Source organism: uncultured Paracoccus sp. (genome assembly GCF_947487305.1).
Classification (GTDB): Bacteria; Pseudomonadota; Alphaproteobacteria; order Rhodobacterales; family Rhodobacteraceae; genus Paracoccus.
The window spans coordinates 170,664-279,042 of sequence record NZ_CANKWH010000003.1; the positions used below are offsets into that span (position 1 = coordinate 170,664).

Genomic DNA, 108,379 nt, shown 5'->3' on the forward strand with positions numbered 1-108,379 from the left:
CTGATCTTTGCGGCGGGGCTGATGCTGTTGGCCCTCGCCCCTTCGGCGGCGGTTTTGTTCATCGGGTGGGCGCTGATCGGGCTGGGCATGGGGATCGGGCTTTACGATTCCGGCTTTGCCTTGCTGGCCGGCATCTATGGGCGCGACGCGCGCGGCGCGATGACCGGCATCACCCTGATCGCCGGTTTCGCGAGCACCGTGGGCTGGCCGCTCTCGGGGCTGATCCTTGCCCATTGGGGCTGGCGCGAGGCCTGCGCCACATGGGCGCTGATCCACTTGCTGATTGCCCTGCCGCTGAACGCGCTGCTGCCGACGCCCTCGGCACGTCCTGATGCGCCCGTGGCCCAGGACGTTGAGGCGGAAGGTCCGACTCCGCCACGCGGAGAGCTGGCGTTGCTGGCCTTCGTCTTTGCCGCGACATGGTTCATCTCGACGGCGATGGCGGCGCATTTGCCGGGGCTGCTGCAGGCGGCGGGGGCGAGTGCCGCCACGGCCATTGCCGCCGGGGCGCTGATCGGACCGGCGCAGGTGGGCGCGCGGCTGTTCGAGTTCAGCCTGCTCGGCCGCTTTCACCCGCTGATCTCGGCGCGGCTGGCAGCAGCGGCGCATCCGCTGGCGGCGCTGCTGCTGATGGTGATCGGCGGGCCAGCGGCCTCGGCCTTTGCACTGCTGCACGGCGCGGGCAACGGTATCCTGACCATTGCCAAGGGCACGCTGCCCCTGGCGCTTTATGGACCTGCCGGATACGGGCGGCGGCTCGGCTGGCTCAGCGCCCCGGCACGGATCACCCAGGCAGCGGCGCCGCTGGTCTTTGGCGCGGCGCTGACGGCCTGGGGGCTGAACGCGATCTGGCTGACGGCGGGGATCGGGGCGGCGGCGCTGGCGGCGCTGTGCCTTATCAGGCGGAGATAGGTCAGCGCACGGTGATCGCGATGGGCACGGTCAGGTTCGCCGGCTGGCCGTTGGGTGGAGCGGGCAGGCGTGGCATCCGGCCCGCATGGCGAGCCAGCGCGTTGTCGACGCGGGCATTGCCGGTGCCGGCGGCCAGCCGGGCGCTGGCCCGACCGTTGGCCGCGACGCTGACCACCACCGTTGCCTGCAGCGTGCCGCGCGCGCCGCTGAGGTTGGCGCGATGCATGTGCCGTGCGACCCGGGCCTGAACCTCACCTTGCCAGTTCGCAACCGCCTGCGGACTCGCGGCTGCGCGGGCCCGAGAGGAATCGTTGCCCTGTGCGGCGCTGCTGGCCTGTTGCTGTCGACGCTGCTGCGGCTGTGCCTCGGGGGCAGGCCGCTCTAACGCCTGCTGGCGCCGGGGTTTTTCGCGTTGGGGTTCCGCCCGGCGCTGGCGCTCGGGCTCTGGTTCGGGCGCGCGCTGCCGGACGACGGGGCGATCCGGGCGGCGCAAGGGGCGGTCCGAGGCCAGCAGAGCGGTATCCGAAGGTGGCTCGACCACCGGCGGCGGCATCTCGGCGAAGTCGGGCGCGGGCATGGGCAGTAGGTCCGGCAGCACCGGATCAACGGGTTCGACGACCTGTTCGGGTTCAGGTTCGGGCTGCGGGATCTCGGGCGGCGAGAAGCTCTGCAACTCGGGCAGGACCGGCTCGACAGGCTGCGGCGCAGGTGGGGCGGCAGGAGGAGGGGCGGGGGCCAGCTCGATATAGACCGCCTCGGGGGCATCGGGCAGCGCGGCGACGGGGCGATCAAGCGCCCAGTTGGCCGCAAGCAGATGCGCGCCGATCACGGCGCTGCCTGCCGCCAGCCAGAGGCCGGTCCGCCCGGCGACCTCGCCCCTTGCCGCCGCGATGCTCATGGTGCCGCAGCCGGCGCGGCGCTGGCCTGATCCAGCCCGACCAGCGCGATCTTCAGGTATCCGGCATCGCGCAGCTGGTTCATCACCCCCATCAGCTGGCCGTAAGGCACCGCCTGATCGGCGCGCAGGAAGAGCCGCGTTTCGGGATCGCCGCCAGTGGCCGCCGTCAGCGCCGCCGCCAGCGCGCCCGGCGCGATGACGTCATTGCCAAGGGACAGCGACAGGTCGGGGCCGACGGTCAGCCAGACCGGCGCCTCGGGCCGGCCCGAGGAGGGCGCGTTCGAGACCGGCAGATCGACATTCACATCCACCGTCGCCAGGGGTGCCGCGACCATGAAGATGATCAAGAGCACCAGCATCACGTCGATGAACGGCGTGACGTTGATCTCGTGCGCTTCGGTCAGGTCGTCGCCCTCGTCCAGCATCCCGCCTGCCATGATCAGACCCCCGCCGCGCGGCGGTCGATGTCGCGCCCGACCAGCCGCTCGATGCCGGCGCCGACCTCGGCCAGCCGCAGGCGGTAATTGGCGGTGACGCGCGCCAGCAGGTTATAGATCACCACCGCAGGGATGGCGGCGACAAGGCCAAGCGCGGTGGCCAGCAGCGCCTCGGCAATGCCGGGCGCGACCACGGCAAGGTTCGTGGTCTGCGCCTGCGAGATGCCGATGAAGCTGTTCATGATGCCCCAGACGGTTCCGAAAAGCCCGACAAAGGGCGCGGTCGAGCCGATCGTGGCCAGAAGCCCGGTGCCACGCGCCGCCTCGCGCGTGGCCCGCGCCTGGATCTGCACCAGATGCGAGGCGATGCGGCCGCGCACATCCGCCTGCGCCGGGCCCGAGCGGTTCAGCTCGCGCGCCGTGGCGGCCAGCATCCTGAGGCCGGGGCCGCGCCCCTCGCCGCCGGCAAGGGCGTCGTCCAGATGCGGGGCGTCCTCGACCCGGCGCGCGGTGCGGGCGATGTTGCGAAAGGCCGCCAGCAGTTCCAGCGCCTTGGCGACGAGGATGGTCCAGGTGACGACCGAGGCGAAGACGAGGCCGATCATCACCGCCTTCACCACGATATCGGCCTGCCGGAACATGCCCATCGGCGAAAGGTCATGGGGCAGGGCGGCCATCACCGCATTCTGCGGTGCAGGTGCGGGCGCGGCTGTGTCCACGGGCGCCGGTGCCGTTTGCACCTCGGCTTGGGTCGCAACGGGCGCAGGCTCGGCGGGCGTTGTCTGGGCCGCAACCGGCGCGGCGAGGCCGATCAGCAGCGCGGTCAACAGGCAGATCGGACGAAGCCGGAGGGATCGGGTCATGAAGGGCCTACTTTCGTGCGGATATCAGGCAGCAAAGCGCGAATTGCCCCCGCTGATAATCCAAGTAAAATAGTAAGACAATGCCCGGAGGCGGTTTCGCCGCCCCCGAATGGACAAGGCGCCCGACCGAAGAACCGGGCGGGCGCCGCTATTCTAGCGCGAGTCGCGCGGCTTGACGCTATTCCGGAATGACCCGGACCGCGCCTTTCGCGGCACTGGTGGTCAGCGCGGCATAGGCCTTGAGCGCAGTCGAGACCTTGCGGTTGCGCGGCTCGGCCGGTTTCCAGCCTTCGGCCTCGCGCGCCGCGCGGCGGGCAGCCAGCGTAGCCTCGTCCACCTCCAGCGAGATCACGCGGTTCGGGATGTCGATGCGGATCATGTCGCCCTGTTCCACCAGCCCGATGGTGCCACCCTCGGCCGCCTCGGGCGAGACATGGCCGATCGACAGACCCGAGGAGCCGCCCGAGAAGCGCCCGTCCGTGACCAGTGCGCAAGCCTTGCCCAGCCCTTTCGACTTCAGATAGCTGGTCGGATAGAGCATTTCCTGCATCCCCGGCCCGCCGCGCGGCCCCTCGTAGCGGATCAGCACCACCTCGCCCGGCTTCACCTTGCCGGTCAGGATCGCCGAAACCGAATCGTCCTGGCTTTCGAAGATATGGGCCGGGCCGGTGAAGGTCAGGATCGACTCGTCCACGCCTGCCGTCTTCACGATGCAGCCATCCTCGGCGAGGTTGCCATAGAGCACCGCGAGCCCGCCATCCTGCGAGAAGGCGTGTTCGGCGCTGCGGATCACGCCCGCCTTGCGGTCCAGATCGACGTCGTCGTAGCGGCGGTCCTGCGAGAAGGCGACCTGCGTCGGCACGCCGCCCGGCGCGGCGCGGTAGAAATCATGGACCGAGGCGGATTCGGTCTGCGCCACGTCCCATCGCTTCAGCGCCTCGGCTAGCGTGCCGGAATGGACGCTGCCGACGCTGGTATCCAACAGGCCCGCCCGGTCCAGCTCACCCAGAATCGCCATGATGCCGCCGGCGCGGTGGACATCCTCCATATGCACGTCGGATTTCGCCGGGGCGACCTTGCAGAGCACCGGCACCTTGCGCGACAGCCGGTCGATATCCGACATCGTAAAATCCATCTCGGCCTCATGCGCGGCGGCAAGAAGGTGCAGCACGGTATTGGTCGAGCCGCCCATGGCGATGTCCAAGGTCATCGCATTCTCGAAGGCGGCAAAGCTCGCGACATTGCGCGGCAGGACCGAGGCATCGTCATTGTCATAGTAGCGCCGGGCCAGATCGACGATCAGATGACCGGCCTCGACGAACAGCCGCTTGCGGTCGGCATGGGTGGCCAGGGTCGAGCCATTGCCGGGCAGCGACAGGCCAAGCGCCTCGGTCAGGCAGTTCATCGAATTGGCGGTGAACATGCCCGAGCAGGACCCGCAGGTCGGGCAGGCCGAGCGTTCGATCGCCTTCACATCCTCGTCCGACACAGAATCATCCGCCGCCGCGACCATCGCATCCACAAGGTCCAGCGCCTTGACCTTGCCGTCCTGCAACACGACCTTGCCGGCCTCCATCGGACCGCCCGAGACGAAGACGACCGGGATGTTCAGCCGCAGCGCGGCCATCAGCATCCCCGGGGTGATCTTGTCGCAGTTCGAGATGCAGACCATCGCATCGGCGCAATGGGCGTTGACCATGTATTCGACGCTGTCGGCGATGATCTCGCGCGAGGGCAGCGAATACAGCATCCCGTCATGGCCCATGGCGATCCCGTCATCGACGGCGATGGTGTTGAATTCCTTGGCGATCCCGCCCGCCGCCTCGACCTCTCTGGCGACCAGCTGGCCCAGGTCCTTCAGGTGGACATGGCCGGGAACGAACTGGGTGAAGCTGTTGACGATGGCGATGATCGGCTTGCCGAAATCGCTGTCCTTCACCCCGGTCGCCCGCCACAGGCCCCGCGCGCCCGCCATGTTGCGTCCGTGAGTGGTGGTGCGGGAACGATAGGCTGGCATGGGTATCTCCTTCAGATGCGCGGCTGTCCGGCGAAAGGGTGGTGCAGCAGGCGTTGCGAATAGGTGGCAGGACCGGAACGGTCCTACTGCCCCGGGACAGTCACAGGCAAGCCCTCAAGATCCTCGGGCAGGCTGATCGGACGGAGAAACCGGCGATGGCGAAGGCCAAACGAGAAACCGGCCGCGCCCGGATGGGGACGCGGCCGGCTCTGGTCGTGTATCGGGATCAGGCCTGGACGGGCTTGGCCGTGACAACCGGCGCTGCCGGGCGGGTCAGCCGCGACTTGGCGAACATGGCGAGCGCCGCGAGGATCGCCGGAACGGCAGCAGCAGCAAAGACCGTCGGCAGGTCCCAGCCAAGCGACAGCAGCACGCCGCCGACCATCGATCCAAGGACCGAGCCGGTGCGGCCCACCGCGTTGGCCCAGGACACCCCGGTTGCCCGGCTGGTGGTCGGGTAGAAGCCGGCGGCCAGCGCGTTAACGCCGACCTGTGCCCCGGCGACGCCGAAGCCCGCGCCGAAGATTGCCAGAACCAGCAGCCAGGGCTGGCTGACGGCATTGCCCAGCAGGATCACGAAGCCACCGGCGACCAGGTAGGCCAACGCCAGAACTTTATGCGGCTCGAACCGGTCCATCAGGCGACCAATCAGGATCGCGCCCACCGTGCCGCCGGCGGCCAGCGTGGCACCCATCAGCGAAGCCTTTTCCAGCGTGAAGCCAGCCGAGGTGATCAAGAGCGGCAGCCAACTGGAGAGCAGATAGAAGACCAGGAGGCTCATGAAGAAGGTGGCCCAGATCAAGAGCGTGCCGAGAGCGAGACCGTCCTTGAACAGCTGAGAGACGGGCGAGCCGGGCGCCTTGACCGGGCGGGTATAGGTGGCGTCGCTCAGGTCAGCCGAAGGGACCATCTTCTGCAGCACTTCGGTGATGCGGGCAGGCTCGGCGCCACGGGTTGCGAGGAAGCGCGGCGATTCGGGCAGAAGGGCGATCAGGAACGGGCTGAGCGCCAGCGGCAGCACGCCGCCCATGATCAACAGCCCCTGCCAGCCGAAGGTCGAGACGATCGACGAGGCCGCCAGACCGGCCGAGGCCGAGCCGATGGTGAAGCCACAGAACATCAGCGTCACCAGCGAGGACCGGCGCTTGTCCGGGCAGACCTCGGCGGTCAGCGTGATCGAGGCCGGCATGGCGCCGCCAAGACCAAGGCCGGTGACGAAGCGCAGGATGGTCAGGTTCTGGATGTCGGGCGCAAAGGCCGAGGCCAGCGTGGCGAGGCCGAAGAAGATCGTGGTCAGCGTCAGCACCGGCTTGCGACCGAAGCGGTCGGCCAGCGGGCCGAAGACGAAGGCGCCGGCCATCAGGCCGAACAGCCCGGCAGCAAACAGCGGGGCCAGCTCGGCGGGCGTGGCGCCCCAGCTGGCCTTCAGCGAGGGGGCGATGAAGCCGATGGCGGCGGTATCGAAACCGTCAATGGCGACGACGAGGAAGCACAGGAAGATGACGCGCTTCTGGAAGGCGGACAGGCGTGTGGTGTTTGTGTTCACCACTTCCTGCACGTCGAGCGTGCGGTGTGACATGGGGTCTCCTCCGGGGTTTGGGTATGCGCATCCGGGGGCCGATGATCTCGGTCCCGCGATGGGCGCTGTGAGGGTGTGGGGTGAAGGGCAGGCGGGCCGCGGCGATGGGTCCCGGGCCTTGTGAAAACCCCCGCTTCGGGGCGGGGGCTTTCGGGTTTCAGACGATCAGGGGATCAGGCGTCAACCAGGACCTTCTCGCGCTTCAGGGCAAAATCGAACTGGACATGCAGATCCTGCGCCGCATCGGGCGTGGGCACGAACTCGGCGATCAGGTCATCTTTCACCGCGAAGACCGAGTCATTGTCGAGATACTCGCTGGAGCTGTCGAAGATCTGGCTGATCAGCGAGCGGTAGCCGGGCTTCTGGATCATGAAGTGGATATGGCCGGGGCGATAGGGGTGGTGCCCCATGAAGCGCAGCAACTCGCCGGCGGTCTCGTCTTCCGGGATCGGATAGGGAACCGGGCGCAGGGCGACGAAGGAATAGCGGCCCTTGGCATCGGTCTTGAAGCGACCGCGCAGGTTGAAATCGGGCTGGTCGGGGTCGTGGTTCTCGTAGAGGCCGTTCGGCGCGTCCTCCCAGACATCGATCAGCACGCCTTCCAGCGGCTCGCCCAGATCGTCGGTGATGACGCCCTCGACCAGCACCGATTCCTCGCCGTCGAAATGCTTCTGCACGGTCGAGGCGCCGGCGGGCAGGACCGTTGGGTTGTCGCGGTAGAAGGGGCCAAGCACGGTCGAGGTGCTTTCGCCGCCGGTGACCGGGTTGCTCAGCATGTCAACCAGAACCTCGACGCCGAGGATATCGCCCAGCAGGATGAATTCCTGCCGCTTTTCATCGGTGGTCTGGCCGGCACGGGCCAGGTAGTCGCAGGCGGCCAGGAATTCGTCGATCTGCAGGTTCACGTCTTTGCAGAAGCCGTGCAGATGGGTGATCAGCGAGGTCATGATCTTGCGCTGGCGGGTGGTGATTTCGCCGTTCTGGCCCAGTGAGCCGATGACGACGTCGGTGATGTTTTCAAGCGTTACGGTTCCCAAGGTCTCTCTCCCAGATAAGGTGGATACGGGGTCTATTCGGATCGTCCCGGGCTATCCCGGTGGATGACCAGATGAATGTGACAAAGCCAGGGCCTCGACCCAATGCCCCGCTTGGTATCGGGCGATACCGCGACCTCGGAACGCCGGGCCGGGGCGAGCTTTCCATGGGTATCACCGGATACCGACCCGGACATTGCCCGGCGGGGGCACGAAACGTCACTCTGGGGACAGCACCTGCCATCACAATCCGGGGGATCCCATGTTGCCATTTCTCACGCGGATGCAGTCGCAGCTTGACGACAGCCCGCATCTTCTGCGCCTCGGGCGCCTGATCAATGATACCGTCCTTATGAAGGTCGACGGTGACGAATATTACCTGACCTTCGACAAGGGCCATCTGTCCGAGATCCAGCCCGGACCCAGCCGCAAGACGCCGTGGCGCTTTGCCATCACCACCGACCGCGCCGCGCTGGAGGAATTCTGGCAAGCCCGGCCCAAGCCCGCCTTCCACGACATTTTCGGCCTCGTCACCATCGGCCGCGCCCGTATCGACGGCGACATCCTCGCGCTGGTGAAGAACCTGCGCTTCTTCAAGGAAGTCCTGGCCATCCCGCGCAAGGAGGTTTCCGCATGAGCACCCGCACATCCCCCGCCCGCCCCGAGCCGATCACCGGCCGCTATTACACCGTCGATGTCGAGGGCGCGCCCCGCCGCATCTATGTCGAGGAGGCAGGGCAGGGCCGCCCGGTCCTGTGCCTGCACACCGCCGGCGCCGATACCCGCCAGTGGCGGCACCTGATGAACGATGCCGAGGTGACGCGCGACCATCGCCTGATCGCCTTCGACATGCCCTGGCATGGCAAGTCGCTGCCGCCCGAGGGTTTCGAGACCGAGGAATATCTGCTGACGACCGAAGCCTACATTGCCACCGTTCTGGCGGTGGTCGACGGGCTGGGGCTTGAGCGCCCGCTGCTGGCCGGCTGTTCCATGGGCGGGCGCATCGCGCTGCAACTGGCGGCACTGCATGGCGACAAGTTCTCGGGTTTCATCGCCATCGAGGCCTCGGACTTTCAGGGCGCCTGGTATGACATCGACTGGTTCCACCGTCCCGATGCCCATGGTGGCGAGATGGGGGCGGCGCTGGTTTCGGCCAATATCTCGCCCTATGCGCCCGCCGAGGAGCGCTGGAATACGCTGTGGATGTTCATGCAGTCGGGGCCGGGCGTGTTCCGGGGCGATCTGAGTTTCTACACCCGCGACGAAAGCCTGGTCGGGCGGCTGCATCAGATCGATACGATCCGCACGCCGGTTCATATCCTCGTCGGCGCCTATGACCTGACCTGCACGCCCGAGGACGCCAAGCGCACCGCCCGCGCCATTCCCGGCGCGACGGTCACGGTGATGGACGAACTGGGCCATTTCCCGATGAGCGAACATCCGGAGGGCTTCCGCCCCTTCTTCAGCGACGCGCTGCAAAAGATGCGCGTCCCCGCAATCGAGCGCGCCGAGGAGCAAGCCTGATGTCCCAGAAACCCTGCATCATCTGCGTCGCCATCACCGGCTCGCTGCCGACCAAGGCCAACAATCCGGCCGTGCCGATCTCGGTCGCCGAACAGGTCGAATCGACGCAAGAGGCCTTCGAGGCCGGGGCTTCGATTGTTCATGCCCATGTGCGCAACGACGATGCCACGCCCTCTTCGGACCCCGAGCGGTTCGCCCGACTGCAAGAGGGGCTGGAGCGTCATTGCCCCGGCATGATCATCCAGTTCTCGACCGGTGGCCGGTCGGGGGCGGGGCAGACCCGTGGCGCGATGCTGAGCCTGCGCCCCGACATGGCCAGCCTCTCGGTCGGGTCGAACAACTTCCCCAGCCGCGTCTACGAGAACCCGCCCGATCTGGTCGACTGGCTGGCCGGCGAAATGCAGAAATACCAGGTGAAGCCCGAGATTGAGGCCTTCGATCTGGGCCATATCCATCAGGCCGTGGCCATGCGCCGCGATGGCCGCCTGACCGGGCAGCTTTACGTGCAATTCGTCATGGGCGTGAAGAACGCCATGCCGGTCGATCGCGATGTGTTCGACTATTACATCCGCACGATGGAGCGGCTGGCGCCGGATTCCGAATGGTGCGCCGCCGGGATCGGCTCGCATCAGCTGACGCTGAACGAATGGTGCGTGTCCTCGGGCGGCCATACCCGCACCGGGCTGGAGGACAACGTCCGGCTGGACAAGGACCGGCTGGCCCCATCCAACGCGGCGCTGGTCAAACGGGTGGTGGACCTGTGCGACCGCTACGAACGCCCGGTCGCCACGGTGGAACAGTCCCGCCGCATTCTCGGACTGGTGCCCGCGCTGGTGTGATCCGGCCGCCATTACCGGCGCGTCCCACCCTGGGGCGCGCCGCCCTTTTCATCACGGAGGAGTAACCATGAAGACGTTCAGAGACCTGTTCCTGCATTTCCTGCAAGACATGTATTACGCCGAGCAGCAGATCCTGAAGATCCTGCCCGAAGTGGTCGAGGCGGTGCAGAACGACAAGCTGCGTGCCTCGCTGACCGAGCATATTGCCGAGACCCGCGACCAGATCGAGCGGCTGGAACGCACCTTCGCCGCTATTGGCGAGCCGGTGAAGGGCGTCACCTGCGAGGCGATCCTTGGGCTTCTGCAAGAGACCGAGGATGTGATCCGCGAGACCGGCGGCAAGGGTCCGGTGCAGGATGCCGGCATCATCGCCTGCGCGCAGGCGGTCGAGCATTACGAGATCGCCCGTTTCGTCACCCTGACCGCATGGGCCAATGCCTGGGCCAATGACGAGGCGGCGGCGAACCTGCAGAAGGCGCTGAATGTCGAACGGGCGCGGAATGCCAAGCTGAACGAGCTGGCAACCGCCGAGGTGTTCGATCTGGCAGCCGCGATCTAGGGACCCGCTGGACAGGGGAGGAGGCCATGCGGCAGCATCTGATCGACCCGGAGATTTGTATCCGCTGCAATACCTGCGAGACCCGTTGCCCGACCGGCGCGATCTCGCATGCGGCGAATTACGTGGTCGATCCCGAGATCTGCAACTTCTGCATGCGCTGCGTCCGCCCCTGTCCGACCGGGGCCATCGACAACTGGTTCAACGTCACCCGGCCCTTCACGCTGACCGAACAGCATGAATGGACCATCCTGCCCCAGCCGGAACCCGAGCTGGAACGTCCTGTGCCCGATGCCTTCGACGACGAGGCCACGCGCATCCTGACTATCGCCCATCAGGGCCTTGGCGGGGCGGCGCGCGCCCCGGCCTCGGCCTCGAACCCCCGGATCAACGCCTTTACCCGCGCCGCGCCCGCGCGCGCGACGGTGGTCGGTAACAGCCGCATCACCGCCGAGGACTGCAATTCGGACGTGCATCACATCATCCTCGATTTCGGGGCCGAGCCCTTTGCCTATCTGGAAGGGCAGAGCATCGGCATCGTGCCGCCGGGACTGGACGCCAATGGTCGCCCGCACGAGATGCGGCTTTATTCCGCCGCCAGCGCGCGCGATGGAGAGCGGCCGAATACCAACAACATGGCGCTGACGGTAAAGCGCATTGCCGGCGACGGGGTGACGGGCGTGGCCTCGAACTGGCTTTGCGACCGGGTGCTTGGCGACAGCTTCGACGTGGTCGGGCCCTTTGGCGCGACCTTCCTGATGCCCGACGATCCGCAGGCCGATCTGCTGATGATCTGCACCGGCACCGGGGTGTCGCCCTTCCGCGGCTTCACCCATCGCCGCCGCCGCACCGCGCCGCATGGGCCGGGCGGGCTCTACCTGTTCTTCGGCGCGCGCACGCCCGGGGAACTGCCCTATTTCGGGCCGCTGCAGCGCTATCTGCAAACCGAATTGCATCGCGAGCTGGTCTATAGCCGGGTGAACCTTGAGGAACATGAATATGTGCAGGACCGGCTGGAACGGCGGGCCGATCTGGTCGCCGGGTTGCTGACGAAACCCACGACCCATCTCTATGTCTGCGGTCTCAAAGGGCTAGAGGCGGGGGTCGAGCAGGCGATCGGGCGCATCAGCGCCGCGCACGGGCTGGACTGGCCCGCGATCCGCAGCGCCTTGCGGCAAGAGGGGCGGATGCATGTCGAGACCTATTGATCGGCGTTTTGACGAGGCTGCCGGCGATGACTAGTCTGCGCACGATACCTGCCCCTCAGCCCGACGAGACCGCCATGCGCCTGATCCGACCGGAAGACTTCCTGACCCAGCAATGGAAAAATGGCGGCGGCGTCACCCATGAGATCGCGCGGCAGGATCGCGAGGGCCGGATGCTGTGGCGGTTGTCGATTGCCGAGGTTGGATCGGATGGACCCTTCTCGGCCTTTCCCGGCCTCTCACGCATCCTGACGGTGATCGAGGGAGCGGGGATGGCGCTGCGCGCGCCCGATGTCACGCTGATGGCGCTGCCGATGCAGCCGCTGGCATTTTCCGGCGATCTGCCGATCGACAGCCGGCTGATCGATGGTCCGCTGCGCGACTTCAACCTGATTCATGACGGCGCGCGGTTCGACGGATCGGTCCTGCCGCTGTCGGGCGACCGGACCCTCACCACTGGCGCGACCCATGCGGTGCTTGCCCTTGGTGACGGGATTTCGGTCGATGGCACGCCGCTGCCTCAAGGCGCCGTGGCGCTGTTCGCAGGCGCAGCCCAGGTCCAAGCTCCGGCTGCGACCCCGGGTCTGGTCGCCACGCTGGTCCCGCGTCAGGTGCCGAAGGCGATGCCGTGATCGCGATACATTCGCTTGATCAGCCGCAGAAGCAGCGCCAGTTCCGGCGAAGGATCGTCCTTGCGGATGCTCATGATGACCGGCGAGATCGCCTCGACCTCGTCCAGCGCGGCATAGACCACGTTGTCCCGGCGCAGGCGCTCGACCGAGGCCGGCACCACCGCAAAGCCGGTCTCGGCCGCCACCAGCCCCAGTGCCGCCTGCAATTCCTTGACCTCGTGGACCACAGGCGGGCGCAGATCGCGGTCGCGCAGCAGCGCCAGCACCTGATCGGCATAGCTGGGGCGCGGCGCGCTGGGGTAGATGATGATCGGCAGATGCGCCAGATCGGCCAGCTTGAACGGCCCCGGCCGGTCGGCGATCGGATCGCTGGCCGGGATCGCCGCGCGCAGGGCCTCGTTGCGCATCAGCACCCGGTCGACCAGCGGGTCGCCATGCGGGATGCGGCCAAAGCCCACATCGATGCGGCCTTCCTTCAGCGCCGCGATCTGTTCCAGCGAGGTCATCTCGTGCAGCGCGATCTCGCCCTCGGGACGGGCGGCGCGATAGCGGCGGATCGCCTCGGGCAGATGGCCGTAAAGCGTCGAGGAGACAAAGCCGATCCCCAGCCTTGTGCGGGCGGTGGCGGCAAGGCGGCGGGTCATCTCGGTCATTTGCTCGATATGATCCAGCGCCATCACCGCCTGATCGAAGAACAGCTTTCCGGCTTCGGTCAGCTGCAACGGGCGCGAGCCGCGCTGGATCAGCTGCACCCCGATCTCTTCCTCCAGCTGGTGGATCTGCCGGCTCAGCGGCGGTTGGGCCATGTTCAGCCGCTCGGCCGCACGGGTGAAGTTCCGCTCGCGCGCGACGGTCACGAAGTAATGCAACTGGTGCAGCTTCATCGCCATACCTTTTAGGTATTGAACCGATTCAGACGATATTGGGAATTCTCTCCCCTCACAAGCTATTTGGGTTGTGGGAGCTAGAGCCGCCTGACCAACCGATCCGAAAGGTATCAACAGGGCCGGACGCAAGAGGAGGATCGACCATGACCCAGCCAGCCACCACGACGGACCGCCACAGCGCGTGCACCAAGGATTGCGACAGCTGCAGCAAGGGCAAGACCTGCGAGACGCTGACGCCCGTGCTGACGCAGATCCAGCCGGTTCAGGAAGCCCGTCAGCCGGAGGGCGCGTCATGGAAATGAACCTGCGCCGTTTGGGCTATTTCATCGCCGTCGCCGAGGAACTGCATTTCGGTCGCGCCGCCGAGCGTCTGGGGATGGCGCAGCCGCCCTTGAGCCGCCAGATCCATCAATTCGAGGAAGAGATGGGCGCGCTGCTGTTCAACCGCTCGCGCAGCGCCATCACCCTGACCCAGGCCGGGCATCGCCTCTATGAGCGTGGCCGCGAGACCATGACCGGGATCGAGGACATGCAGCTGGAGATCCGCCGCATCGGACAGGGGGCTGCCGGCCGGTTGCGCATCGGTTTCGTCGGTTCGTCGTCCTACGGCCTGCTGCCGAACATCATCAAGGCCTTCCGCGCCGCCCATCCCGCCGTCGCGCTGAGCCTGATGCCGATGAACAATGCCGATCTGCACAAGGCGCTGATCCGGCGCGAGGTCGATGTGGCCTTTGCCCGTCCGACGCTGGAGGACCCGGAATTCGTCACCCGCAAGCTGATCGACGAGGAGCTGGTCGTGGCCATGCCCGAAAGCTTTGACGTCAAGGGCGACGGGCCGGTGAACCTGCAGGACTATGCCAAGGAGAATTTCATTCTCTACCCGGAATTCCCGCGCCCCTCTTACGCCGATTTCGTGCTGAAGCTGATCGAGGAGCAGGGGCTGGAGGCGAAAAGCCGGGTCTTCACCATGGACCTGCAGACCGCGCTGAGCCTCGTGGCCATCGGCGAGGGCATGTGCATCGTGCCGGAATCGGTGGCCTCGGCGCCGCGGAACGGCATCCATTTCCACCGCCTCGACCCCGAGCTTGGCACCACCGCCCTGTCGATCAACCACCGTGTCGACGAACAGGGCGTGCATGTTCACAAGTTCACCAAGATCGCGCAGGACGTGGCGCGGAAGACGGCGTGATCGTTTCCCTTTCCGCCGCAAGGGTGGCACAAGGCCTCTGACAGTTTTGCTCAGGGGCCTTTTCACATGTTCACCTTCCGCATCACCCCGCGTCTGCCGGCAGCCCTGATCGCGGCGGCGCTGGCGCAGCCGGTCGCAGCAGCCGACCTGATCGGCTTCTGGGACAGCCCGCAATATGGGGCGAACGGCTTCAATGCCGAGCCGCAGGATGCTGAGTATTTCCGTGAGCTTGCCGAAACCGGTGCGACATGGGTGCGGCTGACCTTCAGCAAATGGAAAGGGCAGGGCCGTGATTTCCTGATCGGCGATGCGGATCGCTATGACGGACTGGTGCCCGAGGATCTGGCACAGCTGCGGCAGGTGCTGGATGCCGCCGATGCAGCCGGGATCAAGGTGGTGCTGGCGCCGCTCAGCCTGCCGGGCCGGCGCTGGTCGCAGCAGAACGGCGGTGTCTATGACGACCGGCTGTGGAGCGATGCCGCCTATCAGGATCAGGCCGCGCGATTCTGGGCCGATCTTGCCGGCGCGCTGAAGGACCATCCGGCGATCGCGGGCTATAACATCCTGAACGAACCGGCGCCCGAGAAGGCCGGCGGCGTGGCAGAGAACGCGCCTGCAGACACGCTACGCGACTGGCAGGCAGCCCAGGACGGCGGGCTGCGTGATCTGCCGGCCTTCTATGACCGCGTTATCACCGCGATCCGGGCTGTCGATCCAGTTACCCCGGTCATGGTCGATGGCGGCTGGTTCGCCAATCCGCGCTCACTGGCGGCCTGGCCGGCGGCGCTGGCCGATGATCGGGTGCTTTACGCCTTCCACATGTACGAACCCTATGCCGCCACCAGCGCGCCGAACATGAAACGGGATGAGCCTTTGCGCTATCCCGGCGTCAGCACCGAATATGCGGGGGGCGAGATGGTGTGGGATCGCATCGCCGTCGCCGACCATATCGGCGCGGCCTTTGACTGGGCCGAGGCGCAGTCGGTGCCACCCTCGCGCGTTGTGGCGGCGGAATTCGGCTGCATGCGGCTTTGGGCCGATTGCGGCACCTATCTGACCGATGTGATCGATGCGGTCGAGGCGCGGGGCGGCCATTGGGCCTTCTATGCCTTCCGCGAGGATGAATGGGACGGCATGGATTACGAGTTGCCCGCCGATCTGAAGCCGGGCCGGTTCTACTGGCTGAGCGAGGAGGGCAGGGCCGACGAACTGCCACGGAACGGCGCGTTCATGGAGCTCTTGCGCGCGCGCCTGAAACCCTGACGGTGCCTCGGGCGGTCGCGCAGCTTCAGTCTAGCCCAGATCCCCGCCGCCGACCGGCAGGGTCACGCCGGTGATATAGCTGGCATCGTCCGAGGCGAGGAACAGGATGGCGCCGGCCTGTTCGTCCAGCGTGCCATAGCGTTTCATCAGGCTCGACTGCTTGGTCTGGTCGACGATGGTCTGATACCATTCCGCCGGCTGTTCGGTTGCGGCATTGGCATTGCGCGGCACCACGCGCGGCGGGGCCTCGGTGCCGCCGGGCGCGGTGGCGACGACGCGGATGCCGCGTTCGGCCACTTCCCAGGCAAGGCTGGCGGTGATGGCGTTCACCCCGCCCTTGGCCGCCGCATAGGGGACGCGGTTGAGGCTGCGGGTGGCGATGGAGGAGACGTTGACGATCACACCCTTGCCCGCCGGCAGCATGTAATCCAGCGCGGCGCGGCAGCAATAGATGGTCGGAAACAGCGAGCGGCGGATCTCGGCCTCGATCTCTTTCGGCTGGTAATGCTCGAAGGGTTTCGCCCAGATGGTGCCGCCGACATTGTTCACGAGGATGTCGATGCGCCCGAAAAGCTCCGCTGCCCGGGCCATGGCGGCGGCGCAGCCCTCCCATGTTTCCAGATCGGCGCTCACCGCATGGGCGATGCCGCCCACCGCTTTGATTCCCGCCGCCACCACGTCGCGCTGGTTCGAGCGGTCGACGATCAGCACCTCGGCCCCCTCGGCGGCCGCGCGTTCGGCGACGTGCTGACCTATGCCCTGGGCGGCGCCGGTGATCACCATGGCCTTGCCTGCGAACCGCCCGCTCATGCCGCCACCGCCGGGGTTTCGGTCGGGTTGAACTTCTCGAAGTGGAAGCTGGCGGGGGCGACGCCAAGGGCGGCCATGTGCTGGCGCACCGCCTCGACCATCGGCGGGGGACCGCACAGATAGACATCGCTGTCGCCGCCGTTGAAATCCTCGAGGCCGAGATGATCGGTGACGAAGCCCTTGCGGTCATGCTCCTCGTCCTTGGCGGCGAGGATGGTGACGATCTGGACATTGCCGATCTGATCGGCCAGCGCCTGCATCCGCTCCAGCTCGACCAGATCCGCGCCATGGGTGACGGCATAGTAGAGCCGGATCGGATGGTCGCTGCCGCTGACGGCGACCGATTCCAGCATGGCGAGGAAGGGCGCAAGGCCGGTGCCGCCGGCCAGCCACAGCTGCGGGCGCTCGACCGGGCGCAGGTAGAAGGCACCCATCGGGCCGGTCAGGTCCAGCTTGTCGCCGGGCTTGGCGATCTCGCCCAGCCAGGTCGACATGACGCCGCCCTTGAGGTTGCGGATCAGGAAACTGCCCTCGTCGGCGCCCGGCGCCGAGGAGAAGGAATAGGAGCGGTACCGGTCGGTGCCGGGCACGCCGATATTGACGTATTGGCCGGGCAGGAAGGCGATCGGTTTGGACAGTTTCACCCTGAGCCCGAACGAGGTTTCCGACAGCGCATCGACCGCGATCACCTCGGCGGCGACGGTTTCGGCCCCGGTTTTGCAGACCAGCGACGAGGCCGGAACCTTGACCACGCAATCGGATTTCGGGGTCATCTGGCAGGAGAGAACATAGCCCTCGCCGGCCTCGTCCTCGGTCATGGCTTCGTCGAGATAGAAGCCCAGTTCGTATTCGCCCTTTTCGGCAAAGCATTTGCAGGTGCCGCAGACGCCGTCGCGGCAATCCATCGGGATGTTGATCTTGGCGCGGAAGGCGGCGTCCATGACGAGTTCGTCCTCGTCGCAGTCGATGACGCGGGTCACGCCGTCTTCGAAGTTGAGTGCAATCTGGTAGGTCATGGTGTCTCCTCCCCCGGTCCCGCCCGGATGCCCGGGCGGGTGGCTGGGTCAATGGTCAAGGGTTCAGGTCAGATGTGATAAACGTCGATCACATGGTGGATGTGGTCGTTCTTCAGAACGATCTTCTTCGAGGTGATCAGCGGACGCTCACCCCTGGCGTCGATGGTGTAGAAGGACGTGCCCCAGTGCTGGTCCGTCGCCGCATAGCGATAGCTGAGCGACTGCCAGTTGAAGCGCAGCTTGATGATGCCGTCCTTCTGTTCGATGATCTCGATATTCGAGAGGTTATGGTTGGTGCGCGGCTCGGGCAGGCTGGTGGCCGAGGAGCGGTCGGTCTGGATGCGGAAGACGCGATCACGGATACCGGATTTGTCGGCATAATAGATCAGCGAGATTTCCGATTGCGGATCCTCGGTCAGCCGGTCGTAATCGTCCCAGGCCGGCATCCAGAAGTCGCAGTCGTCGTGATAGAAGGTCAGCCAGTGATCCCACTGACGATCATCCAGCGCACGCGCCTCGGCATAGAGAAAGGCCTGGATCTGGTCGAAGGTCAGGGCGCGGGCGGGGCGGTCGAGGTCGATGGTGTCGCTCATGTCAGTTACTCCGCAGCTTGGGCGACGGGGGCAATCGCGTCGCGTTCATCGGTGATGGCGTCGCGCATCCGCTCGACCCATTGGCTGTGCTGGATGACGAAGAGGCCCTCGTCCTCGGTGCGGGCGCCCGAGAGGATTGGGTTCAGATCGATGGCCTTGGCATCCTCGTCAGGCCCGGTGATCCACTGCTTGGCGCCGCGGGTCAGGTCGTTCCACTTGGCGAAACGACCGCCGGCATAGCCGCGCTGCGTGGCGCGGAATTCCTCGGTATCGTCCGGGGTCGCCATGCCCGAGGCGTTGAAGAAGTCCTCGTACTGGCGGATGCGGCGGGTGCGGGCCTCGGCGCTTTCGCCCTTGGGGGCGATGCAATAGATCGTCACCTCGGTCTGATCGACCGAGATCGGCCGGAAGACCCGCAGCTGGCTGCTGAACTGGTCCATCAGGAACAGGTTCGGATAGAGGCAGAGGTTGCGCAGATAGGAGATCATCCAGTCGGCCTTGGCCTCGCCGTATTTCTGCACCAGCTCCTCGCGATGCGGGTAAAGCGGGCGGTTCGAGGGATCGGCCCAGACCGTCCACAAGAGCAGGTGGCCATTGTCGAAGCTGTAGAAGCCGCCCTTCTGCTTGGCCCATTTCGAGGCGTCATTGGCCTTGATCTTGTCCTCGGTCTCCTTGCCGCGCCGCGCGGTGGTAGCGACATAGTTCCAGTGCACGGCCGAGACGTGATAGCCGTCGGCGCCATTCTCGGCCTGCAGCTTCCAGTTGCCGTCGAAGGTATAGGTCGAGCTGCCGCGCAGCACCTCCAGTCCCTCGTCCGACTGGGCGGCGACCATGTCGATCATCTTGCGGGCCTCGCCCAGATACTCCTCCAGCGACGAGACATCGGGGTTCAGGCTGCCGAACAGGAAGCCGCGATAGCTTTCGAAGCGGGCAACCTTGGTCAGGTCATGGCTGCCGTCGCAGTCGAACTGCTCGGGGTAGCCTGCGCCCTGCGGGTCCTTCACCTTCAGGAGCTTGCCGGTATTGGCGAAGGTCCAGCCGTGGAACGGGCAGGTGAAGGTGGCCTTGTTGGCGCGCTTGAAGCGGCACAGCATGGCGCCGCGATGCGAGCAGGCATTGACCAGCGCGTGCAGCTGGCCGGTCTTGTCGCGGGTGATGACCACAGGCACGCGGCCCATATTGACGGTGAAATAATCGTTCGGGTTGGGGATCTGGCTTTCATGGGCCAGGTAGATCCAGTTGCCCTCGAAGATGTGCTTCATCTCGAGTTCGAACAGTTCCTCATCGGTGAACATGTCCCGGCGGGCCCGGAAGATGCCGTTTTCGGGATCGTCCTGGACGATGCCGTCAAGCCGCGCTTCCAGCTCGTCAAGGGATTCGGGTGTGAACATGGCAAGTCTCCTCCGTTGGCGTCCGGGGGGTCCGGCGCCGGGTTGCTGCGGTTATCCGGCAATGATGGGCCGGTCGTCGTGGCGCCTTGCTGGCCTAGGAAACGGCGTGAAGGCTGCGGGCGCGGTCGCGCCGGTAGAAATCAACTTTGCTGTCATCCAGCGCGACACCGATGCCCGACCCTTCGGGCAGCAGCACCGAGAAGTCGCGATAGGTCAGCGGCTCGGCCAGGATCTCGTCGGTCAGCAGAAGCGGGCCGAAAAGTTCGGTGCCCCAGTCAAGATGCGGCACGGTCGAGAACAATTGCACGGCGGCGGCGGTGCTGATGCCCGCCTCCAGCATGGTGCCGCCGTAAAGGCCGATGCCGGCGGCATCCCCGATCGCGCAGACCTCGGCGGCGCGCTTCAGCCCGCCCGACTGGCCGATCTTGACGGCAAAGACATCTGCCGCGCGGGCGGCGGCCACGGCCAGCGCATCGGCGGGGCCGTTCAGCTGTTCATCGGCCATGACCGCGACCTCGGTGCCTTCGGTCAGGGCGCGCAAAGCAGCCAGATCGCCGGTGCGGATCGGCTGTTCGGCCAGTTCGCAGCCGATGGCCTGCAACCCGGCCAACCCACGGCGGGCATCGGTCAGGCTCCAGGCTTGGTTGACATCGACGCGGATGCTGGCGCGGTCGCCGACGGCGCGGGCGATGGCCTCGACATGGGCCAGGTCCTCGCGCACCGGGCGCTTGCCGATTTTCAGCTTGAAGATGTTGTGACGGCGGGTCTCGATCAGTTCCTCGGCCTCGGCGATATCGGTCTCCGAGCGGCCACTGGCCAGCGTCCAGGCCACCGGCATGGCCCGGCGGACCGGGCCGCCAAAGACCTGCGCGACCGAGGTGTTCAGCCGCTTCGCCAGCCCGTCCCACAGGGCGATCTCGACCGCGCAGCGGGCGATGGGATTGCCGCGGACCGATTTCTCGACCAGCGTGATCGCGGCGATCACGTCATCGGCCGGCTGACCGACGAGCAGCGGGGCGATATAGCTGTCGATCGCCAGCTTGATGCTTTCGGGGCTTTCCGGCCCATAGCTCATGCCGCCGATCGAGGTGCCTTCGCCCAGTCCGACCGAGCCATCCGAGAACCGGACGCGCACCAGAACAATGGCCTGCGAGCGCATGGTGGTCATCGACAGCACATGGCCGCGGATCGTCGGGATGTCGACGAGGGTGGTTTCGATCCGGTCGATCTGGGTCATGGCGGTGGTCCTTGGCTGTCTTTCCTTGCCTGAAAGATCGCCGTTTCCACCCCCCGAAGTCCAATACCGGCTTGGTGTCGGGCAATACCCGCATGGGGCGAGGCGCTCAGCCCGCCGCGTCGAACCGTTCCTGTGCCGCGCGGATGCGGGATTCGTTCGCGACCGCCCATTGCCCCAAAGCCTCGATCGGCTCGCGCAGGGTGCGGCCCAGATCGGTCAGTGCATATTCGACGCGGGGCGGGGTGGTCGGGTGGACGGTGCGGCTGATCAGCCCGTCACGCTCCATCCCGCGCAGCGTCAGGGTCAGCATCCGCTGCGAGATGCCGTCGATGGCGCGTTTCAATTCATTGAAGCGGCGCGGCCCGCCGCACAGCGCCATGACGATCAGCACCGACCACTTGTCACCGATCCGGCTGAGCGTCAGGCGGACAGGGCGGCAGGCGTCCAGCATTTCGTCGGGGCCTTCACTTGGATCAGGTAACATCGGTGTGCCTTCTTGCGTCCCGGATTTCAGTATCAATATAGGTGCAAGTTACAAATTTATACCAGCGAAGCCGAAAGAATTTTTAGCCGCTGATGATGGAGGACAGAGAATGGAACTTGGCGTTTACAGCTTTGGCGACGTGCAAAGGAACCCCGAGACGGGCGAGTTGGGCAGCACGGCAGAGGCACAGCGCAACCTGCTGGAAGCAATTCAACTGGCCGATCAGGTCGGGCTGGATTACTTTGGCATCGGTGAACACCATACCCGCGAAATGCCGGCCTCGGCCGCCACGGTGATCCTTGGCGCGGCGGCGGCGACAACGAAGAACATCCTGCTGGGCAGCGCGGTCACGGTGCTGTCGACCGATGACCCGGTGCGGGTGTTCCAGCAATTCGCCACGCTCGACGCGCTGTCGAATGGCCGGGCCGAGATCACTGCCGGTCGTGGCTCATCGACCGAGAGCTTTCCGCTCTTTGGCCACAGCCTGAACGATTACGACGATCTCTATGCCGAGAAGCTGGACCTGCTGCTGCGGCTGAACGAGAGCGAGTCCATCACTTGGGAAGGCAAGTTCCGCCCTGCGCTGAATGAGGCGCTGGTCGTGCCCCGGCCCGAGAACGGCAAGCTGCCGATCTGGCTGGCCACCGGGGGCAACCCGAACTCGACGGTCCGCGCGGCGATTGCCGGCCTGCCGGTCAGCTATGCCATCATCGGCGGTGATGCCGAACGCTTTGCGCCGCTGGCGAACCTCTATCGTCAGGCGGTCGAGCAGGTGAAGGTGCCGGGCGCGGATGTGCGCATCTCGGTCGCCAGCCCCGGCTTTATCGGCACCGATGCGCAGGCGGCCAAGGATCTGTGGTGGAACCATTACCACGAGGCCTTCCGTGCCTTGGGCGAGATCCGGGGCTTCCCGGCGCCGCAGCGCGCGGGCTTTGACCGCGATGCCAATGGCAAGGGGGCGCTGTTCGTCGGCTCGCCCGAGGAGATCGCCGAACGGATCGTGGCGCTGCATGGCGCGATGGGTCACGACCGGCACTTCTTCCAGATGGATCTGGGGCAGCTGGCGCAGAAGGACTTCCTCAGCTCGATCGAACTGCTGGGGACGAAGGTGAAACCGCTGGTCGATGCCGCGCTGGCCGAAAAGGCCGAGGCACCGGCCGAGACCGTCTGAAGGAGGCAACCATGACCGAGCCAAAGGTTATCGGCATTCTCGGCGCGGGGCGGGTGGGCACGGCCATCGCCCGCCGCGCCCTGGCGGCGGGCTACGAGGTGCGCATCGCCTCGTCCCGCCCGGCCAGCGAGATCGCGCTGGTGCTGCAATTCGTGGCACCGGGTGCGGTCGCGGCCAGCGCTGCCGAGGTGATGGAGGCCAGCGATATCGTCATTCTGGCGCTGCCTCTGTCGAAATATCGCAGTCTTGACCCTGCCGCACTCAAGGACAAGATCGTCGTCGATGCGATGAATTACTGGGCGCAGACCGATGGCACCCTGCCGGAATTCGAGGGCGTGCCGACGAGCAGCGCGGTGATCGCCGACCATCTGGCCGGCGCGCGCCTGCTACGCGCCTTCAACCATCTCGGCTATCACGAGATGGATGGCGAGGCCCGACCGGTGGGCGATCCCGAACGCCGGGCAATGGCGATTGCCGGTGATGACAAGGGCGCGCGGGCGGTGCTGGCCCGCGTGATCGACCGTCTGGGCTTCGACCCGGTGGATGCCGGGCCGCTGGACGCGGCGCGGGGCTTTGCCATCGGCACGCCGGTCTTCGGCGCGCCTCTGGGACGCAAGGAATTGCAGGCGGCGCTTGGCGTGCCGCTTGCCGCCTGACTGAACGAAAAGGAAAGATCATGGCCAACCCGATCAGGATCGACATCTGGTCCGACATTGCCTGCCCCTGGTGCTATATCGGCAAGCGGCGGCTGGAATCCGCGCTCGACCGTTTCGACGGCGCGCCCGTCGAGGTGAACTGGCACAGCTATCAGCTGAACCCGGCCTCGCCCGTGGACTACACCGGCAACCATGCCGAGTATCTGGCGCAGCATCTGGGTGCCTCGCCCGAGCAGGTGCGGCAGATGGACCAGCAGATCACCGGTCTCGCCGCGCGCGAGGGGCTGGACTATCACCTCGACGACATTAAGGTCACCAATACCGCCAAGGCGCATGAGCTGATCCACTTCGCCAAAACGCAGGGCAAGGGGGCCGAGATGAAGGAACGGCTGCTCAAGGCCTATTTCACCGAAGGCAAACATGTCGGCCATGTCGCGGATCTGGCCGATCTGGCCGCCGAGATCGGGCTCGATCGCGCCGAGGCCGAGGCCGCGCTGAACTCGGGCGCCTTCGCCAAGGCGGTGGCCGAGGACAAGGCGCAGGCCGCAGCCTATGGCATCAGCGGCGTGCCCTTCTTCGTCATCGACGGCAAATACGGGCTGTCGGGCGCGCAGGAGGCCGACCTGTTCCTGCAGGCGCTCGGCAAGGTGCAAGCCGAACGCGGGGGCGCAGCATGAACGGGCCGCTGGTTTCCCTTGGCGCCGATGCGGGCGCTTGCGTGGATGGCGTCTGCGCCATCCCCGAAGCCGCGCCGAAGCTGACGCTGATCAGCTTTCCGACCTGCCCCTATGTCCAGCGCGCGGTGATCGCGCTGCGCGAGCGCGGGGTCGAGTACGAGGTGATCCATATCGACCTCGCCAACAAGCCCGACTGGTTTCTGGAGATATCGCCCCTGGGCAAGGTGCCGGTGCTGAAGATCGAGCGGGCGGGTGAAAAGCCGGTGATCCTGTTCGAAAGCACGGTCATCCTGCAATATCTGGACGAGACCCTGCTGGGGCAGCGGCTCTTCCCCGAGGATGCGCTGGACCGCGCCCGTCAGCGGGCATGGGTCGAATATGCCGGCTCGGTGCTAGGCGAGTTGTGGAAGCTGGGGCAAGCCAAGGACGAGGCGGGCTTTGCCGAGGCGCGCACGGGGCTGATCACGCGGCTTCAACCGCTCGAGGCCGAGGTGGTCGGTCCCTTCTTCGCCGGGGCCGGCTTCTCGGCGGTCGATGCGGTCTTTGCCCCGGCCTTCCGCCAGCTCGACGCGCTCGAGACGGTGCGGAAGCTCGGCGTGACCGATGACCTGCCGAAGCTGCAGGCCTGGCGACAGGCGCTGGCCGCGCGACCCAGTGTCGCCGGCGCGGTGCCGGCGGATTTCCTTGACCTCTACCTGGGCCGGTTGCGCGCGGCAGCCTCCTACGCGCTGACCGCGAACTGACACCCGCCCCGGCCCCTGCAATTTGCGCGGGGGCCGGGCGGCGATGGACGAAGGACAGACCATGACCACGATTCACGGCAACCCGGCGGCACGCCCGATGGCGGCCGATCCGAAGGTCTGGGCGCTGCTGCTGGCGGCGACCCTCACGATCATGTCGAACGCCACCATCACCCCCGCCCTGCCGGGGCTGGAGGCGAGCTTTGCCGACACCCCGAATGCCGGGCTGCTGACCCGGCTGCTGGTCACCGCGCCCTCGCTGCTGGTGGCGATTGCCGCGCCCTTCGTCGGCATGGCCTCGGACCGCTTTGGCCGCCGACCGCTGCTGCTCGCTGGCATCGTGCTTTATGCGATCTCGGGCACATTGGGGGCGGTGCTGTCCAGTCTCGAGGGGATTCTGGCCAGCCGGCTGGTGCTGGGTCTGGCTGTCGCGCTGATCATGACCACGCAATCGGCGCTGGTCGGCGACTATTTCGCTGGTCCGATGCGCGGGCGGTTCATGGGCTGGCAGATGGGCGCGACCAACTTGGGCGGCTTCGTCTTCATCGCGCTGGCCGGCTGGCTGGCCGGCATCTCGCCGCGCCTGCCATTCCTGATCTACGCGCTTGGCTTTGCCTACCTGCCCTTCCTCTGGCGCGCCCTGCCGGAACCCGACCGCTCAAGGGTCGAGGCCACCGACGGCGGGTGCGAGGGCAACGCCGACTGGCCGCGTCTCGTTGCCATCATCTCGATCATGTCGGCGCTGACGCTGACGATCTTCTACATCATCCCCACCCAGATTCCCTTCTATCTGGTCAGCATCGGCCATCCCGAGCCCGCCGCCTCGGCGCAGGCCATGGCGCTGTTGACCATCACCGGCGGCCTTTCCGCGATCAGCTTTGCCACGGTGCGGGGCAGTTTGGGCATCGGGCTGACCCCGGCACTGGGCTACCTGATCATCGCCGGGGGTTTTTTCGTCCTGCATTCGGGCGAGACGCTGAACATGGTTCGCATTGGCGCGCTGCTGATCGGGCTGGGCCTCGGCTATGTCATGCCGACCTTCGTGGTCTCGGCCCTGAACGCCGCGCCCGAGCGGCGGCGCGGCGCGGTCACAGGTACCGTCACCACGGCGCTGTTTCTGGGTCAGTTCCTGTCGCCGCTGGTGGTGCAGCCGCTGGTCGAACTTTACGGCTATTCCACCACCTTCCTGATCGCTGCAATCCTGCTGCTGCCGATGGCGGCGCTGATCGCCTGGCTCTTGCGTCCGGGCCGGGTCTGATCGCGTTCGGGTGGGGTCAGCAATGCCGATCCGGTCGCGTCAGGGTGGCGTCGCATAGCAAATCGATCATATAACTTGCAGATAATGTAATTTTCAATCGCTGCCCCTCCCTTGCTACTGTCCCGCCATCGGTCACGGGACCGCTGATCTGCCCGGCGATCCTTTGGCCCATCGAACGAAACAGCAAGGGAGGATAAGATGACCAAGACATTTCTGATGACCGGTGCCGCCCTCATGGCACTGACCGCCGGGGCCGCGCTGGCCGAGGGCGAGACGGTCGGCTTTTCGCAGATCGGCTCGGAATCGGGTTGGCGCGCGGCCGAGACGACGCTGACCAAATCGCAGGCCGAGGAACGCGGCATCCAGCTGCAATTCTCGGATGCGCAGCAGAAGCAGGAGAACCAGATCGCCGCGATCCGGTCGTTCATCGCGCAGGGGGTCGATGCGATCCTGCTGGCGCCGGTCGTGGCGACGGGCTGGGACGCGGTGCTGGAAGAGGCGCAGGAGGCCGAGATCCCCGTCGTGCTTCTGGACCGGCAGGTCGACAGTTCCGACGAGTTGATCCTGACCGCCGTCGGTTCGAACCTTGTCCACGAGGGCGAGGTGGCGGGCGGCTGGCTGGTGAACGAGGTCGGCGACCGCGAGTGCCGCATCGTCGAGCTGCAGGGCACCACCGGCTCGAGCCCCGCCATCGACCGCAAGACCGGCTTCGAGAATGCCATCAAGGACCATGCCAACCTTTCCATCGTGCGCAGCCAGACCGGCGACTTCACCCGCGCGCAGGGCAAGGAGGTGATGGAAAGCTTCCTGCAGGCCGAGAATGGCGGCAAGGATATCTGCGCGCTCTACGCCCATAACGACGACATGGCCGTGGGTGCGATCCAGGCGATCAAGGAAGCCGGGCTGGCGCCGGGCAAGGATATCCTGGTCGTCTCCATCGACGGCGTGCCCGACATCTTTCAGGCGATGGCGGCGGGCGAGGCCAATGCCACGGTCGAGCTGACCCCGAACATGGCCGGCCCCGCCTTCGACGCGCTGGCGGCCTATTGGGCCGATGGCACCCTGCCCGAGAAGTTCATCCAGACCGAATCGAAGCTCTATACGCAGGCGGACGATCCGGCGGCGGAATACGAGGCCCGCAAGGGCCTGGGCTACTGACACCAAAAGCCGAGGCCGCGCGCCTGCGTGGCCCCGGCATTTCCCTCTGAAGGCGGTGCCATGCTTCTGTCGATCCGGTCCCTGACCAAGACCTTCCCCGGCACCCGCGCGCTGGACGGCGTCGATTTCGATCTGGCTGCGGGCGAGGTTCATGCGCTGCTGGGCGAGAACGGGGCGGGCAAGTCGACGCTGATCAAATGTCTGACCGGCGCCTATCACCGAGATGGCGGCACGGTGGCGCTGGACGGGGCCGAGATCGCCCCGCGCTCGACCGTCGAGGCGCAGGATCTGGGCATCGGAACGGTCTATCAGGAGGTGAACCTGCTGCCCAACCTGACCGTGGCACAGAACCTGATGTTCGGGCGCGAGCCGCGCCGCTGGGGGCTGATCGACAGCCGCGCGATGCGGGCCGAGGCGCGCGACATGCTGGGCCATTACGGGCTTCAGATCGACGTGGACCGCGATCTGGGCAGCTATTCCGTGGCCATCCGGCAGATCATCGCCATTGCCCGCGCGGTGGCGCTGTCGGGCAAGGTGCTGATCCTCGACGAGCCGACCGCCAGTCTGGACGCGCGCGAGGTCGAGATGGTCTTTGACGTCGTGCGGGGTCTCAGGCAGCGCGGTCTCGGCATCGTCTTCGTCTCGCATTTTCTCGATCAGGTGTTCGAGTTGACCGACCGGGTGACGGTGCTGCGCAATGGCCGCAAGATCGTGACCGAGCGCACCGCCGATCTGGACCGGGTGCGGCTGATCGAACACATGCTGGGCCGCGCGATGGAGCATGAGGTGGAGGAGCTTGCGAGCGAGGAAGGGCCGGTCGGGCGCCCCGATCTGCTGGCCTTCGAGAATTTCGGGCGGCGCGGCATGATCAAGCCGTTCGATCTGACCGTGGGACAGGGCGAGGTCGTCGGTCTCGCGGGACTTCTGGGCTCGGGCCGGACGGAAAGCGCGGAACTGATGTTCGGGTTGCACGCGGCCTCGGGCACCGCCCGCGACCCGCAGGGGGCGCTGGACCTGAACTCCCCCCGCGCCGCCATTGCCGCCGGCTTCGGTTTTGCCCCCGAGGATCGCAAGACCGATGGCATCGTCGCCGATCTGTCGATCCGCGAGAACATCATCCTTGGCCTGCAGGCCCGGCGTGGCTGGGCGCGGCCGGTCAGCCGGGCCGAGCAGAACCGGCTGGCCGATGACTATATCCGGCGGCTGGATATCCGCACCTCGGGGCGCGAGAAGGCCATCGGCGATCTGTCCGGCGGCAATCAGCAGAAGGTGGTTCTGGCCCGCTGGCTGGCGATGAACCCGCGCTTCCTGATCCTCGACGAGCCGACGCGCGGCATCGACGTCGGCGCCCATGCCGAGATCCTGCGGCTGATCCACGAGCTGACAGATGCCGGCATGTCGGTGCTGGTCATCAGCAGCGAGATCGACGAGCTGGTCGCCGTGGCCGACCGGGTGATCGTGCTGCGCGACCGCCGCCATGTGGCCGAACTGTCGGGCAGTCGCGTGACCGGCGCCGAGATCATGCGCGCCATCGCCCAAAGCGATGCCAAGGGCGAGGGCGCGGCGGCATGAGCATCCTTGCCCGCCTGGCCCCACAACTGATCGCGCTGGCCCTGCTGGTCGGGCTGGTTCTGGTTTTCTTTCCCGGCTTTCTGAATGTCTCGGTTACTGATGGCCGGCTCGTCGGGCCGCTGATCGACGTGCTGAAGCGGGTGGCGCCGGTGGCGCTGTTGGCGGTTGGCATGACGCTGGTCATCGCCACCCGTGGCATCGACCTCTCGGTTGGCACAACCATGGCGATCTGTGGCGCGGTGGCGGCCTGGGCCATTGCCGGGGGTTGGGGGCTTTTGCCCGCGCTGATGCTGGCGCTGGGGGCCGGGGCGCTGGCCGGTCTGTGGAACGGGGTGCTGGTCGCCATTGTGGGCATCCAGCCCTTTGTCGCCACGCTGATCCTGATGACCATGGGCCGTGGCATTGCGCAGCTGATCACCGAGGGCCGCATCCTGACCTTCACCGATCCGGGACTGGCCTTCCTCGGCTCGGGCACGGCTCTGGGCCTGCCGGTGCCGGCCTGGATCTGGCTTGTCACCGGCCTTGCCGTCGCGGCTCTGATGCGCCGCACCGCGCTTGGCCTCCTGATCGAGGCCATCGGCATCAACCGCCGTGCCAGCGCGCTGGCCGGGGTGAATGCAACCGTGCTGCTGATCGCCGTCTATATCGCCGCCGGCCTTTGCGCCGCGCTGGCCGGGATCATCGTAACCGCCGACATTCGCGGGGCCGATGCCAACAATGCCGGGCTGTGGCTGGAACTTGACGCGATCCTTGCCGTGGTCATCGGGGGCAATTCGCTGCTGGGCGGGCGGTTTTCCATCATCGCCTCGCTGATCGGCGCGCTGATCATCCAGACCATCGACACCGGCATCCTGCTGGCCGGGTTTCCCTCGGAATACAATCTGGTCATCAAGGCCGGGCTGGTGCTGGTGATCCTTGTTCTGCAATCGCCGCGCATCGCGGCGGAATGGCGGCTCTGGCGCGAGAGTCAGCGCGCCGGGCGCGAGGCGCGGGCCGCCGAGAGGAGCAAGACATGAACACGCGCGCCCTGCCGCTTTATGCGACCATCGTGATCTTCCTGCTGGCCTATCTGCTCTGCTGGCTGCAATTCCCCAATATCCTGTCCACCCGGGTGATCGGCAACCTGCTGACCGATAATGCCTATCTGGGCATCGTCGCGGTGGGCATGACGCTGGTGATCCTCTCGGGCGGGATCGACCTGTCGGTCGGCTCGGTCATCGCCTTCTCCGGCGTGTTCATCGCGGTGGTCCTGCGCGACACCGCGCTGCATCCGCTGGTGGTCTTTGCGCTGCTGCTCATGCTGACCACCGCCTTCGGCGCGGCGATGGGGTTCCTGATCGACCGGCTGGCCATGCCCGCCTTCATCGTTACGCTGGCCGGCATGTTCCTGGCCCGTGGCGCGGCCTATATGCTGTCGATCGAGTCGGTGCCGATCCAACACCCCTTTTACGAGACCCTGCAAAAGGCCTATTGGCTGATGCCGGGCAAGGGGCGGCTGACGCTGATCGGGGTGCTGATGCTGCTGACCGTGCTGGCCGGCATGGTCATCGCCCACAAGACCCGCTTCGGCGCCAGCGTCTATGCGCTTGGCGGGGGCGAGGCGACGGCGCGGCTGATGGGCGTCAGGCGGGGGCGCACGACCATGCTGGTCTATGGATTTTCCGGGCTGATGGCCGGGCTCTCGGGTATTGTCTTCTCGATCTATACCGGCTCGGGCTATTCGCTGGCGACCGTGGGGACCGAGCTGACGGCCATCGCCGCCGTGGTCATCGGCGGCACGCTGTTGACCGGGGGGGCAGGTTACATGTTCGGAACGCTGGTCGGCGTGCTGACCATGGGGCTGATCCAGACCTACATCGTCTTTGACGGCACGCTGTCGAGCTGGTGGACCAAGATCGTCATCGGGGTGCTGCTTCTGGTCTTCATCCTGCTGCAGAAGGGCTTGCTGAAACTGTCGCAGACCCGGCTGGCGGCCGGCGGCTGAGCGCCTTCAGAGCCCGTTCACCGGCACCTTCAGCATCGGCGTTCCATCCTTGTCGGTGGGCAACTCGCCCGCACGCATGTTCACCTGCAGCGAGGGCAGGATCAGCCGGGGCATGTTCAACGTCGCGTCGCGCTCGGTCCGGAAGCGGACGAACTCGGCCTTGGACTTGCCGCCGCCGACATGGATGTTATGCGCCTTTTCCTCGCCCACCGTGGTTTCCCACCGGATCTCGCGGCCATTCGGGCCGTAATCATGGCACATGAACAGCCGCATCGCATCGGGCAGGGCCAGCACCCGCTGTATGCTGTCGTAGAGCGTGCCGGCATCGCCGCCGGGAAAATCGGCCCGCGCCGAGCCGCCATCGGGCATGAAGAGCGTATCGCCGACGAAGGTGGCATTGCCCATCACATGGGACATGCAGGCGGGGGTGTGGCCGGGCGTGGCCATGGCGAAACAGTCCATCTCGCCGACCTTGTAGCTGTCGCCATCCTTCAGCAGCCGGTCGAACTGGCTGCCGTCGCGCTGGAATTCGGTGCCCTCGTTGAAAATCTTTCCAAAGGTCTCCTGCACCATCAGGATCTGCGCGCCGATGGCGATCTTGCCGCCCAGATGGGCCTGGATATAGGGCGCGGCGGACAGGTGATCGGCATGGACATGGGTCTCGATGATCCAGTCGAGCCTGAGGCTGTTGTCGCGGATGAAGGCGATGATCGCATCGGCATGGTCATAGGTGATCCGGCCCGAGGCATAGTCGAAATCCATCACCGAATCGATGACCACAGAGGCCGGGCTTGCCGGGTCCTTGACCACGTAGCTTATGGTGTTCGTGGCCTCGTCAAAGAAGCCCTTCACCTCGGGTTTCACATCCATGTCGACAGGGTAATTGCTCATCGGGGTCTCCGTTCGGGAATGTCCCAACCGTCTCGTGGCGAGGTCTGCGCACATGGTAAATCGCCGGGCGCGCTGGTGCAATCGCCGGGTCCGGGCATGACGCGGCGGCCTTGCACAAACGGCGGATGCCACTGGATTTGCGGCGCTGTTCGGGCCATAGGGGGCGAACAGCGGAAAACGGGGCAGCGATGAGCATCCATCTGTATCAGAACGATTTGCCGGACGGTCTTGATCTTGGCCCGGTCGTGGCCATCGACACCGAGACCATGGGTCTGGACCACCGCCGTGACCGGTTGTGCCTGGTGCAGCTCTCGTCGGGCGATGGCGATGCGCATCTGGTGCAGATCGCCCGCGGCCAGACCGAGGCGCCGAACCTGACCGCGATGCTGACCGATCCCAAGGTGCAAAAGCTGTTCCATTTCGGCCGCTTCGACATCGCCGCGCTGGAGAGCGCCTTTGGCGTGGTGACGGCGCCGGTCTGGTGCACGAAGATCGCGTCCAAGCTGATCCGCACCTATACCGACCGCCACGGGCTGAAATACCTGCTCAGCGAGCTGGTCGGCGTCGATGTCAGCAAGCAGCAGCAGACCAGCGACTGGGGCGCGGCCAACCTGACCGATGCGCAGCTGGAATATGCCGCCTCGGATGTGCTTTACCTGCACAAGCTCAAGTCCGCGCTGGAGGATAAGTTGAAGCGCGAGGGCCGGATGCGGCTGGCGCAGGCCTGTTTCGACTTCCTGCCCGCCCGGGCCCATCTGGACCTGCTGGGCTGGGGGGATGAAAACGACATCTTCCATCACTAGATGGGGACGGTCGGACCGGGGGCGCTTCGCCCCCCGGACCCCCAGAGGATATTTGGACGAAAGAGAAGGACCGCGATTTGGCGGAATACATCGAAACAGCGCGCCGGGTGATCGAGACCGAGGCGGCGGGACTGGCGCAACTGGCCGAAGGGCTGGGGCCGGATTTCACCCGCGCGGTCGAGGTGATCCTGGCCGCACAGGGCCGGGTAATCGTCTCCGGCATGGGCAAGTCGGGCCATATCGGGCGCAAGCTGGCGGCGACGCTGGCCAGTACCGGGACACCGGCGCAGTTCGTCCATCCGGCCGAGGCCAGCCATGGCGATCTGGGCATGGTGACGGAAAGCGATGTGGCGATCGTGCTGTCCAACAGCGGCGAAACCCCGGAGCTCGCCGATCTTATTGCCCATACCCGGCGATTCTCGATTCCGCTGATCGGCGTGGCGTCGCGGCCCGAATCGACGTTGCTGCGTCAGGCTGATGTGGCGCTGGTCCTGCCGGCGGCAACCGAGGCCTGCGGCACCGGGATCGTGCCCACGACCTCGACCACGATGACGCTCGCGCTTGGCGATGCACTGGCGGTGGCGCTGATGGAGCATCGTCAGTTCACCCCCGAACATTTCCGCACCTTCCACCCGGGCGGCAAGCTGGGTGCCCGACTGGCCAAGGTCGGTGACCTGATGCACGAGGATATGCCGCTAGTGGCCGAGGATGCGCCGATGGCTGATGTGCTCCTGGTGATGAGCCAGATGGGATTTGGCGTGGCAGGTGTCACCGATGCTGCCGGGCTTCTGGTCGGGATCGTCACCGACGGCGACCTGCGTCGTCACATGGACGGGCTGCTGACCCACAGCGCCGGCGAGGTGATGACCGCCAACCCGCGCACCATCGACCCGGCCGCGCTGGCCGAGGCGGCGCTGGCCGAGATGCAGTCACGTAAGATCACCACACTCTTTGCCGTGCGCGAGGGCCGTCCCGACGGCATCCTGCACATCCATGACTGCCTGCGCGCCGGGATCGTCTAGGCCATGTCGCGCACCCGCATCGTCCGCTGGCTGCGCGTGCTTCTGCCGCTGGTGGCGCTGGCGATCCTGTCGACGCTGTTCCTGTTCTCGACCGAGAAGGGAGAGGAGTCCTCGATCCCCTATGCCGATGTCGAAGCCGAGGAACTGGCGCGCGAGCCGCAGATGGTGCTGCCGGAATATGCCGGGGTGACGCCGGACGGTGCCGCCATCTCGCTGCGTGCCGACAAGGTCAGCAGCACGGGCGAGGCGGACGGCGATGCCAGCCGGCTCAGAATGACCTGGCGGGCCGAGGACGGACTGGCCGCCGACATGACCGCACCCGGCGGGGCGCTGGAGGATGGCAAGATCCGGTTGAGCGGCGGAGTGCGCATCACCACCTCGTCGGGCTGGGCCATGACCACGCCCGTGGTCGACAGTCCCACCGGCGACAGCGAGAGCCGGTCGGCCATCGTCGCGCCCGAGGAGGTGAATGCCTTTGCGCCCTTCGGCCAGCTGACCGCCGGGGCGATGGACCTGTCGCGCGCGGATGAGGCAGGTGATCATCTCTTGAATTTCACTGATGGCGTGCGTCTGATATACCAGCCCTGACCTTCCGAAAGGACCCAGCCGATGTTCCGCCCTGTCGTGATTGCCGCCCTGTTCATGGCTGCCGCCCTGCCTGCCGGTGCGCAGAATGTCGCCTTCGGCGGCATGAAGGCCGATACCAGCCTGCCGGTCGAGATGTCGGCGGACAGCCTGTCGGTGAACCAGGCCAATGGCGAGGCAGTGTTTACCGGCAATGTCATCATCGCCCAGGGCGAGATGAAGCTGCAGGCCGGCGAGGTGACGGTGGTCTATGCCGAGGGCGGGCAGCAGAAGATCCAGACGCTGAAGGCCAAGGGCGGCGTGGTGCTGGTCAGCGGTCCAGATGCCGCCGAGGCAAGCGAGGCCGTCTATGACGTGACCAGCGGGGTCATCGACCTGGCCGGCGACGTGGTGCTGACCCAGGGCCAGAACGTGCTGACCGGCGACAAGATGCAGGTCCAGCTGGCCGATGGCACGGCGCAGGTGCAGGGCCGCGTCCGCAGCGTGCTGCAGCCGGCGGGCAACTGATGGATGGCGGGACCGCGACGGCGGCAAAGACCGGGCTGGCCGTGCGCGAGCTGCGCAAGTCCTACCGCAACCGCCCGGTGATCCGCGATGTCTCGATCGATCTGGCGCGGGGCGAGGTGGTGGCGCTGCTGGGGCCGAACGGCTCGGGCAAGACCACCTGTTTCTATTGCATCGCCGGGTTGGTGACGCCCGATGCGGGGCAGGTCAGCATCGATGGCAAGGACGCCACCGGCCTGCCGATGTTCCGCCGTGCGCGCATGGGCATCGGCTACCTGCCGCAGGAGATGTCGATCTTTCGCGGATTGACGGTCGAGCAGAACATCATGGCGGTGCTGGAGGTGGTTGAATCCGATGTCCACAAGCGCCGGATGCGGCTGGAAGAACTGCTGGGCGATTTTTCCATCGGCCATCTGCGCAATGCCCCGGCGCTGGCGCTGTCGGGGGGCGAGCGGCGGCGGGTCGAGATCGCCCGCTGCCTCGCCTCGAACCCGAGTTTCCTGTTGCTCGACGAACCCTTTGCCGGCGTCGATCCGATCGCCGTGGGCGAGATCCGCACGCTGGTCCATGATCTGAAATCGCGCGGTATCGGCGTGCTGATCACCGACCACAATGTCCGCGAGACGCTTGGCATCGTCGACCGCGCCTATATCCTGCATGACGGGCATGTGCTGATGTCGGGCAAGACCCAGGAAATCGTCGATGACCCGCGCGTGCGCGAGGTCTACCTGGGCGAGGGCTTCAGCCTCGGCTGAGGCCTCCGCGCTCTGGGCAGCGGTTTACTGGCCGAGAATGTCGTCCACGATCGAGGATTGCTGCGACGTGCTCAGCACGCCCGCCTCGACCTTCTCCTTCACCAGTTCCAGTAGCGCCGTGCTTTGCTGGTCGTCCAGTTCGACCGAGTCGGTGGGCAGGCTGTTGACCATGGACACGAGCTGCAACTCGGTCAGGTGGCCGTCTTCGCGCGCGGCGACGGCATCAGTCAGGCAGGCGGTCACCGCATCGCCATCAGCCGCATCCTCGCAGGCATCGCCCCAGCCGCGCACGATCTTGTCCGAGACGATGGTGGGGGACACGCCATCCATGTCGGGTGTCGCCTGCTGCTGCGTGGCTTCCAGCGCGGCGATGTAACAGGCTGTGGCATTGTTGTCGTCGTCGTCCAGCGCGTCCGCGACCTTCTCGCCCAGCTTGTTGAAGGCGCTGATCACGTTCTGCTCGGTTGCCAGGTCCTTCTCGGCCAGGTTGACGGCCTTCTGTGCCGTGGGCAGGCCGGCTTCCAGCGCCTTCACGCCGGCGCAATCCTGCGCTGCGCCTGCGGTGCCCGCAGTCGTCTCGGTCGGGATGGCGGCTGCCGCGGGATCGGCGGTGGGCGTGCTACTGTCTTGCGCGTTGGCGCTGGCTGCCGCCATCGACAGAATCAGAGCGGCGGCGGTGGATTGCGGGGAAAAACGATACATGTGACGAACCTCGTTGGGCATTGGCGAGCGGTGATCGCAACGATCGATCAACCAACCGACGACGGCAATGCCCGGTTCCTCGGCGGCGATCACGGGGCCGCTTTGGGCGAATTGTCGCCGCCCCGTTGACAGGTGACGCGGACTGTCACCAAATGTGCTGATGGGCGGTTGCGTTGCCGCCCTCACCCGCGCCGGACCGCGCACCCAGGTTCGCGGAAGCGCCCGGCCGGGCAACCGGAAAGGAAACATGATGCGCTATACCATCAGCGGAAAACACATCGACGTTGGCGAGGCTCTGACCACGCATGTCAAGAACGAGTTGGGCGAGGTGCTGGACAAGTATTCGCAGCGTCCCACTGATGCGACGATTACCTTTTCCCGCGATGCGCACCAGTATCTGTGTGATTCCGTTGTTCACCTGTCCACTGGCCTGACGGTTCAGGCCAAGGGCGCCGCAACCGAGGTCTATGCCGCCTTCGATTCCTGCCGCGAACGCATGGACAAGCAGCTGCGCCGCTACAAGCGCCGGCTGAAGGATCACCACAAGGACCGCACCGAGCCGGTTGAATTCGGTCAGGCCGGGATGTATGTGCTGGCGGCTGATGAGGATGAATGGGAATCGCAGGACTCGGGCCTGCAGCCGATCATCATCGCCGAGATGGAAACGCGGGTGCCGACCCTGTCGGTGGGCGACGCGGTGATGCAGATGGAACTGGCGGGAATCCCGCTTCTGGTGTTCCGCAACGAGAAACATGGGGGCGTCAATGTCGTCCACCGCCGTGATGACGGGAATGTCGGCTGGATCGACCCGCGCAACGGTAGCTAGGACTGCGACGACCTTCGCAACCCATTTCTGTCCGCCCGCGCAGGTTTGCGCGGCGCGGGCAGATCGCCCCGAAAGGCAGGCTAGATGCAGATCAGTGACATTCTGAAACAGGGGGCCGTGCGGTCCCTGTCACAGGTCACGTCAAAGAAGCGGTTGTTCCACGAACTGTCCGAGCTTGCCCAGACCGTCTATGGCCTGCCGGCCTCGGAGGTGCTGGACGCGCTGCAGGAGCGCGAGAGCCTTGGCCCGACCGGCGTGGGTCATGGCGTCGCGCTGCCCCATGCCCGGCTGCACGGGCCGGACAAGGTGGCAGGCCTGTTCATCCGGCTGGACAAGCCGCTGGATTTCGACGCGGTGGATCGCCAGCCGGTCGACCTGATCTTTGCCCTCTTGGCCCCCAAGAGCACCGGGGTCGATCACCTGAAGGCACTGGCGCTGGTGTCGCGCACGCTGCGCGATGGCGACCTGCGGGCCAAGCTGCGCGCCAATGACGATCCGATCGCGCTGCATGCCGTTCTGGCGGCGGCGCAGGGGATCAAGGCGGCTTAACCAGGCTGGACTAAAGATTTTGCTTCGGTCCGATGCGGCCCTATATAGGAAGGGCAACCATCGGAGGAGGACCGAAGATGAGCAAGCATATCAGCGACCAGCCCCGCGATCATGGCACCGCGCGCCTGCGCGAATACACAAGGCAGGAACGCGAGGCAGGGGTTCACCCCGCCGTCACCGCGCTGCACAGCCGTCCCAAGGACCGCAGCGAGGATGGCCGAAAGACCGCCGAATTCGTGCGGATCGAGCGTGGCCACACCGCCTGAAACCGCGCCCCCCGCGCTGATAGTTCCGATCGGTGAATGACTTGAGCGGTGGCCGTCAGGCCGCCGCCGCAAGGACTTTTTCCAGCGTCGTGGGCTGGTGGGACCATTCGGCACCCTCGGTCTCGAAGGGAATGCCCGCACCGTTCAGCGCGGCATACATCCCGGTAATACCCGCCGAGAACGAGGCGCCGAGGCCAGCAGCCTCATGCGCCGCCGCAATGTCGCTGCCGTGAACGGGCAGGGCTGTGACGCGCGCGCCGGATTGCCGTGACAGGATTGCCGCCGCATCGGCCTCGGAATAGCGGCGGGGGCCAGTCAGGTTGACGATGCCGGGGCGCGGCTTCATCAGATAACCAGCCGCGGCCCGCCCGACATCCTGCGCCGAGACGCAGTCGATGGCGCGATCGAGTGGTGCGAGGAAGGCCGGCATCACGCCGGTCTCGGCGGCCATCGCCGCCGCTGGCAACCAGCTTTCCATGAAATAGGCCGGCCGCAGGAAGGTCATCGGCAGGCCCGCCCCGCGCAGTGCGGTCTCGAACCCGTTCAGCGTGGCGACGATGCCGGTGCCGTTCGGTAGATGCGCCCCCTGCGAGGACAGGGCGACGGCATTGGGCAGGTGCGCGGCCCGCAAGGCACCCGCAACCGAGGCCGACAGCCGTGCGGCCTGTTCGTCAACATCGCGCGCATCCGGTGCCACCGGGTTCATCACGAAGGCGGCGCTGGCGCCCTCGAAGGCGCGGGCCAGCGTCTGCTGGTCCAGCGCATCCACCGAGACCCAATCGACACCCGTCGCTGGCTCGGCCTTCGGGGTCCGGCACAGGGCGCGCACCGGCTGCCCCGCTTCGCTCAGGGCCTTCAGCACCGCGCCGCCGACCCGTCCGCTTGCTCCCATCACGACAAACATGGTTTCTCTCCTTCTGTGTGTCGGGATAGATTACGATGGTGCTGCGAGTCGCGTAAGTACGCACTATTTTTATACTGCCCTGACCCTACTGTCCCGAGGTGCCGATGAGCGATGATCTGAAAGCCTGCCCGGTGGCCGCGACGCTGAAGGTGATCGGTGGCAAATGGACCCCGCTGATCCTGTTCAACCTCAAGGATCAGCCGATCCGCTTCAACGCGCTGCGCCGCGCCATCCCCGAGATCACCCAACGGATGCTGACCTTGGAACTGCGCGCGCTGGAGGCCGATGGCGTGGTCGCCCGCAGGGTCTTCGAAACCGTGCCGCCCCATGTCGAATACAGCCTGACCCCGCGCGGGCAGACGCTGGCCCCGATCATCGAGGCGATGGAAGTGTGGGGCACGGATCAGTTGATGCGGGCAGCGGCTGGCTAGGACCTGCGTCCGCTTCCTGAAACGCAAAAGGCCGCCGGGCGCGATGCCGGCGGCCTTTCGGTCTGCTGAAGCCGGCTTACGCCCGGACCAGCTTCTCGTAATCCTCGGCGATCTCGCGGGTCACGTTGCCGACCTGGAACATGTAATCGCCGATCTGGCCCACCGGGGTCACTTCGGCGGCGGTGCCGGTCAGCCAGCATTCGCTGAAATCGGCCATTTCCTCGGGCTTGATCCGGCGCTCGTGCACGGTCAGGCCCTTGTCCTTCAGCATCCCGATGATGGTCTGACGGGTGATGCCGTTCAGGAAACGGTCGGCCAGCGGGGTGTGGATCTCGCCATCCTTGACGAAGAAGATATTGGCGCCGGTGGCCTCGGCCACGAAGCCTTCCCAGTCCATGAACAGCGCGTCCGAGCAGCCCTTGGCCTCGGCCGCGTGCTTGGACATGGTGCAGATCATGTAAAGACCGGCGGCCTTGGCGGCGGTGGGAATGGTCTCGGGGCTGGGACGCTTCCACTTGGCGATGTCCAGCTTCGCGCCCTGCCATTTGGCGTCGCCGTAATAGCTGCCCCATTCCCAGGCCGCGACGGCCATGCGCACCGGGTTGCGGCGGGCCGAGACGCCCATATCCTCGCCCGAACCGCGCCACATCACCGCACGGACATAGGCATCGGTGAAGCCGTTGGCGTTCAGCACCGCCTCCTTGGCGGCGTCGATCTCGTCGGCGCTATAGGGCGATTCCATGTCCAGTAGCCGGGCGGATTCGATCAGCCGCAGCGAATGCTCGTGGCTTTTGAAGATCTTGCCGGAATAGCAGCGCTCTCCCTCGAAGACCGAGCTGGCATAGTGCAGCGCGTGCGACAGGATGTGGACATTCGCGTCGCGCCACTCAACCAGTTTGCCGTCCATCCAGATCTTGCCGTCGCGATCGTCGTAAGCACCCGCCATGTCACCCTCCTGGCCCCTAGCTTTCCAAATCTTGCGCAATCTGCATCCACATTGGCTGAAAAATTGCGCAAACCGGCTTGACGGCTAGCAACCGAATCTAGGAAAGTCAACAAGACTGCCATATCCCCGGGGAAAGAAAGACAACCATGCAGGAGAAGGTGCGGATCGGGGGACTTGGCGGCGAAAGCCTGCTGTTTCTGACCGATGACCAGTTGCGCGGCGGCATCGAGGCGATGTTCTTCGCCTATCGCGCCTTCACCTCCGATCCCGACCTGATCCTCGAGGATATGGATTACGGCCGCGCCCATCACCGGGCGCTGCATTTCATCAATCGCGGTCCGGGGCTGACGGTGACGTCGCTTCTGGATGTATTGGGCGTGACCAAACAATCGCTGAACCGGGTCCTCAGGACGCTGATCGAGGACGGGCTGGTCGAAAGCCGCGTCGGCCGCCGCGACCGGCGAGAGCGGCAGCTTTACCTGACCGAGAAGGGCACGGCGCTGGAACGCCGCCTGTCAGAGGCGCAGAGGGCGCGGATGCGCGCCGCCTATCGCGCCGTCGGGCCGCAGGCGGTGGCGGGCTTCCGGCAGGTGCTCGAAGCGATGATGGACCCCGAGACCCGGGCGCAGTATCAGTCGATGAAGGAACAGACCGACGACCGGACATGAGCAGCACCGCCGATACCCATATCCTGATCGTCGATGATGACGAGCGTATCCGGTCGCTCTTGAAGCGGTTCCTGGAGAAGAACGGCTATTTCGTCACGCAGGCCCGCGACGCCCAACAGGCGCGGCGGCTGCTGAAGGGGCTGGAATTCGACCTGATCGTGCTCGACGTGATGATGCCGGGCGAGGATGGCATGTCGCTGACCCGCGACCTGCGGAATTCGATCAACACGCCGATCCTGCTGTTGACTGCCAAGGGCGAGACCGAGGACCGGATTTCCGGGCTGGAAAGCGGCGCCGATGACTATCTGTCGAAACCCTTCGAGCCTCGGGAATTGCTGCTTCGGATCGCGGCGATCCTGCGGCGGATGCCGACGGTCGAGGCGACGACGCCGAAATTCCTGTCGCTGGGGATGCTGCGCTATGACACCGACAAGGGCGAGCTGTGGCAGGGCGAGACGCCGCTGCGCCTGACCGGCACCGAACAGGCGCTGCTGCGCCGGCTTGCCGCCAGCCGTGGCCAGCCGGTCAGCCGCACCGATCTGATCGAGGATCTGGGGCGCGGCGGTGCGGCGGCCAATGGCGATGAGGGCGAGAACAGCGAGCGCGCGATCGACGTGCAGATCACGCGCCTCCGCCGCAAGATCGAGCCCGACCCGCGCGAGCCGCGCTTTCTGCAGACCGTGCGCGGCACCGGCTATATGCTGGTCGCCGACTGAGTGCTGCGCTAGGCTGCGCCGATGGACGGGACTCCCACATATCTTGGCCTCGAACTGACGCCCGAGGCGGCGCTGGCGCTCTTGGAGTGGCAGGCCGAGATGGGCGCGGACGAGCCGATGCTGGATGCGCCGGTCGATCGCTTCGACTTGGCCGAGCCGATTGCGGCCGCGCGTCCGGTGGCTGCGCCGACCGCCGCTCCCGCGCCGATGACTGCCCCCCGCCTGCCCGACGAAAACCCGCTTGAGGCCTTGGTCGCCGAGGCGACGCGGCTGGCCGATACGGCCGGGACGCTGGACCAGCTCGCCACCGCACAAGAGGGGTTCGACGGGATCGAGCTCAAGAAGGGCGCGCGGAACTTTGCCTTTGCCGATGGCAACCCCAAGGCTCGCGTGCTGATCCTTGGCGAGGCACCGGGGGACGAGGAGGACCGGCAGGGGCGCCCCTTCGTCGGTCGCGCCGGGCAGCTGCTCGATCGCATGTTCGCGGCCATCGGGCTGGCGCGGGACGCGGTGGATGCGGAACGCGCGCTCTACATCACCAATGTTTTACCGTGGCGACCGCCGGGCAATCGTGACCCTTCGCCCGATGAAATGGCGATGATGATGCCCTTCGTGCGTCGCCACGTGGCGCTGGTCGATCCCGATGTCGTGGTGCTGATGGGGAACACGCCCTGCCAGGCTGCACTGGGCCGGCGCGGCATTTTGCGGCTGCGCGGCGGCTGGACCGAGGCTTTTGGCAAGCCGGCCTTGCCAATGACCCATCCGGCCTATCTGTTGCGCAATCCGCCCGCCAAGCGCGAGGCCTGGGCCGACCTTCTGTCACTGGCGGAAAAGCTGGACGCAGGCCCCGTTTAGGGTTCATTTCCTAATCATGGGCTAACCCTTGCCCAACGGGCAGGTTTGACATGCGTTTTCTACTTCGCAGCCTTGGCGGGCTGTTCATCGTTTCTTTGACTTTCGGGCTGCTGTTTCTGGCGGCCTTCCAGATATGGCAGGCGCTGGAACAGGCGCGCAGCGGCGGCCCCGGCGGGCGGCAGGCCGAGGAGCAGGCCTTCACCGTGCGGCTGATCGCGCTGGAGCCCGCAACGGTCGCGCCGGTGATGTCGGTCTATGGTCGGGTCGACTCGCGCCGGCGGCTGGAACTCAGGGCCGGGGCCTCGGGGCGGATCACCTATCTCGATCCCGACCTGCATGAAGGCGGACAGGTCGAGGCCGGGCAGTTGCTGGTCCAGACCGATCCGGCGCAGGCGCAATCGGTGCTGGACAACCTGCTTGCCGCGCAGGCCGAGGCCGAGGCCGCGCTGGAGGATGCGCGCCGCGCCGTGACCATCGGCACCGATGATCTTGCGGCGGCACGGGCGCAGGTCGAGCTGCGCCAGGCGGCGATGGAGCGGCAGCGCGAACTCGCCGAGCGGCGGCTGGGGACCAGCGGCGAGCGCGAGGCGGCGGAACTGGCAGCCTCTACGGCGGCGCAGGCGGTGCTGTCGCGGCAATCGGCGCTGGCCGATGCCGAAAGCGCCGTCTCGCTGGCCGAGATCGCCCTGCAGCGCAGCCGGATCGATCTGGCCGAGGCGCAGCGCGAGCTGGAGTTGACCGAGGTGCGCGCCAGCTTTGCCGGCCGGGTAACGGCGGTCACGGCGGTCGAGGGCGGGCTGGTCAGCCAAAACGAGCAACTGGCGCAGATCATCGACCCCGATGCGCTGGAGGTGCAGATCCCGCTGTCGCTGCAGCAATATTCCCGGCTGGTCGCGGAAGAGGCGCGGCTGGTCGGCACGCCGGTGCGCGTGGTGCTGGACGGCTCGGCCGGGCGGATCACCGCGCCGGCGCATCTGGACCGCTCGGCGGCCTCGGTGGCCGAGGGCGCGGCGGGCCGCACGGTCTATGCGCGGCTCGATCAGCCCGATGCGCGGCTGCGTCCGGGCGATTTCGTCACCGTCGAGATCGACGAACCGCCCTTGTCCGATGCCGCGCTGATCCCGGCTTCGGCCGTGGGCGGCGATGGCGCGGTGCTGGTCGTCGGTCCCGACAGCCGGCTGATCGCCCGCCCGGTCGAGGTGCTGCGGCGTCAGGGTGATGACGTGGTAATTAACGTGGCCGCCGATCTCGCCGGCGCGCGCATCGTCGCCGAACGCGCGCCGCAGCTGGGTGCCGGTATCCTCGTGCGCGATTCCGCCGCCCCTGTGGGTGAGCCGGGCGTGCCCGAGGCGCAGAACCGGCGCGGGGATGCGCCGCAACAGCAGGCGCAGCGCGCCGGGGCGCAGGCCGATGGCTGATCCGGTCCCGGAACCCGGTCGCGGCCTGCTGTCGCTGTTCACCCGCCATGCCACGCTGGCCAACCTGGTGCTGGCGGTCATGGTGGTGGGCGGGCTGGTCGCCGCACCGCGGATGCGGGCGCAATATTTCCCCGATACGGTGATCGAACAGGTCAATGTCTCTGTCCGTTGGGATGGCGCCGGGGCCGAGGATGTCGACCGTTCTGTGATTGCCGTGCTGGAACCCGTGTTGCTGGCCGTGGAAGGCGTGGCACTCGAGGAAAGCCGGGCCAATCAGGGCTCGGGCCGGATCGAGCTGGAATTTGAACCCGGTTGGGACATGTCGCGCGCCATGGCCGAGGTCGAGACCGCCGTGGCCACCGTCGACACCTTGCCCGAGGATGCCGAGGAACCGGAGATCACCCGTGGCGCATGGCGCGACCGGGTGGCGGATGTGGTCATCTCGGGCCCATTGGGCGTCGATCAGCTGGGCCGGCTGGCCGATGACATGCTGAACCGGCTCTATGCGCGCGGCATCACCCGCGCCAGTGTCGCCGGTCTGGCCGCGCCCGAGACGCTGATCGAGGTGCGCGTCGCCGATCTGGTCCGCAACGACCTGACCATGAGCGAGATTGCCGAAGTGGTTGCCGCCGCCGCCACTGCCCAGCCTGCGGGCGATGTCGCCTCGGGCGCCTCGCGCGTGCGCACGGGAACCGAGGCGCGCGATCCGGCCTCGGTCGCCTCCCTGCCGCTGCGGCTGGAACCCGACGGTACGATCCTGACCGTGGGCGAGGTCGCCACCGTCACCTCGACCGGCATGGACCGCGAAGAGGCCTTCTATGTCGGCACCGATCCCGCCGTGGTGATCCAGGTCCAGCGTGCCGCCGCAGGTGATGCCATCACCATGCAGGAAGAGGTCGAGGCGGTCGCCGCCGAGATGCGCCCCTCGCTGCCCGAAGGCGTCGAGATCGAGCTGGTGCGCGCCCGGGCCGAACAGATCTCGGGCCGGCTGCAGATCCTCGTGGACAACGCCATCATGGGTCTGGGGCTGGTGGTGGCGCTGCTGTTCCTGTTCCTGAATGCCCGCACGGCGCTGTGGGTGGCAGCGGGGATTCCCGCCTCCCTGCTCGCTGCCATCGGGCTGATGTATGCCTTCGGCATGACGCTGAACATGATCTCGCTTTTCGCGCTGATCCTGACGCTCGGGATCATCGTCGATGATGCGATCGTCGTCGGCGAACACGCCGATTACCGCGCCCGCAAACTGGGCGAGCGGGCGATGGTTGCCGCCGAACGCGCCGCGCAGCGCATGGCCGCACCCGTTGTCTCCTCGACGCTCACCACGGTCATCGCCTTTGGCGGGCTGATGGCCATTGGCGGGCGCTTCGGCAACCTGATCGTCGATATCCCGCTGACCGTCATCATGGTGCTGGCGGCCTCGCTGATCGAATGCTTCCTCGTCCTGCCCAATCACATGGCCCATGCCCTGACCCGGGCGGCGCGCGACAACTGGTATGACAGGCCCTCGCGGCTGGTGAACCGGGGCCTCGACTGGCTGACCGAGCGCGCCGTGCGCCCGATGCTCGGCTGGATCATCCGCCTGCGCTATCCGGTGCTGGCCGCGACCATCGCGCTGTTTGGCTGGTCGGCGGCGGCGATGATCACCGGCAAGGTGCCGTGGCGCTTTTTCGATTCGCCCGAACAGGGCAGCGTCGCGGGCAATTTCGCCATGCTGCCCGGCGCCACGCGTGAGGATACGATGCGCGTACTCGGGCTGGTGCAGGCGGCGGTGGACCGCGTGGCCGGCGATTACGAGGCCGAATATGGCACCAACCCTGTCACCCATGCGATGGCGCAGATCGGCGGCAATTCCGGCCGCTCGCTGCCCGGGGCCGAGACCAAGGACCCCGACCAGCTGGGCTCGATCCAGGTAGAGCTGATTGATGCCGACCTGCGGCCCTATTCCAGCTTCGAATTCGTCGGCGACCTGCAGGCCGCCATGCCGGCGGACCCGCGGCTGGAAACGATCAGCTTCCGCGGCTTTCGGGGCGGACCGGGGGGCGATGCCATTTCGGTCCGGATGAGCGGGGCGGATGCGCAGCGGCTGAAGGATGCGGCCGAGGCGCTGAAGACCCGGCTCTCGGCCTTCCCCGAGGTGTCGGCGCTGGAAGACAGCATGTCCTATGACAAGGAAGAATTGGCGCTGGAACTGACGCCGCAGGGCCGGGCGCTTGGCTTCACCACCGAGGGGCTGGCGCGGGAATTGCGCCAGCGTTTGGGCGGCATCGAGGCGGCGACCTTTCCGGTCGGCATCCGCAGCGGCGCGATCCGGGTGGAACTGCCGGAAAGCGAGCGTCGGGGCGATTTCCTTGACCGGATGATGATGCGCTCGGCTTCGGGGCAATGGGTGCCCTTGGCCGACATCGTCACCGTGGGCAGCCGGGCGGGCTTTTCCACCGTGCGGCGCGAGAACGGAGTGCGGATGATTTCCGTCACCGGCGACATCTCCGATGACGACCCCGCCCGCGCCGCCGAGATCACCACGGCGCTGGAAACCACCATCATGCCGCAGATCGCCGCCGATTTCGGCATCAGCTTCGAGACCACGGGACTGGCCGAGCAGGAACGCGATTTCCTGGGCGAGGCGGGTCTGGGCTTCGCGCTGGCGATGCTGGGCATCTACATGGTGCTGGCATGGATCTTCGCCTCGTGGACGCGGCCGGTGGTGGTGATGGCGGTGATCCCCTTCGGCCTGATCGGCGCCGTCTGGGGGCATACGATCTGGGGCCTGCCCATGTCGATGTTCTCGATCGTCGGGCTGATCGGCATGTCGGGGATCATCATCAACGATTCCATCGTGCTGATCTCGACTATCGACGAATATGCCAAGGACCGGGCGATGCGCCCAGCCATCATCGATGCGGTCTGCAACCGCCTGCGGCCGGTCTTCCTGACCACGGCGACGACCGTGCTGGGCCTCGCACCGCTGCTTTACGAACGCTCGTCGCAGGCGCTGTTCCTGAAGCCGACGGTGGTGACGCTGGCCTATGGGCTGGGCTTCGGGATGCTGGTGGTGCTTCTGGTTGTGCCCGCGGCACTGGGGATCGGCGAGGATATCGTCCATGCCCGGCGCGGGCTCAGGCGGGGCTTGCGCGCGGGACCCCTGCGCCTGCCGCTGCGGCTTGGGGCGGGGCTGGCCCTGGCCGGTTTCGCGCTGGTGCTGTTGCCGGTGACGCTGGTTCCTGCGCTGGGTCTGAGCCTTCCCGGCTGGTGGCCGGTGGCGGGGTCAGTTGTGCAGGCGCTGGTCTGGTATCTGGCCGCGCTGCTTGTCGCGGTGGCGGTGGCGGGCGGGCTTGGCCTTATCCGGCAGCGTCGCAGCCACGCATCTCGCGCGCCGGGCCCTCCCCGATCAGCGTGATGCGGAGCGTTTCCGGGTCCAGATCGAAGGGCTTGCCCTCGGGCGGAACCAGATCAGCGGTTGCGGTCATCGCCCCATTCGCATCGGTCTCAGTCTCGGCCATCGAGACCCAGACCTCGGGCCGGTCGGGCAATTCGACGGCGACCGCCCTGACTCCTTCCGGGTCGGCCAGTGTCAGCGCGACCTGCATCCCGTCCTCGATCTCGGTCAGGCTGCAGGCGGGTTTCTCGTCGCTCATCTGCGGCTGTTCGGCCAGCGCCGCCTGAATGGCCAGATCGGGCTGGTCGCCGGAGGGTGGCGCAGTTAGCGACAGCTTGGCCGGCACGCAGATATTCTCGCAGAGACCGAAATCGACCGTCGCCGCCAGCGTGACGGGCTTGTCCTGATCCGCCGGCACCACCTCGAAGGGTAGGAGCAGCCGGTCATGGAAGCCGAAGCTGCGGCTGCCGCCGGAATCGATCAGCTCGGGGGCTGGCCAGTGAAAGGCGACGCTGCCGATATTCTCGGACCCCTCCCAGTCAAAGCTGGGGGCAATGCCGGTATCGCCTGGGCTGCGCCAATAGGTCTTCCAGCCCGGCTCCAGCAGCAACTCCAGCGCGGCGATGCGGCGGCCCTGATCGTCGGTCCAGCCGGGCAGCAACCGCGCGCCAACCAGACCGGGCGGCAGCGCCTCCGGCTCGGCATGGGATGGCGCGGCCAAGGGCAGCATCAGCAGGGCAAGGGCGAGATGTCTCATTCCCTCGGGTCTAAGGCGGCATCCGGCTGACGGGAAGTCACAATGCTGCGCGGGCCTTGCAAGATCGCGACAGCGGGCCGATCTTTGAGACAATAGGAGAGCGCATGACCCAAGAGACCGACCTGACCGGCAAGATCCTGATCGCCATGCCCGGGATGCGCGATCCTCGCTTCGCGCGCTCGGTGGTGCTGATCTGCGCCCATTCCGAGGATGGGGCGATGGGGCTGGTGCTGAACCACCCGTTGCCCGAGATCGAGTTCTCGGACCTTCTCGGCCAGCTTGGCATCGATACCGACACCCGAACCCGCCCGGTCGAGGTCCGCTATGGCGGCCCGGTCGAGCCGGGGCGCGGCTTTGTGCTGCATCAGGTGGGCGAGTCGGGCGACGCCCCCGAGGGCACCTTGCGCATCGGGCCGCATCTGGCGATGACCACCACCCGCGACATTCTCGAGGACCTGGCGCATGGGCGCGGGCCGGGGCAGGCGGTGCTGGCGCTTGGCTATGCCGGCTGGGGGCCGGGGCAGCTCGAGGACGAGATGCTGGCGAATGGCTGGCTCAGCGGCGAGGGCGGGGACGAGTTGATCTTCGGTGCCGACAATCCCGGCAAGTGGAGCGCGGCGCTGAAGGCGCAGGGGGTCGATCCCTCGCTGCTGTCGGGCGCGGCGGGACGGGCATAAGGGGGCGCTGCCCCCATCGCCTGCGGCGAGTCCCCCGAGTATTTCGGATGAAGAAGAGGTTCAGCGAGGCGCGGCGGCGCGGCGCAGGCGGTCGTTGATCGCCACGCCCAGACCATGTTCGGGGATCGGGGCGACGGCGATGGGCTGACCAAGCCGGTCGGCGCGGCGCAGCAGGTCGAAGAGCTTCGCCGCCGCCTCGGCCAGATCGCCATGGGCCGACAGGGTCAGGGGGCCGGGATGGCCGAAATCGAGATAGGTTTCGCCCGGCTCGGGTTGGACAACATTCAGGCGCAGCGCGGCGTTGGGGGCGTAATGGCTGGTCAACTGACCGGGGGCGCGCGGGGCCGAGGGGTCGGCGTGATGCAGGGCCAGCGGGCGGCCCAATGCGGATTCGATGGTTTCCGACGGCAATCCGCCGGGGCGCAGCAGCTGGGGCTGATCGCCCTGCCAGCCGATGATGGTCGATTCCACGCCCACTGGGCAGGGGCCGGCATCCAGCACGGCGGCGATGCGGCCATCCAGCCCGCCATCGGGATCCAGGACATGATCGGCGCTGGTCGGGCTGATCCGGCCCGAGGCATTGGCCGAGGGCGCGGCCAGCGGCCCGCCGAAGCTGCGCAGCAAAGCTTGCGCCGCACTGGCCGCCGGTACGCGGATGGCCACGGTGTCGAGACCGGCGGCCACCAGCGAGGCAATGCCGGCCTTGGCGCGCAGCGGCAGCACCAGCGTCAGCGCGCCCGGCCAGAAGGCCTGTGCCAGCGTCCGTGCCTCGGTCGAAAACTCGGCGATGGCCTCGGCCTCGGCGAGACCCGCGACATGGACGATCAGCGGGTTGAAACTCGGCCGACCCTTGGCGGCATAGATGGCGGCGACCGCCTCGCCATTTCGCGCGTCCCCGGCAAGGCCATAGACCGTCTCGGTCGGCATGGCGACGGTCTGTCCCCGGCGCAGAAGTTCGGCCGCCGTGGCAAGGCCACTTTCGTCAGGGGCGAGTCGCAGGGTTTTCATTCGTGACGCCGGGTTTGGGTTGCCGCAGGACGGTCCGTCGCTAAGGTGACGACAGCGTTAACTGCATATGCCGGCCCGGCGCCCTTGCCAAGCCGCACCGAGGGGGGAACATCCATGAGCTATCGCGCGCCCGTCGACCAGATCACCTTCATCCTGAACCATGTGTTGAACTTCCCGCGATTGGCGAAGACCGAGCTGTTCGCCGAGGCCACCGACGAGACGGTCAACGCCATCCTCTCCGAGGCCGGCAAGCTGGCCGAGAACGAGATCGCCCCCCTGAACCGCAATGGCGACCTGACCCCGGCCCGGCTGGAAAACGGCAAGCTGCGCTCCTCCCCCGGCTTCGAGGCCGGTTTCCGCGCCATTGCCGAGGGTGGCTGGATCGGCCTTGCCTCGGATCCCGAATATGGCGGCATGGGCCTGCCGCAGGCGCTGAACATGGCGGTGGCCGAGATGCTCTCGGGGGCCTGCCTGTCGCTGCAGCTGAACCCGCTGTTGACGCAGGGCCAGATCGATGCGCTGCAGCATCACGCCGATGACGAGATGAAGGCGCTGTACCTGCCCAAGCTGAACAGCGGCGAATGGTCGGGCACGATGAACTTGACCGAACCGGGTGCCGGCAGCGATGTGGGCGCGCTGACCACCAAGGCCGAGCGCAACGAGGACGGCACCTATTCGATCACCGGGCAGAAGATCTTCATCACCTGGGGCGACAGCGATGTGACCGAAAACGTCTGCCATGCGGTGCTGGCCCGGCTGCCCGATGGCGGCAAGGGCACCAAGGGGATCAGCCTCTTCATGGTGCCGAAGTTCATCCCCGACGAGAACGGCAATCCGGGCGTGGCCAACAGCCTCAAGGTGGTGTCGCTCGAGCACAAGATGGGCATCCACGGCTCGCCCACCTGCGTCATGAGCTATGAGGGCGCGACCGGCTGGCTGATCGGCAAGGAACATGGTGGCATGGCCGCGATGTTCACCATGATGAACGCCGCGCGCCTGGGGGTTGGCGTGCAGGGTGTCGGCGTGGCCGAGGCGGCGCTGCAGCAAGCGGTCGAATACGCGACCGAGCGCAACCAGTTCGGTCCGATCATCCGCCATGCCGATGTGCGCCGGATGCTGGCCACGGCGCGGGCCGAGGTCTTTGCCGCCCGCGCCATCTGCCTTGCCACCGCCATCACTGCGGATGTCGCGCGCTCGACCGGGGACGAAGATTGTGCCTCCCGCGCCGCCTTCCTGACGCCGATCGCCAAGGCCTATGGCACCGATGTCGGCTGCCGGGTGGCCGACATGAACGTGCAGGTTCATGGCGGCATGGGCTTCATCGAGGAAACCGGCGCGGCGCAATATCTGCGCGATGTCCGCATCACGCCCATCTATGAAGGCACCAACGGTATTCAGGCGATGGATCTGGTCGGACGCAAGCTGGCCGATGGTGGCGAGGCGGCGAATCGGCTGCTGGACGAGATGCTGGACGTGGCCAAGGCCGCGCAGGCCGATCTGCCGGACCTCGCCAATGCGGCCTTCCAGGCGGCCGAGAACCTGCGCGACGCCACACAGGCCATGCTGGAGCGCGATCTGCAGGACCGTTTTGCCGGCGCGGTGCCCTATCTGAACGCCTTCGCCAAGGTGCTGGGCGCGCTGTTCCACCTGAAGGCGGCGATGTCGGGCGATGAGGGGCGGATCGTGCTGGCGCGGATCTTCATCACCCGGGTCATGCCGCGCTATGCCGCCGATCTGGCCGAGGCCGAAGCCGGGCTGGCCGATCTCGAGGCGATCACCGACGACCAGCTGGCCGGGGCCTTCGGGGCGTGATCCGCTATCCGGTCGAGCAGCCGCCCGGCGAGGGCGAGGCGATCGAGATCGCCGAAGGCGTGCTCTGGATGCGCCTGCCTTTGCCGATGGCGCTGGACCATGTGAACGTCTACGCGTTGGATGAGGGCGACGGCTGGACCATCGTCGACACTGGCTTTGATTCGCGCCGCAGCCGGGCGATCTGGCAGACGCTATTGGACAGCCCGCTGCGCGGGCGCCCGGTGCGCCGGGTCATCGGCACGCATCACCATCCCGACCATATCGGCCTTGCCGGCTGGTTCATGGACCGGGAGGGGGCCGAGCTGTGGATGAGCCGCACCGCCTGGCTGACCGCGCGAATGCTGGTCCTTGACGAACAGGCGCGGCCCTCGCCGCAATCGCTGGCCTTCTGGCGATGGGCGGGGATGCCGCAGGAGCTGCTGGACCGGCGCGCGGCCGAACGGCCCTTCAACTTCGTCGATTTCGTCCATCCGCTGCCCCTAGGCTTCACCCGCCTGACCGAAGGCGAGCGGGTGCGGTTCGGTGGTCGGAACTGGCGGGTCCATATGGGCGACGGCCACGCGCCCGAACACGCGACCTTCTGGTCCGAAGATGACGACCTGGTTCTGGGGGGCGATCAACTGCTGCCCTCGATCTCGCCCAATCTCGGCGTCTACCCGACCGAGCCAGAGGCCGATCCGGTGGGCGAATGGCTGGCATCGTGCCTGCGCTTTGCCGAGCTGGCCGAGGAGCGGCACCTGGTCCTGCCCGGTCACAAGCTGCCCTTCACCGGCCTTCCCTTTCGCTTGCGGCAATTGATCGACAACCATCACGGCGCGCTCGAGCGGCTGAGCGGGGCGCTGGCCAAGGGTCCGCGCAGCGCGGTCGGCTGTTTCGACATCATCTTCAAGCGCAAGATCGGCGAGGCCGAGTTCGGGCTGGCGCTGGTCGAGGCCGTGGCTCATGTCAATCACCTGCGCCGACAGGGGATCGTGCAGGCGGCGGGTGAAAGCGACGGCGCGGTGCTGTGGGGGGCGTGACAGGCCTTTCCTAATCGGCTATCCGAAAAGAGAACCGAAACGGAGGGGCGCATGGCCACGCATCACGAAGTCACCGAGCACAAGCACGGCGAGATGGATATCACGCAGCATCAGAAGACCTTCGCCGGCTTCGTCAAGCTGTCGACCTGGGTCGTCATCATCTCGCTTGGCGTGCTGGTCTTCATGGCACTGACCAACGCCTGATACGGGCTGACGCAGGAACTTCACATAAAAAGACGGGCAGGGGCAGCAGGATGAAAAGACGCACCTTTCTGGTTGCGGCAGCGGCGCTGCCTCTGGCGGCTTGCGGGGCCGACAATATCTGGGCCAGTGACGAGGCAGTGCGCGCCGCGCGCTTCGTCTCGGACGAGCCGCCTTCGATCACCCTCTTCACGGTGATCGGTATTCCCAAGGGCGAAGGCGGACATACAGCGCTGATGATCAATGGCAGCCAGCGGATCATCTATGATCCGGCCGGAAGCTGGCGGCACCCACGCATCCCCGAACGGCATGACGTGCTTTACGGGATCACGCCGAACTTCAAGAATTTCTACATCGATTACCACGCCCGCAGCACCTATTGGGTCGCCGAGGACCGGGTTCCGGTCAGCCTGGCCGTGGCCGATGCTGCCATCCGCTCCGCAGAGCAGCAGGGCGCGGCCAACAAAAGCTTCTGTGCGGTCAATACCGGGCAGGTGCTGAACAGGGTGCCGGGCTTCCAGGGCGCGCCGACCGGGTTCTCGCCGCTGAAGCTACGCCAATGGTTCCTGACTCGTCCGGGCGTGGTCTCGAAAAGCCACCGGGACGGCGATCCGGCGAACAATCACAACGTCCTTCTGCAGCAGAAGGACGGGACGATCACGGGTTATCCCAGGAACTGAAGCGTCAGGACCAGCGTGGCCGCACCGGCAAGGATCGCGGCCAGCATGTTCTTCCAGATCATCCCGACAGCGACCGTGACCACGGCCGCGATCAGCCGTGCCGGGTCGGTCTGGCCCTCGGTCGCTGCCGGCCACATGACCAGCGGTGCGACCAGCGCCGGCAGCACCGCAACCGGCGTATAGCGCAACAGCCGCAGCACCCAGCCCGGCATGGCATAGCGCCCCAGCGCGCCGAGGAAAGACCAGCGGATCAGGAATGTGCCGGCACCCAGCACAAGGATGACCAGCCAGATCTGGGCGTTGGACAGCTCGATCATGCCTTGGCCTCCTTCTGCCGCCGCTCCTGCCAGCCCTCGACCCAGGCGCCTGCGGCCATTCCGATCGGCGCGGCGATCAAGAGCCCGGTGCCGGCGGGCATCCAGGCCAGCGCCAGCGCCATCAGCACCGAAACCAGCGCCGCCGCCTTGTGCGCCAGCGTGCGCAGCATCGGCGCGATCATCGCGAGGAATGTGATCGGCACGGCGAAATCCAGCGCGATGCCCTCGGGAATGGCCTCGCCGACCAGAGCGCCGACGACGCTGGCAATGGCCCAGGGAATGCACATCGCCGCAGCGGCACCGTAGAAATAGCCAAGCCGCTGCTTGAGGCTCAGGCGCGGGTTCATCTCGTAATGCTGGATACTCAGGGCGAATGTCTGGTCGACCAGCAGATAGGACACCGCTGCCCGGTCCTTGCCCGGCGCGCTGCCGAGCCAGGGCACCAGCGAGGCCGAATACATCGCCATGCGCAGGTTCACCGCCAGCGCCGAGACGATGGCCAGCACGACCGGCACATTGTCAGAGAGCAGTTGCACGGCGGTAAATTGCGAGGCCCCGGCCAGCACCAGCACCGAGAAGCCGATCACCTGTGACAGGTCAAGCCCGGCCTCAGAAGCCAGCACCCCGAACAGGATGCCAAAGGGCAGCAGCGGCACGAGGAAGGGAATCGACTGCACCATGCCATGGCGGAAACACTGTGCCGGGCTGCGCGCGAGGATACGGGCCTGCACCTCGTCGGGCAGGGGATGTTCATGCGCAGGCGCTGAGGAGGGCGTGGGGGACATGATAATTTGCAGATTCTGAAAAGCTGATCCTGACTGTCATGCCGCAGGGTGACGCACAAGGGCACTCTTGGCTGCGGGCGGTCGCTCCAGCCGGGAATCAGCCGAGTTCAGCGAGAAACTCGTCATGGAAGCGGCGAAGGCTGGCATCGCGCTGTGCGGCCAGCGCCTTGCCGGTTGCGGTCTGGAAGCCCTCGGCAAGACCCAGAAGCTTGGTCTGAAAATGGTCCAGCGCGAAGGCCGCATCATCCAGCGGTCGCCCCTCGGCCGCCGGGTCCTGCGGGTCATAGAGCGCCCGCTGCCCCAGCCCGGCGACATAGAAGCATCGCGCCACGCCGATCAGCCCGATCGCATCCAGCCGGTCGGCATCCTGCAGGATCTGCGCCTCCAGCGTCTCGGGCGTGATCCCGGCGGAAAAGCTGTGGGCGTGGATGGCATGGGCCACGCGGGCAATATCCGCCAGCGGCCAACCCAGATCCGTCAGCAACTCCGCCGCCCGGTCCGCCGCCATCCGCGACGCCTGCGCCCTCCGGGGCGAGGCCTTGTCGACCCAGACACAGTCATGAAGGATCACCGCCGCCTGCAGCAGGCGAAGATCGCCACCCTCGAGTGCCGCGATCCGGGCCGCATTGCGCCAGACCCGCAACAGATGCGCCTCGTCATGGGCACCGTCGCGCCGGTCGAAGGCATGGGGCAGAAGCTGCCGCGCGAGATCCGGGTCCGCGAACTGGCGGTGCAGCGCGTGGGCAGGATCAGCCAAGGGCCGCGTCATAGGCCGAGACCAGATCCGCCGCCTTCCGCGCCACCACCTCGGCGCTGTCACCGGGCTTGTAGAGCGATGAGCCGATGCCGAAGCCCGTGGCCCCCGCCGCGCGCCATTCGGCCATATTCGCCGCCGAGACCCCGCCAACAGCGTAAAGCGGCACCTCTTTCGGCAGCACGGCGGCCATGGCCTTCAGGCCCACCGGCCCGACCAGCTCGCCCGGGAACAGCTTCAGCGCATCCGCCCCGGCCTTCAGCGCCGCGAAGGCCTCGGTCGGCGTCATCACCCCGGGATAGGACAGCATCCCCGCCGATTTCGTCGCCGCGATCACCGCCGGGTCGCAATTCGGCGACACGATAAGCCGCGCCCCGGTCGCGCCGATGGCCACCACCTGCGAGGGGGTCAGCACCGTGCCCGCGCCAATAAGTGCATGATGCCCATGCGCATTCTGGATCGCCGCGATGCTCTCCAGCGGGTCGGGCGAGTTCATCGGGACCTCGATCAGGGTGACGCCGGCGCGGATCAGCGCGTCAGCCACGGGCAGCGCCTCGGCGGGCGTGAGGCCGCGCAGGATGGCAACGATGGCGCGAGTGCCGGTCGGGTGTGTCATGATCTGTCCTCTGTCCTTGCCTTGGTCAGCCCGGCCAGCGACATCGCCCCGCCGTCATGCTGACGCGCCTCGTTCCCCTGCAAAGCCAGCGCCGCAGCATAGCGCGCGGTCAACGCCGGCGCGCCGATCAACGCCACATCCTGACCCAGCCACCAGCCGCGCATCGCCGCCAGTTCCGCCCCGATCAACAGGCCCGACAGCCGCGACCGGGCGGCATCGGGCGACAGCTCGCCCGCCAGCCCCTCGGCCCTGAGCGTGAAGAGCCGCGCCATCAGCCGCTCGGCATCGCGCCGCCCCTCGGTCACGCCGGCCTCGAAGGCGGCCTCGTCCCAGCCCTCGCCCATGCCATGCCGCAGCACCGACTGGGTCGAGAGCAGCTGGAACAGCTCGCCCGTCATCGCGGTCTGAAAGCCCACCACCTCGCCGGCGCTGATCCGCGCCCATTTGTTATGGGTGCCGGGCAGGGCTGCGACGCCGTCGAAATCGGGTTGCAGCGCCAGAAGCCCGGCGATCTGGGTTTCCTCGCCGCGCATCACATCGGCGGGGCTGGCCTGACGCATGCCGGGCAGGATGCGCAGGTCGATGCGCGGATCGCGGGCCGGAGCGCGGACCATCGCAGAGGGGTCCAGCGGTGCCGAAGGGGTCGGCAGATAGGGCGCCTCGATCCAGCCCTGACGGCTGCCGACCATGCCGCAGGCCAGCATCGGCATCGGCGCGTCGGTGAGCCAATCGCCCACGACCCCCAGCAGCGCGAATTCGAAGGCCGCGGCGTCGGGCAGGCTTGCCGCGCCCGGACCGCTGGCCTCGGCCAGGATGGTCGTGCCCTGCATCGCATGTGCCCGCAGGTTGGTGCTGCCCCAGTCGAGGGCGATCCAGTCAGGCGAAGACATTGGCGGCGCGTCCCAGCAGCATGAAGGCGCGGGCCGACCGGGTATCGGCCAAACGGCGCAATTGGGTGTCGTCCAGATGGCCGCCGATGCGGGTCAGCATCAGGTCGAAATGGCGCAGGAAGTGATGCGCGGTGTCGCGAAAGATCTCGTCGCCCTTCAGCATGGCGACGGTCAGGGCCAGCGCGTCCTCGTCATGGATGCCCGCCATGTCCTGCACCGCATCGCCGCGCATCCCCTCGGCAAAGCGGCGCCACAGGTCGGGGCGCGGGGCGTCGGGGCTGAGGCTGTCCATGTAGAGGCCGTTCTCCGACAGAAGCGTTACCACGTCCTGGGCCGAGCGGATGATCCGCGAGGTCTCGTGATCCTTCAGCGCGGCGCGCAGGGCGGCGATGGTTTCCACATCATCCGGCCCCTCGGGAAAGTTCAGCGCCCGGATCAGGTCATCCGAATCGACCGCGACAGAGGCGGGTGCGTCAAAGCGCATCGCCGTCTGCCGGCCATCGCTGACAGGGGCGGATGCGCGTGCAGGTGTCGGGGCAGATGCCGCGCGTGGTTGCGCAGGTTGCGGATTGCCACGCGGGGTCTGCACCGGTGCCGCTGCCGGCAGGGCCACCCCGCCCCGCGCCGCCGCTTCACGCATCTGGCCAAGCCGCAGCCGCAGTTCCGCAGCTTCGGCGCGCAGCCCGGCAATGGCGCTGGCCAGCCCCACCGCCATCCAGATCAGCGCCACCGGCAACAGCACTGCCAGCACCGTGGCCAACCGCATCAGCCCGCTGACCTGACCCTCGGCCTCAGGTCCGAACAGCCAGAAGGCGCCGGTCAACACCAGCCAGATGGCCGTCAGGATCGCGCCGATTGTGACCGCCTCGTCGCTGCCAAGGGCTGCGCCTATCCTCTGTCGCAGGGTCATGGGTTACTCGTAGCGGATCGAGAGGATCTCGTAGCTTTTCTGGCCGCCGGGTGTGACCACGTCGACGCTGTCGCCCTCGTCCTTGCCGATCAGGGCGCGGGCCAGCGGCGAGCGGATGTTCAGCAACCCCCGCTCGATATCGGCCTCGGGTTCGCCGACGATCTGATAGGTCTTTTCCTCATCCGTATCCTCATCGACGATGGCGATGATGGCGCCGAACTTGATCGAGCCCGAGAGTTTCGAGGTGTCGATCACCTCGGCCCGCGACAAGAGCCCTTCAAGCTCCTTGATCCGGCCCTCGATGAAGCCCTGCTTCTCGCGTGCGGCGTGGTATTCGGCATTTTCCGACAGGTCGCCATGCTCGCGCGCCTCGGCGATGGCCCGGATCACCGCCGGCCGTTCTTCGCTTTTCAGCTGGGCCAGTTCCTTGTCCAGCGCCTGATGGCCATTCCGGGTCATCGGTACTTTTTCCATCGCAACATTCCAATCGACAGAAGGGGTCAAATAGTAATTGAACGCCCCCGCCAATGAGACTGGCAGGGGCGATGTATCTGGGGATACCCTGCAACCAAGACCGGGCCGAATGCAAGCGCGCAGACCTTCAATCGGCATCTTTTGGCCCTATGGGTCTTTGCGTCATGATTGCCCCCGGCTTTCGGGCACGCTAGGGCTGTTGCCAGCAAATCTGAGGGGAGAGAGCCAAGCATGACTGACGAGACCCAGATCACCCGCGAGTCGATGGAATATGATGTCGTCATCGTTGGCGGCGGGCCATCGGGCCTGTCGGCGGCCATCCGGCTGAAACAGATCGATCCCGACCTGAATGTCGTCGTGCTGGAAAAAGGCTCCGAGATCGGCGCGCATATCCTGTCGGGCGCGGTGCTGGACACCTCGGGTCTCGATCAACTGATCCCCGACTGGAAGGCGCAGGGCGCGCCGATCAGCACCGAAGTCACCGACGACAATTTCTATGTGCTGGGCGAAGCCGGGCAGATGCGCGTGCCGAACTGGCCGATGCCGCCCCTGATGTCAAACCACGGCAAGTACATCGTCAGCATGGGCAATGTCTGCCGCTGGCTGGCCGAGCAGGCCGAGGCGCTTGGCGTCGAGATCTTCCCGGGCATGGCCGCAAGCCAGATCGTCTGGGACGGCAACCGGGTGAAGGGCGTCGTGGCGGGCGAGTTCGGGCGCAACGCTGATGGCAGCATCGGCGACGGCTACGAGCCGGGGATGGAGCTGCTGGGCAAATACGTCTTCATCGCCGAGGGCGTGCGCGGCAGCCTTGCGAAAGAAATCATCAACAAGCTGAACCTGTCCGACGGCCATGACCCGCAGAAATTCGGTCTCGGCATGAAGGAAATCTGGGAGATCAAAGCCGAGAAGTTCCAGCAGGGCCGGGTCGTTCACACCATGGGCTGGCCGCTTGGCAAGAACGCGGGCGGCGGCAGCTTCATCTATCATCTCGAGAACAACCAGGTGCTGGTCGGCTTCGTGGTGCACCTGAACTACCAGAACCCGCATCTCTATCCCTACATGGAATTCCAGCGCTTCAAGCATCACCCGATGGTTGCGGAGCTGCTGGAGGGCGGCAAGCGCGTGGCCTATGGCGCCCGCGCCATCAGCGAGGGCGGTTGGCAGTCGATCCCGGAACTCAGCTTCGACGGCGGCGTGCTTCTGGGCTGCTCGGCGGGTCTGGTGAACGTGCCTCGGATCAAGGGCAACCATAACGCCATGCTCTCGGGCATCGCCGCCGCCGAGGCCGCTGCGCAAGCCATTGCCGAGGGCCGCGAGGGCGACCGGCTGGCGGATTACGATCGGGCGGTGCGGACCGGTCCGATCGCCAAGGACCTGAAGCCGGTGCGCAACGTCAAGCCGATCTGGTCGAAACTGGGCCTCTGGCCCAGCCTCGCGCTGGGGGGCTTTGACATGTGGGTATCGAACCTGACCGGCTGGAACCCGCTGGGGACGTGGAAACACGGCAAGACCGACGCCGCCGCCACCGGCAAGGCCAAGGATTTCGCCCCGATCGACTATCCGCGCCCCGACGGCAAGCTGAGCTTCGACCGGCTGACCAATGTGTCCTTCAGCTTTACCAACCACGAGGAAAGCCAGCCCTGCCACCTGAAGCTCAAGGATCCCTCGATCCCGATCTCGGTGAACCTGCCCGAATATGACGAGCCGGCGCAGCGCTATTGCCCGGCCGGGGTCTACGAGGTGCTGCAGGGCGAAAACGGGCCGAAGTTCCAGATCAACTTCCAGAACTGCGTCCATTGCAAGACCTGCGACATCAAGGACCCGTCGCAGAACATCAACTGGACCACTCCGCAGGGCGGAGACGGGCCGAATTACCCGAACATGTGATCGAATCGGCGGGCAGGGCGGCGTTGCCCCTTGCCCGCAGCGCCGCTAGGCTGCGCCAAGACAATTTTGCGCGAACGGGACGGTGACCTTGACCTTTTCTCTCCACAAGCTGGGGCTGGCGACGGCGCTGCTCGCGCTGATGTCGGGTGCGGTTCAGGCGCAGGACGCCCCGCCGCCGCCGCGTCCCGACGATCTGATGGCCCCAGAGAACTCGCAGGCCGAGGGTGGTGATGCTCCGGCGCCCGAGGCCGGGCCGGAAGCTCCGGTCGATGAGGCTGCCGGGCCGGTAGAGGAGACACCGCCCGACCCCGACCTGCCGCCTGCGCCGCTGACCATGGGGCTCGCCGGTCCCTATCTGGCCGCTCGCATCGCGGTCGTGGATAATGATTTCATCGTCGCTGCCCGCTATTTCAAGCAGGCGATCGCTCATGATCCCGGCGATCCCTTCCTGCAGGACAGCGCGCTGGTCTCGATGATCTCGGCCGGGCAGCTGGACGGGGCGCTGGAACTGGCCCAGCAGATGACGAGCGACGGTAAGGACGGCACGGAACTGGCCGGGCTGGTGCTGCGCGCCCAATACGCGCAGGCCGAGGATTGGGATGGGCTTCTGGCCGAGATTGCCCGCGCGGCGCCTCCGGGCTCGGATGACGGTCCGCAGGGGAACGATCTGCTGGACGGGATGCTGGCGGCCTGGGCCAAGCTGGGTGCGGGCAATGCCACCGAGGCGCTGGCCGATTTCGCCGCCATGGCCAAGGTGCCCGGTGCTGCCGGAATGCTGGATTATCAACTGGCCATGGCCCGCGCGCTGGCCGGCGATTACGAGGGCGCCGAGGAGCTTCTGTCGCGCGACGGCGCCGACAGCCACTTGATGGGCGTTCTGGCCCGCGCGCAGGTTCTGGCCCAGCTCGACCGGCGCGACGAAGCGCTGGCGCTGCTCGACGCTGTGCCTGCCGGCGCGTCCGAGCCGCAGATCGTCGATCTGCGCCGGCGGCTTGAGGCCGGCGAGGACGTGATCTTCGACGTGGTCAAATCGCCCCGCGACGGCATTGCGCAGGTCTTCCTGACCTTCGCCACCGCCCTTGCCAGCAGCCCCGAGCCCGAACCGCTGGCGCTGATCCACGCAAGGCTGGCCAGCTGGGTCGCCCCGGAACTGGGCGAGGCGCGGCTGGTCACGGCGCAGATCCTGCAGATGCACGAGCAATATGATCTGGCCGAGGCCGAGTTCGAGGCGCTCAGGCGTCTGGGGCAGGTGCGCCCCGTGGCCGAGTTGTCGCGCATCGACTCGCTGTCGCGCGCCGAGCGGTTCGACGAGGCCGAAAAGGCGGCGCTGGCTCTGACAGCCGCCCAGCCCGATCTGCCGCAGGCCTGGATCGCGCAGGGCGATCTGCTGCGTCAGCAGGACAAGTTCTCCGCCGCCGTGCCCGCCTATGACAAGGCGCTGTCGCTGATCCCCGAGGATCAGGGCGATCAGCGCTGGTTCCCGCTTTACGCCCGCGGCATCGCGCTGGAACGCTCGGGCCAGTTCGACCGCGCCGAGGCCGATCTGAAGGCCGCGCTCGAGATCCGTCCCGACCAGCCGAGCCTCTTGAACTATCTGGGTTACAGCTGGATCGACCGGGGCGAGAACCTCGACGAGGCGCTGAAGCTGATCCAGAAGGCGGTCGAGCTGTCGCCCGACGACGGCTATATTCAGGATTCGCTTGCCTGGGCCTATTTCCGCCTTGGCCGCTATCAGGATGCGGTCGAGCCGATGGAACTGGCCGCCCGCAGCATGTCGGCCGATCCGCTGGTCAACGACCATCTGGGCGATGTCTACTGGATGGTGGGCCGCAAGCGCGAGGCCGAGGTGCAATGGCGTCGCGCCCTGTCGCTGAAACCGACCGAGACCGAGGATGATGTCGATCCCGAGCGGATCAAGGCCAAATTGGAACGCGGCCTTGACGCGGTGATGGCCGAAGAGGGCGCCGGACCCTCGCATACGCCGGCGACGCCATCCACGGCCGAAAACGGCACGGCGACGCCAAGCGAATGATCCAGCCGGCCCCGGCCAAGCTGAACTTGGCGCTGCATGTCACCGGTCGGCGTGACGATGGCTATCACCTGCTCGATTCGCTGGTGGTCTTTGCGCGCTATGGCGATGCCGTGCAGGTGTCGCCGGGCGGCGGCGCGCTGACCGTCGATGGTCCCTTCGCCGGCGATGTGCCGACGGGTGACGACAACCTTTGCCTGCGCGCCGCGCGGGCAATGGGGGCCGAGGCGCGGGTTCACCTGACGAAGAACCTGCCCGTGGCCTCGGGCATCGGCGGCGGGTCCGCCGATGCGGCGGCGGTGATGCGGGCCTTGGCGGCACAGGGCCATGCACTGCCCGCCGATCCTGCCGCCCTTGGTGCCGATATCCCGGTCTGCCTTGCCGGTCAGCCCGCCCGGATGCGGGGTGTGGGCGAACGGCTGGACCCGGTGCCGGCGGTCCCGTCCTTGGCCGTCGTGCTGGTCAATCCCGGCATCCCGCTGTCGACGCCCGCCGTGTTCAAGGCGCTGCAGCAGCGCGACAACCCACCCCTGCCGGACCCCGACTGGCAGGATGCCGAAAGCCTGATCGGCTGGTTGCAAAACACCCGCAACGACCTGCAACCCGCCGCCATCACGCTGGCCCCGGCCATTTCCGCAGTGCTCACGGCGCTGGACGGGCAGGGCGCGCGGCTGTCGCGCATGTCCGGTTCCGGTGCTACCTGTTTCGGGCTGTTCGACGATGCCGAGAGTGCCGCCCGAGCCGCCCGCGCGCTGGCCCGCTCCGGCTGGTGGGCTGTCGCCACCGAACTGGCATCTGACCCGGTGCGCGGCTACACTTCCACCGCAACCGTCTGAAAGGCCCGCGAGAAAGGACCACCATGCTGCGTCTCGGTGTGAATATCGACCATGTCGCCACCATCCGCAACGCCCGCGGCACGCCCTGGCCCGACCCGCTGCGCGCCGCCCGGATTGCCGAGGAGGCCGGGGCGGATGGCATCACCGCGCATCTGCGCGAGGATCGCCGCCACATTTCGGATGCCGATATCGACGCGCTGATGGACGGGCTGCGCCTGCCCCTGAACCTCGAGATGGCCGCCACCGCCGAGATGCAGACCATCGCGCTGCGCCACCGCCCCCATGCGGTCTGCCTGGTCCCGGAAAAGCGCGAGGAGCGCACCACCGAGGGCGGTCTGGACGTGGCCGGCAACGAAAATGCGCTGGCCCATTACATCGCACCCCTTCGCGAGGCGGGTAGCCGGGTCTCGCTGTTCATCGGCCACAGCCCCCGCCAGATCGAGGCCGCCGCCCGCATCGGTGCTGCCGTGGTGGAACTGCATACCGGCGCCTATTGCGACTATGACACCGAGGGCCGGATGGCCGAGCGTGATGCCGAGCTGGCAGGTCTGCGCGAGGGCGCGGCGCTGGCCGCAAGCCTCGGGCTCGAGGTCCATGCCGGCCACGGCCTGACCTTCGACACCGTCGGCCCGATCGCCGCCATCCCCGAGATCATGGAGCTGAACATCGGCCATTTCCTCATCGCCGAGTCGGTCTTCATCGGCCTCGGCCCCGCCATCGAGGAAATGCGCCGCCGCATGGACGAGGCGCGCCGGTGATCACTGCGGACATAGCCGGCTCATGATCCTCGGCATCGGCACAGACCTTGCGAATATCGAGCGCATTCAGGGCACTCTGGACCGCTTTGGCGACCGCTTCCGCAACCGCGTCTTCACCGAGACCGAGCTGAAGAAGGCCGCCCGGCGCAAGGACGAGGCGGGGACGCTGGCGAAACGTTGGGCGGCGAAGGAAGCCTGTTCCAAGGCGCTTGGCACCGGGCTTGCCATGGGCATCTCGTGGCGCGACATGGCGGTCAGCAACCTGCGCAGCGGCCAGCCGGTCATGCATCTGACCGGATGGGCGGCCGAGCGTCTGGCCGAAATGACGCCCCCCGGTCATCAGGCCGTCGTCCATGTCACCCTGACCGACGATCACCCCTGGGCGCAGGCCTTCGTGATCATCGAAGCCCGCCCCAACGCCCCGGCATGACCCGTCCAGCTTGACTCGTCCCCGCCGCGGGACCATGAACGCGCCACGCGCAGAACCTAAGGATCAAGGCATCATGGCAGACAGCACCGTCCGCAAGAAGGAAGGCATCTGGGAGACCGTCAAGACGATTTTCTGGGCGCTGGTCATCGCGGGCATTTTCCGCACGCTGTTCTTCCAGCCCTTCTGGATTCCCTCGGGCTCGATGAAGGACACGCTGCTGATCGGCGATTTCCTCTTCGTCAACAAGATGGCCTATGGCTATTCGGCGCATTCCTGCCCCTTCTCGATGTGCCCGATCTCGGGCCGCATCCTCGGCTCGGACCCCGAGCGCGGCGATGTCGTGGTCTTCCGCCACCCGACCCGCAATGTCGATTTCATCAAGCGCGTGATCGGCCTGCCGGGCGACACCGTGCAGGTGACGGATGGCAAGCTGATCCTGAACGGCGAGCCGGTGCCGACCGAACCCGCCGGCGATTTCGTCGAGATCAAGGCGCAGCAGGGCCCGCAGGGGCTGATCCCGCGCTGCGTCAACGATCCGGTGCCGGAGGGCGGCGAGTGCATCAAGCAGCGGTTCACCGAGACCCTGCCGGGCGGCAAAAGCCATGACGTGCTGAACATCGTCGATGGCTGGGTGGCCGATGACACGCCGGTCTTCACCGTGCCCGAAGGCGAATATTTCTTCATGGGCGACAACCGCGACAATTCCGAGGATTCGCGCTTCTCGCCCGTGACCGGCGGGCTTGGCTTCGTGCCGGCGGAATATCTGATCGGCCGCGCCGACCGGATCATGTTCTCCTCGGCAGGCCGCTCGCTGCTCTATTTCTGGACCTGGCGCGCCGACCGCTTCTTCAAGGCGGTCGAGTGAAACCCGGCGCCGATATCCGCGCCTTCATGACCCGGCTGGGGCACGAGTTCAGCCGGCCAGACCTGTTGATCCGCGCGCTGACCCATGGCTCGATCGCCACGGCCACGCGCCCCGACAACCAGCGGCTGGAGTTTCTGGGCGACCGGGTGCTGGGCCTTGTGATGGCCGAGGCCCTGTTCAGCGCCGACCGGCAGGCGACCGAAGGCCAGCTGGCGCCGCGCTACAATGCGCTGGTGCGCGGCGAGACCTGCGCCGCCGTCGCCCGCGAGATCGGCCTGGGCGACGTGCTGAAACTTGGCCGATCCGAAATGCTGTCCGGCGGTCGCCGGAAAGAGGCGCTTCTGGCCGATGGCATGGAGGCGGTTCTGGCCGCCGTCTATCTGGATGCCGGGTTCGAACCCGCGCGCGAGGTGATCCTGCGGCTCTGGGCCGGGCATATGGACGCCACGCCCGACGACCCCCGCGACGCCAAGACCGCGCTGCAGGAATGGGCGCAGGCCCAGGGCATGCCGCCCCCCGAATATGAACAGACCGGACGCGACGGCCCCGACCACGCGCCGGTTTTCCACATCACTGCCCGCCTTGCCGATGGCAGCACCGCCGAGGCGCGGGGCGCGGGCACCAAACGCAGCATCGAACAGGCCGCCGCCCAGGCCCTGCTGGACCGGCTGGAGGGCCGTTCATGACCGAAGAAATGAAGACCGAAGACCAGCCGACCGACACCCGCGCCGGCTTCGTCGCCCTGATCGGCGAACCCAATGCCGGCAAGTCGACCCTGCTCAACCGCATGGTCGGCGCCAAGGTCTCGATCGTGACCCACAAGGTCCAGACCACCCGCGCTCGCATCCGCGGCATCGCAATCGAGGGCAAGGCGCAGATCGTCTTTGTGGACACGCCCGGTATCTTCCGCCCGCGCCGCCGGCTGGACCGCTCGATGGTCGCCGCCGCCTGGGGCGGGGCCACGGATGCCGATATCGTGCTTCTGCTGATCGAGGCGCATCGCGGCCTGACCCCCGGCGTCCGTGCGATCATCGACTCGCTCAAGGCGCAGAACGTGAAGGTGCCGGTGGCCCTGGTCATCAACAAGATCGACCGGGTGAAGGCCGAGGCGCTGCTGGCGCTGTCGGCCGAGGCCAATGCCGAGTATCCCTTCGCCCATACCTTCATGATCTCGGCCGAGCGCGGCCATGGCGCCGCCGATCTGGGCGAATGGCTGGCCCAGACCCTGCCGCTTGGCCCCTGGCTCTATCCCGAGGATCAGATCGCCGACCTGCCGATGCGCATGATCGCCGCCGAGATCACCCGCGAAAAGCTGACCCTGCGCCTGCACGAGGAAATCCCCTATCAGCTGACGGTCGAGACCGAGAGCTGGGAAGAGCGCAAGGACGGTTCCGCCCGCATCGACCAGCTGATCTACGTCGCCCGCCCCGGCCACAAGGGCATCGTCCTTGGCAAGGGCGGCGAGACGATCAAGGCCGTCAGCACCGCCGCCCGCGCCGAGCTGGAGGAATTCACCGGCCGCAAGATCCACCTGTTCCTGCAGGTGAAGGTGCGCGAGAACTGGCTGGACGAGGCCGAACGCTACAACGAGATGGGCCTCAACTTCCGCGACGGCGATGGCTGAGGCACGGCTGGCGACGGGCATCTGGGTCTCGGCCTATCTCGCCCGCCTAGGCCAGCAGAGTATCCCCGCCTATGTGCTGGCCCATGGCGACGACACAGCCGGTGCCGTGCTGGTCAAATGCGCCCGGCTCGACGGCACCGCGCAGCTCTGGGTGCGGGAATGGGACTTTGAAACCGATACACGCGACTGGAAGGTCATCGAGGACGCCGACGAACGCACCATCGACGAATCCATCCGCCGCCAGCGCGGCTATGATCCTGATCTCTGGGTGGTCGAGGTGGAAAGCCGCGAGGGCAGGGTGCTGTTGGGGGAGGAAGGGTTGTGAGGGGGCGCGGAATCGCGAAACCCGCCGACCCCTGACCAGTGCACAGCCTGTGCACACCCTGTGCACGGTCAGAACCGCCCGGTTCCCCCCCTTCCCCCTCCCCAAATTGCAGCCTATGCAAACCAGATGAGCACGATCCCCGATCCCAACAGCGATTCGCCGCGCGGCCTGGTCTTTGCCCTTGCCGCCTATGTCCTCTGGGGGTTCCTGCCCCTCTACATGAAATCGCTGGACCATATCTCGCCCTTCGAGATCATCGCCCATCGGGTTATCTGGTCGCTGCCCATCGCCGCCGCCGTGCTGTTCTGGCAGGGCCGCAGCGCCGATGTGCTGACCGCGCTCCGCACCCCGCGTCTGCTGGCGATGGCGGCGCTGACGGCGGCGCTGATCTCGGTCAACTGGCTGATCTATGTCTGGGCGGTGACCAACAATCACGCCATGGATGCGGCGCTTGGTTATTACATCAATCCGCTGTTCAGCATCTTCCTTGGCGCGCTTCTGCTGGGCGAGCGGCTGAGCCGGTTGCAGATGCTGGCCGTCGTGCTGGCCGCCGCCGCGGTCATCATCCTGACGGTCGAGGCCGGACGTCTGCCGCTGGTGGCGATCGGGCTGACGCTCAGCTGGGGCTTCTATGCCTATTGCAAGAAAAGCCTGCCGCTTGGTCCCAATCAGGGGTTTACGCTCGAGGTGCTGCTGCTTCTGCCTCTCGCCATCGGCTATGTCATCTGGCTGCAGATGAACGGGCAAAGCCATTTCGCGCAGGGCAATCTCAAGGACAGCATCCTCTTGACTCTCGCCGGTCCGGCCACCGCCATCCCGCTGATGTTCTACGCCAATGGTGCCAAGCTGGTGCGGCTTTCGACCATCGGCACGCTACAATACATCACCCCGACCATGGTCTTCATCACCGCGCTTCTGGTCTTTGGCGAACCCTTCGACGGCGCGCGGCTGGTGGCCTTCCCGATGATCTGGTTGGCGCTGGTGATCTATTCGGTTACGCTGATCCGTGAGGCTGGCCAACGCCGCCGCACGCGCCGGGACATGGCCAGCCAACGTGCAAACTAGGAGGCTCTCGTGCCCCTGCCGCGTCAACGCGTTACGCTGATTACGCTCGGAACCCGCGACCTGATCCGCGCCCGGAATTTCTACGAGGCCTGGGGCTGGGAACTGCATCCCAAGTCGCAGGATGGTGTCGCCTTCTATCAGATGCAGGGTGCCGTTCTGGCGCTGTTCGGGCTGAAGGATCTGGCTGAGGATCAGGGCCGCCCCGATGCCGAGCTTGGCATGGGGGCGATCACGCTGGCGCAGAACTGCCCGAGTGATGCCGAAACCGATGCCACATTCAACGAGGCCATCGCCGCCGGTGGCACGGTGCTGAAGAAACCCGAAAAGGTCTTCTGGGGCGGCTATTCCGGCTATTTCGCCGATCCCGACGGCCATGTCTGGGAGATCGCCACCAACCCCTTCTGGCCGCTGGCCGAGGATGGCAGCCTGACCCTGCCGGCCTGACGCCGCAGGGGTCCGGGTGCCCCCTTTGCGCTTTGGCGCGGAATGCGGCAGGCTGCGCGTCAGTTGAGGGAAACCAGCATGGAATGGCAGGCCGAGGGCACGGTCATCGCGCGCCGCGCGCATGGCGAGAACTCCGTCATCATCGAGGTGATGACGGTGGAATTCGGCCGCCATGCCGGGCTGGTGCCGGGAGGCGCCTCGCAGAAGCGGGCGGCGCTGCTGCAACCGGGCAACCGGCTGTCGCTGCGCTGGCGGGCGCGGCTGGATGACCAGTTGGGCACCTTCACCGCCGAACCCCTGCGCGCCCGTCCGGGGCTGATGGCCGATCCGCTGGCGCTGGCCGGGCTCAATGCCGTCTGCGCCATGCTGGCTTTCGCCCTGCCCGAGCGCGACCCACATCCCGGTCTGATGCTGGCGAGTGATGCGCTGCTCGACCGGATGGATGCGGGAGAGGACTGGGCGGAAGACTATCTGCGATGGGAAATGCAATTGCTCGACGAGATGGGTTTCGGCCTCGATCTCGGCGATTGCGCGGTGACTGGAGCGCGGGAGGGGCTGGCCTATGTCAGTCCGCGTTCGGGTCGGGCCGTCAGTCGGGCCGGGGCAGGGGAATGGGCCGACCGGCTGCTGCCTCTGCCGGCGATCCTTGGCGGGGCCGGGGACAATCGTGGCCGCGGCATCGCCGAGGGGCTGGCCATCACCGGGCATTTTCTGGATGCCCGGCTGGCGCGGGAGCTGGTGGGAAAGCCGCTGCCAGCCGCGCGGGGGCGGCTGGTGCGGCGTCTCACTGGGTCCTGAAGCGCGGGCCTCAGCCTTCCGGGGTATGCGGCGCGTAGACCAGTTCCGGGCCGCTGCCGATCACGGTCAGCCGGCCGCCTTCGAAGCGGGCGGCCGTCGCCCCCTCGATCGCCGCGAAATAGGCGGTCTCCTGCGGCATGCGGTCGCCGATGCAGGCCATCCGCGTCGAGACGACCGGCCCGGCGATGGCCAGCTCCGGAAGCGTGCCCGCCTGTGCCGCGCTGTAGCGGTTGCAGAAGCCGGCACCGCTGATCCGATCAGCCTCGAGCAGCAGGGTGACATGGGCGGATTCGACATCCTGCCCACCCATGCTGACCAGCTGGTAATCACCAAGCGGCACCGCAGAACCGCCGCCGCCCGTTGCTGCCGGCTCACAAGCCGCCAGCAGCAGCGGCGTCAGCGCCAGTGCGGCGATTTTCCCCAGCCCGCGCATCAGAGCGGCCGACCAGGTTCGAATTGCATGTAGGTCGGTCCCTTCACCAGCAGCACCCCGCCCTGATAGTCGGCGCTGGTGGCGCTGCGAACGGCCTCGAAGAAGCGTTGTTCCTGCCGGGCTTCGCCGCAGGGCGCGCTGGTCGGCACGAAATTCGTCACCTGAATGGCCGGCAGGGCGGCGGCATTGGTGGCGGTGAAGCTGTTGCAGGGGCCGCTGCCGAGGATCTGGTTGCCGGTGAAACGGACAGCCATGTTGCGCTCGGGCACGGCATCATGGCCGATGCCGACGAGGTAATAGCTTTCCAGCGGCACGTTGCCGGTGACGCCGTTCGCGGACGGCACCGGTTCGCAGGCGGCAAGGGCGGTGAGGGCGGCAAGCAGGGTGGCGGTGGGGCGGATCATGGCAGTGTCCTCGTGAAGCTGAACTTTTGTGTGTCAGCAACGTCTTACACGGGATTATCGTTCCTTGCACGCCCCTACATGCGTCCCTTAATACGGGCCTGAGCGCTTGTCCGACCCTTTGTCACCCCAGAAGCCGGCGCGCGATCACCTGCGCCTGAATCTCGGCGGCGCCCTCGAAGATGTTCAGGATGCGGGCATCACACAGCACCCGGCTGATCTGATATTCCAGCGCGAATCCGTTACCCCCATGAATTTGCAAGGCATTGTCGGCGCTGGCCCAGGCAATCCGGGCGCCCAGCAGCTTCGCCATCCCGGCCTCGAGATCGCAGCGATGGCCGTGGTCCTTTTCCCAGGCACTGAAATAGGTCAGCTGCCGGGCGATCATGATCTCGACCACCATCATCGCCAGCTTGTCGGCGACGCGGGAGAAATGGATCAGCGACTTGCCGAACTGCTTGCGGTCCAGCGCATATTGCAGGCCAAGCTCCAGCGCGTTCTGCGCCACGCCGATGGCGCGGGCGGCGGTCTGGATTCGGGCGCTTTCGAAGGTCTGCATCAGTTGCTTGAAGCCCTGGCCGGTGACTCCACCCAGAAGGTTCTCGCCCTTGACCTCGAAACCGTCGAAGCCAAGCTCGTATTCCTTCATCCCGCGATAGCCCAGAACCTCGATCTCGCCGCCGGTCATGCCGGGGGTCGGGAACGGATCCTCGGCGGTGCCGGGGGTCTTTTCGGCGATGAACATCGACAAGCCGCGGTAATCGTCGGTCGCGGGATCGGTGCGCGCCAGAAGCGTCATCACATGGGTGCGGGCGGCATGGGTGATCCAGGTCTTGTTGCCGGTGATCTTCCAGTCCAGCCCGTCCTTGACCGCGCGGGTGCGCAGGCTGCCCAGGTCGCTGCCGGTATTCGGCTCTGTGAAGACAGCGGTGGGCAGGATCTCGCCGCTGGCCAGTTTCGGCAGCCAGTGTTCCTTCTGCTCGTCCGTGCCGCCGCCGAGGATCAGTTCCGCCGCGATCTCGCTGCGGGTGCCAAGCGAACCGACGCCGATATAGCCGCGCGACAGTTCCTCGCTGACCACCACCATCGCCGCCTTGGACATGCCGAGACCGCCGAGTTCTTCCGGAATGGTCAGCCCGAAGACGCCCAGTTCGGCCAGTTCGTCGATGATCTCGATCGGGATCAGCTCGTCCCGCAGGTGCCAGCCATGGGCATGGGGCACGACCTTGTCGTCGGCCCAACGGCGGAACTGGTCGCGGATCATCTCCAGATCCTCGTCCAGCCCGGTGGCGCCGAATGTGGCGCTGCCGCGATTGTCGGCGATCAACTCGGCCAGACGGGCGCGGGCGGCGGGGGTGTTGCCTGCCATCAGCGCGCGGGCAGCCTCGGACGGTTGCCACTCGATTCCCAGGTCCGACAGACGGGCGAACTCGTTCTGGCTCATCAGGATGCCGCCGGCGATCTGGCTCAGATACTCGCCAAAGCCGATTTGCAGGATCAGCCGCTCGATCTCGCCATCGACACGGGTCGACCAGGCCGACAGTTGCTTCAGAGCCTCGACATAGGTGGCCAGCCAGGACAGGGCGTGCGCTGCATGCTGGTTCTGTTCCAGAAGCGCCGCATCGACCTTGCCGCCGGGGGCCACGATGTCGCGCAGCGCCGCCGTGGCGCGGGCTTGCAGATCATCCAGTTCGGGCAGGATCGCTTCGGGTGTCTGGGCCATGTCTTTCATCGAATCCTCGCATTGCGGCGTTGCAGCATCCCTAGGCGTTTTGCAGTTGCAGCGCAACTATAATGCGCAAGTGACGATGCGAACGAATGAAAGTGTCGCGCCGATCCGGCGCGTGTCACCCGCAATCCGGACGCCCGAACCAAAGATTGCAGAATCTGCAAACCGACTTCCCTTCGCCCAAAGCTCCGGCTAGCGTGCGCGCATGTTCGGGTTGGAAATCTGGCAGTTCTGGGCGGCCATGGGCATCACGCTGTTCGCGGGCTTCGTGAAGGGCGCGGTGGGCTTTGCCATGCCGATGATCATGATGTCGGCCTTCGGCTCGATCCTGCCCGCGACCACGGCGCTGGCGGCGCTGATCCTGCCGACGCTGATCACCAATATCCAGCAGGCCTTCCGGCAGGGACGCGGCGAGATGATCGCCTCGGTCAGGCGGTTCCGGCTGCATATCGCCATGGTGGTGATCTTCATCGCCGTCTCGGCCGGCTTCGCCAAGATGATCCCGCAGGCGGTGATGTATATCCTGCTGGGCCTGCCGATCATGCTCTATGCTCTGTGGCAGCTGTCCGGGCGGTCGCTGACGATCCCGATCCATCACCGCAGCCGGGTCGAGGCGATCACCGGCATCATCGGCGGGCTCTATGGCGGCATCTCGGGCATCTGGGGTCCGCCGCTGATCGTCTATCTTTTGTCCATCGGCGTCGACAAGCGCGAGCAGGTGCGGGTGCAGGGCATCGTCTTCCTGATCGGGGCGGTGACGCTGTTGGTGGCGCATCTGTTTTCCGGTGTGCTGAACGCGCAGACGCTGCCCTTCTCGCTGATCCTTTGTATTCCCGCCGTGATCGGGATGCAGCTTGGCTTTGCCTTGCAGGACCGGCTGGATGTGGTGCAGTTTCGGCGCTGGACCCAGATCCTGCTGGTAATCAGCGGGGCCAATCTGGTCCGCCGCGCCTTTGAACTCTGGAGTTGAGATGACCGACGCCGCCCAACTGACCGCCCGCCTGATCCAATGCCCCTCGGTGACGCCCGAGGAGGGCGGCGCGCTGGTGCTGCTGGGTGATCTGCTGGAAAGGGCCGGGTTCGAGGTGACGCGCGTCGATCGCAACGGCACGCCGAACCTTTTCGCCCGCTGGGGCGAGAAGGGCGCGAAGACCTTCGGCTTCAACGGCCATACCGATGTGGTGCCGCCCGGCCCGCTGGGGTCCTGGACCCATCCGCCCTTCAGCGGTCATCTCGAGGATGGGGTGATCTGGGGCCGGGGCGCAACCGATATGAAATCCGGCGTCGCGGCCTTTGTCGCCGCTGCCATTGATTTCGTCACCGAGACCCCGCCCGATGGCGCGGTGATCCTGACCGTCACCGGCGACGAGGAAGGCCCCAGCCGCGACGGCACCATCGCACTCTTGGACTGGATGGCCCAGAATGGCGAGCGGATGGATGTCTGCGTCGTGGGCGAGCCGTCGAACCCCAACACCTTCGGCGAGATGATGAAGATCGGCCGCCGGGGCAGCATGAATGTCCTCATCACCGCCAAGGGGGTGCAGGGCCATGCCGCCTATCCGCACCGGGCGAAGAACCCGCTGCATGCGCTGACCCGCTATCTGAACGACCTCATCGCCACGCCACTGGACGAGGGGACCGAGCATTTCGACCAGAGCGGCTTGCAGATCGTCACCATCGACACCGGCAACCCGGCCACCAATGTCATCCCCGAGAAGGCCGAGGCGGTGGTGAACATCCGCTTCAACGACGCCCACAGCTCGGCCTCGCTGACCAAGGACCTGACCGAGCGTGCGGCCAGGGTCAGTGCCGAGACCGGGGTGGACCTTGCACTTGACGTCCATGTCTCGGGCGAAAGCTTCCTGACCCAGCCCGGCCCCTTCGTCGATCTGGTGCGCGGCGTTGTGCGCGACGAGACCGGCATCGACCCGGTGCTGTCCACCTCGGGCGGCACCTCGGATGCGCGCTTCGTCAAGGATCACTGCCCGGTGGTCGAGTTCGGGCTGGTCGGCCTTTACATGCATCAGGTGGACGAGCGCGTGCCGGCGCAGCAGGTGAATGACCTGAAGCGCGTCTACCAGAAGATGCTTGAGCGGTATTTCGCATGAAGATCGAGGTCACTGACGATCTGGACGCCTGCCTTGCCGTGCGCATGGCGGTCTTCGTGGCGGAACAGGGCTATTCCGAGGCCGAGGAACTGGACGGGCAGGACGATCACGCCATCCAGATCCTTGCGCACGACGGTGACCGCCCGGTCGGCACGGCACGGGTCTTTGCAGAAGGAGCGACTGGCAAGATCGGCCGGGTCTGCGTCCTGCCCGAGATGCGCGGCACCGGCCTTGGGGCCGATCTGGTCCGCGCCGCGCTGGAGGTGCTGCGCGCGCAGCCCGGCATCCGCCGCGCGAAGCTGAGTGCGCAGGTCCGGGCGATGGGTTTCTATGAGAAGCTGGGCTTCGTGGGGCAGGGGGCCGACTATGACGATGGCGGCGTGCCGCATCGGGACATGGTTCTGGACTTGTAGGCCAGTCCCGCATTTTGCCGCTGTGCGCCGCACGGCGCCGTGCTAACAGTCGGACATGGCACAGATCCCCTCGAAACAGCAGATCCTCGACTGGGTGGCGGACCACCCGGACGCAAATTCCAAGCGCGACATCGCCAAGGCCTTCAACATCAAGGGCGCCGAACGCATCGAGCTGAAGCGCCTGCTGAAGGAACTCGAGGCCGAGGGCCATCTGGAACGCCGCCGCCGGCATTATCAGGACACGCATCAGCTGCCCCCGGTCACGGTGGTGCGGCTGGAGTCACCGGACGGAAATGGCGATCTCTGGGCGCGGCCGCTGGAATGGCAGGGCGAGGGGCCGGAACCGCGCATCCTCTACAAGCCGCGCGAGGCCGACAACGCGCTGGGGCCGGGCGACCGAATCCTTGCGCGACTGATCGAGGTACAGGGCGAGGATTACCAGTATGACGCAAGGCTGATCCGCAAGATCACCCTCGCGCCGCAGAAGATCGTCGGCATCTTCCGCAAGGAAGCCGAGGGCGGCCGCATCGTCCCGATCGACAAGGGGCAGGACCGCGAATGGCGGGTGCGCCCCGACGCCACCCATGGCGCGCAGCCGGGTGAGCTGGTCGAGGCCGAGCAGGTCGGCCCGAAGAACCGCCTTGGCTTGCCCTATGCGCGTGTGACCGAGCGGCTTGGCGATCCCTCCGCCCCGCGCGCCGTCAGCCTGATCGCGATCCATCAGCACGGCATTCCCGACGATTTCCCCGAACAGGTGCTGGCCGAGGCCGAGGCCGCCAAGCCCGCCACGATGAAGGGCCGCGAGGATCTGCGCCCGCTGCCTCTGGTCACCATCGACCCCGCCGATGCCCGCGACCATGACGATGCCGTGGCCGCTGTGATCGAGGCTGACGGCGGCGCGACCATCTGGGTCGCCATCGCCGATGTCGCCCATTACGTCCGCAATGGCACCGCGCTGGACCGCGAGGCGTGGAAGCGCGGCAACTCGACCTATTTCCCCGACCGGGTGGTGCCGATGCTGCCCGATGCGCTGTCGGGCGATCTCTGCTCGCTGCACGAGGGCGTGGACCGGGCGGTGATCGCGGTCAGGATGCGGCTCGATGCACAGGGCAACAAGGTCTCGCACAGCTTCCATCGCGGGCTGATGAACAGTCGCGCCAGCCTCGCCTATGAACAGGCTCAGGCGGCGGCGGATGGCAATGCCGATGACCAGACCGCGCCCTTGGTGGACGAGGTCATCAAGCCGCTCTGGCACGCCTACGACCTGCTGAAACAGGCCCGCGCGCGGCGTCAGCCGCTGGATCTGGACCTGCCCGAACGCCGGATCGAGCTGACCCCGGACGGGCGGGTGAAGTCGGTGAATTTCCGCGACCGCTTCGACGCACACCGGCTGATCGAGGAATTCATGGTGCTGGCCAATGTCGCCGCCGCCGAGGAACTGACCCGCCGCCAGCGTCCGCTGCTGTTCCGGGTCCACGAGGAACCGACGCTGGAAAAGATCGACGCCCTGCGCGAAGTGGCGCAGGCGTCCGGCTTCACGCTCGCCAAGGGGCAGGTGCTGCACACCCATCACCTGAACCGGCTTCTGGCGCAATCCGAGGGCACGGATTTCGACGAGCTGATCAACATCACCACCCTGCGCTCGATGACGCAGGCCTATTACCATCCCGAGAATTTCGGCCATTTCGGTCTGGCGCTGAAAAGCTATGCCCATTTCACCAGCCCGATCCGCCGCTATTCCGATCTGGTCGTCCACCGGGCGCTGATCACCGCGCATGGCTGGGGCAAGGACGGGCTCAGCGATGCCGAGATCGAGCGTCTGCCCGAAACCGCCACCCATATCAGCGAGACCGAGCGCCGCTCGATGGCGGCCGAGCGCGACACCACCGACCGCTATCTCGCCGCCTTCCTGGCCGAGCGTGTGGGGTCCGAGATGACGGGCCGCATCAACGGCATCCAGCGCTTCGGTGCCTTCATCCGGCTGGACGAGACCGGGGCCGACGGGCTCTTGCCGATCCGCGAGATCGGCAATGAATATTTCCACTATGATCCCGATGCGCAGATGCTGATCGGCTCGGAAACCGGGATCGAGATCGGCATCGGCCAGCGCGTCACCGTGCGGCTGACCGAGGCGGTGCCGACGACCGGCGGGCTGACGCTGGAACTGGTGGAACTGGAAGGCCGCAGCCTGTCGCAGGGCCCCCGCAAGGGCGGCAAGCGTGGCCGGCCCTTGCGGAGGAAGCCCACGCAGGCGCGGCTGTCCGAGGTCAAGCGCGCGGCCAAGCGCAAGCGCAAGCGCCCCTGATCCGGGGCGCTTGGCAGTTCGGTCAGGCGCTCAGCCGCCGGGCATAATCGTCGCGCAGTTTGACCCAGCCCGACCAGAACGAGGCCGGAGGCTGACCCGAGGCCTCGGCCACCAGAATATCCAGATGCATGTGCCAGCCAGAGGCGGTCATGGTCCGGTCGCGCGGATCGTCCAGCCCGCGATGGGTCAGGGTCAGCAGCACCCGGTCGCCCCGTTCCTGCAGCTCGAAGGTCACGTCGCCCTTGCCCCAGCCGATGGTCAGCAGCCGCGGCGGGTAGATGGCGATGACCCGGCTGTCCATCCGCTGTTCTTCGGCAAAGCCCTCGGGCCGCCGGTCGCCGCCATGGCTCAGCTCGTCATTGCGCCAGACCAGTTCCAGCGTGGCACCGGCCACCGGCGCCATCTCGCCCGCCGCCAGCCATTTGCTGCGCAACTTGCTGTCGGTCAGATAGCGCCAGATCCGCTCGGCCGGCCCGGGCAGCCAGCGGCGGATCACAAGGGTCGAGCCGCCTTCCATCACGGCATGATCGTCGATTTGATCGGTCTGCATCACTCTGTCTCCGTCTTGGGGGTAAGGGGATGTGCGGGCGCTTGGGCCGCATCTTGGTCGGTCAGCAGCTTTTCCAGCCCGTCGAGCCGCTCGGTCCAGAACCGCTGATAGAAGGCAAGCTCGTCCATCGCCCGCTTCAGCGGTGCGGGTTCCAGATAGCACAGATGCGTGCGCCACTGGATCTCGCGGCGGATCAGCCCGGCCTGTTCCAGCACCTTGATATGTTTCGAGGCTGCGGCCAGCGTCATCGGATGGGGCGCTGCCAACTCGCTGACCGTGCGCGGCGCATGGGCCAGATCGCGCAGCATGGCGCGGCGGGTATCGTCGCTGAGGGCTTGGAAGATCTCGTTCAACGCGCAATTCTCGTTATACCATATGGCATAATTAATACAGATCCCCGAATCAATCAACCGATTCGTTGACTGACTATGCCCGCCTCCCCGGCAGAACTGGTCAAGAATCGGGCAAAATGGCAGATCGCTGCCAATCTGCGCGCCGCACGCTCTTTCCCACAGATTTGTCATCTAGTTGTCGTGGATGTTCTGCTACCTTTGGTTGAGACGACCGCGCTGATTCTTGGGAGGGGATGACCGGTCGCTCGTTACCGCGAGGCTTTTTCAATCCTTTAAGTCCTTCCAGCCGGGTGCTGTCGTATCTCGCAGGTCCCCCGACCGCTGTTCCGTTGCTGCCGGAACTTCGGAATGTCTTCTTTTTGAACGAGGCTGCCATGACCAAACATCTCAGAGACGATATGACCGAGCGCGGCTGGCGCTTGAGCGGAATCGCCGGTTTGCAGGACCTCCGCGAGGGTTCGAAAGCGGTGCAGGCACCGCAGGCCGATCCTGCCCCCACCGCGCGATTGAGCAGGTCTGCCCCCTCAGATCAGCACGCCGAATTCGATCTGATGGACAACGTCCCGGTCTGACCCGCATTTCCGCGCCGATCACCCCCTCGACAAGCGCATCGCGCTGACACACTCTGCCGTCATGCGCCTAGAATCCTGCGAGATCTTCATCGTCGGCACGCCGCCCCCGGGCTGGGGCGGCCGCTATTTCACCCTTGTCCGGCTGACCACCGAAAGCGGGTTGCAGGGCTGGGGCGAGGTCTATGCCGCCTCGGTCGGCCCGGTGGCGATGCGCGCGGTGATCGAGGATGTCTTTGCCCGCCACATGCAGGGCGAGAATCCCGAGAATGTCGAGCTGATGTTCCGCCGCGCCTATTCCGCCGGCTTCACTCAGAGGCCCGACCTGACGGTGATGGGCGCGTTTTCCGGGCTGGAGATCGCCTGCTGGGACATTCTGGGCAAGGCGCGCGGTCGTCCGGTCCATGCGCTGCTGGGCGGCAAGGTCAACGATCGGCTGCGCAGCTATTCCTATATCTATCCCGGCCCGCGCGACCAGACCCCGGCCTTCTGGGCCGATCCCGAGGCCCATGCCCGCCGGGCGCTGGCCATGGTCGATCAGGGCTTTACCGCGCTGAAATTCGACCCTGCCGGCCCCTATACGATCCGCGGCGGCCATCAGCCGGCCCTTGCCGATATTGATCGTTCCGTTGCCTTCTGCTCCGCCATCCGCGAGGCCGTGGGCGACCACGCCGATATCCTCTTTGGCACGCATGGCCAGTTCACCCCCTCGGGCGCGATCCGCCTGGCCAAGGCGCTGGAGCCGCTGCGCCCCCTGTGGTTCGAGGAACCCGTGCCGCCCGATGACGTGCCGGCCATGGCGCAGGTGGCGCGCGCAACCTCGATCCCCGTGGCCACGGGCGAGCGGCTGACAACCCGTTGGGAATTCGCACCCCTTCTGCGCGCCGGTGCGGCGGGGATCCTGCAACCGGCCCTAGGGCGTTCGGGCGGGATCTGGGAAACCCGCAAGATCGCCGCCGCCGCCGAAATCTATGGCGTCCAGATCGCGCCGCATCTCTATTGCGGGCCGGTCGAATGGGCGGCCAGCGTGCAACTGGGCGCGGCGATCCCGAATCTGCTGATGATCGAGACCATCGAGACCGGCGGCGATTTCCACCGCAGGTTGATCGGCGATGCCCTGCCGTGGAAGGACGGCTTCATCGAGGTGCCCGACACGCCGGGCCTCGGAATCGAGATCGACATGGATGTGGTGATTGCCCATGCCTATCATGGCGACGCCTTGCACCTGCAGATGCAGGAAGCCCCGCCCGATCCGCGCGGCGCTGCGCCCTTTGGCGGCGGGGCGCCGAGGGACGGCGAGGCGTAACCCCCGCCGCCTGATGGTCTGATCAGATCCCGGCGTCGATGATCGCGCGCGCCAGAACCGGCACCGTGTCGCTGTTCAGCCCGGCGATGTTCAGCCGCGAATCGCCGACCATGTAGATCGCCGCATCGGATTTCAGCTTCGCCACCTGTTCGGGCGTCGCCCCAAGCCGTGAGAACATCCCGCGATGGTGCTGGATGAAGTCGAAACGGTCGCTGCCCGACAGGTCGCGCAGTTCGGACGCCAGCTGCGTGCGCAGGCCCAGCATGGTGTTGCGCACCTCTTCCAGCTCGGCCTTCCACTCGGCGGTCAGGCCCGCATCGGTCAGGATGGTCGAGACGATCCGCGCCCCGTGATCCGGCGGGAACGAGAAGTTCTGCCGGTTCAGGAAGGCCATCGCGCCCTGCGACAGATCACGCGCCGCCGTGCTGTCGCCAAGCGCCATCAGGATGCCGGTGCGTTCGCGGTAGATGCCGAAATTCTTGCTGCACGAGGCCGCGATCAGCACCTCGGGCAGACGCCCCGCCAAAAGCCGCGTGGCCGCCGCATCTTCCTCGAGCCCGTCACCAAAGCCCTGATAGGCCAGATCGATCAACGGGATCGCGCCGGATTTTTCCAGGATCGCCGAGACCTCTTCCCACTGGTCCAGCGTCAGGTTGGCGCCGGTCGGGTTGTGGCAGCAGCCATGCAGCAGCACCAAGTCGCCCTTTTTCGCCTTGGCGATATCGGCCTTCATGCCCTCGAAATCGACCCCGCGCGTGGCGCCGTCGAAGTAGCGGTATTCGACGAAGGGCACGCCCATGAATTTCATGATCGACAGATGGTTCGGCCAGGTCGGGTCCGAGACATAGACCGTGACATCCGGGTTCGCCATCCGCGCCAGTTCGAGCGCCTGCCGGATCGCGCCGGTGCCGCCGACCGAGGCGACGCTGGCCAGCCGGTCCGTCGGAACCGACCCGAGCACCATGCCCGCCAGCGCGTTGCGATAATCCGCCTCGCCCGCCAGCCCGGTATAGGCCTTGCTGATCTGGCTGTCCCAGATGCGCTTCTCGGCCTCTTTCACCGCGCGCATGACCGGGGTTACGCCTTCGGGGTTCTTGTAGACCCCCACGCCCAGATCGATCTTGCCCTGGCGGGTATCGGCCTTGAATTCCTCGATCAGCATCAGGATCTTGTCGGGGGCTTGGGGTTTCAGGTTGGACAGCATCGCTCAGGCGTCTCCGGTTGCGATTTTCAGGTCTGGAAAGCTGCCCCATTCGGTCCAGCTTCCGTCGTAAAGCGAGTGGTTGCGGTGGCCGATCCGCTCCAGCGCGAGGCTCAGCGTGGCGGCGGTCAGGCCCGATCCGCAGGTGGTGATGGCGGGTCGCGACAGATCGATCCCGGCTGCCTCGAAGACGGCGCGCAAGGCCTCGGGCTCTTTCATGGTGCCGTCTGCGTTGTACAGCTGGCCGAAGGGCAGGTTCTTCGAGCCGGGGATATGGCCCGAGCGCAGGCCGGGTCGGGGTTCCGCCGCCTCGCCGCGAAAGCGTTGGGCGCTGCGGGCATCGATGATCTCGTGATCGCCGAGCTTCGAGGCAGCCGCCACCTGCGTCACGTCGCGCACCAGCCCGGCCTGCCGCTGCACGGTGATGTGACGGTCGCGCAGCATCGGCGGCAGATCCTCGATCTCGCGGCCCTCGGCCTGCCATTTGGCCAGTCCACCATCCAGCACCGCCACATCGGTCTTGCCCATCAGCCGGAAGGTCCACCAGACCCGGGCGGCACTGTGCAGGTCGGAATTGTCATAGACCACCACCTGATGGCCGTCGCCGATGCCCATGGCGCGCATCCGGCTGACGAACAGCTCGACCGGCGGGGCCATATGCGGCAGGGTGCTGCGCTTGTCGGAAATCGCGTCGATGTCGAAGAATCGCGCATTCGGGATATGCGCGGCATTGTATTCGGCCTTGGCGTCGCGGCCGGTCGCGGCCATGTGCGAGCTGGCGTCGATGATGCGCAGATCGGGGTCGTTCAGGTGATCCGCCAGCCAGCCGGTGGACACGAGCGTCTTCGGGTCGTCCTGCATTCTTCCCTCCTTCATGGCGCACCCATCCGCTTTAACCGCCGCAGGGTAACGCTGCAATGCCAGCTTGCGCAGCGAGTTGCGACGGATAGACTTTCCGCCGGTCAAGGAGGAGAGTCCCATGCACCAGATCGGCCTGATCCTCGCGCTGATGATCGCGCTGCTGCACATCTGGATTCTGGTGATGGAGATGTTCCGGTGGGAACATCCCCGAACCCGCAAGGTCTTCGGCACCACGCCCGAGGTCGCGGCGCTGACCAAGAAGATGGCTGCCAATCAGGGGCTTTATAACGGCTTTCTGGCGACGGGGATCCTGTGGGGCTATCTGCGCCCGGATGACGGGATCATCCTGTTCTTCCTCGGCTGCATCGCCGTCGCCGGGAGCTATGGCGGCATCACCGTGAAACCGCGCATCGCCATGGTGCAGACGCTGCCGGCGGTGATCGTGATGGCGATGATCTGGCTAGGCTGAGGGTCAGCTGTTCTGCTTCAGCAACCGCTGCTTCTGGCGGCCCCAGTCGCGCTTGGCGCTGGTTTCACGCTTGTCGGCGACCTTCTTGCCCTTGGCGACGCCGATCTTCAGCTTCACCTTGCCGCGGTCGTTGAAATACATGACCAGCGGCACCAGCGTCATGCCCTCGCGCCCGATCGCCTGCCAGAGGCGCGACAATTCGCGCTTGCTGACCAGCAGTTTGCGGCGGCGGCGTTCGTCATGGCCGAAGACCCCGGCATTGGTCAGCGCCGAGATATAGCCGTTGATCAGCCACAGCTCGCCATCTTCCACATTGGCATAGCTTTCGGCGATGTTCGTCTGCCCGGTGCGCAGAGATTTCACCTCGGACCCGGTCAGCACGATGCCGACCTCGAGATCGCTCTCGATGAAATAGTCAAAGCGCGCCCGCCGGTTCTCGGCGACCACCTTGTAGTTCTTGTTTTCCGGTTCCTTGGCCATGCCGGTCAGATATGCGTCGCAGCGGCGTCTGTAAAGGCTGGCCGGATGGCGGCGCAGGGTGCGAGGGGCTCCGCTTTCTCAGCCCATCTCGCGGCGGGCCTCCATGCACAGCCGCCCGTCGGGTCCCGCCACCCACATCTCGTCCCCCGCGCGGCAGAAGCGCGCGGGCTCGACATCCATCAGCGCCGAGGTGCCGCGAAAGCTGAACCCCGCCATCCCCGGCCCGGCCATCAGCATCAGGTTCTGCGCCAGCAGCGGGCCATGAACGACCAGCCCGGCATAGCCTTCGACCCCGGTGGCGTAATCCCGGTCATAGTGGATGCGGTGGCCATTCAGCGTCAGCGCGGAATAGCGGAACAGCTCGACCGTGGAAAAGCGCCGCTCGACCGTCTCGTCAGCCTCAACCGGCGCGGGCTTCGGCTCGGCGGGTGCGCCGTCCACTGCCTCGGGGCGATAGACCAGGTCCTGTTCCTCGGTGACGCAGAGTCTGCCGTTCTGGATGATCTCGTTCCGCAGGGTGACAAAGGCCAGCGGCCCGCTGCGCCCCTGCTTCTCGGAGGTCTTCAAAAGCGTCGAGTGCTTCTCGGCCGGCACGCCCGCATGAAGATCGGCATGGAAGTGCAGCCGCCCGCCCGCCCACATCCGCCGGGGCAGGCCGAAATCCGGGATCAGACCGTCACCGCCCACCGCTGGATGACCATCCCGCCCCAGTTGCGGCTGCGGCTGCGGCTGCCAGAAATAGACGTGATGGGCGAAGGGCGGCAGCGCCTGGCCCGCGCGCCAGTCGATGCCAAGGGTGGCGGCCAGCGCCTCCATGCGCGCCGGGTCCATCGGATCGGTCAGGGAGATTGATTTCGTCATGCCGGGCAGGCTAGGCCAGAGCAGGCGCAGGGAAAAGGGGGCAAGGGTGCTGATCCAGATCGCCTTGGGGGCAGTGCTTTTGATGCTCAGCACGGTCATCGCGGGGGCCACGGCGCTGGCGATGCTGGGCTTTTTCCGCCGTCGGTCCGACTGGCTGGCGCGCGAGCCGCATGATCCGAAGCTGGTGGCGGCGCTGATGCTGGCCTCGCTCTGGGTGCTTCTGATCGTGACGCTCGGCGTCTGGGGCTGGGCGCTGACCTTCCATCTGCTCGGCATCTTTGCCAGTCTCGAGGAGGCGCTGTATTTCTCGCTGGTGGTGTTCACCACGCTGGGGTTCGGCGATGTGCTTCTGCCGCAGCAGTGGCGGCTTCTGGGCGGCCTAATGGCGGTGAACGGGCTTTTGAACATGGGCATGCTGACCGCCGTGATGATCGAGACGCTGCGCAGCATCCGCGCGCGGCAGAAGGGAGACTGGGAATGACCGAACGCAATGAGGTGGTGAACCTTGCCGAGAAGCTGGCCGGCTTCGAGGACCAGTGGAGCCCCAAGATCGTCGCCGCCTTCAATGGCCATGACGTGATGGTGGTGAAGGTCGAGGGCGAGTTCACCTGGCACGAGCACGCCGAGACCGACGACTTCTTCCTCGTGCTCAAGGGCCGGCTGGTGATCGACCTGCCCGAGGGTGCTTCGGTCACGCTGGCACCGGGCGAGATCTTCGTCGTGCCGCGCGGGGTGCAGCACCGGCCCCGCGCCGAGGAGGAAACCCATCTCTTGCTGATCGAGCCCGCCGGCACGCCGAATACCGGCGACCCCGCCACCGCCGCCCCCAAGGATCGCATATGAGGCCCGGCCCCCGGAACCTGATCACCGATGTCGCCGGTCTCAGGGTCGGCAATGCCACTGACGCCGGCTTGCGCTCGGGCGTGACGGTGCTGACCGCCGATGCGCCCTTTGCCGCTGCCGTGCAGGTCATGGGCGGCGCCCCCGGCACGCGCGAAACCGACCTGCTGGCCCCCGACAAGATGGTGCAGGCGGTGGATGCGCTGGTTCTCTCGGGCGGCAGCGCCTTTGGCCTTGCCGCCTGCGACGGGGTGATGGCGGGCCTGCGTGCGGCGGGACGCGGCTTCGAGGTCGGCCCGGTCCGCGTGCCCATCGTGCCCGGCGCCATCGTTTTCGACCTGTTGAATGGCGGCGACAAGGAGTGGCGCAGCAATCCCTATCCGGCCCTGGGCGAGGCGGCGTTCAGCGCGGCCTCGGACAGCTTTGCCATCGGCAGTCATGGCGCGGGAACCGGGGCGATGACGGGGCTGCTGAAGGGCGGACTCGGCTCGGCCTCGGCGGTGCTCGACTCGGGTTACACGGTTGGCGCGCTGGTGGTGGTGAATGCCCTCGGCTCGGCCACGGTGGGCGAAGGCCCGCAATTCTGGGCCGCGCCATGGGAACTCGGGGATGAGTTCGGCGGGTTGGGGCTGCCCCCGGATTTTCCGGCGGCGCAGGAACCCGCGCCGGGCAAGAGGCTGGGCGAGGCCACGACCATCGCCATCCTCGCCACCAATGCGGCGCTGGACAAGCCCGCGCTGCAGCGCATGGCGACGGCCGCGCATGATGGCATGGCCCGCGCGCTGGTGCCCAGCCACACGCCATTTGACGGCGATCTGATCTTTGCCGCTTCGACCGGGGCAAAGCCGCTAGCCGATCCGGCGGCCGACCCGTTCCTTCTGGGTCATGCGGCAGCCTCGGTTCTGGCCCGGGCCATCGCGCGCGGAGTCTACGCGGCCGAGCGAGCGGCGGGCGATCTGCAACCCTGCTGGCGCCAGCGATTCGGCTGAAGCAGCCACGAGAAAGGGCGGGACCATACGGCCCCGCCCCCGAGAGATCGCCAAGAGGGATAGCTTAGCGATAGATGTAAACGATCTTGCGGTCGTCCGGGTTCACCAGAACCGTCTGGCCGTTGATGTTCACATAGCGATAGTCGGCTTGATCGGGAACCTCGTAGAGGGTCACAGTCTCGGGAACACCCGCGCCGACGACAACTTCGCCATCCAGCACCACGGCTTCCTGCGGGTTCGCGACCACGTAGGTCTGAACCGCCGGGTCCGGGTCAGGCAGGCTGGCCGCAACGCCGCCCGCCGCCGCGCCGACGACCGCACCAAGCGGACCGGCGACCAGCGCGCCCATGGCTGCACCGGTGGCGCCGCCGACGGCCTGGTCCTGCCCGCTCGGCTCTTCGATGACCGGGGCTTCGATCACCGTGACGCCGATGGCCTGACGGTTCGGGTAGAGCGGCTGGAACTCTTCGCCGACCTTGGCGGCCAGATAGTCGCCATAGGCCCAGCCCGTCTGCTCGCCATGGGTGACTTCGCACCAGTTGGCGCTTTCGATGCACCCATTGACGGTGACTTCCTCGCCGCCGGGGATGACGCCCGAAACCGCGTGCTGGACGCCGGGGCCAGACCGCATGTTCAGATCGGTGCCGGCGGTTGCCATGGTCTGGGCAAAAGCCGCACCCGACAGCGTCAGGGCAGCAAGGGTGGTGGCGGTAAACAGCTTACGCATGGATAACTCCTCTACTGACTGTGGACCCGACTGCTCTCGGATCGTCGGGGCACCAACGGGCGGGCTTTCGCGGACGTTCCGGCACGTCCGTTCACGAAACCGTTTCCCGCGGTGATCACTATGCGCGCTTTGACAAGCTGCCCGCCGAGGATCATGGTGTCGCCGACGCATGAAAGGGCATCCCGATGAACAAGCACCTGACCGATCTGAAGACGCAGCTGAAGGACCCCTCGCTTCTGGAAACCCGCGCCTATCTGGCCGGCGAATGGGTCGATGCGAAGGATGGCAAGACCTTCCCGGTGATCAACCCGGCCCGGGGCGACGTGATTGCGGAGGTGGCCGATCTGAGCCGCGCCGAGGTCGCCCGCGCCATCGAGGCCGCCCATGCCGCGATGAAAGACTGGGCCGCCCGCCCCGCCAAGGAGCGCGCGAATATCCTGCGCAAGTGGTTCGACCTGATGATCGCCAATCAGGACGATCTGGGCCGCATCCTGACCGCCGAACAGGGCAAGCCGCTGGCCGAGGCCAAGGGCGAGATCGCCTATGGCGCCAGCTTCATCGAATGGTTCGGCGAGGAGGCCAAGCGCATCTACGGCGAAACCATCCCCGGCCACATGGCCGACAAGCGCCTGACCGTGATCCGCCAGCCTATCGGGGTTGCCTGCTCGATCACGCCGTGGAATTTCCCCAATGCCATGATCACCCGCAAATGCGGCCCGGCCCTTGCGGCGGGCTGCGGCTTCGTCGCCCGTCCGGCGGCGGAAACACCGCTCTCGGCGCTGGCGCTGGCGGTGCTGGGCGAACGTGCCGGCCTGCCCAGGGGCATCTTCAGCGTGGTCCCGTCCAGCCGCTCGTCCGAGATCGGCAAGGAGTTCTGCGAGAACCCGCTGGTGCGCAAGCTGACCTTCACCGGCTCGACCGAGGTTGGCCGCATCCTGCTGCGTCAGGCCGCCGATCAGGTGCTGAAATGCTCGATGGAACTGGGCGGCAATGCGCCCTTCATCGTCTTCGATGACGCCGATCTGGATGCCGCGGTCGAGGGCGCGATGGCGTCGAAATTCCGCAACAACGGCCAGACCTGCGTCTGTGCCAACCGCATCTATGTGCAGGCAGGGGTCTATGATGCCTTCGCGGCGAAGCTGGCGGCGGCGGTCGACAAGCTGCGCGTCGGCGACGGCATGGCCGAGGGCGTCACCACCGGCCCGCTGATCAACGAGGATGCGGTCGAGAAGATCGAGGAGCACATCAAGGATGTGGTCGATGGCGGCGGTAAGGTTGTCACCGGCGGCAAGCGCAAGGACGGGCTGTTCTTCGAGCCGACCGTGGTGACTGGCGTCACCGACGCGATGAAGGTCTCGACCGAGGAAACCTTTGGCCCGCTGGCGCCGCTCTTCCGCTTCGAGACCGAAGAGGAGGCCGTCGCGAAGGCCAACAACACCATCTTCGGTCTGGCCTCGTATTTCTATGCCCGCGACATTGGCCGCATCACCCGGGTTCAGGAGGCGCTGGAATACGGCATCGTCGGCGTGAACACCGGCATCATCTCGACCGAGGTCGCGCCCTTTGGCGGGGTCAAGCAGTCGGGCCTTGGCCGCGAGGGCAGCCGCCACGGCATCGAGGATTATCTGGAGCTGAAATATATCTGCCTGTCGATCTGAGGAAATTCGCGCCGAGGCGGGAACGGAAGCCCGGCTCCGCGCATTCCATATGCTGCAGGCGGCCCGGCGGGTGGCCTCGGGCAACATTTCTGGAAGGACGACCAATGGAAGGTTTCGGCTGGATTCTCTCGATCATTCTCGGCGCCATCGCCGGCTGGATCGCAGAAAAAATCATGGGCGGCAATCACGGGCTGCTGACCAACATCATCTTGGGCATCATCGGTGCGCTCTTGGGCAACTGGCTCTTCCGCGCGCTGTTCGACGCGACCGCCGGCGGGGCCATCGGTCAGGTGATCGTGGCGGTCATCGGTGCCTGCATCCTGATCTGGGCCGGCCGCATGGTGCGCGGCCGCGGCTGACGGATCGCCCCGGACAAGGAAAAGCCCGCCGCGAGGGATCGCGGCGGGCTTTTTCGTTGTGGGTGGCGTGCTTGCCTCAGCCGCCCACGCGCGCGCCGCCGGAGCGGCTGGTGGCCGTCTGCCCGAACCCGCCGCGCTGCGCGACCTGGGCGCGGCTCATCGGCGGCTGGCCCATGGTGGTGGGGGCTTTGGTAAAGGCGCCGGCCTGCATCTTGCCGGTGCCGTTATTGGTGGCCAGACGGGTATCGCCCGATGGCGTGGCAAAGCCGCCATTGGCGGTGCGCGACAGGGGCTGGCTCATCACCCCGCGGCTGCCTCCCAGGGCCGAGCCCAGAAGATAGCCCATCATCAGCGGCATGAAGATCGAACCCATGCCCCCGCCCGATTGCTGCGCCGCCGGATCGCCGCCGCAATTGCCGACGCCGTGCTGTTCCTCGCAGACCGCGAGACTGTCATAGCGCGGCGCGGTCTCCAGATGGTTCTGCTGCGCCTCGGCAAAGGCGGTCTTGCAGTCCTCGGCGGTGAAGAACAGGCTGCCCTGATCGGCGGCGGCGACACAGGACGCCTCGTCCGGGAAGGCGCTGGCATCGGTCTCCTGCGACTTGCAGCCGGCAAGGCCAAAGGCCGCGGCGCCAAGAATGGCCAGCGAGACATGGGCTGAGCGTTTGCGCATGATGAACCCTCCTGCTTTTAGATCATATAGGGGTGTGGGCGGCGGAATGTCACCCGACAACACGGTGAAGCGACATGTTGCCCGCCCTCACCCCCGGATAAAATGCGGCTTGAAGCGGGACAGGTCCTGCGTGATGCGGGCGCGGTCCTCGCGGACGCCCATGCCGACGCAGCTCCTGCCGACGATCCAGGCGCCGATGATGGGGCGGAAGCCATCGAAGATCGGCAGCGCGCGATACTCCTGCACGATCATCGGCTGGTCGTCATAGCTGCGGTCGGGGGCGGCCTCGGTTTCGCGGCCGTCTTCGACGATGCGGACCGAGGCGCCCTCGCGCGAGAAGATCGGCTTGATGACATGGCCCTGCGACACTCGAGCGGCGACAGCGTCGAAGCCCGGTGCCTTGGCTGCGCCGCGACCGGCCAGCGCATCGGCCACGTCATCGAGGAAGAAAGCCGGCAGCAGGTTCGGATGGTCAGGTGCAATCTGCCACATCACCGGCAGGATCGCCTTGTTCGAGACGAGTGCCTTCCAGGCCGGCTCGATCATCCGCAGGCCCGAGGTCCGCAGATGCGCCGAGAATTCGTCGCGCAGCAGGTCTTCCCACGGATAAAGCTTGAACAGCGTGCCGATCACCCGGTCCTCGCCATCGGCGAACTGGCCCTCGGTGGTCAGGCCGATGGATTCGAGATCAGTGTAATGCGCCCCCAGACCCGCCTCGCGCGCGGCCCAGGCCATGGCCTCGACGGTGGCGTAATCCTCGGGCAGGTCCTTCATCGCGGCGAAATGGATGTCGGTATCGGGCGCGGCCATCTCGCGCCAGCGCTCGACCAGCGCCTCGTGGATGCCGTTGAACTGGTCATCGCCCTGCTGCAGCACGCCCGCCGCGATCTGCTGTTCCAGCCACAGCCACTGGAAGGAGGCGCTTTCGTAAAGCGAGGTCGGCGTGTCGGCGTTGTATTCCAGCAGCACCGCCGGACCCTGCCCGTCATAGGCCAGGTCCATCCGGCCATAAAGTTCGGGCTCGCCCGCACGCCAACTGTCGGCGACGAGATCCCAATGGGCGCGGGGAATGCCCATGCGCTCCATCAAGCTTTCATCGCCGAGAACCCGGTCCACCGCCTCGCGCGCCAGCGCGTGAAGCTCGGTTGCGGGATCCTCGATCCGGTCTTCGATCTCGCTCAGCGTGAACTCATAGGCCGAGGATTCGTCCCAATAGGGCTCACCATGCATGTCGGCAAAGGTGAACCCCAGGTCTTCGGCTTCGGCGCGCCAGTCCGGGCGCTCGGGCAGGACGCGCTTTTCCATCAGCGGCGGCCGTTATCGTCCTCGTCGTCATCCTCGTCGGAATCGGGCAGGTTGAAGAAGCTGTCGGCGTCCAGCTCGCGCTGGGGTTCCTCGTCCTCGTCCTTGGTGAGGGTGAAGTTCTCGAGGCCCGCAATCGCGGTCGGCAGGCGCGGTTCCTCGCCCATGGCCAGCGAGGTTTCGGTCGAGACCAGCTTGCGGCGCTCGTCATCCGACATCACGCCACCCTCGGCGGCCTTCTTCTTCGCGGCCTTCTGCACGGCGCTGTCCAACTCGGTCTGCTTGGCGAGGCCGAGGGCCACCGGGTCGATCGGCTGGATATTGGCGATGTTCCAATGGGTCCGCTCGCGGATCGCCTGGATCGTCGGCTTGGTGGTGCCCACGAGCTTGGCGATCTGGGCATCGGCCAGTTCCGGGTGGAACTTGACCAGCCACAGGATCGCGGCCGGACGGTCCTGACGCTTCGACAGCGGGGTATAGCGCGGGCCGCGTCGCTTTTCCTCGCCATCGGCGGCAGGGTTGTGCTTCAGCTTCAGCCGATAGGTCGGGCTGGCTTCGCCCTTCTTGATCTCTTCGGGGTCAAGCTGGCTCGAGGCGACCGGGTCGAAGCCCTTGACACCCGCAGCCACGTCGCCATCGGCGATGCCCTGAACCTCAAGCTCGTGCATCCCGCAGAAATCGCCGATCTGCTTGAAGGTCAGCGTCGTGTTGTCGACCAGCCAAACGGCAGTGGCCCTGGCCATCAGCGGCTTGTTCATCGCGTTCTCCTTTGCATCTCATGCCCCCGAACATGGCTGGACTGGCCGGGAAAACGGCTTTTTGGCGGGTGCCATTCCATTTTCGGGGGGAATTGCCGGACTATATAGGCAATCGGGGCGGCAGAGAAAAGTGGATTCTGCGCACGATCGCCAGCGGGTGCTGGCCTTCGCCGCCGGGCTTTGCCATGGTGCCGGTAACAAATGGGTGGCAGGGGCAGTATGCGGCGAATTCTGAACGGCGCGATTCTGGGTGGCGCGATCCTGGCGAGCGCGATTCTGACCGGCGGGGCGGCACTGGCGCGCGAGCCGGTTGCGGGCGAGTTCGATTACTACGTGTTGTCGCTCAGCTGGTCCTCAGGCTGGTGCAGCGCCACAGGTGATTCCCGCGATGCCGAGCAGTGCGAACCGGGGCAGGGGATCGATTTCGTCGTCCACGGTCTCTGGCCGCAATATGAAAGCGGCTGGCCGCAGGATTGCCGCACCCGGGAACGCGATCCCGCGCGCCGGGAAAGTCAGGCGATGGAGGATGTGATGGGCTCGGGCGGGCTCGCCTGGTATCAGTGGCAGAAGCATGGCCGTTGCTCGGGCCTGTCGGCGCGCGGCTATTATCAGGCGATTCGCGATGCGGCGGAACTGATCGAGATCCCGGCGGTCTTCGATGACCTGACCCGCGATGTCCGGGTGCCGCCCGCTGTCATCGAGGAAGCCTTCATCGAGACCAATCCCGATCTGACCCGCGACGGCATCACCGTCACCTGTCAGGGCGAGGATCTGCAGGAGGTCCGCATCTGCCTGACCCGCGATCTCGAGCCGCGCGCCTGCGCTCCGGATGCGCGGCGCGATTGCAGCCGGAAATCCGTTTTGATGGAAAAGGTTCGCTAGGAAAGGACTATGGCGATGGGTAATTGCGATATCGGGCTGATCGGCCTTGGCACGATGGGCAGCGCGCTGGCGCTGAACATCGCCGAGAAGGGCTTTGACATTGCCGTCTTCAACCGCACCACCAGCACCACCCGCGAGTTTGCCGCCGAAGCCGGTCCGCTGGCCGATCGGATCACCCCGACCGAGTCACTTCAGGCGCTGGTCGAGGCGCTGAAGACCCCGCGGATGATCCTGTTGATGGTGCCGGCGGGCAAGGTGGTCGATGACCAGATCGCCGCACTGCTGCCGTTGCTTGGTCCCGATGACCTGATCATCGATGCGGGCAACGCCAATTTCAACGACACCAACCGCCGCATGGCCGAACTGCCGGGCCGTTTCCTCGGCATCGGCGTTTCCGGCGGCGAGGAGGGGGCGCGTCACGGCCCCTCGATCATGGGCGGCGGGCCGCGCGCGAACTGGGATCGCGCCGCGCCGATCCTGACCGCCATCGCCGCGCGCTACAAGGATCAGCCCTGTGCCGACTGGATGGGCGAGGACGGCGCCGGCCATTTCGTGAAAACTGTGCATAACGGCATCGAATATGCCGATATGCAGCTGATCGCCGAAGTCTATGGCATCATGCGCGACGGGCTGGGCATGGATTCCGCTGCCGTGGCTGAGGTGTTCCGGGGCTGGAACGAGGGCCCGCTGCAATCCTATCTGGTCGAGATCACCGCCGAGGTTGCCGCTGCCAGCGACGCCGCGACCGGCGGCCCGGTTCTCGACGTGATCGTCGATGCGGCGGGGCAGAAGGGCACCGGCCGCTGGACCGCGATCGAGGCGCAGCATCTGGGCGCGCCGATTCCGGTGATCGACGCCGCCGTGACCGCGCGCAACATCTCGGCCCTGCGCGCCCGCCGCGCCGAGATGCAGGCGATCTTTGGCGCGGCCCCGCAGCCGATCACCACGGATGCGCCGGAGATGGCGGTGCTGGAACAGGCGCTGATCTGCGGCAAGATCCTTTGCTATGACCAGGGTTTCGGCATGATCGCCGCCGCCAGCAAGCAGTTCGGCTGGTCGCTGAACGGCGCGGCCATCGCCCGGGTCTGGCGCGCGGGCTGCATCATCCGCTCGGCCATGCTGGATGACATGGCCTCGGCACTGGAGGCCGCGCCCGATGCGCCGCTGATGGCCGCGTCCACCTTCGCCGATCACCTGAAACGCACCGAGGGCGCGCTGCGCCGCGTCGTGGCGCTGGCGGCGCTGCACGGGATCGCGGTTCCGGCACATTCGGCGGCTCTGGCCTATTTCGACGCCATGCGCACGGCGCGCGGCACGGCGAACATGCTGCAGGGCCAGCGCGATTTCTTCGGTCGCCATGGGTTCGAGCGGCTGGATGACGGGTCGAAGGACCAGCATGGCCCTTGGGCGGGGTAGCGCCGGGGCTGTAGCTTCAGGCCGCGCTGCGCATCCGCGCCATGCCGCTGCGCGGGTGCATCCGGCCGGCCAGCGCGGCCATCGAGGCCATGCCAAGCGCGGTTGCAAGAAACACCAGCGGGATCGACTCGGTCAGGGTCAGGATGAGGAAGGCGATGCCCGGCGTCACGATGCCCGACACGTCCCGGAACGAGGTATAGACGGCGCTCATCTCGGTCCGCTCGGCCGGGCGCACGGCGGTCAGGAAGGGCAGCGAGCCATAGGCGTCGAGGCTGACGAGGAAGAACGAGGCGGCCAGGATCCCCGCCACCGCCGCCAAGGGCCACCAGGCGCCAAGCGCCGCCAGCGCAAAACACAGCGAGGCCGAGGCGAAGGAGATCGTCACCGCCCGGCGCAGCGTCACCCGCCGCTGCCATGTCAGCATCTGCGGCGCGAGGAACAGCATCAGGGACGAGAGCGCAAAGGCCAGCCCGCCGATGCGGTCGCCCAACCCCGCCTCGACGCAGAAGATCGGCAGGTAGACGACAAACACCCACCAACCCGACGAGCGGACCACCGCGAACAGCCACCCTGCCACCAGCCGCGGCTGTTGCAGGAAGCGGCCCAGATAGGCCAGCGGGTTGGTATGCGGCCTGCGGGCGCGGGCGATGGCTTTGCCATTGCCCATCCGAAGCCGCCAGAACTGAGTCAGCATCAACAGCGTGGCGAAGCCCGCGATGACGAAGGGCGCGGGTCGCCAATATTGCCACAGCACCACCGTCACCGCAGGACCGATGGCCCAGGGCAGGGCGGAATAGAACAGCCGCAGCGTCTCGGACCGGCCCAGATCGACGCGCGAGATATAGTCCATCAGGTAGGCATTGATGCAGATCTGGTTGGTGACGACGCCGAACCCCATCGCCAGCAGCGCCAGCGGCGTCAGCCACGCCCCGCCCGCAATCGCCAGCCCCATCGCCAGAAGATAGAAGCCTGCCGCCAGCGTATACATCCAGCGCCGCGGCATGATCCGGCCCAATGTGGGCACCGCGAGTCCCCAGATCAGCGAGGCGATGCCGACGAGGAAATAGGCCCAGCTGACCGCTTCCTTGCTGCCCAATTGGCTGTACATCTCGAGCGGCCAGATCGCCACCAGCGTGCCGCGCACGCAGGATTCGAGGCCCCCCAGCAAGGCGAAATCGCGGAAGCCGGGGGCGGGGCGGTGCAGGACGGGCTGAACCAGTGTGGAATTGGCGCGGTCGGGCATGACGCGGGTTTATCGAGCCTTTGCCGCCCTGTCCCACAGGCTTGCGACGGGGCCATGTCGCATTTGCGCATCGTGCAAAATTTTGACCGGCGCTTCCGAATGGCGGCGCCGGTCGCAGTTGGAAAACGGGGGGTCAGTCCCCCGCCACCTTCATCACGATCTTGCCGATATGCTGGCTGCTTTCCATGCGCTTATGCGCCTCGGCCGCCTGCTCATAGGGGAACTCGCTGTCGATCATCACCTTGACCTTGCCGCTTTCGACCAGCGGCCAGACATGGTCGCGCAGCTGGTCGGCAATCCGGGCCTTGGCGATGTCGCTCTGCGGGCGCAGGGTCGCGCCGGTCACGGTCAGCCGGCGGGTCATGATCGGGGCAAAGTTCAGTTCGACCTTGGGGCTCTCGAGGAAGGCGATCTGCACCAGCCGCCCGTCATCGGCCAGCGCCTTGATGTTGCGCGGGATATAGCTGCCGCCCACCATGTCGATGATCAGGTTCGCCCCGCCCTCGGCCTCCAGCGTGGTCACGAAATCCGCCTCGCGGTAGTTGATGGCGGTCGCGCCCAGCTTTTCGATCTCGGCGCATTTTTCTGCCGATCCGGCGGTGGCAAAGACCCGCGCGCCAAGCGCGACGGCGATCTGGATCGCCATGACCCCGATGCCCGAGGTGCCGCCATGGATCAGGAAGCGCTCGCCCGCCTGCAAGCCGCCGCGCATGACCATGGTCGACCAGACGGTATAGGCGGTCTCGGGCAGGCAGGCGGCCTCGCGCATCGACAGGCCCTTGGGGATGGCCAGCGCGTGATCGGCATTGCAGGTGACATATTCGGCATAGCCGCCGCCCGGCAGCAGCGCCGTGACCTTGTCGCCCTTCTTCCAGCGGGTGACGCCCGCGCCCAGTCCCACGACCTCGCCCGAGGCTTCCAGCCCCGGCAGGTCCGAGGCGCCGGCGGGCGGGCGATAGCTGCCCTTGCGCTGCAGCACATCGGGGCGGTTCACCCCGGCCCATTCGACCTTGATGAGGATCTGGTCGTGACCCGGCACCGGCACGGCGCGGCGGCGGGGTTGCAACACATCGGCCTCGCCGGGGGCGGTGATTTCGATGGCGGTCATGTCGTCGGGGATCATCAGTGTTCCTTTGTCTTTCCGGGCAGATCGCGGGGGCCGGGCGCGCGCATCCAGCCGGTGGCCAGATCGGTCAGGGCCGCGAGTCCCGGCACCTTGCGCGCCTGCGCCTTGAACTTCTCGAAGCCCATGACGTTCTCGATGCGGCGGTCGATGAAGGCGCGGGTCTCGGCCTTGCCCTCCGACTCGTCGCCCAGCCAATAAAGCACGGTCGAGCCCCAGACCGCCGACAGCGTCGCGCGCTTCGTGTACCAGTTCACGTCGCGCGAAGTATCGCCAAGGCCGTTCCAGATCGTGTCGGCGGTTTCCCAGACCAGCCGGGCGCCAAGTGCGGCGTGCTGGGGCAGGGACAGAACAGTCGCGCCCGCCCGCACCAGTTCGGGCTGCACCAATTCCAGCCGGTGCCAGATCGCCTGCGCCACCCGTTCGGCATAGCGGCCCTCGGGCGGGGTCTTCTCCATCCAGTCGCGCAACTCGGCATCGCCGCGCCGGTGATAGGCGGCGGCAAGGCTGGCGCCGCCCTCGGGGAAATGCACCCGCAGCATGTCGCGGCTGATGCCCAGTTCCTCGGCAGCCGCCGTCAGCGCCTTGTCGTTCATGCCGTCAAAGGGCACATGGGCCAATGCTGCGTTCAGCAGCCTGTCGCGTTCGTCTGTCATCTCGTCCTCAACCCCGGCTGGACAAAAGCGATTCCCGCTGGTAAGGGGACGCTTCCTGCAATCATTGCAACTCTAACCTAGGAAGGTGGTGACAACCACATGCAGGTCAACGTTCGCGACAATAACGTCGAACAGGCGCTTCGTGCTCTGAAGAAAAAGCTTCAGCGCGAGGGTGTTTTCCGTGAAATGAAGCTTCGGCAACATTTCGAGAAGCCGTCGGTCAAGAAAGCCCGTGAAAAGGCCGAGGCCGTCCGCCGCGCCCGCAAGCTGGCTCGTAAAAAAGCTCAGCGCGAAGGCGCCCTTTAAGGGCCCTCGACAAGGCGCCGTAAGACGCGCGGACCGGAAAGGTTCAGAAAACCCCCGCGGCCCATGGTCGCGGGGGTTTTTCGTTGTCGGAGAGAAGGGGGCGTTACCGGTTGACCGGCTCGCCCTGCAGCCGCACCGCGCCGCCGCCGGCCTGCCAGGCCTCGGCGGTGCTGTGGCCGACGCTGTTCAGCCCCACGGCGGCCATCACCCCGATCACCGCGATGGCCAGAAAGGCCGTGTACATCGCCTTCATGTCGCGTCCTCCTAGCTGTGCCGCGTCGTGGCCTGCCCCTGCGGGGGCGGGATATGTTCATGCGCGCTGCGGCCGGTGACTTCCTCGTACCAGAGGTCGTGGTGTTCGCGCGCCCACTGCACCTCGACATCGCCCGAACCCATCGCGTCGAACGCGCCCTGCATCCCGATCGTGCCGATGTAGATGTGGCAGAAAATGATCGCGATATAGAGGAAGGCGACGATGGCGTGCCAGGTCTGGGCCAGCTGCATCTCGTGCTGCGGCGCCATGGTCTCGGGCAGGCTGGTGCCGAGCATGCCGTTGATGAAGCCGAAGGTGTGGCTGAACAGGTGGAAGTCGAAGGGGAACATCAGCGACAGTCCCGAGACCGAGATCGATGCCCCCAGGATGATCACCGACCAGAAGACCATCTTCTGCCCAGCATTGAACTTCCACGCATGGACATGGGTGCCCTTGCTGAAAAGCCCGCCGCCCTTCGCCAGCCAGCGCAGGTCGGTCATGTTCGGGATGTTCTGCGCCACCCACATGACGAAGATCATCACCAGACCCAGCATGAAGGCCCAGGACACGTTGTTGTGGACCCATTTGCTGACGGTGGCGATGGGCGAATAGATCTGGTGCCCGAAAAGCGGGATCAGCGCCACCCGCCCGAACAAGACCAGAAGGCCGGTGATTGCCAGCAGGATGAAGCTGCCCGCCGTCAGCCAGTGGCCGAAGCGTTCGATGAAGGCGAAGCGCTCGATCAGCCGGCCGGTCGCGTGGCCCTCGATGCGGATGCGGCCACGGATCAGGAAGAACAGTGCCAGCGCCGCCAGCGTCCCGAGCAGCAGCCACCCGCCCCATTGCAGCATCGCGCCATGGCGGAAGGTCAGCCAGGGCATCCCGGCATCCTGGATCAGCGTCGCCGTTGCCGGGCCGCGAACCTGGGTGTCGATGGCGGCACGACCCTCGCGGATGGCGGACCAGATCTCGGCGTCGTTATGGGCCCCGCCGATGGACAGGGCACCGACCGTCGCCTCGGGATTGGCGGCCGAGGGCGCGAGCGCGGGATCGGCCGCCTGTGTAACCGGCGGCGTCGATTGCGCATCGCCGCGCATCAGCTGGCCCAGCAGTTGCAGGCCCGATTCCTGCGCGGGAAGTTCGCGCGACATGACATCGGCAAAGCTGTCGGCGACCATCCCGGCATCGGCCGGATCGTCGACCCGCACCGAGGACGACCCGGTATCAGCCGAAGGACCGGCCATCCGCGTGACCTGCCATTCGTCGCGGGGCAGGGGCGCCGGGGCCGGGATGATCTCGCGCGGGGGATCCAGGCGGACGGTCGACGAGGGTGGCTCGATCGGTTCCATCAGCGTCGGGTCCTGCACGTCGCGGCCGAAGTCACCCTCGTTGACCTGAACCTGCTGCGCGGCGGCGGGCAGGACCAGCAGGACGGCAAGCCCGGCAGCTGCGGCGATGCGGCGAAGAAGCGCGGGAGGTCTCATGATCGCCCCTCCCTATTCGCCCTTGCTGGGCTGTTCCAGCACGCGCGGCGGCAGGCTGGCCGGGTCGATCTTCGACATCGAGCCGACGCCTGCCGGGTTGCGCACCGGCGAGCCGGTGTTGCGCGCCGGGCTGTCGGTGCGGGGCGAGGTCGGCAGTGCCGCCAGATCGTTGTCGCCATAAGCCTGCTGCCAGCCCCAGGCGCCGGTGCCGAAGCCCCGGGCGATCACCCGCTCGCGGTAGATGTCGCTGACCTGGTCGGCGTCACCTGCCAACAGTGCCTTGGTCGAGCACATCTCGGCGCAGATCGGCAGCTTGCCCTCGGCAATGCGGTTGCGACCGTATTTCTGGAACTCGGCCTCGGAATTGTCGGGCTCGGGCCCGCCGGCGCAGAATGTGCATTTGTCCATCTTGCCGCGGCTGCCGAAATTCGTGGCCTTCGGGTATTGCGGCGCGCCGAAGGGGCAGGCGTAGAAGCAATAGCCGCAGCCGATGCACAGATCCTTGCTGTGCAGCACGATCCCGTCGGGTGTCTGGTAGAAGCAATCGACCGGGCAGACCGCCATGCAGGGCGCGTCCGAGCAATGCATGCAGGCGACCGAGATCGACCGTTCGCCCGGCTTGCCGTCATTCACCGTCACCACCCGGCGGCGGTTGATGCCCCAGGGAATCTCGTGTTCGTTCTTGCAGGCCGTCACGCAGGCATTGCATTCGATGCAGCGTTCGGCGTCACACAGAAATTTCGCTCGTGCCATTTCCGTTTTCTCCCTACGCGGCCGTGATCTTGCAGAGCGTGGCCTTGGTTTCCTGCATCTGGGTCACCGAGTCATAGCCATAGGTCTGCGCGGTATTGGTGGATTCCCCCAGAACGATCGGGTCGGCGCCCTCGGGGTATTTCGATCGGAGGTCGGCGCCTTCGTAGAAGCCGCCGAAGTGGAAGGGCATGAAGGCCACGCCCGCGCCCACCCGTTCTGTCACCATCGCCTTCACCCGGACCTTGCCGCCCTCGGGGCCTTCGACCCAGACCTGCTGGCCGTCATGGATGCCGCGATCACCCGCGTCCTTGGGGTTGATCTCGACGAACATCTCTTGCTGCAATTCCGCCAGCCAGGGGTTCGAGCGCGTCTCGTCGCCGCCGCCCTCGTATTCCACCAACCGGCCCGAGGTCAGGATGATCGGGAAATCGGTCGAGAAATCCTTGCTCTGGATCGAGGCATAGAGCGTCGGCAGGCGATAGAAGAAGCGGTCCGAATAGGTCGGGTAATCGGCCACCAGGTCGCGCCGGCTGGTATAGAGCGGCTCGCGATGCAGCGGGATCGGGTCGGGGAAGGTCCAGACATTGCAGCGCGCCTTGGCATTGCCGAAGGGGGCGCATTCATGCAGGATCGCCACCCGCTGGATGCCGCCCGACAGGTCGGTCTTCCAGTTGATCGCACTGGCCCGGGCGTCGTAATCCGAGGGCACCGACATGCCTTCGGCCTCGCCCACCTCTTCCCAATTGCCCTGCATCGATTCGATGCCAGCAACCTTGCCGATCATGTAGCGCTCGTATTCGGTCAGGTCGGTGTGCCAGCCCAGTTGCACCAGCATCTCGTAGGTGAATTCGGGATAGCCGTCCTGGATCTCGGAATCCTTGGAATAGACCCCCTCGGCCAGCAGGTTCTCGCCATCGCGCTCGACGCCGAAGCGGGCGCGGAAAGTAAGCCCGCCCTGGCTGACCGGGATCGACATGTCGTAAAGGTTCGCCGTGCCCGGATGCTTCATCTCGGGCGTGCCCCAGCACGGCCAGGGCATGCCGTAGAACTCGCCATCGCAAGGCCCGCCCGAGGCGCGCAGGGTGGTGCGGTCGAAGGTATGCTGGTTCTGCATGTGAAGCCGCATCCGCTCGGGCGACTGGCCGGTATAGCCGATGGTCCACATGCCACGGTTGAATTCGCGGGTGATGTCCTCGACCACCGGCTCGTCGCCTTCGACCGCGATATTGCGCAACAGCCGGTCGGTGAAGCCGAACTTGTCGGCGAAGAGCTTCATGATCGTGTGGTCGGGCTTGCTCTCGAACATCGGCGCCATGACCTGCTCGCGCCATTGCAGCGAGCGGTTCGAGGCAGTGACCGAGCCGCGGGTCTCGAACTGGGTCGAGGCCGGCAGCAGATAGACGCCATCGGTCCGGTCCGACAGCACGGCGGAAATGGTCGGATGCGGGTCGACCACGACCAGCAGCTCCAGCTTCTCCATCGCCGTCTTCATCTCGGTCATGCGGGTCTGGCTGTTCGGGGCATGGCCCCAGAAAACCATGGCCTTCACGTCATCGGGCTGGCCCATGTTCGCGGGGTCTTCCAGGACACCGTCGATCCAGCGGCTGACCGGGATGCCGTTCTCGTTCATCAGGGGCTTGTCCTTGCCCTCGGCATCCTTGACCACGGCAAAACGCGATTTCAGCCAGGCCAGATCCTCGCCCCAGACCCGGCACCAATGCGCCCAGGCCCCGTCGGTCAGCCCGTAATAGCCGGGCGTGTCATGGGACAGCACGCCCACATCGGTCGCGCCCTGAACATTGTCATGACCGCGGAAGATATTGGTGCCGCCGCCCGAGATGCCCATGTTCCCCAGCGCCAGCTGCAGGATGCAATAGGCGCGGGTGTTGTTGTTGCCGGTGGTGTGCTGGGTGCCGCCCATGCACCAGATCAGCGTGCCCGGCCGGTTCTCGGCCATCAGCCGGGCGACGCGCTGGACCTGCTCGCCGGGAACGCCGGTCACGCGTTCGCATTCCGCCGGGTGCCAGCGGGCAACCTCGTCGCGCACCTGGTCCATGCCCCAGACACGGGTTCGGATGAACTCGGCATCCTCCCAGCCATTCTCGAAGACATGCCAGAGGATGCCCCAGACCAGCGCCACGTCCGAGCCGGGGCGGATGCGGACATATTCGTCGGCATGAGCGGCGGTGCGGGTAAAGCGCGGGTCGCAGACGATCAGCGGCGCGTTGTTTTCTTCCTTGCCCTTCAGCACATGCTGCAGGCTGACCGGATGCGCCTCGGCCGGGTTGCCACCGATGATCAGGATCGATTTCGACTTGTGGATGTCGTTATAGCTGTTGGTCATCGCGCCATAGCCCCAGGTGTTGGCAACACCCGCGACCGTGGTGGAATGACAGATCCGCGCCTGGTGGTCGACATTGTTCGTGCCCCAATAGGCGGCGAACTTGCGGAACAGATAGGCCTGTTCGTTGCTGTGCTTGGCGCTGCCCAGCCAATAGACGCTGTCCGGCCCGTTGGTCTCGCGGATCGACAGCATCTGGTCGCCGACCTCGTTGATGGCGTCCTCCCAGCTGATCCGCTGCCATTCCCCGCCGACCAGCTTCATCGGGTATTTCAGCCGCCGCTCGCCATGCGCGTGCTCGCGGACCGAGGCGCCCTTGGCGCAATGCGCGCCCAGATTGAAGGGGCTGTCAAAGGCCGGTTCCTGCCCGATCCAGACCCCGTCCTGCACCTCGGCCAGAACCGTGCAGCCGACCGAGCAATGGGTGCAGACCGACTTGATCGTCTGTATCTCGCCCCCGGCCGCCGCCGCTTCCTGCGCCGTGGCCGGTCGCACCGTCCCGGCCATGCCGCCAAGCGCCGCGATCCCGCCCACCGCAAGACCCGAGCGTTTCAGGAAGCTCCGCCGGTCCAGGGGTGTCTCGCCAAGGGCGGTGACGAAGGCGGGGGCATCGCTGCGGCGCGGGGCGCCATTGGTCTTGCGTTTCAGCATGGGTCTTGTCCTTGGCTGTGCCGGGGCATCCGGCAGGGCTGGGATGGGCGGTCAGAAGCGGGCGAGCTGGTAATAGGTCCGGGTATGCGCGGTGTCCTGCATGCAGGCATCACCGCGATCCGAGCGTTTGACCTCGGGCGCAGCCTCGGCCTCGCCGGGCGCGATGGCGGCCACGGCAACGGCAGCCGGCGCGGCGGTGCCGGCCAGTTTCAGAAAGGCGCGGCGGGTGGAGGGTTTTGGCTGGCTCATGGCTGGCTCCTTTCCGTTGATCCTATCCGCCGAGGCGGAAGGCCTCTTTCTCGATCTCGATGAACAGGCGGCCGATCTGGCCGATGGGCGCGTAAAGCACCGATCCCTTCGCCGCCTCCAGGTCGCTGAAAAACGGCCCGGCCCAGGGGGCGATGTGGCGGCTGAAGAAATCGCGCTGGCTCTGCAAGCCGGCAGGCGCACCGAAGCGGCCTTCGATCAGCCCGGCCATCATCTCCATCAGGCTGGCGATATTGTCCTCGGGCTCGAACACGTCATCGGCGCGGTGAATGCCCAGAACCGCCATGTCCCGGCGCAACAGCGCCAGCGGCTTCTCGTTCAGGAAGCCGGTCAGGTAGACGCTGGCAAAGGGCAGCAGCTCGCCCCGGCCAAGGCCGATGAAAAGCGCGTTGAACTCGCGTTCGGCGGCGCGCGGCGTGCTGTGCGCGGCGACCCGCGCCAAGGCGTCGATCGCCCGGCCCATCGGGCTCTCATCGCCCTGAAGGGCTGCAGCCGCAGCCAGCCGCTCGGCCGAGGGCGGACGGGCAAGGAAGCCTGCGAGGAAGTCATAGAAATCCGCCCGCATCTTCTCGTCGGGGTCGATGGTTGCGGCGGTGTTGTGCGAGGTCATGCCGGGGCCTCCGCGAACTGGAACTGCATGTGGCGCGGGGCGGGGCGGGGCTCGGTAGCATCGGCGACCGGCACGGCTTCGGCCACAACCTCGATCGGGGTCGAGGGCGGCAGCACGCTGACCCGTGCCGAGGTCGGTCGCCGCACCGGGTCGGGCAGCGATGCCGGCTCGCCGGTCTCGGCCCCGGCGATCAGCGCGTCAACGCCGTCGAGCGCGCGTTCGACCATGCCGCGACCGACGCGGTAGACGGTTTGCATCGCCGGCTTGACCGTCGCCGCATCGGAAAAATCCTCGCCGTGGTCCAGAAGGCCGTCGAGATTGGCCAGAACCGGGTTCGACTTCCACAACTGCCGCAGTGCCCGGCGGCGCAGGACCTCGGGCACCTCGCGGCGCAGGAAGGCGGCGAAATCATCCCCGGCCTTCAGCCCGTCCGGGTCGGGCAGACCCAGTTCCGCCAGCAGTTCCGGTTCACTCAGCGCCGCCTGCGCCTCTGCCCGCGCGGCCTCTTCCGCCGCCTCGACAGCCATCTGCGCCTGCGTCTCGATCTGCCGATCCTCGGCCAGCACCTGTGTCCGTCGACGTGTCCAGAAATCGCTCATGGTGCGGTGCCGCCCCTGGGCGCGCGATAGACATCGGCCATCTGCCGGATGCGGGCATCGCCCTTTCCGTCCTCGGTAAGATCGACACGCAGCCGGTCACGGCGGCGCTTGACGAAGGTTTCCTCGACGTGGTGGGTCTCGACGAAGGCCTGCAGCCAGCCGATCATCGCCTCGGGCATGGGCACGATTTCCAGCATCGCCTCGCCCGCATCGCCGTAATCCTGTGCCTCGTAGGCCGAGACGGTGATATGGCTCGCGCGCCACGGCATCGGCGCGTCGTGGCGCGTGTCGGGCTGCATCACCACCGTTACGCCGGGGCGATGGCCGGCCAGCGTCGTCAGATAGGCTTCGGTATCGGTGGACCAAATCTCCAGCGTCAGGGTGGCAGCGTGATATTCAACCACCTCGCCCTCGCGCCTCAGTTCCCGCCACTCGGCCGGACCGGCACCGGGAATGACCGCGACGATCTTCCACGCCCATTTCGCCCAACGGGTCACTCCGGGGCTGCGGCGGACAACGATTCCCACCGGCATATGGTCGCGTATGACAGCCATATTCGGCTTTTTTCTCCCTTGGCGAGAAATCCTGCTTACGGTCTCTCTTGTAGGAAGGTTTTCAGATACCGCCCCGAATTGCAACGTTTTTGGGCCGCTCGTGCCGATCAATTGATCCATTCGGTCTTGTTGTGCCGTGCGCTTCCTGCCTAAGTAATGCGGCCATGAGCATCGCGACCCAATGACCAGAATTCTCGTCTGCGACTGTCTTCACAGCCAGAATCTTGACCCCGAGCGCCTGCAAGAGGCCCTCGGGCAGCCGGTTTCGCGCCCGTATACCGACCTCTGTCTGCGTCAAGCTGACGCTCCCGCCACGGCCATGGCCGAGGGTGATGTTCTGATCGCCTGCGGGCAGGAGGCGCGGCGGTTCGCCGCCATCGCCGAGGGGCTGGGGGTCGCGCCGCCGCTTTGCGTCGATATCCGCGACCGCGCCGGCTGGACGGCGGATGCTGGCGCCACGCCCAAGCAGGCCGCGCTGCTGGCCGAGGCGATGTTGCCGCAGCCCGAGACGCCAACCCGCGACGTGGTCTCGGCCGGCACCTGTCTGGTGATTGGCGCGGCAGATATTGCCCTGCCCGCTGCGCGCGAGTTGGCGGGCGAGATGGCGGTGACGGTGCTGCTGCCCCGGCCCGAACTGGACGAGCCGCCGGTCGAGGGCGATCTGCGCATCATCGCCGGGCGACTGACCCGCGCCAGCGGCACGCTGGGGCGGTTCCATCTGCAGCTCGACGCGCTGCAATTGCTGCAGCCGGGTGGTCGCGGCGCGCCGGGCTTCACCGCGCCGCGTGACGGGGCGCAATCGGACTGCGATGTCATCCTCGACCTCTCGGGCGGCACGCCATTGTTCCCCGCGCCGGGGAAGCGCGACGGCTATCTGCGCGCCGATCCGGGCAGCCCCGTGGCGGTGGCCGAGGCCGTGGTGAAGGCAGCGCGGCACATCGGCACCTTCGAGAAACCCCTGCATATCCGGCTGGAGCCGGGCCTCTGCGCCCATTCCCGCGCCGGTCAGCCGGCCTGCAACCGCTGCCTCGACATCTGCCCGACCGGCGCGCTGACGCCTGCGGGCGAGACGGTGGCGGTCGATCCGCTGATCTGCGCCGGCTGCGGCGGCTGCGCCTCGCTCTGCCCCTCGGGCGCGATCAGCTTCGAGGACCCGCCGCGCGATCACCTGCTGCGCCGCATCCGGGTGCTGGCCGATACCTACAGCCGCGCCGGCGGCACGGCACCGCGCCTGCTGGTCCATGACGCCCACGGGGCCGAGATGATCCGCCTTGCCGCCCGTTTCGGTCGCGGCCTGCCCGCCGATGTAATCCCGCTGATGGTCGAGGCGCTGCCCTCCTTCGGTCATGCCGAGATGCTGGCGGCGCTGGTATCGGGCTTTGGTCAGGTCACGATCCTGCCCGGCCCCCGGACCGAACGCGAGGTCCTGGACGGGCAGATCGAGCTGGCGCGTCTGATGGGTGCCGAGGGTCGGCTGGACCTGATCGAGCCGGCCGAGCCCGACGCGCTGTCCGACGCCCTTTACGGTCATCTCGCAGATGCGCCCGTTCCGGTCGCCCTGCCCATGGGTTCGCGCCGTCAGGTCGCCCGTCTTGCGGCCAAGGCGCTTGGCGTGACCGAGCCGGTCGCCCTGCCGAAGGGCGCGCCCTATGGTGCGGTGCTGGTCGATAACGCGGCCTGCACGCTCTGCCTCTCCTGCGTCTCGCTGTGCCCGTCCGGTGCGCTGATGGACAATCCCGACAAGCCGCAACTGCGCTTTCAGGAGGATGCCTGCCTGCAATGCGGCCTCTGCGCCAATCTCTGCCCCGAGGATGCCATCCGGCTTGAGTCGCGCTTCGACCCCTCGGATGCGGCCCTCTCCTCGGTCATCCTGCACGAGGAGGAGCCCTTTGCCTGCATCGAATGCGGCAAGCCCTTCGGCGTGGCCTCGACCGTGCGCCGGGTGGTCGAAAAACTGGAGGGCCGGCACCCGATGTTCGCCGGCAGTGCCCAGACCCGGCTGATCCAGATGTGCGAGGACTGCCGTGTTCAGGCGCAGTTCAACCGCGATGACCCGATGGCCTTCGGCGGCCCGCGTCAGCCCCGGACCACCGAGGATTACCAGAAGAAACCCAATGGAAAGCAATAGGAGGCCCGCCATGGATGACCCCTTCAACATGTCGATGCGCAAATATCTGAAGCAGGTCGGTGTGACCTCGCAGCAGGCGATCGAAGAGGCCGTGAGGTCCAGCGGCAAGCCCGGCCCCTACAAGGTGCGGATGGTGCTGACCATCGACGGGCTGGACCTCGAGCATGTGGTGACCGGCGAGATCGCGGGGCCCTCTGCGTGAGCCTGACCCGCGAGGCCGTTCTGGCGGCCCTGAAGACCGTGACCGACCCGCTTTCCGGGCAGGACATCGTGGCGGCCGGTCTGGTCCGGGCGCTGGCAATCGAGGGCGGCGCCGTCCGCTTCGTCATCGAGATCGATCCCCGCACCGCGCCGCAGATGCAGGCGGTGCAGGCCGAGGCCGAGGATCGCTTGCGCGCCTTGCCGGGCGTGGAAAAGGTGTCCATCGTCCTGACCGCGCATAGCGACAAGGCCCCGCCCGACCTGAAGCCGCGCCCCAAGGCGGCACGGCAGGGACCCGAGCCGATCCCGGGGGTAAAACACCTGATCGCGGTTGCCTCGGGTAAGGGCGGCGTCGGCAAGTCCACGGTCGCGGCAAATCTCGCCACCGCCCTGGCGGCCGAGGGCCGCAAGGTCGGGCTTCTGGATGCCGATGTCTATGGCCCGTCGCAGCCGCGGATGCTGGGCGTCTCGGGCCGGCCCGCCAGTCCCGATGGCAAGACCATCCTGCCGCTGCGCAACCATGGCGTCACGCTGATGAGCCTTGGCCTGCTGACCAACGAGGACGAGGCGGTGGTCTGGCGCGGGCCGATGCTGATGGGCGCGCTGCAGCAGATGCTGTTCCAGGTGCAATGGGGCGCGCTCGACGTGCTGATCGTCGACCTGCCGCCCGGCACCGGTGATGTGCAGATGACGCTGGCGCAGAAGGCGCGGGTGGACGGGGCGGTGATCGTTTCGACCCCGCAGGACATCGCGCTGATCGATGCGAGGAAGGGCATCGACATGTTCAAAAAGCTGAACGTGCCGATCCTTGGCCTGATCGAGAACATGTCGGTGCATGTCTGCTCGACCTGCGGCGCGCGCGAGCACATCTTCGGTGATGGCGGCGTCAAGGCCGAGGCCGCCAAGATGGGCGTGCCGCTGCTGGCCGAGATCCCGCTGCACCTGTCGATCCGCACCGCCGGGGATGGCGGTGCGCCGGTCGTTGTCAGCGCCGCAGACAGTCCGCAGGCGCAGGCCTTCCGCGATCTCGCGCGCACCCTGATGTCCGCAGGCAAGGCATGACCCCGGACCTGCCGCCGCTGCTGTCGGGCCTTCTGTGCGTCGATGATCCATTCGATGTGGCACGGCAGGCGGCGCAGGATGGCGTGGATGGCGGGCTTCTGCCGTGGCGGCCGCTGCCCGATGCGGTGCAAGGCGCCATCGTGCTGGCCCCCGACATTCCCCTGTCGCGCGCCATGGCCGTCCTGCCGGCGGTGATGGTGGGGATGCAGAACGCGCTTGGCAGCATCGGGCCGAGCGAGGTCACGATCCTTCTGGGCTGGGACGGGTCCTTCTGGGTCAATGGCGCGCGCTGCGGCGGGTTTCGCGTGGCAGCCTCGGGGCGCGATCCGTCCATGGCGCCGAATTGGCTGGTCATCGGCTGGTCGCTGCCGCTGATGATGCCGGAAGGGCAGGAGGCCGGGGCCACCCCCGGCGTGACCGCGCTTTACGACGAGGGGGTGACGCTGGCCCCGATGGATATCGTCAGCGCCTGGGGGCGACACAGCATGTTCTGGCTGGGTGATCTGGACAGCCAGCAGGGGCGCGGGGCCTTGGCGCGAGAATGGCAGGGGCTGTGCAAGGGTCTTGGCGAGGACGGGTTCATCGGCGTCGACGAGGATTTCGGCCGGCTGGATCGTCGCGGCGACCAGACCGTGCTGACCCCCCTGACCACCTTGCTGGAGGACTGACATGCTGCTCGCCCGTGCCGTGCATTTCGACGAAAGCGACAGCCGCATCTTTCACCGCCCCGCCGTCACCGGCGAATGGGCGATCTCGGGCGGGTTCGAGTTCTCGAACTGGACCGAGGCCGATCTGATCGGCAAGGCGCGGCAGGCCTTTGCCAATGGTTGGCTGGGACTGGAAAGCTTTGGCCGCGTCACCTTCGTTGCCGTGGCCCGGATCGAGCCTTCGGAATACGAGACGCTGACCGCCGCACTGGCCGCGCATTTCGTCAGCCATTACGGCGCCCCCTCGATCGAAGCCGCGTTGCCGGTGGCGGTCGAGGAGATGCGCCAGATGGCCGATCTCTGTGCCGATCACGCCCCGAATACCGTACTGACCGTCGCCCGACGGCTGACCGAGGCCGGCGTGGCCGAGGACTACCGCTATATCGAATCGCAGGATGCCGACCTGGCCGCCTTCGCGATCCACGGCGATACGGGTGGCGGCGAGGACTGACCGCCCGCCTCAGACGCCCGACTCGGCCAGCACCCGTTCGATCACCGGCGCAAGACGGTCGGCCCATTTCTGCTGACCCGCCGCATCGGCGATCAAGTCGTTGCGCAGCTCGATCAGCAGGTTCGGGCGGTTATGGCGCAGCGCGTGCTCGTCAATGGAATCGCCGTCGAGATGGCCGTTATAGGGCTGGTTGTTGCCCGTCACCCAGCCCTCGGCCCGGCAGGCCTCGATCATCGGCAGGGCAAGACGTTCATCCTTCCAGGAATAGAGGATGCCGACCTCCCAGGGCCGCAGCGAGCGGCCGCGCAGTTGCGGGGTGAAACTGTGGATGGCGCAGATGGCGCGGGCGGGATGGCGCGCGGCCAGCGCCGCATAGGCGCGGTGATAGGGACGGTATAGCCGGTCCAGTCGTTTCTCGCGCTCGGCCGCGTCGGCGTGGCGGTTCGCCGGGATGATGGTGCCGTCATAAAGCCGCATCAGCAGCGTCGGGTCATCCTCGCCCCGGTTCGGGTCGATCACCAGGCGCGAAAATTCCGACAGGATCGCCGGCGCCCCGATCCGCTCGGCGAGGGCCAGCGTCAGCCCCG

At 66.7% G+C, this 108,379-nt stretch carries 120 protein-coding genes and 1 pseudogene (2 of these 121 only partly in view); 70 read left to right on the forward strand and 51 right to left on the reverse strand.

The window, feature by feature from the left end; translation table 11 throughout:
• Positions 1-912, forward strand: partial view of an MFS transporter gene (locus Q1A36_RS05490; RefSeq protein ID WP_299840819.1) — the 3' portion only. It extends 255 nt beyond the left edge of the window; the window shows 912 of its 1,167 coding nt (coding positions 256-1,167); its start codon lies off the left edge, out of view; it ends in the stop codon at positions 910-912.
• Position 913: 1 nt separating this feature from the next.
• Here Q1A36_RS05490 and Q1A36_RS05495 read toward each other — a convergent pair whose 3' ends face one another.
• The 6 genes from Q1A36_RS05495 to Q1A36_RS05520 all read right to left on the reverse strand — a co-directional run bounded on the left by Q1A36_RS05495 (position 914) and on the right by Q1A36_RS05520 (position 7,743).
• Positions 914-1,810, reverse strand: coding sequence for a TonB C-terminal domain-containing protein (locus Q1A36_RS05495; protein ID WP_299840821.1), 897 nt, complete (start codon positions 1,808-1,810; stop codon positions 914-916).
• Positions 1,807-2,247: a TonB system transport protein ExbD gene (exbD, locus tag Q1A36_RS05500; protein ID WP_299840823.1), complete on the reverse strand. Its 441-nt coding sequence runs from the start codon at positions 2,245-2,247 to the stop codon at positions 1,807-1,809. Before exbD ends, Q1A36_RS05495 begins: the two co-directional genes overlap by 4 nt.
• Before the next feature lie 2 nt (positions 2,248-2,249).
• Positions 2,250-3,110, reverse strand: coding sequence for a tonB-system energizer ExbB (exbB, locus tag Q1A36_RS05505; RefSeq protein ID WP_299840825.1), 861 nt, complete (start codon positions 3,108-3,110; stop codon positions 2,250-2,252).
• A gap of 178 nt (positions 3,111-3,288) precedes the next feature.
• Positions 3,289-5,127, reverse strand: a complete 1,839-nt coding sequence (gene ilvD / locus Q1A36_RS05510) for a dihydroxy-acid dehydratase (RefSeq protein WP_299840827.1) — start codon at positions 5,125-5,127, stop codon at positions 3,289-3,291.
• A 226-nt stretch (positions 5,128-5,353) separates the two neighbouring features.
• Complete coding sequence (locus Q1A36_RS05515) at positions 5,354-6,706, reverse strand: MFS transporter (protein WP_299840829.1); 1,353 nt, start codon at positions 6,704-6,706, stop codon at positions 5,354-5,356.
• Between the two features lie 173 nt (positions 6,707-6,879).
• The gene (locus Q1A36_RS05520) at positions 6,880-7,743 is read right to left on the reverse strand and encodes a dioxygenase (protein WP_299840831.1); all 864 of its coding nucleotides are present in this window, start codon (positions 7,741-7,743) and stop codon (positions 6,880-6,882) included.
• 259 nt (positions 7,744-8,002) lie between these two features.
• On the opposite strand from Q1A36_RS05520, the gene Q1A36_RS05525 reads away from it, so the two are divergent.
• The 6 genes from Q1A36_RS05525 to Q1A36_RS05550 all read left to right on the forward strand — a co-directional run bounded on the left by Q1A36_RS05525 (position 8,003) and on the right by Q1A36_RS05550 (position 12,496).
• The gene (locus Q1A36_RS05525) at positions 8,003-8,377 is read left to right on the forward strand and encodes a hypothetical protein (protein WP_299840833.1); all 375 of its coding nucleotides are present in this window, start codon (positions 8,003-8,005) and stop codon (positions 8,375-8,377) included.
• Positions 8,374-9,264 carry an alpha/beta hydrolase gene (locus tag Q1A36_RS05530; RefSeq protein WP_299840835.1) on the forward strand — a complete coding sequence of 297 codons (891 nt, stop codon included), beginning with the start codon at positions 8,374-8,376 and terminating at the stop codon, positions 9,262-9,264. The genes Q1A36_RS05525 and Q1A36_RS05530 overlap by 4 nt, the downstream gene beginning before the upstream one ends.
• Complete coding sequence (locus Q1A36_RS05535; protein ID WP_299840837.1) at positions 9,264-10,103, forward strand: 3-keto-5-aminohexanoate cleavage protein; 840 nt, start codon at positions 9,264-9,266, stop codon at positions 10,101-10,103. The genes Q1A36_RS05530 and Q1A36_RS05535 overlap by 1 nt, the downstream gene beginning before the upstream one ends.
• 67 nt (positions 10,104-10,170) lie before the next feature.
• Complete coding sequence (locus Q1A36_RS05540; RefSeq protein ID WP_101752905.1) at positions 10,171-10,662, forward strand: ferritin-like domain-containing protein; 492 nt, start codon at positions 10,171-10,173, stop codon at positions 10,660-10,662.
• Between the two features lie 26 nt (positions 10,663-10,688).
• A complete protein-coding gene (gene boxA / locus Q1A36_RS05545; protein ID WP_299840840.1) occupies positions 10,689-11,867 on the forward strand; it encodes a benzoyl-CoA 2,3-epoxidase subunit BoxA in 1,179 nt (392 codons plus the stop codon).
• 26 nt (positions 11,868-11,893) lie between these two features.
• The gene (locus Q1A36_RS05550; RefSeq protein ID WP_299840842.1) at positions 11,894-12,496 is read left to right on the forward strand and encodes a HutD family protein; all 603 of its coding nucleotides are present in this window, start codon (positions 11,894-11,896) and stop codon (positions 12,494-12,496) included.
• On the opposite strand, the gene Q1A36_RS05555 is transcribed toward Q1A36_RS05550, so the two are convergent.
• Positions 12,472-13,380, reverse strand: a complete 909-nt coding sequence (locus Q1A36_RS05555; RefSeq protein ID WP_299840844.1) for a LysR family transcriptional regulator — start codon at positions 13,378-13,380, stop codon at positions 12,472-12,474. The two genes, Q1A36_RS05550 and Q1A36_RS05555, sit on opposite strands and share 25 nt — an antisense overlap.
• A 146-nt stretch (positions 13,381-13,526) precedes the next feature.
• Between Q1A36_RS05555 and Q1A36_RS05560 the strand changes: the two genes are divergently transcribed.
• The 3 genes from Q1A36_RS05560 (at position 13,527) to Q1A36_RS05570 (ending at position 15,835) form a co-directional block, all read left to right on the forward strand.
• Positions 13,527-13,685 carry a hypothetical protein gene (locus Q1A36_RS05560; protein ID WP_299840846.1) on the forward strand — a complete coding sequence of 53 codons (159 nt, stop codon included), beginning with the start codon at positions 13,527-13,529 and terminating at the stop codon, positions 13,683-13,685.
• The gene (locus Q1A36_RS05565) at positions 13,676-14,572 is read left to right on the forward strand and encodes a LysR substrate-binding domain-containing protein (protein ID WP_299840848.1); all 897 of its coding nucleotides are present in this window, start codon (positions 13,676-13,678) and stop codon (positions 14,570-14,572) included. Before Q1A36_RS05560 ends, Q1A36_RS05565 begins: the two co-directional genes overlap by 10 nt.
• A gap of 66 nt (positions 14,573-14,638) precedes the next feature.
• Positions 14,639-15,835 (forward strand): cellulase family glycosylhydrolase, encoded by a 1,197-nt coding sequence (locus tag Q1A36_RS05570; RefSeq protein WP_299840850.1) that lies wholly within the window; start codon positions 14,639-14,641, stop codon positions 15,833-15,835.
• A gap of 30 nt (positions 15,836-15,865) precedes the next feature.
• Here Q1A36_RS05570 and benD read toward each other — a convergent pair whose 3' ends face one another.
• From benD to Q1A36_RS05600, 6 genes are all read right to left on the reverse strand, one after another.
• Positions 15,866-16,645 (reverse strand): benzoate diol dehydrogenase BenD, encoded by a 780-nt coding sequence (gene benD, locus Q1A36_RS05575; protein ID WP_299840851.1) that lies wholly within the window; start codon positions 16,643-16,645, stop codon positions 15,866-15,868.
• Positions 16,642-17,661, reverse strand: a complete 1,020-nt coding sequence (benC, locus tag Q1A36_RS05580) for a benzoate 1,2-dioxygenase electron transfer component BenC (RefSeq protein ID WP_299840853.1) — start codon at positions 17,659-17,661, stop codon at positions 16,642-16,644. Before benC ends, benD begins: the two co-directional genes overlap by 4 nt.
• Positions 17,662-17,729: 68 nt before the next feature.
• Entirely contained in the window at positions 17,730-18,254 is a 525-nt protein-coding gene (gene benB / locus Q1A36_RS05585; RefSeq protein WP_299840854.1) for a benzoate 1,2-dioxygenase small subunit, read from the reverse strand.
• A gap of 5 nt (positions 18,255-18,259) precedes the next feature.
• Entirely contained in the window at positions 18,260-19,645 is a 1,386-nt protein-coding gene (gene benA / locus Q1A36_RS05590) for a benzoate 1,2-dioxygenase large subunit (protein WP_299840856.1), read from the reverse strand.
• Between the two features lie 94 nt (positions 19,646-19,739).
• Positions 19,740-20,882, reverse strand: a complete 1,143-nt coding sequence (locus tag Q1A36_RS05595) for a muconate/chloromuconate family cycloisomerase (RefSeq protein WP_299840858.1) — start codon at positions 20,880-20,882, stop codon at positions 19,740-19,742.
• A 106-nt stretch (positions 20,883-20,988) separates the two neighbouring features.
• Positions 20,989-21,366, reverse strand: coding sequence for a helix-turn-helix domain-containing protein (locus tag Q1A36_RS05600; protein WP_299840860.1), 378 nt, complete (start codon positions 21,364-21,366; stop codon positions 20,989-20,991).
• 109 nt (positions 21,367-21,475) lie between these two features.
• On the opposite strand from Q1A36_RS05600, the gene Q1A36_RS05605 reads away from it, so the two are divergent.
• From Q1A36_RS05605 to yjfF, 9 genes are all read left to right on the forward strand, one after another.
• A complete protein-coding gene (locus Q1A36_RS05605) occupies positions 21,476-22,537 on the forward strand; it encodes an LLM class flavin-dependent oxidoreductase (protein ID WP_299840862.1) in 1,062 nt (353 codons plus the stop codon).
• A gap of 11 nt (positions 22,538-22,548) precedes the next feature.
• Entirely contained in the window at positions 22,549-23,193 is a 645-nt protein-coding gene (locus tag Q1A36_RS05610; protein WP_299840864.1) for an NAD(P)-binding domain-containing protein, read from the forward strand.
• A 20-nt stretch (positions 23,194-23,213) separates the two neighbouring features.
• Positions 23,214-23,870 (forward strand): DsbA family oxidoreductase, encoded by a 657-nt coding sequence (locus tag Q1A36_RS05615; RefSeq protein ID WP_299840866.1) that lies wholly within the window; start codon positions 23,214-23,216, stop codon positions 23,868-23,870.
• The gene (locus Q1A36_RS05620; protein WP_299840868.1) at positions 23,867-24,613 is read left to right on the forward strand and encodes a glutathione S-transferase family protein; all 747 of its coding nucleotides are present in this window, start codon (positions 23,867-23,869) and stop codon (positions 24,611-24,613) included. Before Q1A36_RS05615 ends, Q1A36_RS05620 begins: the two co-directional genes overlap by 4 nt.
• A 61-nt stretch (positions 24,614-24,674) precedes the next feature.
• Positions 24,675-25,868: an MFS transporter gene (locus tag Q1A36_RS05625; RefSeq protein ID WP_299840870.1), complete on the forward strand. Its 1,194-nt coding sequence runs from the start codon at positions 24,675-24,677 to the stop codon at positions 25,866-25,868.
• Positions 25,869-26,066: 198 nt separating this feature from the next.
• The gene (gene ytfQ / locus Q1A36_RS05630) at positions 26,067-27,026 is read left to right on the forward strand and encodes a galactofuranose ABC transporter, galactofuranose-binding protein YtfQ (protein ID WP_299840872.1); all 960 of its coding nucleotides are present in this window, start codon (positions 26,067-26,069) and stop codon (positions 27,024-27,026) included.
• Positions 27,027-27,086: 60 nt separating this feature from the next.
• Complete coding sequence (locus Q1A36_RS05635) at positions 27,087-28,598, forward strand: sugar ABC transporter ATP-binding protein (RefSeq protein WP_299840874.1); 1,512 nt, start codon at positions 27,087-27,089, stop codon at positions 28,596-28,598.
• Entirely contained in the window at positions 28,595-29,614 is a 1,020-nt protein-coding gene (locus tag Q1A36_RS05640; protein WP_299840876.1) for an ABC transporter permease, read from the forward strand. The genes Q1A36_RS05635 and Q1A36_RS05640 overlap by 4 nt, the downstream gene beginning before the upstream one ends.
• Positions 29,611-30,582: a galactofuranose ABC transporter, permease protein YjfF gene (gene yjfF, locus Q1A36_RS05645; protein ID WP_299840878.1), complete on the forward strand. Its 972-nt coding sequence runs from the start codon at positions 29,611-29,613 to the stop codon at positions 30,580-30,582. Before Q1A36_RS05640 ends, yjfF begins: the two co-directional genes overlap by 4 nt.
• 6 nt (positions 30,583-30,588) lie before the next feature.
• Here yjfF and Q1A36_RS05650 read toward each other — a convergent pair whose 3' ends face one another.
• The gene (locus Q1A36_RS05650) at positions 30,589-31,473 is read right to left on the reverse strand and encodes an MBL fold metallo-hydrolase (RefSeq protein ID WP_299840880.1); all 885 of its coding nucleotides are present in this window, start codon (positions 31,471-31,473) and stop codon (positions 30,589-30,591) included.
• Positions 31,474-31,661: 188 nt separating this feature from the next.
• Here Q1A36_RS05650 and Q1A36_RS05655 point away from each other — a divergent pair, with 188 nt between their 5' ends.
• From Q1A36_RS05655 to lptB, 5 genes are all read left to right on the forward strand, one after another.
• Complete coding sequence (locus Q1A36_RS05655; RefSeq protein ID WP_299840882.1) at positions 31,662-32,276, forward strand: ribonuclease H-like domain-containing protein; 615 nt, start codon at positions 31,662-31,664, stop codon at positions 32,274-32,276.
• 77 nt (positions 32,277-32,353) lie between these two features.
• Positions 32,354-33,298: a KpsF/GutQ family sugar-phosphate isomerase gene (locus Q1A36_RS05660; protein WP_299840884.1), complete on the forward strand. Its 945-nt coding sequence runs from the start codon at positions 32,354-32,356 to the stop codon at positions 33,296-33,298.
• 3 nt (positions 33,299-33,301) lie between these two features.
• On the forward strand, positions 33,302-33,886 hold the full coding sequence (locus Q1A36_RS05665) for a hypothetical protein (protein WP_299840886.1): 585 nt from the start codon (positions 33,302-33,304) through the stop codon (positions 33,884-33,886).
• A 21-nt stretch (positions 33,887-33,907) separates the two neighbouring features.
• Entirely contained in the window at positions 33,908-34,390 is a 483-nt protein-coding gene (locus Q1A36_RS05670) for an LptA/OstA family protein (protein ID WP_299840888.1), read from the forward strand.
• Entirely contained in the window at positions 34,390-35,142 is a 753-nt protein-coding gene (gene lptB / locus Q1A36_RS05675) for an LPS export ABC transporter ATP-binding protein (protein WP_299840890.1), read from the forward strand. The genes Q1A36_RS05670 and lptB overlap by 1 nt, the downstream gene beginning before the upstream one ends.
• 24 nt (positions 35,143-35,166) lie before the next feature.
• On the opposite strand, the gene Q1A36_RS05680 is transcribed toward lptB, so the two are convergent.
• Entirely contained in the window at positions 35,167-35,937 is a 771-nt protein-coding gene (locus Q1A36_RS05680; RefSeq protein ID WP_299840892.1) for a hypothetical protein, read from the reverse strand.
• A 157-nt stretch (positions 35,938-36,094) separates the two neighbouring features.
• Here Q1A36_RS05680 and raiA point away from each other — a divergent pair, with 157 nt between their 5' ends.
• From raiA to Q1A36_RS05695, 3 genes are all read left to right on the forward strand, one after another.
• Positions 36,095-36,670 (forward strand): ribosome-associated translation inhibitor RaiA, encoded by a 576-nt coding sequence (raiA, locus tag Q1A36_RS05685; RefSeq protein ID WP_101754305.1) that lies wholly within the window; start codon positions 36,095-36,097, stop codon positions 36,668-36,670.
• Positions 36,671-36,754: 84 nt separating this feature from the next.
• Positions 36,755-37,219, forward strand: coding sequence for a PTS sugar transporter subunit IIA (locus tag Q1A36_RS05690; RefSeq protein WP_299840895.1), 465 nt, complete (start codon positions 36,755-36,757; stop codon positions 37,217-37,219).
• Between the two features lie 77 nt (positions 37,220-37,296).
• Complete coding sequence (locus tag Q1A36_RS05695) at positions 37,297-37,485, forward strand: hypothetical protein (RefSeq protein ID WP_101752878.1); 189 nt, start codon at positions 37,297-37,299, stop codon at positions 37,483-37,485.
• Between the two features lie 55 nt (positions 37,486-37,540).
• Here Q1A36_RS05695 and Q1A36_RS05700 read toward each other — a convergent pair whose 3' ends face one another.
• Entirely contained in the window at positions 37,541-38,389 is an 849-nt protein-coding gene (locus Q1A36_RS05700; protein WP_299840899.1) for an NmrA family NAD(P)-binding protein, read from the reverse strand.
• Positions 38,390-38,493: 104 nt separating this feature from the next.
• Between Q1A36_RS05700 and Q1A36_RS05705 the strand changes: the two genes are divergently transcribed.
• Entirely contained in the window at positions 38,494-38,820 is a 327-nt protein-coding gene (locus Q1A36_RS05705) for a helix-turn-helix domain-containing protein (protein WP_299840901.1), read from the forward strand.
• Positions 38,821-38,896: 76 nt separating this feature from the next.
• Here the strand turns inward: Q1A36_RS05705 and Q1A36_RS05710 are convergent, their stop codons facing one another.
• Entirely contained in the window at positions 38,897-39,766 is an 870-nt protein-coding gene (locus Q1A36_RS05710; protein WP_299840903.1) for a branched-chain amino acid aminotransferase, read from the reverse strand.
• Between the two features lie 146 nt (positions 39,767-39,912).
• On the opposite strand from Q1A36_RS05710, the gene Q1A36_RS05715 reads away from it, so the two are divergent.
• The 5 genes from Q1A36_RS05715 to Q1A36_RS05735 are packed head-to-tail and all read left to right on the forward strand — an operon-like array spanning position 39,913 to position 46,820.
• Positions 39,913-40,434: a MarR family transcriptional regulator gene (locus tag Q1A36_RS05715; protein WP_299840905.1), complete on the forward strand. Its 522-nt coding sequence runs from the start codon at positions 39,913-39,915 to the stop codon at positions 40,432-40,434.
• The gene (locus Q1A36_RS05720) at positions 40,431-41,150 is read left to right on the forward strand and encodes a response regulator (RefSeq protein WP_299840907.1); all 720 of its coding nucleotides are present in this window, start codon (positions 40,431-40,433) and stop codon (positions 41,148-41,150) included. The genes Q1A36_RS05715 and Q1A36_RS05720 overlap by 4 nt, the downstream gene beginning before the upstream one ends.
• A gap of 21 nt (positions 41,151-41,171) precedes the next feature.
• Positions 41,172-42,005 (forward strand): uracil-DNA glycosylase, encoded by an 834-nt coding sequence (locus Q1A36_RS05725; protein ID WP_299840909.1) that lies wholly within the window; start codon positions 41,172-41,174, stop codon positions 42,003-42,005.
• A 50-nt stretch (positions 42,006-42,055) separates the two neighbouring features.
• Entirely contained in the window at positions 42,056-43,423 is a 1,368-nt protein-coding gene (locus Q1A36_RS05730) for an efflux RND transporter periplasmic adaptor subunit (protein ID WP_299840911.1), read from the forward strand.
• Complete coding sequence (locus tag Q1A36_RS05735) at positions 43,416-46,820, forward strand: efflux RND transporter permease subunit (RefSeq protein ID WP_299840913.1); 3,405 nt, start codon at positions 43,416-43,418, stop codon at positions 46,818-46,820. The genes Q1A36_RS05730 and Q1A36_RS05735 overlap by 8 nt, the downstream gene beginning before the upstream one ends.
• On the opposite strand, the gene Q1A36_RS05740 is transcribed toward Q1A36_RS05735, so the two are convergent.
• Positions 46,762-47,556: a protein-disulfide reductase DsbD domain-containing protein gene (locus Q1A36_RS05740; protein ID WP_299840915.1), complete on the reverse strand. Its 795-nt coding sequence runs from the start codon at positions 47,554-47,556 to the stop codon at positions 46,762-46,764. The two genes, Q1A36_RS05735 and Q1A36_RS05740, sit on opposite strands and share 59 nt — an antisense overlap.
• 104 nt (positions 47,557-47,660) lie before the next feature.
• Between Q1A36_RS05740 and Q1A36_RS05745 the strand changes: the two genes are divergently transcribed.
• Entirely contained in the window at positions 47,661-48,233 is a 573-nt protein-coding gene (locus Q1A36_RS05745) for a YqgE/AlgH family protein (RefSeq protein WP_299840917.1), read from the forward strand.
• Positions 48,234-48,293: 60 nt separating this feature from the next.
• On the opposite strand, the gene Q1A36_RS05750 is transcribed toward Q1A36_RS05745, so the two are convergent.
• Positions 48,294-49,241, reverse strand: a complete 948-nt coding sequence (locus tag Q1A36_RS05750; protein WP_299840919.1) for an L-threonylcarbamoyladenylate synthase — start codon at positions 49,239-49,241, stop codon at positions 48,294-48,296.
• Positions 49,242-49,355: 114 nt separating this feature from the next.
• Between Q1A36_RS05750 and Q1A36_RS05755 the strand changes: the two genes are divergently transcribed.
• From Q1A36_RS05755 to Q1A36_RS05770, 4 genes are read left to right on the forward strand one after another with little or no spacing between them, the layout of a single operon-like run.
• Positions 49,356-51,053: an acyl-CoA dehydrogenase gene (locus tag Q1A36_RS05755; RefSeq protein WP_299840921.1), complete on the forward strand. Its 1,698-nt coding sequence runs from the start codon at positions 49,356-49,358 to the stop codon at positions 51,051-51,053.
• Complete coding sequence (locus Q1A36_RS05760; RefSeq protein ID WP_299841121.1) at positions 51,053-52,072, forward strand: MBL fold metallo-hydrolase; 1,020 nt, start codon at positions 51,053-51,055, stop codon at positions 52,070-52,072. Before Q1A36_RS05755 ends, Q1A36_RS05760 begins: the two co-directional genes overlap by 1 nt.
• Positions 52,073-52,123: 51 nt before the next feature.
• Positions 52,124-52,276 (forward strand): aa3-type cytochrome c oxidase subunit IV, encoded by a 153-nt coding sequence (locus tag Q1A36_RS05765; RefSeq protein ID WP_299840923.1) that lies wholly within the window; start codon positions 52,124-52,126, stop codon positions 52,274-52,276.
• Positions 52,277-52,326: 50 nt separating this feature from the next.
• Positions 52,327-52,953: a hypothetical protein gene (locus tag Q1A36_RS05770; RefSeq protein ID WP_299840925.1), complete on the forward strand. Its 627-nt coding sequence runs from the start codon at positions 52,327-52,329 to the stop codon at positions 52,951-52,953.
• Here the strand turns inward: Q1A36_RS05770 and Q1A36_RS05775 are convergent.
• The 7 genes from Q1A36_RS05775 to greA all read right to left on the reverse strand — a co-directional run bounded on the left by Q1A36_RS05775 (position 52,938) and on the right by greA (position 57,699).
• Positions 52,938-53,270: an AzlD domain-containing protein gene (locus tag Q1A36_RS05775; RefSeq protein ID WP_101752864.1), complete on the reverse strand. Its 333-nt coding sequence runs from the start codon at positions 53,268-53,270 to the stop codon at positions 52,938-52,940. The two genes, Q1A36_RS05770 and Q1A36_RS05775, sit on opposite strands and share 16 nt — an antisense overlap.
• Entirely contained in the window at positions 53,267-54,055 is a 789-nt protein-coding gene (locus tag Q1A36_RS05780) for an AzlC family ABC transporter permease (protein WP_299840927.1), read from the reverse strand. Before Q1A36_RS05780 ends, Q1A36_RS05775 begins: the two co-directional genes overlap by 4 nt.
• Positions 54,056-54,152: 97 nt before the next feature.
• Positions 54,153-54,812, reverse strand: a complete 660-nt coding sequence (locus Q1A36_RS05785; RefSeq protein ID WP_299840929.1) for an HD domain-containing protein — start codon at positions 54,810-54,812, stop codon at positions 54,153-54,155.
• A complete protein-coding gene (locus tag Q1A36_RS05790) occupies positions 54,805-55,425 on the reverse strand; it encodes a 2-dehydro-3-deoxy-6-phosphogalactonate aldolase (protein ID WP_299840931.1) in 621 nt (206 codons plus the stop codon). Before Q1A36_RS05790 ends, Q1A36_RS05785 begins: the two co-directional genes overlap by 8 nt.
• The gene (locus Q1A36_RS05795; RefSeq protein WP_299840932.1) at positions 55,422-56,315 is read right to left on the reverse strand and encodes a 2-dehydro-3-deoxygalactonokinase; all 894 of its coding nucleotides are present in this window, start codon (positions 56,313-56,315) and stop codon (positions 55,422-55,424) included. Before Q1A36_RS05795 ends, Q1A36_RS05790 begins: the two co-directional genes overlap by 4 nt.
• Positions 56,302-57,225, reverse strand: a complete 924-nt coding sequence (locus Q1A36_RS05800; protein WP_299840933.1) for a hypothetical protein — start codon at positions 57,223-57,225, stop codon at positions 56,302-56,304. The genes Q1A36_RS05795 and Q1A36_RS05800 overlap by 14 nt, the downstream gene beginning before the upstream one ends.
• A 3-nt stretch (positions 57,226-57,228) precedes the next feature.
• Entirely contained in the window at positions 57,229-57,699 is a 471-nt protein-coding gene (gene greA, locus Q1A36_RS05805) for a transcription elongation factor GreA (protein WP_101752858.1), read from the reverse strand.
• 231 nt (positions 57,700-57,930) lie between these two features.
• Here greA and Q1A36_RS05810 point away from each other — a divergent pair, with 231 nt between their 5' ends.
• The 12 genes from Q1A36_RS05810 (at position 57,931) to recO (ending at position 68,760) form a co-directional block, all read left to right on the forward strand.
• A complete protein-coding gene (locus Q1A36_RS05810; RefSeq protein ID WP_299840936.1) occupies positions 57,931-59,586 on the forward strand; it encodes an electron transfer flavoprotein-ubiquinone oxidoreductase in 1,656 nt (551 codons plus the stop codon).
• Positions 59,587-59,674: 88 nt separating this feature from the next.
• Positions 59,675-61,618, forward strand: a complete 1,944-nt coding sequence (locus Q1A36_RS05815; RefSeq protein ID WP_299840938.1) for a tetratricopeptide repeat protein — start codon at positions 59,675-59,677, stop codon at positions 61,616-61,618.
• On the forward strand, positions 61,615-62,451 hold the full coding sequence (locus tag Q1A36_RS05820; RefSeq protein ID WP_299840940.1) for a 4-(cytidine 5'-diphospho)-2-C-methyl-D-erythritol kinase: 837 nt from the start codon (positions 61,615-61,617) through the stop codon (positions 62,449-62,451). Before Q1A36_RS05815 ends, Q1A36_RS05820 begins: the two co-directional genes overlap by 4 nt.
• A gap of 23 nt (positions 62,452-62,474) precedes the next feature.
• Positions 62,475-63,209 carry a pyridoxine 5'-phosphate synthase gene (locus Q1A36_RS05825; RefSeq protein ID WP_299840942.1) on the forward strand — a complete coding sequence of 245 codons (735 nt, stop codon included), beginning with the start codon at positions 62,475-62,477 and terminating at the stop codon, positions 63,207-63,209.
• 22 nt (positions 63,210-63,231) lie between these two features.
• On the forward strand, positions 63,232-63,639 hold the full coding sequence (gene acpS, locus Q1A36_RS05830) for a holo-ACP synthase (protein WP_299840944.1): 408 nt from the start codon (positions 63,232-63,234) through the stop codon (positions 63,637-63,639).
• A 73-nt stretch (positions 63,640-63,712) separates the two neighbouring features.
• On the forward strand, positions 63,713-64,504 hold the full coding sequence (lepB, locus tag Q1A36_RS05835) for a signal peptidase I (RefSeq protein ID WP_299840946.1): 792 nt from the start codon (positions 63,713-63,715) through the stop codon (positions 64,502-64,504).
• Positions 64,501-65,190 (forward strand): ribonuclease III, encoded by a 690-nt coding sequence (gene rnc / locus Q1A36_RS05840; RefSeq protein WP_299840948.1) that lies wholly within the window; start codon positions 64,501-64,503, stop codon positions 65,188-65,190. The genes lepB and rnc overlap by 4 nt, the downstream gene beginning before the upstream one ends.
• Positions 65,187-66,128, forward strand: a complete 942-nt coding sequence (gene era / locus Q1A36_RS05845) for a GTPase Era (protein WP_299840949.1) — start codon at positions 65,187-65,189, stop codon at positions 66,126-66,128. Before rnc ends, era begins: the two co-directional genes overlap by 4 nt.
• A complete protein-coding gene (locus tag Q1A36_RS05850; RefSeq protein ID WP_299840950.1) occupies positions 66,121-66,453 on the forward strand; it encodes a DUF1491 family protein in 333 nt (110 codons plus the stop codon). The genes era and Q1A36_RS05850 overlap by 8 nt, the downstream gene beginning before the upstream one ends.
• Positions 66,454-66,579: 126 nt before the next feature.
• Positions 66,580-67,518: an EamA family transporter RarD gene (gene rarD / locus Q1A36_RS05855; RefSeq protein ID WP_299840951.1), complete on the forward strand. Its 939-nt coding sequence runs from the start codon at positions 66,580-66,582 to the stop codon at positions 67,516-67,518.
• 15 nt (positions 67,519-67,533) lie between these two features.
• Positions 67,534-67,962, forward strand: a complete 429-nt coding sequence (locus Q1A36_RS05860; RefSeq protein ID WP_299841123.1) for a VOC family protein — start codon at positions 67,534-67,536, stop codon at positions 67,960-67,962.
• 78 nt (positions 67,963-68,040) lie between these two features.
• On the forward strand, positions 68,041-68,760 hold the full coding sequence (gene recO, locus Q1A36_RS05865; protein ID WP_299840953.1) for a DNA repair protein RecO: 720 nt from the start codon (positions 68,041-68,043) through the stop codon (positions 68,758-68,760).
• 10 nt (positions 68,761-68,770) lie between these two features.
• On the opposite strand, the gene Q1A36_RS05870 is transcribed toward recO, so the two are convergent.
• The 3 genes from Q1A36_RS05870 to Q1A36_RS05880 all read right to left on the reverse strand — a co-directional run bounded on the left by Q1A36_RS05870 (position 68,771) and on the right by Q1A36_RS05880 (position 71,317).
• The gene (locus tag Q1A36_RS05870) at positions 68,771-69,193 is read right to left on the reverse strand and encodes an META domain-containing protein (RefSeq protein ID WP_299840955.1); all 423 of its coding nucleotides are present in this window, start codon (positions 69,191-69,193) and stop codon (positions 68,771-68,773) included.
• Positions 69,193-69,597: an META domain-containing protein gene (locus Q1A36_RS05875; RefSeq protein ID WP_299840956.1), complete on the reverse strand. Its 405-nt coding sequence runs from the start codon at positions 69,595-69,597 to the stop codon at positions 69,193-69,195. Before Q1A36_RS05875 ends, Q1A36_RS05870 begins: the two co-directional genes overlap by 1 nt.
• A 121-nt stretch (positions 69,598-69,718) precedes the next feature.
• The gene (locus Q1A36_RS05880) at positions 69,719-71,317 is read right to left on the reverse strand and encodes an acyl-CoA dehydrogenase family protein (RefSeq protein ID WP_299840958.1); all 1,599 of its coding nucleotides are present in this window, start codon (positions 71,315-71,317) and stop codon (positions 69,719-69,721) included.
• A 211-nt stretch (positions 71,318-71,528) separates the two neighbouring features.
• Here Q1A36_RS05880 and Q1A36_RS05885 point away from each other — a divergent pair, with 211 nt between their 5' ends.
• The 4 genes from Q1A36_RS05885 to rnr are packed head-to-tail and all read left to right on the forward strand — an operon-like array spanning position 71,529 to position 76,149.
• The gene (locus tag Q1A36_RS05885) at positions 71,529-72,293 is read left to right on the forward strand and encodes a sulfite exporter TauE/SafE family protein (RefSeq protein WP_299840959.1); all 765 of its coding nucleotides are present in this window, start codon (positions 71,529-71,531) and stop codon (positions 72,291-72,293) included.
• Between the two features lies 1 nt (position 72,294).
• Entirely contained in the window at positions 72,295-73,431 is a 1,137-nt protein-coding gene (gene dapE, locus Q1A36_RS05890; protein ID WP_299840961.1) for a succinyl-diaminopimelate desuccinylase, read from the forward strand.
• A complete protein-coding gene (locus Q1A36_RS05895; protein WP_299840963.1) occupies positions 73,428-73,844 on the forward strand; it encodes a GNAT family N-acetyltransferase in 417 nt (138 codons plus the stop codon). The genes dapE and Q1A36_RS05895 overlap by 4 nt, the downstream gene beginning before the upstream one ends.
• 55 nt (positions 73,845-73,899) lie before the next feature.
• On the forward strand, positions 73,900-76,149 hold the full coding sequence (rnr, locus tag Q1A36_RS05900; protein ID WP_299840964.1) for a ribonuclease R: 2,250 nt from the start codon (positions 73,900-73,902) through the stop codon (positions 76,147-76,149).
• Between the two features lie 22 nt (positions 76,150-76,171).
• On the opposite strand, the gene Q1A36_RS05905 is transcribed toward rnr, so the two are convergent.
• On the reverse strand, positions 76,172-76,699 hold the full coding sequence (locus Q1A36_RS05905) for an SRPBCC family protein (RefSeq protein ID WP_299840966.1): 528 nt from the start codon (positions 76,697-76,699) through the stop codon (positions 76,172-76,174).
• A complete protein-coding gene (locus Q1A36_RS05910) occupies positions 76,699-77,052 on the reverse strand; it encodes a metalloregulator ArsR/SmtB family transcription factor (protein WP_299840968.1) in 354 nt (117 codons plus the stop codon). Before Q1A36_RS05910 ends, Q1A36_RS05905 begins: the two co-directional genes overlap by 1 nt.
• Before the next feature lie 374 nt (positions 77,053-77,426).
• Between Q1A36_RS05910 and Q1A36_RS05915 the strand changes: the two genes are divergently transcribed.
• Entirely contained in the window at positions 77,427-77,624 is a 198-nt protein-coding gene (locus tag Q1A36_RS05915) for a hypothetical protein (RefSeq protein ID WP_299840970.1), read from the forward strand.
• A gap of 61 nt (positions 77,625-77,685) precedes the next feature.
• Positions 77,686-78,927, forward strand: coding sequence for a mandelate racemase/muconate lactonizing enzyme family protein (locus Q1A36_RS05920; RefSeq protein ID WP_299840971.1), 1,242 nt, complete (start codon positions 77,686-77,688; stop codon positions 78,925-78,927).
• Between the two features lie 22 nt (positions 78,928-78,949).
• On the opposite strand, the gene Q1A36_RS05925 is transcribed toward Q1A36_RS05920, so the two are convergent.
• Together Q1A36_RS05925 and sseA are read right to left on the reverse strand one after the other, a co-directional pair.
• Positions 78,950-80,131 (reverse strand): amino acid aminotransferase, encoded by a 1,182-nt coding sequence (locus Q1A36_RS05925; protein ID WP_299840973.1) that lies wholly within the window; start codon positions 80,129-80,131, stop codon positions 78,950-78,952.
• 3 nt (positions 80,132-80,134) lie between these two features.
• Positions 80,135-80,989 (reverse strand): 3-mercaptopyruvate sulfurtransferase, encoded by an 855-nt coding sequence (gene sseA, locus Q1A36_RS05930; RefSeq protein WP_299840975.1) that lies wholly within the window; start codon positions 80,987-80,989, stop codon positions 80,135-80,137.
• A gap of 118 nt (positions 80,990-81,107) precedes the next feature.
• Between sseA and Q1A36_RS05935 the strand changes: the two genes are divergently transcribed.
• A complete protein-coding gene (locus tag Q1A36_RS05935) occupies positions 81,108-81,458 on the forward strand; it encodes a DUF1304 domain-containing protein (protein WP_299840977.1) in 351 nt (116 codons plus the stop codon).
• 3 nt (positions 81,459-81,461) lie between these two features.
• On the opposite strand, the gene smpB is transcribed toward Q1A36_RS05935, so the two are convergent.
• Together smpB and Q1A36_RS05945 are read right to left on the reverse strand one after the other, a co-directional pair.
• Complete coding sequence (smpB, locus tag Q1A36_RS05940; RefSeq protein ID WP_299840978.1) at positions 81,462-81,938, reverse strand: SsrA-binding protein SmpB; 477 nt, start codon at positions 81,936-81,938, stop codon at positions 81,462-81,464.
• A gap of 78 nt (positions 81,939-82,016) precedes the next feature.
• On the reverse strand, positions 82,017-82,799 hold the full coding sequence (locus Q1A36_RS05945; RefSeq protein ID WP_299840980.1) for a MaoC family dehydratase N-terminal domain-containing protein: 783 nt from the start codon (positions 82,797-82,799) through the stop codon (positions 82,017-82,019).
• A 46-nt stretch (positions 82,800-82,845) separates the two neighbouring features.
• On the opposite strand from Q1A36_RS05945, the gene Q1A36_RS05950 reads away from it, so the two are divergent.
• Genes Q1A36_RS05950 through Q1A36_RS05960 form a run of 3 tightly spaced genes read left to right on the forward strand, consistent with a single transcriptional unit; the run spans position 82,846 to position 84,628 of the window.
• Positions 82,846-83,280, forward strand: a complete 435-nt coding sequence (locus Q1A36_RS05950; RefSeq protein ID WP_232816503.1) for a potassium channel family protein — start codon at positions 82,846-82,848, stop codon at positions 83,278-83,280.
• Positions 83,277-83,642, forward strand: a complete 366-nt coding sequence (locus Q1A36_RS05955; RefSeq protein ID WP_299840984.1) for a cupin domain-containing protein — start codon at positions 83,277-83,279, stop codon at positions 83,640-83,642. The genes Q1A36_RS05950 and Q1A36_RS05955 overlap by 4 nt, the downstream gene beginning before the upstream one ends.
• A complete protein-coding gene (locus Q1A36_RS05960) occupies positions 83,639-84,628 on the forward strand; it encodes a P1 family peptidase (protein WP_299840986.1) in 990 nt (329 codons plus the stop codon). Before Q1A36_RS05955 ends, Q1A36_RS05960 begins: the two co-directional genes overlap by 4 nt.
• A 64-nt stretch (positions 84,629-84,692) precedes the next feature.
• Here Q1A36_RS05960 and Q1A36_RS05965 read toward each other — a convergent pair whose 3' ends face one another.
• Positions 84,693-85,355 (reverse strand): DUF1236 domain-containing protein, encoded by a 663-nt coding sequence (locus tag Q1A36_RS05965; protein ID WP_299840988.1) that lies wholly within the window; start codon positions 85,353-85,355, stop codon positions 84,693-84,695.
• A gap of 185 nt (positions 85,356-85,540) precedes the next feature.
• Between Q1A36_RS05965 and Q1A36_RS05970 the strand changes: the two genes are divergently transcribed.
• Positions 85,541-87,013 carry an NAD-dependent succinate-semialdehyde dehydrogenase gene (locus Q1A36_RS05970; protein WP_299840990.1) on the forward strand — a complete coding sequence of 491 codons (1,473 nt, stop codon included), beginning with the start codon at positions 85,541-85,543 and terminating at the stop codon, positions 87,011-87,013.
• Positions 87,014-87,117: 104 nt separating this feature from the next.
• Positions 87,118-87,372: a GlsB/YeaQ/YmgE family stress response membrane protein gene (locus Q1A36_RS05975; protein ID WP_299840991.1), complete on the forward strand. Its 255-nt coding sequence runs from the start codon at positions 87,118-87,120 to the stop codon at positions 87,370-87,372.
• A 76-nt stretch (positions 87,373-87,448) separates the two neighbouring features.
• Here the strand turns inward: Q1A36_RS05975 and Q1A36_RS05980 are convergent, their stop codons facing one another.
• From Q1A36_RS05980 to Q1A36_RS05990, 3 genes are all read right to left on the reverse strand, one after another.
• A complete protein-coding gene (locus tag Q1A36_RS05980) occupies positions 87,449-88,045 on the reverse strand; it encodes a DUF1190 domain-containing protein (RefSeq protein WP_299840995.1) in 597 nt (198 codons plus the stop codon).
• 87 nt (positions 88,046-88,132) lie between these two features.
• Positions 88,133-89,350 (reverse strand): glutathionylspermidine synthase family protein, encoded by a 1,218-nt coding sequence (locus Q1A36_RS05985; RefSeq protein ID WP_299840997.1) that lies wholly within the window; start codon positions 89,348-89,350, stop codon positions 88,133-88,135.
• Positions 89,350-90,105: a cell cycle transcriptional regulator TrcR gene (locus tag Q1A36_RS05990; RefSeq protein ID WP_299840999.1), complete on the reverse strand. Its 756-nt coding sequence runs from the start codon at positions 90,103-90,105 to the stop codon at positions 89,350-89,352. The genes Q1A36_RS05985 and Q1A36_RS05990 overlap by 1 nt, the downstream gene beginning before the upstream one ends.
• Before the next feature lie 219 nt (positions 90,106-90,324).
• On the opposite strand from Q1A36_RS05990, the gene Q1A36_RS05995 reads away from it, so the two are divergent.
• Both Q1A36_RS05995 and gndA read left to right on the forward strand, forming a co-directional pair.
• Positions 90,325-90,987: a ribonuclease T2 gene (locus Q1A36_RS05995; RefSeq protein ID WP_299841001.1), complete on the forward strand. Its 663-nt coding sequence runs from the start codon at positions 90,325-90,327 to the stop codon at positions 90,985-90,987.
• 15 nt (positions 90,988-91,002) lie between these two features.
• Entirely contained in the window at positions 91,003-92,403 is a 1,401-nt protein-coding gene (gene gndA, locus Q1A36_RS06000) for an NADP-dependent phosphogluconate dehydrogenase (protein WP_299841003.1), read from the forward strand.
• 16 nt (positions 92,404-92,419) lie between these two features.
• Here gndA and Q1A36_RS06005 read toward each other — a convergent pair whose 3' ends face one another.
• The 3 genes from Q1A36_RS06005 to Q1A36_RS06015 form a co-directional block, all read right to left on the reverse strand.
• Positions 92,420-93,646: an MFS transporter gene (locus Q1A36_RS06005; protein WP_299841005.1), complete on the reverse strand. Its 1,227-nt coding sequence runs from the start codon at positions 93,644-93,646 to the stop codon at positions 92,420-92,422.
• 133 nt (positions 93,647-93,779) lie between these two features.
• Positions 93,780-94,769 (reverse strand): NAD(P)H-quinone oxidoreductase, encoded by a 990-nt coding sequence (locus tag Q1A36_RS06010; RefSeq protein ID WP_299841007.1) that lies wholly within the window; start codon positions 94,767-94,769, stop codon positions 93,780-93,782.
• Positions 94,769-95,425: a COQ9 family protein gene (locus Q1A36_RS06015; RefSeq protein ID WP_299841010.1), complete on the reverse strand. Its 657-nt coding sequence runs from the start codon at positions 95,423-95,425 to the stop codon at positions 94,769-94,771. Before Q1A36_RS06015 ends, Q1A36_RS06010 begins: the two co-directional genes overlap by 1 nt.
• Before the next feature lie 99 nt (positions 95,426-95,524).
• Here Q1A36_RS06015 and rpsU point away from each other — a divergent pair, with 99 nt between their 5' ends.
• Positions 95,525-95,731 (forward strand): 30S ribosomal protein S21, encoded by a 207-nt coding sequence (gene rpsU, locus Q1A36_RS06020; RefSeq protein ID WP_022705914.1) that lies wholly within the window; start codon positions 95,525-95,527, stop codon positions 95,729-95,731.
• A gap of 103 nt (positions 95,732-95,834) precedes the next feature.
• Here rpsU and Q1A36_RS06025 read toward each other — a convergent pair whose 3' ends face one another.
• The 8 genes and pseudogenes from Q1A36_RS06025 to Q1A36_RS06060 all read right to left on the reverse strand — a co-directional run bounded on the left by Q1A36_RS06025 (position 95,835) and on the right by Q1A36_RS06060 (position 103,243).
• Positions 95,835-95,984, reverse strand: coding sequence for a hypothetical protein (locus Q1A36_RS06025; protein WP_299841020.1), 150 nt, complete (start codon positions 95,982-95,984; stop codon positions 95,835-95,837).
• Between the two features lie 11 nt (positions 95,985-95,995).
• On the reverse strand, positions 95,996-97,468 hold the full coding sequence (locus tag Q1A36_RS06030) for a formate dehydrogenase subunit gamma (protein WP_299841021.1): 1,473 nt from the start codon (positions 97,466-97,468) through the stop codon (positions 95,996-95,998).
• Between the two features lie 189 nt (positions 97,469-97,657).
• Positions 97,658-98,221: pseudogene (gene fdh3B, locus Q1A36_RS06035) on the reverse strand (formate dehydrogenase FDH3 subunit beta); the annotation flags it as partial.
• Positions 98,222-98,234: 13 nt separating this feature from the next.
• Positions 98,235-101,213, reverse strand: coding sequence for a formate dehydrogenase subunit alpha (locus tag Q1A36_RS06040; RefSeq protein WP_299841023.1), 2,979 nt, complete (start codon positions 101,211-101,213; stop codon positions 98,235-98,237).
• Positions 101,214-101,264: 51 nt separating this feature from the next.
• Positions 101,265-101,462, reverse strand: a complete 198-nt coding sequence (locus Q1A36_RS06045) for a twin-arginine translocation signal domain-containing protein (RefSeq protein ID WP_101753599.1) — start codon at positions 101,460-101,462, stop codon at positions 101,265-101,267.
• A gap of 22 nt (positions 101,463-101,484) precedes the next feature.
• On the reverse strand, positions 101,485-102,090 hold the full coding sequence (locus Q1A36_RS06050; RefSeq protein ID WP_299841028.1) for a molecular chaperone TorD family protein: 606 nt from the start codon (positions 102,088-102,090) through the stop codon (positions 101,485-101,487).
• Positions 102,087-102,689, reverse strand: a complete 603-nt coding sequence (locus Q1A36_RS06055) for a DUF3306 domain-containing protein (RefSeq protein ID WP_299841030.1) — start codon at positions 102,687-102,689, stop codon at positions 102,087-102,089. Before Q1A36_RS06055 ends, Q1A36_RS06050 begins: the two co-directional genes overlap by 4 nt.
• Positions 102,686-103,243: a DUF3305 domain-containing protein gene (locus Q1A36_RS06060; protein WP_299841032.1), complete on the reverse strand. Its 558-nt coding sequence runs from the start codon at positions 103,241-103,243 to the stop codon at positions 102,686-102,688. Before Q1A36_RS06060 ends, Q1A36_RS06055 begins: the two co-directional genes overlap by 4 nt.
• Positions 103,244-103,424: 181 nt before the next feature.
• Between Q1A36_RS06060 and Q1A36_RS06065 the strand changes: the two genes are divergently transcribed.
• The 5 genes from Q1A36_RS06065 to Q1A36_RS06085 are packed head-to-tail and all read left to right on the forward strand — an operon-like array spanning position 103,425 to position 107,792.
• Complete coding sequence (locus tag Q1A36_RS06065) at positions 103,425-105,371, forward strand: 4Fe-4S binding protein (RefSeq protein ID WP_299841034.1); 1,947 nt, start codon at positions 103,425-103,427, stop codon at positions 105,369-105,371.
• A 10-nt stretch (positions 105,372-105,381) separates the two neighbouring features.
• Positions 105,382-105,573, forward strand: a complete 192-nt coding sequence (locus tag Q1A36_RS06070) for a DUF6494 family protein (protein WP_299841036.1) — start codon at positions 105,382-105,384, stop codon at positions 105,571-105,573.
• Positions 105,570-106,634, forward strand: a complete 1,065-nt coding sequence (locus Q1A36_RS06075; RefSeq protein ID WP_299841038.1) for an Mrp/NBP35 family ATP-binding protein — start codon at positions 105,570-105,572, stop codon at positions 106,632-106,634. Before Q1A36_RS06070 ends, Q1A36_RS06075 begins: the two co-directional genes overlap by 4 nt.
• On the forward strand, positions 106,631-107,302 hold the full coding sequence (locus tag Q1A36_RS06080; RefSeq protein WP_299841039.1) for a biotin/lipoate--protein ligase family protein: 672 nt from the start codon (positions 106,631-106,633) through the stop codon (positions 107,300-107,302). Before Q1A36_RS06075 ends, Q1A36_RS06080 begins: the two co-directional genes overlap by 4 nt.
• Before the next feature lies 1 nt (position 107,303).
• Positions 107,304-107,792 carry a DUF6505 family protein gene (locus tag Q1A36_RS06085; protein ID WP_299841041.1) on the forward strand — a complete coding sequence of 163 codons (489 nt, stop codon included), beginning with the start codon at positions 107,304-107,306 and terminating at the stop codon, positions 107,790-107,792.
• Positions 107,793-107,801: 9 nt separating this feature from the next.
• Here the strand turns inward: Q1A36_RS06085 and Q1A36_RS06090 are convergent, their stop codons facing one another.
• Positions 107,802-108,379, reverse strand: partial view of an N-formylglutamate amidohydrolase gene (locus tag Q1A36_RS06090; protein ID WP_299841043.1) — the 3' portion only. The gene runs 163 nt beyond the window's last position; 578 of the gene's 741 nt are visible here — the last part of the coding sequence; its start codon lies off the right edge, out of view; its stop codon occupies positions 107,802-107,804.

Bases quoted from the DNA above. Each gene is read 5' to 3' on its own strand.
- lepB (WP_299840946.1), top strand. From the start codon at position 63,713: ATGGCAGACAGCACCGTCCGCAAGAAGGAAGGCATCTGGGAGACCGTC.
- Q1A36_RS05530 (WP_299840835.1), top strand. From the start codon at position 8,374: ATGAGCACCCGCACATCCCCCGCCCGCCCCGAGCCGATCACCGGCCGC.
- Q1A36_RS05735 (WP_299840913.1), top strand. From the start codon at position 43,416: ATGGCTGATCCGGTCCCGGAACCCGGTCGCGGCCTGCTGTCGCTGTTC.
- Q1A36_RS05535 (WP_299840837.1), top strand. From the start codon at position 9,264: ATGTCCCAGAAACCCTGCATCATCTGCGTCGCCATCACCGGCTCGCTG.
- Q1A36_RS05905 (WP_299840966.1), bottom strand. From the start codon at position 76,699: ATGCAGACCGATCAAATCGACGATCATGCCGTGATGGAAGGCGGCTCG.
- Q1A36_RS05780 (WP_299840927.1), bottom strand. From the start codon at position 54,055: ATGTCCCCCACGCCCTCCTCAGCGCCTGCGCATGAACATCCCCTGCCC.
- gndA (WP_299841003.1), top strand. From the start codon at position 91,003: ATGGGTAATTGCGATATCGGGCTGATCGGCCTTGGCACGATGGGCAGC.
- Q1A36_RS06065 (WP_299841034.1), top strand. From the start codon at position 103,425: ATGACCAGAATTCTCGTCTGCGACTGTCTTCACAGCCAGAATCTTGAC.
- Q1A36_RS05515 (WP_299840829.1), bottom strand. From the start codon at position 6,706: ATGTCACACCGCACGCTCGACGTGCAGGAAGTGGTGAACACAAACACC.
- Q1A36_RS05970 (WP_299840990.1), top strand. From the start codon at position 85,541: ATGAACAAGCACCTGACCGATCTGAAGACGCAGCTGAAGGACCCCTCG.
- Q1A36_RS06030 (WP_299841021.1), bottom strand. From the start codon at position 97,468: ATGAGACCTCCCGCGCTTCTTCGCCGCATCGCCGCAGCTGCCGGGCTT.
- Q1A36_RS05605 (WP_299840862.1), top strand. From the start codon at position 21,476: ATGGAACTTGGCGTTTACAGCTTTGGCGACGTGCAAAGGAACCCCGAG.
- Q1A36_RS05600 (WP_299840860.1), bottom strand. From the start codon at position 21,366: ATGTTACCTGATCCAAGTGAAGGCCCCGACGAAATGCTGGACGCCTGC.
- Q1A36_RS06085 (WP_299841041.1), top strand. From the start codon at position 107,304: ATGCTGCTCGCCCGTGCCGTGCATTTCGACGAAAGCGACAGCCGCATC.
- Q1A36_RS05775 (WP_101752864.1), bottom strand. From the start codon at position 53,270: ATGATCGAGCTGTCCAACGCCCAGATCTGGCTGGTCATCCTTGTGCTG.
- Q1A36_RS05985 (WP_299840997.1), bottom strand. From the start codon at position 89,350: ATGGAAAAGCGCGTCCTGCCCGAGCGCCCGGACTGGCGCGCCGAAGCC.
- Q1A36_RS05850 (WP_299840950.1), top strand. From the start codon at position 66,121: ATGGCTGAGGCACGGCTGGCGACGGGCATCTGGGTCTCGGCCTATCTC.
- Q1A36_RS05670 (WP_299840888.1), top strand. From the start codon at position 33,908: ATGTTCCGCCCTGTCGTGATTGCCGCCCTGTTCATGGCTGCCGCCCTG.
- Q1A36_RS06060 (WP_299841032.1), bottom strand. From the start codon at position 103,243: ATGGCTGTCATACGCGACCATATGCCGGTGGGAATCGTTGTCCGCCGC.
- Q1A36_RS05800 (WP_299840933.1), bottom strand. From the start codon at position 57,225: ATGACCCTGCGACAGAGGATAGGCGCAGCCCTTGGCAGCGACGAGGCG.
- benA (WP_299840856.1), bottom strand. From the start codon at position 19,645: ATGTTCACACCCGAATCCCTTGACGAGCTGGAAGCGCGGCTTGACGGC.
- era (WP_299840949.1), top strand. From the start codon at position 65,187: ATGACCGAAGAAATGAAGACCGAAGACCAGCCGACCGACACCCGCGCC.
- exbB (WP_299840825.1), bottom strand. From the start codon at position 3,110: ATGACCCGATCCCTCCGGCTTCGTCCGATCTGCCTGTTGACCGCGCTG.
- benD (WP_299840851.1), bottom strand. From the start codon at position 16,645: ATGAGCGGGCGGTTCGCAGGCAAGGCCATGGTGATCACCGGCGCCGCC.
- Q1A36_RS05870 (WP_299840955.1), bottom strand. From the start codon at position 69,193: ATGCGCGGGCTGGGGAAAATCGCCGCACTGGCGCTGACGCCGCTGCTG.
- Q1A36_RS05825 (WP_299840942.1), top strand. From the start codon at position 62,475: ATGCTGCGTCTCGGTGTGAATATCGACCATGTCGCCACCATCCGCAAC.
- Q1A36_RS05565 (WP_299840848.1), top strand. From the start codon at position 13,676: ATGGAAATGAACCTGCGCCGTTTGGGCTATTTCATCGCCGTCGCCGAG.
- Q1A36_RS05540 (WP_101752905.1), top strand. From the start codon at position 10,171: ATGAAGACGTTCAGAGACCTGTTCCTGCATTTCCTGCAAGACATGTAT.
- Q1A36_RS05710 (WP_299840903.1), bottom strand. From the start codon at position 39,766: ATGGCGGGTGCTTACGACGATCGCGACGGCAAGATCTGGATGGACGGC.
- raiA (WP_101754305.1), top strand. From the start codon at position 36,095: ATGCGCTATACCATCAGCGGAAAACACATCGACGTTGGCGAGGCTCTG.
- Q1A36_RS05695 (WP_101752878.1), top strand. From the start codon at position 37,297: ATGAGCAAGCATATCAGCGACCAGCCCCGCGATCATGGCACCGCGCGC.
- lptB (WP_299840890.1), top strand. From the start codon at position 34,390: ATGGATGGCGGGACCGCGACGGCGGCAAAGACCGGGCTGGCCGTGCGC.
- Q1A36_RS05980 (WP_299840995.1), bottom strand. From the start codon at position 88,045: ATGCGCAAACGCTCAGCCCATGTCTCGCTGGCCATTCTTGGCGCCGCG.
- Q1A36_RS05795 (WP_299840932.1), bottom strand. From the start codon at position 56,315: ATGTCTTCGCCTGACTGGATCGCCCTCGACTGGGGCAGCACCAACCTG.
- Q1A36_RS06005 (WP_299841005.1), bottom strand. From the start codon at position 93,646: ATGCCCGACCGCGCCAATTCCACACTGGTTCAGCCCGTCCTGCACCGC.
- Q1A36_RS05885 (WP_299840959.1), top strand. From the start codon at position 71,529: ATGTTCGGGTTGGAAATCTGGCAGTTCTGGGCGGCCATGGGCATCACG.
- Q1A36_RS05810 (WP_299840936.1), top strand. From the start codon at position 57,931: ATGACTGACGAGACCCAGATCACCCGCGAGTCGATGGAATATGATGTC.
- Q1A36_RS05960 (WP_299840986.1), top strand. From the start codon at position 83,639: ATGAGGCCCGGCCCCCGGAACCTGATCACCGATGTCGCCGGTCTCAGG.
- Q1A36_RS06025 (WP_299841020.1), bottom strand. From the start codon at position 95,984: ATGAAGGCGATGTACACGGCCTTTCTGGCCATCGCGGTGATCGGGGTG.
- Q1A36_RS05615 (WP_299840866.1), top strand. From the start codon at position 23,214: ATGGCCAACCCGATCAGGATCGACATCTGGTCCGACATTGCCTGCCCC.
- Q1A36_RS05965 (WP_299840988.1), bottom strand. From the start codon at position 85,355: ATGCGTAAGCTGTTTACCGCCACCACCCTTGCTGCCCTGACGCTGTCG.
- Q1A36_RS05720 (WP_299840907.1), top strand. From the start codon at position 40,431: ATGAGCAGCACCGCCGATACCCATATCCTGATCGTCGATGATGACGAG.
- Q1A36_RS05570 (WP_299840850.1), top strand. From the start codon at position 14,639: ATGTTCACCTTCCGCATCACCCCGCGTCTGCCGGCAGCCCTGATCGCG.
- Q1A36_RS05560 (WP_299840846.1), top strand. From the start codon at position 13,527: ATGACCCAGCCAGCCACCACGACGGACCGCCACAGCGCGTGCACCAAG.
- Q1A36_RS05665 (WP_299840886.1), top strand. From the start codon at position 33,302: ATGTCGCGCACCCGCATCGTCCGCTGGCTGCGCGTGCTTCTGCCGCTG.
- Q1A36_RS05915 (WP_299840970.1), top strand. From the start codon at position 77,427: ATGACCAAACATCTCAGAGACGATATGACCGAGCGCGGCTGGCGCTTG.
- Q1A36_RS06055 (WP_299841030.1), bottom strand. From the start codon at position 102,689: ATGAGCGATTTCTGGACACGTCGACGGACACAGGTGCTGGCCGAGGAT.
- Q1A36_RS05935 (WP_299840977.1), top strand. From the start codon at position 81,108: ATGCACCAGATCGGCCTGATCCTCGCGCTGATGATCGCGCTGCTGCAC.
- Q1A36_RS05550 (WP_299840842.1), top strand. From the start codon at position 11,894: ATGACTAGTCTGCGCACGATACCTGCCCCTCAGCCCGACGAGACCGCC.
- Q1A36_RS05705 (WP_299840901.1), top strand. From the start codon at position 38,494: ATGAGCGATGATCTGAAAGCCTGCCCGGTGGCCGCGACGCTGAAGGTG.
- acpS (WP_299840944.1), top strand. From the start codon at position 63,232: ATGATCCTCGGCATCGGCACAGACCTTGCGAATATCGAGCGCATTCAG.
- benC (WP_299840853.1), bottom strand. From the start codon at position 17,661: ATGACCTACCAGATTGCACTCAACTTCGAAGACGGCGTGACCCGCGTC.
- Q1A36_RS05770 (WP_299840925.1), top strand. From the start codon at position 52,327: ATGAAAAGACGCACCTTTCTGGTTGCGGCAGCGGCGCTGCCTCTGGCG.
- smpB (WP_299840978.1), bottom strand. From the start codon at position 81,938: ATGGCCAAGGAACCGGAAAACAAGAACTACAAGGTGGTCGCCGAGAAC.
- Q1A36_RS06070 (WP_299841036.1), top strand. From the start codon at position 105,382: ATGGATGACCCCTTCAACATGTCGATGCGCAAATATCTGAAGCAGGTC.
- Q1A36_RS06080 (WP_299841039.1), top strand. From the start codon at position 106,631: ATGACCCCGGACCTGCCGCCGCTGCTGTCGGGCCTTCTGTGCGTCGAT.
- Q1A36_RS05655 (WP_299840882.1), top strand. From the start codon at position 31,662: ATGAGCATCCATCTGTATCAGAACGATTTGCCGGACGGTCTTGATCTT.
- Q1A36_RS06045 (WP_101753599.1), bottom strand. From the start codon at position 101,462: ATGAGCCAGCCAAAACCCTCCACCCGCCGCGCCTTTCTGAAACTGGCC.
- Q1A36_RS05610 (WP_299840864.1), top strand. From the start codon at position 22,549: ATGACCGAGCCAAAGGTTATCGGCATTCTCGGCGCGGGGCGGGTGGGC.
- Q1A36_RS05715 (WP_299840905.1), top strand. From the start codon at position 39,913: ATGCAGGAGAAGGTGCGGATCGGGGGACTTGGCGGCGAAAGCCTGCTG.
- Q1A36_RS05820 (WP_299840940.1), top strand. From the start codon at position 61,615: ATGATCCAGCCGGCCCCGGCCAAGCTGAACTTGGCGCTGCATGTCACC.
- rnr (WP_299840964.1), top strand. From the start codon at position 73,900: ATGGCACAGATCCCCTCGAAACAGCAGATCCTCGACTGGGTGGCGGAC.
- rpsU (WP_022705914.1), top strand. From the start codon at position 95,525: ATGCAGGTCAACGTTCGCGACAATAACGTCGAACAGGCGCTTCGTGCT.
- Q1A36_RS05740 (WP_299840915.1), bottom strand. From the start codon at position 47,556: ATGAGACATCTCGCCCTTGCCCTGCTGATGCTGCCCTTGGCCGCGCCA.
- dapE (WP_299840961.1), top strand. From the start codon at position 72,295: ATGACCGACGCCGCCCAACTGACCGCCCGCCTGATCCAATGCCCCTCG.
- greA (WP_101752858.1), bottom strand. From the start codon at position 57,699: ATGGAAAAAGTACCGATGACCCGGAATGGCCATCAGGCGCTGGACAAG.
- Q1A36_RS05745 (WP_299840917.1), top strand. From the start codon at position 47,661: ATGACCCAAGAGACCGACCTGACCGGCAAGATCCTGATCGCCATGCCC.
- Q1A36_RS05990 (WP_299840999.1), bottom strand. From the start codon at position 90,105: ATGAACAAGCCGCTGATGGCCAGGGCCACTGCCGTTTGGCTGGTCGAC.
- sseA (WP_299840975.1), bottom strand. From the start codon at position 80,989: ATGCAGGACGACCCGAAGACGCTCGTGTCCACCGGCTGGCTGGCGGAT.
- Q1A36_RS05730 (WP_299840911.1), top strand. From the start codon at position 42,056: ATGCGTTTTCTACTTCGCAGCCTTGGCGGGCTGTTCATCGTTTCTTTG.
- Q1A36_RS05690 (WP_299840895.1), top strand. From the start codon at position 36,755: ATGCAGATCAGTGACATTCTGAAACAGGGGGCCGTGCGGTCCCTGTCA.
- ilvD (WP_299840827.1), bottom strand. From the start codon at position 5,127: ATGCCAGCCTATCGTTCCCGCACCACCACTCACGGACGCAACATGGCG.
- Q1A36_RS05880 (WP_299840958.1), bottom strand. From the start codon at position 71,317: ATGGCCCAGACACCCGAAGCGATCCTGCCCGAACTGGATGATCTGCAA.
- yjfF (WP_299840878.1), top strand. From the start codon at position 29,611: ATGAACACGCGCGCCCTGCCGCTTTATGCGACCATCGTGATCTTCCTG.
- Q1A36_RS05525 (WP_299840833.1), top strand. From the start codon at position 8,003: ATGTTGCCATTTCTCACGCGGATGCAGTCGCAGCTTGACGACAGCCCG.
- Q1A36_RS05635 (WP_299840874.1), top strand. From the start codon at position 27,087: ATGCTTCTGTCGATCCGGTCCCTGACCAAGACCTTCCCCGGCACCCGC.
- Q1A36_RS05750 (WP_299840919.1), bottom strand. From the start codon at position 49,241: ATGAAAACCCTGCGACTCGCCCCTGACGAAAGTGGCCTTGCCACGGCG.
- Q1A36_RS05975 (WP_299840991.1), top strand. From the start codon at position 87,118: ATGGAAGGTTTCGGCTGGATTCTCTCGATCATTCTCGGCGCCATCGCC.
- Q1A36_RS05650 (WP_299840880.1), bottom strand. From the start codon at position 31,473: ATGAGCAATTACCCTGTCGACATGGATGTGAAACCCGAGGTGAAGGGC.
- recO (WP_299840953.1), top strand. From the start codon at position 68,041: ATGGAATGGCAGGCCGAGGGCACGGTCATCGCGCGCCGCGCGCATGGC.
- Q1A36_RS06015 (WP_299841010.1), bottom strand. From the start codon at position 95,425: ATGACAGACGAACGCGACAGGCTGCTGAACGCAGCATTGGCCCATGTG.
- Q1A36_RS05625 (WP_299840870.1), top strand. From the start codon at position 24,675: ATGACCACGATTCACGGCAACCCGGCGGCACGCCCGATGGCGGCCGAT.
- Q1A36_RS05790 (WP_299840931.1), bottom strand. From the start codon at position 55,425: ATGACACACCCGACCGGCACTCGCGCCATCGTTGCCATCCTGCGCGGC.
- exbD (WP_299840823.1), bottom strand. From the start codon at position 2,247: ATGGCAGGCGGGATGCTGGACGAGGGCGACGACCTGACCGAAGCGCAC.
- boxA (WP_299840840.1), top strand. From the start codon at position 10,689: ATGCGGCAGCATCTGATCGACCCGGAGATTTGTATCCGCTGCAATACC.
- Q1A36_RS05725 (WP_299840909.1), top strand. From the start codon at position 41,172: ATGGACGGGACTCCCACATATCTTGGCCTCGAACTGACGCCCGAGGCG.
- Q1A36_RS05555 (WP_299840844.1), bottom strand. From the start codon at position 13,380: ATGAAGCTGCACCAGTTGCATTACTTCGTGACCGTCGCGCGCGAGCGG.
- Q1A36_RS05995 (WP_299841001.1), top strand. From the start codon at position 90,325: ATGCGGCGAATTCTGAACGGCGCGATTCTGGGTGGCGCGATCCTGGCG.
- Q1A36_RS05620 (WP_299840868.1), top strand. From the start codon at position 23,867: ATGAACGGGCCGCTGGTTTCCCTTGGCGCCGATGCGGGCGCTTGCGTG.
- Q1A36_RS05640 (WP_299840876.1), top strand. From the start codon at position 28,595: ATGAGCATCCTTGCCCGCCTGGCCCCACAACTGATCGCGCTGGCCCTG.
- Q1A36_RS05920 (WP_299840971.1), top strand. From the start codon at position 77,686: ATGCGCCTAGAATCCTGCGAGATCTTCATCGTCGGCACGCCGCCCCCG.
- Q1A36_RS05755 (WP_299840921.1), top strand. From the start codon at position 49,356: ATGAGCTATCGCGCGCCCGTCGACCAGATCACCTTCATCCTGAACCAT.
- Q1A36_RS06040 (WP_299841023.1), bottom strand. From the start codon at position 101,213: ATGCTGAAACGCAAGACCAATGGCGCCCCGCGCCGCAGCGATGCCCCC.
- rarD (WP_299840951.1), top strand. From the start codon at position 66,580: ATGAGCACGATCCCCGATCCCAACAGCGATTCGCCGCGCGGCCTGGTC.
- Q1A36_RS05700 (WP_299840899.1), bottom strand. From the start codon at position 38,389: ATGTTTGTCGTGATGGGAGCAAGCGGACGGGTCGGCGGCGCGGTGCTG.
- Q1A36_RS05955 (WP_299840984.1), top strand. From the start codon at position 83,277: ATGACCGAACGCAATGAGGTGGTGAACCTTGCCGAGAAGCTGGCCGGC.
- benB (WP_299840854.1), bottom strand. From the start codon at position 18,254: ATGAGCGACACCATCGACCTCGACCGCCCCGCCCGCGCCCTGACCTTC.
- Q1A36_RS05925 (WP_299840973.1), bottom strand. From the start codon at position 80,131: ATGCTGTCCAACCTGAAACCCCAAGCCCCCGACAAGATCCTGATGCTG.
- Q1A36_RS05895 (WP_299840963.1), top strand. From the start codon at position 73,428: ATGAAGATCGAGGTCACTGACGATCTGGACGCCTGCCTTGCCGTGCGC.
- Q1A36_RS05495 (WP_299840821.1), bottom strand. From the start codon at position 1,810: ATGAGCATCGCGGCGGCAAGGGGCGAGGTCGCCGGGCGGACCGGCCTC.
- Q1A36_RS05595 (WP_299840858.1), bottom strand. From the start codon at position 20,882: ATGACCCAGATCGACCGGATCGAAACCACCCTCGTCGACATCCCGACG.
- Q1A36_RS05945 (WP_299840980.1), bottom strand. From the start codon at position 82,799: ATGACGAAATCAATCTCCCTGACCGATCCGATGGACCCGGCGCGCATG.
- Q1A36_RS05875 (WP_299840956.1), bottom strand. From the start codon at position 69,597: ATGATCCGCCCCACCGCCACCCTGCTTGCCGCCCTCACCGCCCTTGCC.
- Q1A36_RS05765 (WP_299840923.1), top strand. From the start codon at position 52,124: ATGGCCACGCATCACGAAGTCACCGAGCACAAGCACGGCGAGATGGAT.
- Q1A36_RS06050 (WP_299841028.1), bottom strand. From the start codon at position 102,090: ATGACCTCGCACAACACCGCCGCAACCATCGACCCCGACGAGAAGATG.
- ytfQ (WP_299840872.1), top strand. From the start codon at position 26,067: ATGACCAAGACATTTCTGATGACCGGTGCCGCCCTCATGGCACTGACC.
- Q1A36_RS06010 (WP_299841007.1), bottom strand. From the start codon at position 94,769: ATGATCCCCGACGACATGACCGCCATCGAAATCACCGCCCCCGGCGAG.